134 protein-coding genes, 4 tRNA genes, 1 pseudogene and 1 other annotated feature (1 of these 140 cut by a window edge) are annotated in these 109,372 nt (G+C 47.9%); of the genes and pseudogenes, 95 read left to right on the top strand and 44 right to left on the bottom strand.

All coding sequences use genetic code 11. The features are described 5' to 3' along the window. The first annotated feature begins 358 nt into the window (after positions 1-358). From VFH06_03725 to rpsG, 5 genes are all read left to right on the top strand, one after another. Positions 359-3,712, top strand: coding sequence for a DNA-directed RNA polymerase subunit beta (locus VFH06_03725; protein ID HET6747188.1), 3,354 nt, complete (start codon positions 359-361; stop codon positions 3,710-3,712). 1 nt (position 3,713) lies between these two features. Then, entirely contained in the window at positions 3,714-7,547 is a 3,834-nt protein-coding gene (gene rpoC / locus VFH06_03730) for a DNA-directed RNA polymerase subunit beta' (GenBank protein ID HET6747189.1), read from the top strand. Positions 7,548-7,686: 139 nt separating this feature from the next. Then, on the top strand, positions 7,687-7,947 hold the full coding sequence (locus VFH06_03735; GenBank protein ID HET6747190.1) for a hypothetical protein: 261 nt from the start codon (positions 7,687-7,689) through the stop codon (positions 7,945-7,947). A 251-nt stretch (positions 7,948-8,198) separates the two neighbouring features. Then, the gene (rpsL, locus tag VFH06_03740) at positions 8,199-8,615 is read left to right on the top strand and encodes a 30S ribosomal protein S12 (protein ID HET6747191.1); all 417 of its coding nucleotides are present in this window, start codon (positions 8,199-8,201) and stop codon (positions 8,613-8,615) included. Then, positions 8,615-9,094, top strand: coding sequence for a 30S ribosomal protein S7 (gene rpsG, locus VFH06_03745; GenBank protein ID HET6747192.1), 480 nt, complete (start codon positions 8,615-8,617; stop codon positions 9,092-9,094). Before rpsL ends, rpsG begins: the two co-directional genes overlap by 1 nt. Positions 9,095-9,125: 31 nt before the next feature. Here rpsG and VFH06_03750 read toward each other — a convergent pair whose 3' ends face one another. After that, positions 9,126-10,379 carry a hypothetical protein gene (locus tag VFH06_03750; protein HET6747193.1) on the bottom strand — a complete coding sequence of 418 codons (1,254 nt, stop codon included), beginning with the start codon at positions 10,377-10,379 and terminating at the stop codon, positions 9,126-9,128. Between the two features lie 104 nt (positions 10,380-10,483). Beyond that, complete coding sequence (locus VFH06_03755; protein HET6747194.1) at positions 10,484-10,912, bottom strand: hypothetical protein; 429 nt, start codon at positions 10,910-10,912, stop codon at positions 10,484-10,486. 161 nt (positions 10,913-11,073) lie between these two features. On the opposite strand from VFH06_03755, the gene VFH06_03760 reads away from it, so the two are divergent. The 3 genes from VFH06_03760 (at position 11,074) to VFH06_03770 (ending at position 14,382) form a co-directional block, all read left to right on the top strand. Beyond that, on the top strand, positions 11,074-11,682 hold the full coding sequence (locus VFH06_03760; protein ID HET6747195.1) for a hypothetical protein: 609 nt from the start codon (positions 11,074-11,076) through the stop codon (positions 11,680-11,682). A 105-nt stretch (positions 11,683-11,787) separates the two neighbouring features. Next, positions 11,788-13,881 carry an elongation factor G gene (gene fusA / locus VFH06_03765; protein ID HET6747196.1) on the top strand — a complete coding sequence of 698 codons (2,094 nt, stop codon included), beginning with the start codon at positions 11,788-11,790 and terminating at the stop codon, positions 13,879-13,881. A gap of 114 nt (positions 13,882-13,995) precedes the next feature. After that, positions 13,996-14,382: a hypothetical protein gene (locus VFH06_03770; GenBank protein ID HET6747197.1), complete on the top strand. Its 387-nt coding sequence runs from the start codon at positions 13,996-13,998 to the stop codon at positions 14,380-14,382. 139 nt (positions 14,383-14,521) lie between these two features. Here the strand turns inward: VFH06_03770 and VFH06_03775 are convergent, their stop codons facing one another. Beyond that, positions 14,522-15,004 carry a hypothetical protein gene (locus tag VFH06_03775; GenBank protein HET6747198.1) on the bottom strand — a complete coding sequence of 161 codons (483 nt, stop codon included), beginning with the start codon at positions 15,002-15,004 and terminating at the stop codon, positions 14,522-14,524. A 257-nt stretch (positions 15,005-15,261) separates the two neighbouring features. Here VFH06_03775 and tuf point away from each other — a divergent pair, with 257 nt between their 5' ends. Next, a complete protein-coding gene (gene tuf, locus VFH06_03780) occupies positions 15,262-16,446 on the top strand; it encodes an elongation factor Tu (GenBank protein HET6747199.1) in 1,185 nt (394 codons plus the stop codon). A 62-nt stretch (positions 16,447-16,508) separates the two neighbouring features. Beyond that, a complete protein-coding gene (locus VFH06_03785; GenBank protein HET6747200.1) occupies positions 16,509-16,991 on the top strand; it encodes an HD domain-containing protein in 483 nt (160 codons plus the stop codon). A 71-nt stretch (positions 16,992-17,062) separates the two neighbouring features. On the opposite strand, the gene VFH06_03790 is transcribed toward VFH06_03785, so the two are convergent. Further along, a complete protein-coding gene (locus VFH06_03790) occupies positions 17,063-17,380 on the bottom strand; it encodes a hypothetical protein (protein HET6747201.1) in 318 nt (105 codons plus the stop codon). A 131-nt stretch (positions 17,381-17,511) separates the two neighbouring features. Continuing rightward, positions 17,512-17,760 carry a hypothetical protein gene (locus VFH06_03795; protein HET6747202.1) on the bottom strand — a complete coding sequence of 83 codons (249 nt, stop codon included), beginning with the start codon at positions 17,758-17,760 and terminating at the stop codon, positions 17,512-17,514. A gap of 184 nt (positions 17,761-17,944) precedes the next feature. On the opposite strand from VFH06_03795, the gene rpsJ reads away from it, so the two are divergent. Further along, positions 17,945-18,268 carry a 30S ribosomal protein S10 gene (rpsJ, locus tag VFH06_03800; protein ID HET6747203.1) on the top strand — a complete coding sequence of 108 codons (324 nt, stop codon included), beginning with the start codon at positions 17,945-17,947 and terminating at the stop codon, positions 18,266-18,268. Positions 18,269-18,366: 98 nt separating this feature from the next. Here rpsJ and VFH06_03805 read toward each other — a convergent pair whose 3' ends face one another. Together VFH06_03805 and VFH06_03810 are read right to left on the bottom strand one after the other, a co-directional pair. Beyond that, the gene (locus VFH06_03805) at positions 18,367-18,705 is read right to left on the bottom strand and encodes a hypothetical protein (GenBank protein ID HET6747204.1); all 339 of its coding nucleotides are present in this window, start codon (positions 18,703-18,705) and stop codon (positions 18,367-18,369) included. A gap of 84 nt (positions 18,706-18,789) precedes the next feature. Continuing rightward, positions 18,790-19,035: a hypothetical protein gene (locus VFH06_03810; GenBank protein ID HET6747205.1), complete on the bottom strand. Its 246-nt coding sequence runs from the start codon at positions 19,033-19,035 to the stop codon at positions 18,790-18,792. Between the two features lie 92 nt (positions 19,036-19,127). Here VFH06_03810 and VFH06_03815 point away from each other — a divergent pair, with 92 nt between their 5' ends. The 20 genes from VFH06_03815 (at position 19,128) to rplO (ending at position 28,162) form a co-directional block, all read left to right on the top strand. After that, positions 19,128-19,454 (top strand): hypothetical protein, encoded by a 327-nt coding sequence (locus VFH06_03815; GenBank protein ID HET6747206.1) that lies wholly within the window; start codon positions 19,128-19,130, stop codon positions 19,452-19,454. Positions 19,455-19,632: 178 nt separating this feature from the next. Next, positions 19,633-20,247, top strand: coding sequence for a 50S ribosomal protein L3 (gene rplC, locus VFH06_03820; GenBank protein ID HET6747207.1), 615 nt, complete (start codon positions 19,633-19,635; stop codon positions 20,245-20,247). Continuing rightward, a complete protein-coding gene (gene rplD / locus VFH06_03825) occupies positions 20,247-20,870 on the top strand; it encodes a 50S ribosomal protein L4 (GenBank protein HET6747208.1) in 624 nt (207 codons plus the stop codon). The genes rplC and rplD overlap by 1 nt, the downstream gene beginning before the upstream one ends. Position 20,871: 1 nt before the next feature. Next, a complete protein-coding gene (locus VFH06_03830) occupies positions 20,872-21,186 on the top strand; it encodes a 50S ribosomal protein L23 (protein ID HET6747209.1) in 315 nt (104 codons plus the stop codon). Beyond that, positions 21,186-22,025 carry a 50S ribosomal protein L2 gene (gene rplB, locus VFH06_03835; protein HET6747210.1) on the top strand — a complete coding sequence of 280 codons (840 nt, stop codon included), beginning with the start codon at positions 21,186-21,188 and terminating at the stop codon, positions 22,023-22,025. Before VFH06_03830 ends, rplB begins: the two co-directional genes overlap by 1 nt. 3 nt (positions 22,026-22,028) lie before the next feature. Next, complete coding sequence (gene rpsS / locus VFH06_03840) at positions 22,029-22,295, top strand: 30S ribosomal protein S19 (protein HET6747211.1); 267 nt, start codon at positions 22,029-22,031, stop codon at positions 22,293-22,295. After that, on the top strand, positions 22,295-22,693 hold the full coding sequence (rplV, locus tag VFH06_03845; protein ID HET6747212.1) for a 50S ribosomal protein L22: 399 nt from the start codon (positions 22,295-22,297) through the stop codon (positions 22,691-22,693). Before rpsS ends, rplV begins: the two co-directional genes overlap by 1 nt. Then, positions 22,694-23,323: a 30S ribosomal protein S3 gene (rpsC, locus tag VFH06_03850; protein HET6747213.1), complete on the top strand. Its 630-nt coding sequence runs from the start codon at positions 22,694-22,696 to the stop codon at positions 23,321-23,323. Positions 23,324-23,328: 5 nt separating this feature from the next. Continuing rightward, positions 23,329-23,742 (top strand): 50S ribosomal protein L16, encoded by a 414-nt coding sequence (rplP, locus tag VFH06_03855; protein ID HET6747214.1) that lies wholly within the window; start codon positions 23,329-23,331, stop codon positions 23,740-23,742. A gap of 1 nt (position 23,743) precedes the next feature. Beyond that, positions 23,744-23,965: a 50S ribosomal protein L29 gene (rpmC, locus tag VFH06_03860; GenBank protein ID HET6747215.1), complete on the top strand. Its 222-nt coding sequence runs from the start codon at positions 23,744-23,746 to the stop codon at positions 23,963-23,965. A gap of 1 nt (position 23,966) precedes the next feature. Next, entirely contained in the window at positions 23,967-24,245 is a 279-nt protein-coding gene (gene rpsQ / locus VFH06_03865; protein ID HET6747216.1) for a 30S ribosomal protein S17, read from the top strand. Continuing rightward, entirely contained in the window at positions 24,245-24,613 is a 369-nt protein-coding gene (rplN, locus tag VFH06_03870) for a 50S ribosomal protein L14 (protein HET6747217.1), read from the top strand. Before rpsQ ends, rplN begins: the two co-directional genes overlap by 1 nt. Position 24,614: 1 nt before the next feature. Further along, complete coding sequence (rplX, locus tag VFH06_03875; protein ID HET6747218.1) at positions 24,615-24,935, top strand: 50S ribosomal protein L24; 321 nt, start codon at positions 24,615-24,617, stop codon at positions 24,933-24,935. Beyond that, a complete protein-coding gene (gene rplE / locus VFH06_03880) occupies positions 24,935-25,513 on the top strand; it encodes a 50S ribosomal protein L5 (GenBank protein HET6747219.1) in 579 nt (192 codons plus the stop codon). The genes rplX and rplE overlap by 1 nt, the downstream gene beginning before the upstream one ends. Further along, positions 25,513-25,782: a 30S ribosomal protein S14 gene (gene rpsN, locus VFH06_03885; protein ID HET6747220.1), complete on the top strand. Its 270-nt coding sequence runs from the start codon at positions 25,513-25,515 to the stop codon at positions 25,780-25,782. The genes rplE and rpsN overlap by 1 nt, the downstream gene beginning before the upstream one ends. A gap of 18 nt (positions 25,783-25,800) precedes the next feature. Next, a complete protein-coding gene (rpsH, locus tag VFH06_03890) occupies positions 25,801-26,202 on the top strand; it encodes a 30S ribosomal protein S8 (GenBank protein ID HET6747221.1) in 402 nt (133 codons plus the stop codon). A gap of 23 nt (positions 26,203-26,225) precedes the next feature. Continuing rightward, positions 26,226-26,759, top strand: coding sequence for a 50S ribosomal protein L6 (gene rplF / locus VFH06_03895; protein HET6747222.1), 534 nt, complete (start codon positions 26,226-26,228; stop codon positions 26,757-26,759). 2 nt (positions 26,760-26,761) lie between these two features. Continuing rightward, entirely contained in the window at positions 26,762-27,115 is a 354-nt protein-coding gene (gene rplR, locus VFH06_03900) for a 50S ribosomal protein L18 (protein HET6747223.1), read from the top strand. A 1-nt stretch (position 27,116) separates the two neighbouring features. Then, a complete protein-coding gene (gene rpsE / locus VFH06_03905) occupies positions 27,117-27,683 on the top strand; it encodes a 30S ribosomal protein S5 (GenBank protein HET6747224.1) in 567 nt (188 codons plus the stop codon). Then, positions 27,683-28,162 carry a 50S ribosomal protein L15 gene (gene rplO, locus VFH06_03910; protein HET6747225.1) on the top strand — a complete coding sequence of 160 codons (480 nt, stop codon included), beginning with the start codon at positions 27,683-27,685 and terminating at the stop codon, positions 28,160-28,162. The genes rpsE and rplO overlap by 1 nt, the downstream gene beginning before the upstream one ends. Before the next feature lie 124 nt (positions 28,163-28,286). Here the strand turns inward: rplO and VFH06_03915 are convergent, their stop codons facing one another. Then, positions 28,287-28,688 (bottom strand): hypothetical protein, encoded by a 402-nt coding sequence (locus VFH06_03915; protein HET6747226.1) that lies wholly within the window; start codon positions 28,686-28,688, stop codon positions 28,287-28,289. Between the two features lie 194 nt (positions 28,689-28,882). Beyond that, complete coding sequence (locus VFH06_03920) at positions 28,883-29,149, bottom strand: hypothetical protein (GenBank protein ID HET6747227.1); 267 nt, start codon at positions 29,147-29,149, stop codon at positions 28,883-28,885. Between the two features lie 177 nt (positions 29,150-29,326). On the opposite strand from VFH06_03920, the gene secY reads away from it, so the two are divergent. The 18 genes from secY to VFH06_04010 all read left to right on the top strand — a co-directional run bounded on the left by secY (position 29,327) and on the right by VFH06_04010 (position 41,495). After that, positions 29,327-30,739 carry a preprotein translocase subunit SecY gene (secY, locus tag VFH06_03925; protein HET6747228.1) on the top strand — a complete coding sequence of 471 codons (1,413 nt, stop codon included), beginning with the start codon at positions 29,327-29,329 and terminating at the stop codon, positions 30,737-30,739. Positions 30,740-30,765: 26 nt separating this feature from the next. Then, positions 30,766-31,416: a class F sortase gene (locus VFH06_03930; protein HET6747229.1), complete on the top strand. Its 651-nt coding sequence runs from the start codon at positions 30,766-30,768 to the stop codon at positions 31,414-31,416. A 133-nt stretch (positions 31,417-31,549) separates the two neighbouring features. Beyond that, positions 31,550-31,798, top strand: coding sequence for a translation initiation factor IF-1 (infA, locus tag VFH06_03935; protein HET6747230.1), 249 nt, complete (start codon positions 31,550-31,552; stop codon positions 31,796-31,798). 44 nt (positions 31,799-31,842) lie between these two features. Continuing rightward, on the top strand, positions 31,843-31,959 hold the full coding sequence (gene rpmJ / locus VFH06_03940; protein ID HET6747231.1) for a 50S ribosomal protein L36: 117 nt from the start codon (positions 31,843-31,845) through the stop codon (positions 31,957-31,959). Between the two features lie 2 nt (positions 31,960-31,961). Then, entirely contained in the window at positions 31,962-32,348 is a 387-nt protein-coding gene (gene rpsM, locus VFH06_03945) for a 30S ribosomal protein S13 (protein HET6747232.1), read from the top strand. 15 nt (positions 32,349-32,363) lie between these two features. Next, positions 32,364-32,753: a 30S ribosomal protein S11 gene (rpsK, locus tag VFH06_03950; protein HET6747233.1), complete on the top strand. Its 390-nt coding sequence runs from the start codon at positions 32,364-32,366 to the stop codon at positions 32,751-32,753. A 4-nt stretch (positions 32,754-32,757) separates the two neighbouring features. Further along, on the top strand, positions 32,758-33,375 hold the full coding sequence (rpsD, locus tag VFH06_03955; protein ID HET6747234.1) for a 30S ribosomal protein S4: 618 nt from the start codon (positions 32,758-32,760) through the stop codon (positions 33,373-33,375). 20 nt (positions 33,376-33,395) lie between these two features. After that, positions 33,396-34,319 carry a DNA-directed RNA polymerase subunit alpha gene (locus VFH06_03960; protein HET6747235.1) on the top strand — a complete coding sequence of 308 codons (924 nt, stop codon included), beginning with the start codon at positions 33,396-33,398 and terminating at the stop codon, positions 34,317-34,319. Continuing rightward, positions 34,319-34,714 (top strand): 50S ribosomal protein L17, encoded by a 396-nt coding sequence (rplQ, locus tag VFH06_03965; GenBank protein HET6747236.1) that lies wholly within the window; start codon positions 34,319-34,321, stop codon positions 34,712-34,714. Before VFH06_03960 ends, rplQ begins: the two co-directional genes overlap by 1 nt. Then, positions 34,714-35,157 carry a 50S ribosomal protein L13 gene (gene rplM / locus VFH06_03970; GenBank protein HET6747237.1) on the top strand — a complete coding sequence of 148 codons (444 nt, stop codon included), beginning with the start codon at positions 34,714-34,716 and terminating at the stop codon, positions 35,155-35,157. Before rplQ ends, rplM begins: the two co-directional genes overlap by 1 nt. A gap of 1 nt (position 35,158) precedes the next feature. Continuing rightward, entirely contained in the window at positions 35,159-35,557 is a 399-nt protein-coding gene (gene rpsI, locus VFH06_03975; GenBank protein HET6747238.1) for a 30S ribosomal protein S9, read from the top strand. Between the two features lie 63 nt (positions 35,558-35,620). Next, a complete protein-coding gene (locus VFH06_03980) occupies positions 35,621-36,586 on the top strand; it encodes an RsmB/NOP family class I SAM-dependent RNA methyltransferase (protein HET6747239.1) in 966 nt (321 codons plus the stop codon). Continuing rightward, complete coding sequence (locus VFH06_03985; GenBank protein ID HET6747240.1) at positions 36,579-37,412, top strand: alpha/beta fold hydrolase; 834 nt, start codon at positions 36,579-36,581, stop codon at positions 37,410-37,412. The genes VFH06_03980 and VFH06_03985 overlap by 8 nt, the downstream gene beginning before the upstream one ends. A gap of 171 nt (positions 37,413-37,583) precedes the next feature. After that, positions 37,584-37,796, top strand: a complete 213-nt coding sequence (locus tag VFH06_03990) for a hypothetical protein (protein HET6747241.1) — start codon at positions 37,584-37,586, stop codon at positions 37,794-37,796. 11 nt (positions 37,797-37,807) lie between these two features. Further along, positions 37,808-38,848 carry a tryptophan--tRNA ligase gene (gene trpS / locus VFH06_03995; protein ID HET6747242.1) on the top strand — a complete coding sequence of 347 codons (1,041 nt, stop codon included), beginning with the start codon at positions 37,808-37,810 and terminating at the stop codon, positions 38,846-38,848. Beyond that, positions 38,848-40,014, top strand: a complete 1,167-nt coding sequence (locus VFH06_04000) for an RluA family pseudouridine synthase (GenBank protein ID HET6747243.1) — start codon at positions 38,848-38,850, stop codon at positions 40,012-40,014. The genes trpS and VFH06_04000 overlap by 1 nt, the downstream gene beginning before the upstream one ends. Then, positions 40,011-40,832, top strand: coding sequence for a hypothetical protein (locus VFH06_04005; GenBank protein HET6747244.1), 822 nt, complete (start codon positions 40,011-40,013; stop codon positions 40,830-40,832). Before VFH06_04000 ends, VFH06_04005 begins: the two co-directional genes overlap by 4 nt. Positions 40,833-40,841: 9 nt before the next feature. Then, on the top strand, positions 40,842-41,495 hold the full coding sequence (locus VFH06_04010; GenBank protein HET6747245.1) for a tetratricopeptide repeat protein: 654 nt from the start codon (positions 40,842-40,844) through the stop codon (positions 41,493-41,495). Between the two features lie 75 nt (positions 41,496-41,570). On the opposite strand, the gene VFH06_04015 is transcribed toward VFH06_04010, so the two are convergent. Beyond that, positions 41,571-41,656 (bottom strand) — tRNA-Tyr (locus tag VFH06_04015). Between the two features lie 43 nt (positions 41,657-41,699). Beyond that, a tRNA-Thr gene (locus VFH06_04020) sits at positions 41,700-41,776 on the bottom strand. A gap of 325 nt (positions 41,777-42,101) precedes the next feature. Here VFH06_04020 and VFH06_04025 point away from each other — a divergent pair. Then, positions 42,102-42,177: transfer RNA gene (locus VFH06_04025), tRNA-Thr, on the top strand. 79 nt (positions 42,178-42,256) lie between these two features. Continuing rightward, complete coding sequence (rpmG, locus tag VFH06_04030) at positions 42,257-42,460, top strand: 50S ribosomal protein L33 (GenBank protein ID HET6747246.1); 204 nt, start codon at positions 42,257-42,259, stop codon at positions 42,458-42,460. A gap of 38 nt (positions 42,461-42,498) precedes the next feature. Here rpmG and VFH06_04035 read toward each other — a convergent pair whose 3' ends face one another. The 5 genes from VFH06_04035 to VFH06_04055 form a co-directional block, all read right to left on the bottom strand. Next, positions 42,499-43,200, bottom strand: a complete 702-nt coding sequence (locus tag VFH06_04035; GenBank protein ID HET6747247.1) for a hypothetical protein — start codon at positions 43,198-43,200, stop codon at positions 42,499-42,501. Next, positions 43,200-45,146 (bottom strand): glycoside hydrolase family 15 protein, encoded by a 1,947-nt coding sequence (locus VFH06_04040; protein ID HET6747248.1) that lies wholly within the window; start codon positions 45,144-45,146, stop codon positions 43,200-43,202. Before VFH06_04040 ends, VFH06_04035 begins: the two co-directional genes overlap by 1 nt. Then, positions 45,139-46,365 carry a glycoside hydrolase family 57 protein gene (locus VFH06_04045; GenBank protein HET6747249.1) on the bottom strand — a complete coding sequence of 409 codons (1,227 nt, stop codon included), beginning with the start codon at positions 46,363-46,365 and terminating at the stop codon, positions 45,139-45,141. The genes VFH06_04040 and VFH06_04045 overlap by 8 nt, the downstream gene beginning before the upstream one ends. Then, positions 46,362-47,570 carry a glycosyltransferase family 4 protein gene (locus tag VFH06_04050; protein ID HET6747250.1) on the bottom strand — a complete coding sequence of 403 codons (1,209 nt, stop codon included), beginning with the start codon at positions 47,568-47,570 and terminating at the stop codon, positions 46,362-46,364. Before VFH06_04050 ends, VFH06_04045 begins: the two co-directional genes overlap by 4 nt. A gap of 231 nt (positions 47,571-47,801) precedes the next feature. Then, a complete protein-coding gene (locus VFH06_04055; protein ID HET6747251.1) occupies positions 47,802-48,110 on the bottom strand; it encodes a hypothetical protein in 309 nt (102 codons plus the stop codon). Between VFH06_04055 and VFH06_04060 the strand changes: the two genes are divergently transcribed. Next, positions 48,093-48,569, top strand: coding sequence for a hypothetical protein (locus VFH06_04060; protein ID HET6747252.1), 477 nt, complete (start codon positions 48,093-48,095; stop codon positions 48,567-48,569). The two genes, VFH06_04055 and VFH06_04060, sit on opposite strands and share 18 nt — an antisense overlap. 35 nt (positions 48,570-48,604) lie before the next feature. Here the strand turns inward: VFH06_04060 and VFH06_04065 are convergent, their stop codons facing one another. Next, complete coding sequence (locus VFH06_04065) at positions 48,605-49,255, bottom strand: SDR family NAD(P)-dependent oxidoreductase (protein ID HET6747253.1); 651 nt, start codon at positions 49,253-49,255, stop codon at positions 48,605-48,607. Positions 49,256-49,293: 38 nt separating this feature from the next. On the opposite strand from VFH06_04065, the gene VFH06_04070 reads away from it, so the two are divergent. Then, entirely contained in the window at positions 49,294-49,545 is a 252-nt protein-coding gene (locus VFH06_04070) for a DUF2277 domain-containing protein (protein ID HET6747254.1), read from the top strand. Positions 49,546-49,564: 19 nt separating this feature from the next. Here the strand turns inward: VFH06_04070 and VFH06_04075 are convergent, their stop codons facing one another. Further along, positions 49,565-50,710, bottom strand: a complete 1,146-nt coding sequence (locus tag VFH06_04075; protein HET6747255.1) for an alpha/beta hydrolase — start codon at positions 50,708-50,710, stop codon at positions 49,565-49,567. Between the two features lie 70 nt (positions 50,711-50,780). Beyond that, complete coding sequence (locus VFH06_04080; GenBank protein ID HET6747256.1) at positions 50,781-51,272, bottom strand: DUF1579 family protein; 492 nt, start codon at positions 51,270-51,272, stop codon at positions 50,781-50,783. A gap of 115 nt (positions 51,273-51,387) precedes the next feature. On the opposite strand from VFH06_04080, the gene VFH06_04085 reads away from it, so the two are divergent. From VFH06_04085 to VFH06_04095, 3 genes are all read left to right on the top strand, one after another. Beyond that, on the top strand, positions 51,388-52,053 hold the full coding sequence (locus tag VFH06_04085; protein HET6747257.1) for a Crp/Fnr family transcriptional regulator: 666 nt from the start codon (positions 51,388-51,390) through the stop codon (positions 52,051-52,053). Between the two features lie 77 nt (positions 52,054-52,130). Continuing rightward, positions 52,131-53,627 (top strand): glycosyltransferase family 2 protein, encoded by a 1,497-nt coding sequence (locus VFH06_04090; GenBank protein HET6747258.1) that lies wholly within the window; start codon positions 52,131-52,133, stop codon positions 53,625-53,627. Between the two features lie 65 nt (positions 53,628-53,692). Next, complete coding sequence (locus tag VFH06_04095; GenBank protein ID HET6747259.1) at positions 53,693-54,088, top strand: hypothetical protein; 396 nt, start codon at positions 53,693-53,695, stop codon at positions 54,086-54,088. A 125-nt stretch (positions 54,089-54,213) separates the two neighbouring features. On the opposite strand, the gene VFH06_04100 is transcribed toward VFH06_04095, so the two are convergent. From VFH06_04100 to VFH06_04110, 3 genes are read right to left on the bottom strand one after another with little or no spacing between them, the layout of a single operon-like run. Next, entirely contained in the window at positions 54,214-55,551 is a 1,338-nt protein-coding gene (locus tag VFH06_04100) for an ABC transporter permease (protein ID HET6747260.1), read from the bottom strand. Continuing rightward, positions 55,548-56,246 (bottom strand): ABC transporter ATP-binding protein, encoded by a 699-nt coding sequence (locus VFH06_04105; protein HET6747261.1) that lies wholly within the window; start codon positions 56,244-56,246, stop codon positions 55,548-55,550. Before VFH06_04105 ends, VFH06_04100 begins: the two co-directional genes overlap by 4 nt. A 57-nt stretch (positions 56,247-56,303) precedes the next feature. Further along, positions 56,304-56,789, bottom strand: a complete 486-nt coding sequence (locus VFH06_04110; GenBank protein HET6747262.1) for a GNAT family N-acetyltransferase — start codon at positions 56,787-56,789, stop codon at positions 56,304-56,306. A gap of 166 nt (positions 56,790-56,955) precedes the next feature. Between VFH06_04110 and VFH06_04115 the strand changes: the two genes are divergently transcribed. The 3 genes from VFH06_04115 (at position 56,956) to VFH06_04125 (ending at position 58,617) form a co-directional block, all read left to right on the top strand. Beyond that, complete coding sequence (locus VFH06_04115; GenBank protein HET6747263.1) at positions 56,956-57,219, top strand: hypothetical protein; 264 nt, start codon at positions 56,956-56,958, stop codon at positions 57,217-57,219. Positions 57,220-57,621: 402 nt separating this feature from the next. Then, positions 57,622-58,026 (top strand): hypothetical protein, encoded by a 405-nt coding sequence (locus VFH06_04120; GenBank protein ID HET6747264.1) that lies wholly within the window; start codon positions 57,622-57,624, stop codon positions 58,024-58,026. A 135-nt stretch (positions 58,027-58,161) separates the two neighbouring features. Further along, complete coding sequence (locus tag VFH06_04125; protein HET6747265.1) at positions 58,162-58,617, top strand: hypothetical protein; 456 nt, start codon at positions 58,162-58,164, stop codon at positions 58,615-58,617. 131 nt (positions 58,618-58,748) lie between these two features. Here the strand turns inward: VFH06_04125 and VFH06_04130 are convergent, their stop codons facing one another. From VFH06_04130 to VFH06_04160, 7 genes are all read right to left on the bottom strand, one after another. After that, a complete protein-coding gene (locus VFH06_04130; GenBank protein HET6747266.1) occupies positions 58,749-59,876 on the bottom strand; it encodes a hypothetical protein in 1,128 nt (375 codons plus the stop codon). A 189-nt stretch (positions 59,877-60,065) separates the two neighbouring features. Then, positions 60,066-60,500 (bottom strand): hypothetical protein, encoded by a 435-nt coding sequence (locus tag VFH06_04135; GenBank protein ID HET6747267.1) that lies wholly within the window; start codon positions 60,498-60,500, stop codon positions 60,066-60,068. 8 nt (positions 60,501-60,508) lie between these two features. Next, positions 60,509-60,739 (bottom strand): hypothetical protein, encoded by a 231-nt coding sequence (locus VFH06_04140; GenBank protein ID HET6747268.1) that lies wholly within the window; start codon positions 60,737-60,739, stop codon positions 60,509-60,511. A gap of 500 nt (positions 60,740-61,239) precedes the next feature. Next, positions 61,240-62,061: an alpha/beta hydrolase gene (locus VFH06_04145; GenBank protein HET6747269.1), complete on the bottom strand. Its 822-nt coding sequence runs from the start codon at positions 62,059-62,061 to the stop codon at positions 61,240-61,242. Between the two features lie 342 nt (positions 62,062-62,403). Continuing rightward, positions 62,404-63,777: an MFS transporter gene (locus VFH06_04150; GenBank protein ID HET6747270.1), complete on the bottom strand. Its 1,374-nt coding sequence runs from the start codon at positions 63,775-63,777 to the stop codon at positions 62,404-62,406. Beyond that, positions 63,774-63,911 (bottom strand): hypothetical protein, encoded by a 138-nt coding sequence (locus tag VFH06_04155; GenBank protein ID HET6747271.1) that lies wholly within the window; start codon positions 63,909-63,911, stop codon positions 63,774-63,776. The genes VFH06_04150 and VFH06_04155 overlap by 4 nt, the downstream gene beginning before the upstream one ends. 341 nt (positions 63,912-64,252) lie before the next feature. Continuing rightward, entirely contained in the window at positions 64,253-64,696 is a 444-nt protein-coding gene (locus VFH06_04160) for a hypothetical protein (protein ID HET6747272.1), read from the bottom strand. 170 nt (positions 64,697-64,866) lie between these two features. Between VFH06_04160 and VFH06_04165 the strand changes: the two genes are divergently transcribed. Genes VFH06_04165 through VFH06_04185 form a run of 5 tightly spaced genes read left to right on the top strand, consistent with a single transcriptional unit; the run spans position 64,867 to position 68,874 of the window. Further along, the gene (locus VFH06_04165; GenBank protein HET6747273.1) at positions 64,867-65,136 is read left to right on the top strand and encodes a hypothetical protein; all 270 of its coding nucleotides are present in this window, start codon (positions 64,867-64,869) and stop codon (positions 65,134-65,136) included. An 11-nt stretch (positions 65,137-65,147) separates the two neighbouring features. Further along, positions 65,148-65,822, top strand: coding sequence for a response regulator transcription factor (locus tag VFH06_04170; GenBank protein ID HET6747274.1), 675 nt, complete (start codon positions 65,148-65,150; stop codon positions 65,820-65,822). Between the two features lie 56 nt (positions 65,823-65,878). Further along, positions 65,879-66,775: a HAMP domain-containing sensor histidine kinase gene (locus VFH06_04175; GenBank protein ID HET6747275.1), complete on the top strand. Its 897-nt coding sequence runs from the start codon at positions 65,879-65,881 to the stop codon at positions 66,773-66,775. 55 nt (positions 66,776-66,830) lie between these two features. Further along, positions 66,831-68,201: an FtsX-like permease family protein gene (locus VFH06_04180; GenBank protein ID HET6747276.1), complete on the top strand. Its 1,371-nt coding sequence runs from the start codon at positions 66,831-66,833 to the stop codon at positions 68,199-68,201. Between the two features lies 1 nt (position 68,202). After that, complete coding sequence (locus VFH06_04185; GenBank protein HET6747277.1) at positions 68,203-68,874, top strand: ABC transporter ATP-binding protein; 672 nt, start codon at positions 68,203-68,205, stop codon at positions 68,872-68,874. Between the two features lie 233 nt (positions 68,875-69,107). On the opposite strand, the gene VFH06_04190 is transcribed toward VFH06_04185, so the two are convergent. Continuing rightward, a tRNA-Trp gene (locus VFH06_04190) sits at positions 69,108-69,182 on the bottom strand. A gap of 190 nt (positions 69,183-69,372) precedes the next feature. Between VFH06_04190 and VFH06_04195 the strand changes: the two genes are divergently transcribed. Then, positions 69,373-69,825 (top strand): NUDIX domain-containing protein, encoded by a 453-nt coding sequence (locus tag VFH06_04195; protein ID HET6747278.1) that lies wholly within the window; start codon positions 69,373-69,375, stop codon positions 69,823-69,825. Positions 69,826-69,942: 117 nt separating this feature from the next. Here the strand turns inward: VFH06_04195 and VFH06_04200 are convergent, their stop codons facing one another. Further along, positions 69,943-71,004: a DUF475 domain-containing protein gene (locus tag VFH06_04200; GenBank protein HET6747279.1), complete on the bottom strand. Its 1,062-nt coding sequence runs from the start codon at positions 71,002-71,004 to the stop codon at positions 69,943-69,945. 41 nt (positions 71,005-71,045) lie between these two features. Then, entirely contained in the window at positions 71,046-72,356 is a 1,311-nt protein-coding gene (locus tag VFH06_04205) for a PKD domain-containing protein (protein ID HET6747280.1), read from the bottom strand. A gap of 134 nt (positions 72,357-72,490) precedes the next feature. Between VFH06_04205 and VFH06_04210 the strand changes: the two genes are divergently transcribed. From VFH06_04210 to VFH06_04220, 3 genes are read left to right on the top strand one after another with little or no spacing between them, the layout of a single operon-like run. After that, positions 72,491-73,051, top strand: a complete 561-nt coding sequence (locus VFH06_04210) for an AAA family ATPase (protein HET6747281.1) — start codon at positions 72,491-72,493, stop codon at positions 73,049-73,051. Between the two features lie 24 nt (positions 73,052-73,075). Continuing rightward, a complete protein-coding gene (locus tag VFH06_04215; protein ID HET6747282.1) occupies positions 73,076-73,771 on the top strand; it encodes a SprT family zinc-dependent metalloprotease in 696 nt (231 codons plus the stop codon). A gap of 48 nt (positions 73,772-73,819) precedes the next feature. Next, positions 73,820-75,451, top strand: coding sequence for an ATP-binding protein (locus VFH06_04220; protein HET6747283.1), 1,632 nt, complete (start codon positions 73,820-73,822; stop codon positions 75,449-75,451). On the opposite strand, the gene VFH06_04225 is transcribed toward VFH06_04220, so the two are convergent. Continuing rightward, complete coding sequence (locus VFH06_04225) at positions 75,448-76,563, bottom strand: glycosyltransferase family 2 protein (protein ID HET6747284.1); 1,116 nt, start codon at positions 76,561-76,563, stop codon at positions 75,448-75,450. The two genes, VFH06_04220 and VFH06_04225, sit on opposite strands and share 4 nt — an antisense overlap. Before the next feature lie 96 nt (positions 76,564-76,659). On the opposite strand from VFH06_04225, the gene secE reads away from it, so the two are divergent. Beyond that, positions 76,660-77,001, top strand: a complete 342-nt coding sequence (gene secE / locus VFH06_04230) for a preprotein translocase subunit SecE (GenBank protein ID HET6747285.1) — start codon at positions 76,660-76,662, stop codon at positions 76,999-77,001. A 7-nt stretch (positions 77,002-77,008) separates the two neighbouring features. Then, positions 77,009-77,551, top strand: a complete 543-nt coding sequence (gene nusG, locus VFH06_04235) for a transcription termination/antitermination protein NusG (GenBank protein ID HET6747286.1) — start codon at positions 77,009-77,011, stop codon at positions 77,549-77,551. A 47-nt stretch (positions 77,552-77,598) separates the two neighbouring features. Here nusG and VFH06_04240 read toward each other — a convergent pair whose 3' ends face one another. The 4 genes from VFH06_04240 to VFH06_04255 all read right to left on the bottom strand — a co-directional run bounded on the left by VFH06_04240 (position 77,599) and on the right by VFH06_04255 (position 81,979). Beyond that, positions 77,599-77,991, bottom strand: a complete 393-nt coding sequence (locus VFH06_04240; protein HET6747287.1) for a response regulator — start codon at positions 77,989-77,991, stop codon at positions 77,599-77,601. Then, positions 77,960-80,155: an ATP-binding protein gene (locus tag VFH06_04245; GenBank protein ID HET6747288.1), complete on the bottom strand. Its 2,196-nt coding sequence runs from the start codon at positions 80,153-80,155 to the stop codon at positions 77,960-77,962. The genes VFH06_04240 and VFH06_04245 overlap by 32 nt, the downstream gene beginning before the upstream one ends. 3 nt (positions 80,156-80,158) lie before the next feature. Next, the gene (locus tag VFH06_04250) at positions 80,159-81,343 is read right to left on the bottom strand and encodes a penicillin-binding protein activator (GenBank protein ID HET6747289.1); all 1,185 of its coding nucleotides are present in this window, start codon (positions 81,341-81,343) and stop codon (positions 80,159-80,161) included. 90 nt (positions 81,344-81,433) lie between these two features. Further along, entirely contained in the window at positions 81,434-81,979 is a 546-nt protein-coding gene (locus VFH06_04255) for a hypothetical protein (GenBank protein HET6747290.1), read from the bottom strand. 114 nt (positions 81,980-82,093) lie between these two features. On the opposite strand from VFH06_04255, the gene rplK reads away from it, so the two are divergent. Then, entirely contained in the window at positions 82,094-82,519 is a 426-nt protein-coding gene (gene rplK, locus VFH06_04260) for a 50S ribosomal protein L11 (protein ID HET6747291.1), read from the top strand. 159 nt (positions 82,520-82,678) lie between these two features. On the opposite strand, the gene VFH06_04265 is transcribed toward rplK, so the two are convergent. Beyond that, on the bottom strand, positions 82,679-82,999 hold the full coding sequence (locus tag VFH06_04265; GenBank protein HET6747292.1) for a hypothetical protein: 321 nt from the start codon (positions 82,997-82,999) through the stop codon (positions 82,679-82,681). 93 nt (positions 83,000-83,092) lie between these two features. Between VFH06_04265 and VFH06_04270 the strand changes: the two genes are divergently transcribed. From VFH06_04270 to VFH06_04290, 5 genes are all read left to right on the top strand, one after another. Next, a complete protein-coding gene (locus VFH06_04270) occupies positions 83,093-83,623 on the top strand; it encodes an NUDIX domain-containing protein (GenBank protein HET6747293.1) in 531 nt (176 codons plus the stop codon). Between the two features lie 38 nt (positions 83,624-83,661). Beyond that, positions 83,662-84,426 carry a Ku protein gene (locus tag VFH06_04275; GenBank protein HET6747294.1) on the top strand — a complete coding sequence of 255 codons (765 nt, stop codon included), beginning with the start codon at positions 83,662-83,664 and terminating at the stop codon, positions 84,424-84,426. A 3-nt stretch (positions 84,427-84,429) separates the two neighbouring features. Then, complete coding sequence (ligD, locus tag VFH06_04280) at positions 84,430-86,883, top strand: DNA ligase D (GenBank protein HET6747295.1); 2,454 nt, start codon at positions 84,430-84,432, stop codon at positions 86,881-86,883. A gap of 290 nt (positions 86,884-87,173) precedes the next feature. Further along, positions 87,174-87,422 (top strand): hypothetical protein, encoded by a 249-nt coding sequence (locus VFH06_04285; protein ID HET6747296.1) that lies wholly within the window; start codon positions 87,174-87,176, stop codon positions 87,420-87,422. Positions 87,423-87,602: 180 nt separating this feature from the next. After that, on the top strand, positions 87,603-88,034 hold the full coding sequence (locus VFH06_04290) for a hypothetical protein (protein HET6747297.1): 432 nt from the start codon (positions 87,603-87,605) through the stop codon (positions 88,032-88,034). Positions 88,035-88,191: 157 nt separating this feature from the next. Here the strand turns inward: VFH06_04290 and VFH06_04295 are convergent, their stop codons facing one another. Continuing rightward, positions 88,192-88,650, bottom strand: coding sequence for a hypothetical protein (locus VFH06_04295; GenBank protein HET6747298.1), 459 nt, complete (start codon positions 88,648-88,650; stop codon positions 88,192-88,194). Positions 88,651-88,688: 38 nt separating this feature from the next. After that, positions 88,689-89,051 (bottom strand): hypothetical protein, encoded by a 363-nt coding sequence (locus VFH06_04300; GenBank protein ID HET6747299.1) that lies wholly within the window; start codon positions 89,049-89,051, stop codon positions 88,689-88,691. A 496-nt stretch (positions 89,052-89,547) separates the two neighbouring features. Between VFH06_04300 and rplA the strand changes: the two are divergent. Continuing rightward, positions 89,548-90,237, top strand: a pseudogene (rplA, locus tag VFH06_04305) (50S ribosomal protein L1). A gap of 140 nt (positions 90,238-90,377) precedes the next feature. Further along, positions 90,378-91,295 carry a thymidylate synthase gene (thyA, locus tag VFH06_04310; protein ID HET6747300.1) on the top strand — a complete coding sequence of 306 codons (918 nt, stop codon included), beginning with the start codon at positions 90,378-90,380 and terminating at the stop codon, positions 91,293-91,295. On the opposite strand, the gene VFH06_04315 is transcribed toward thyA, so the two are convergent. Continuing rightward, complete coding sequence (locus VFH06_04315) at positions 91,288-91,779, bottom strand: dihydrofolate reductase (protein HET6747301.1); 492 nt, start codon at positions 91,777-91,779, stop codon at positions 91,288-91,290. The genes thyA and VFH06_04315 overlap by 8 nt on opposite strands. 89 nt (positions 91,780-91,868) lie before the next feature. Between VFH06_04315 and dcd the strand changes: the two genes are divergently transcribed. Beyond that, complete coding sequence (gene dcd, locus VFH06_04320) at positions 91,869-92,579, top strand: dCTP deaminase (GenBank protein ID HET6747302.1); 711 nt, start codon at positions 91,869-91,871, stop codon at positions 92,577-92,579. After that, positions 92,579-93,250 (top strand): deoxynucleoside kinase, encoded by a 672-nt coding sequence (locus tag VFH06_04325; GenBank protein ID HET6747303.1) that lies wholly within the window; start codon positions 92,579-92,581, stop codon positions 93,248-93,250. The genes dcd and VFH06_04325 overlap by 1 nt, the downstream gene beginning before the upstream one ends. Before the next feature lie 11 nt (positions 93,251-93,261). Here VFH06_04325 and VFH06_04330 read toward each other — a convergent pair whose 3' ends face one another. Next, entirely contained in the window at positions 93,262-93,606 is a 345-nt protein-coding gene (locus VFH06_04330) for a hypothetical protein (protein ID HET6747304.1), read from the bottom strand. A gap of 18 nt (positions 93,607-93,624) precedes the next feature. Then, positions 93,625-94,476 carry a hypothetical protein gene (locus VFH06_04335; GenBank protein HET6747305.1) on the bottom strand — a complete coding sequence of 284 codons (852 nt, stop codon included), beginning with the start codon at positions 94,474-94,476 and terminating at the stop codon, positions 93,625-93,627. A gap of 83 nt (positions 94,477-94,559) precedes the next feature. After that, positions 94,560-94,697, top strand: a sequence feature (ribosomal protein L10 leader region). Positions 94,698-94,808: 111 nt separating this feature from the next. Here VFH06_04335 and rplJ point away from each other — a divergent pair. The 15 genes from rplJ (at position 94,809) to VFH06_04410 (ending at position 108,854) form a co-directional block, all read left to right on the top strand. Continuing rightward, positions 94,809-95,333 carry a 50S ribosomal protein L10 gene (rplJ, locus tag VFH06_04340; GenBank protein HET6747306.1) on the top strand — a complete coding sequence of 175 codons (525 nt, stop codon included), beginning with the start codon at positions 94,809-94,811 and terminating at the stop codon, positions 95,331-95,333. 33 nt (positions 95,334-95,366) lie between these two features. Further along, the gene (gene rplL / locus VFH06_04345; protein HET6747307.1) at positions 95,367-95,744 is read left to right on the top strand and encodes a 50S ribosomal protein L7/L12; all 378 of its coding nucleotides are present in this window, start codon (positions 95,367-95,369) and stop codon (positions 95,742-95,744) included. Positions 95,745-95,976: 232 nt separating this feature from the next. After that, entirely contained in the window at positions 95,977-97,011 is a 1,035-nt protein-coding gene (locus VFH06_04350; GenBank protein HET6747308.1) for a pyridoxal-phosphate dependent enzyme, read from the top strand. A gap of 98 nt (positions 97,012-97,109) precedes the next feature. After that, on the top strand, positions 97,110-97,628 hold the full coding sequence (locus VFH06_04355; protein HET6747309.1) for a prepilin-type N-terminal cleavage/methylation domain-containing protein: 519 nt from the start codon (positions 97,110-97,112) through the stop codon (positions 97,626-97,628). Positions 97,629-97,759: 131 nt separating this feature from the next. Beyond that, a complete protein-coding gene (locus VFH06_04360; protein ID HET6747310.1) occupies positions 97,760-98,137 on the top strand; it encodes a hypothetical protein in 378 nt (125 codons plus the stop codon). 141 nt (positions 98,138-98,278) lie between these two features. Continuing rightward, positions 98,279-98,794: a hypothetical protein gene (locus VFH06_04365; protein HET6747311.1), complete on the top strand. Its 516-nt coding sequence runs from the start codon at positions 98,279-98,281 to the stop codon at positions 98,792-98,794. Between the two features lie 7 nt (positions 98,795-98,801). Next, the gene (locus VFH06_04370; protein HET6747312.1) at positions 98,802-99,686 is read left to right on the top strand and encodes a DUF2797 domain-containing protein; all 885 of its coding nucleotides are present in this window, start codon (positions 98,802-98,804) and stop codon (positions 99,684-99,686) included. A 116-nt stretch (positions 99,687-99,802) separates the two neighbouring features. Beyond that, positions 99,803-100,486, top strand: coding sequence for a hypothetical protein (locus VFH06_04375; protein ID HET6747313.1), 684 nt, complete (start codon positions 99,803-99,805; stop codon positions 100,484-100,486). A 436-nt stretch (positions 100,487-100,922) separates the two neighbouring features. Then, positions 100,923-102,329 (top strand): DNA polymerase III subunit gamma/tau, encoded by a 1,407-nt coding sequence (gene dnaX / locus VFH06_04380; protein ID HET6747314.1) that lies wholly within the window; start codon positions 100,923-100,925, stop codon positions 102,327-102,329. 19 nt (positions 102,330-102,348) lie between these two features. Further along, the gene (gene dnaB, locus VFH06_04385) at positions 102,349-103,695 is read left to right on the top strand and encodes a replicative DNA helicase (GenBank protein ID HET6747315.1); all 1,347 of its coding nucleotides are present in this window, start codon (positions 102,349-102,351) and stop codon (positions 103,693-103,695) included. Between the two features lie 25 nt (positions 103,696-103,720). Continuing rightward, entirely contained in the window at positions 103,721-105,175 is a 1,455-nt protein-coding gene (locus VFH06_04390; protein HET6747316.1) for a glycosyltransferase family 39 protein, read from the top strand. 43 nt (positions 105,176-105,218) lie between these two features. Further along, positions 105,219-105,509, top strand: coding sequence for a YbaB/EbfC family nucleoid-associated protein (locus tag VFH06_04395; protein HET6747317.1), 291 nt, complete (start codon positions 105,219-105,221; stop codon positions 105,507-105,509). A gap of 9 nt (positions 105,510-105,518) precedes the next feature. After that, positions 105,519-106,133 carry a recombination mediator RecR gene (gene recR, locus VFH06_04400; GenBank protein ID HET6747318.1) on the top strand — a complete coding sequence of 205 codons (615 nt, stop codon included), beginning with the start codon at positions 105,519-105,521 and terminating at the stop codon, positions 106,131-106,133. A 103-nt stretch (positions 106,134-106,236) separates the two neighbouring features. Further along, entirely contained in the window at positions 106,237-107,220 is a 984-nt protein-coding gene (locus VFH06_04405; GenBank protein ID HET6747319.1) for a DHH family phosphoesterase, read from the top strand. Positions 107,221-107,273: 53 nt separating this feature from the next. After that, complete coding sequence (locus tag VFH06_04410) at positions 107,274-108,854, top strand: cysteine--tRNA ligase (protein HET6747320.1); 1,581 nt, start codon at positions 107,274-107,276, stop codon at positions 108,852-108,854. Between the two features lie 21 nt (positions 108,855-108,875). On the opposite strand, the gene VFH06_04415 is transcribed toward VFH06_04410, so the two are convergent. Beyond that, a protein-coding gene (locus VFH06_04415) for an AI-2E family transporter (GenBank protein HET6747321.1) crosses the window boundary here: on the bottom strand, positions 108,876-109,372 show its 3' portion. It continues 649 nt past the right edge of the window; the window shows 497 of its 1,146 coding nt (coding positions 650-1,146); its start codon lies beyond the right edge, outside the window; its stop codon occupies positions 108,876-108,878.

Raw genomic sequence — 109,372 nt, forward strand, 5'->3', positions numbered from 1 at the left:
ATGCGTAATTCCGGTCGCGAGGTGCGTATTGGGTTGCACGAATCAGATCCGCTTACGGAATTTTTAGTCAAAAAACGAGACTTTAAGCCTACAGGGCAGGTGGGAAGCCCCCTTGAGGAAATCCCTGGTTATCAAACACAGGTCCATATTCGTCCTGCGCGGGACTAATGGCTCAATTTGATTATAAATACCCTTGACTATTTGCCAATAAAAGCTCACAATAAGTACCAAGAAGTAGTGTAGCTGTGATTTTACGCGCCCTCTTTCATGGTTGGCAGGTGAAAGCAAGGGAATCACAGTAGAAGAATCTTCGGCGCCGATTCTATCACTAAAATAAGTATGCGAGGAGCAAACACAAGTGGCAAAAGCAAAGCCCATTGCTGGTAAGCGGGTCTTTTTTACGAAGGACGACACGCTTCAGCTACCAAATCTCATCGCTCACCAAAAAGATTCTTGGCGTGAATTCGTCGAGACTGGTTTGAGCGAAATTTTTACAGAACTTAACCCAATCGAGGACTATACTGGTCAGAAACTCGAACTTCGTTTTAAGAAGTACGAATTCCAAGATCCTAAAAACTCCGAAGTCTTCGCTAAAGAAAATAACATCACCTTCGATGCTCCGCTACACGCTACCGTCGAACTTACCAACAAGGTAACTGGTGAAGTAAAAGAGCAAGAAATCTATTTAGGTGATTACCCATGGATGACCGACCGTGGAACTTTCGTCATTAACGGTACCGAACGCGTCGTCGTGTCTCAGCTTATTCGATCTGCCGGCGTTTTCTTTACTGCTGATGTATCAAGCAGCCGCAATAATTACGGTGCTAAGCTTATTCCAGGTCGTGGTGCGTGGCTTGAATTTGAAACCGCGTCAAACGGAACCATCTATGTGAAAATTGATCGTCGCCGTAAGCTGCCTGTAACAACATTGCTCCGAGCGCTAGGTCACCCTAAGACAAGTGAAATTAAGAGCCTCTTTGAAGACGTCGACACAGGCGAAATAAAGTATATTGATGCAACACTCGAAAAAGACCCAGCGCGTGGTTCAAACGAAGCTTTGATTGAAGTGTACCGTCGCCTTCGTCCAGGTGATCTTGCTACTGTTGACAACGCTCGTGGCATGATTGAGCGCATGTTCTTTGATTTCAAGCGTTTTGACTATTCTCGTGTCGGTCGTTACAAGCTCAACCAGCGCCTTGGTCTTGAAGTGCCAAACACGAGCGAAAATCGCGTGTTCCAAATGAGCGATCTTATCGCCATCATCCGTGAAATCATCCGCCTCAATAATACTCAGGAAATGCCAGATGATATCGATGCACTCTCCAACCGCCGCGTGAAGCTGGTTGGCGAGCTTATCTCTCGTCAGTTCCGCGTTGGCATGCTTCGTATGCAGCGTAACGCCATGGATCGCATGAGTATGAGCGATATCGAGTCTGTGACCCCAGGTCAGCTTATCAATGCTCGTCCTGTCGTTGCGGCCGTTCGCGAATTCTTTGCAAGTTCACAACTATCACAACTGATGGACGAAGTGAACCCGCTTTCAGAACTCTCTCACAAGCGCCGTCTTACCTCAACAGGCCCCGGCGGTCTCTCTCGTGAGCGCGCAGGGTTCGACGTTCGTGATGCTCATCCAACTCACTACGGCCGTCTTTGTTCTGTAGAAACTCCAGAAGGTGCCAGCATCGGTTTGGTGCTTAACCTTGCAACATACGCTCGTGTAAACGAATACGGCTTTATTGAAACTCCGTATCTTAAAGTAAAAGACGGCAAAGTAACAGATGAGGTTATCTACCTCGACGCTTCTCAGGAACTTACTGAGGTGATCGCTGATGCCGGAGCGGCCCTTAACGATGATGGTACCTTTACCGACGAGCGTGTTAGTGCCCGTAAATATTACAAACCAGAGCAAGTAGACGCCACAGAGGTCACGTACATGGACGGTGCTCATAAGCAAATCCTTGGTTCGACCGCATCACTCGTGCCCTTCATTGAGAAAAACCGTGTGGACCGATCGCTTACCGGTTCAAACATGCAGAAACAAGCAGTCCCGCTCCTTGATCCACGTGCTCCAATTGTAGGTACAGGTATCGAGGCGGATATTGCCCGTAACTCAAGCCAGCTTATCCTTGCTGAGGGTGATGGTGAAGTTGTTCGTGCAGATAGTGACATCGTTGAAGTGAAATACAAAGATGGCACGAAAAAATACGAGCTAATCCACTTTGCAAAGTCTAACGATGACCGCTCAATCAACCAGAAAACCCGCGTATTTCGCGGTGCCAAGGTAAAGAAGGGCGATATCCTTATCGAAGGCGCTTCTATTGCGGATGGCGAACTCGCACTTGGTCGCGACCTTCTTGTGGCCTTTATGCCATGGGGCGGTTACAACATGGACGATGCGATCGTGCTTTCACGCCGTCTCGTTCAAGATGATGAACTGACGAGTATCAACATCAAGGACTACACTGTTGAGGTTCGTGAAACAAAGCTTGGCCCAGAAATCGTTACCCGCGATATTCCAAATGTAAGTGAAGAAAGTCTCCGCCACCTCAACGAAGACGGTATCGTCCAAGTTGGTAGCGAAGTAAAAGCCGGCGACGTACTTGTTGGTAAAATTACTCCTAAGGGTGAGCAGGAACTCAGCTCTGAAGAGCGGCTCCTTCGCGCTATCTTTGGCGAAAAGGCTAAGGATGTTCGCGACACGTCTCAGCGTATGAACAACGCCGGTAGCGGTAAAGTTGTTGGCGTGAAGATCTTCTCCCGTGAAAATGGTCACGAGCTGAAAGCTGGCGTATTAATGCAGATTCAGATCTACGTTGCGCAGTTCCGTAAGATCTCTGTTGGAGATAAGCTTGCCGGACGCCACGGTAACAAGGGTGTGGTTGCACGAATTCTGCCAGTTGAAGACATGCCATTCATGGAAGATGGTACTCCTGTTGATGTGGTCTTGAACCCACTCGGTGTGCCTTCTCGTATGAATATCGGTCAGCTGTTTGAGACCCACCTTGGTATGGCTGCTCGTGCACTTGGCTACAAGGTAGCGACTCCTCCATTTAACGGAGTGCCAAACGACATCATCTCGGCAGAGCTTGAAAAAGCCGGTTACGCCGCTGATGGTAAGAGCCAGCTCTTTGATGGTCGCACTGGTGATCCATTTGAAGAGCGTACCACTGTCGGTGTCATGCACATGATTAAACTTCACCACATGGTAAGCGATAAGATCCATGCCCGAAGCATCGGTCCATACACAATGGTGACTCAGCAGCCGCTTGGTGGTAAGGCGCAAAACGGTGGTCAGCGATTTGGTGAGATGGAGGTATGGGCACTTGAAGCATACGGTGCCGCAACAACTCTTCAGGAAATGCTTACTATTAAGTCTGATGACGTCTATGGTCGTGCAAAAGCGTATGAGTCAATCATTAAGGACGAAGTTATCGTTGGTCCAAAGCTCCCTGAGTCATTCAACGTGCTTGTGAAAGAACTTCAAGGACTTGGCCTTCGTGTGGACCTCCTCGATGAATCTGAAGATGCGGTAGTTGATGCCGAGCAAGTTATTGCAAGTGCGGGTCCGGCCGATAAGAGCGTTCCTGCTGCCAGCGACGACGAAGTTCAATCTGTTCTTGATGAGTCTGATCAAATTGGTGAGATCGGCGACGAAGATGGGATGAGTATCCAGGATATTGATGAAATAGATGAAATTAAGGAGGAGGCGTAATATGTCGCGTGTTGTGTCTACTAACGGGATTGCCGACTTCGACGCAGTCCGCCTCGCTGTAGCAAGTTCAGATGATATTCTGAAGTGGAGCTACGGTGAAGTTACCAAACCAGAGACGATTAACTATCGTACTCAAAAACCAGAACGCGACGGTTTGTTCTGTGAGCGTATCTTCGGACCAGTCCGAGATATTAACCCGCATGACAGCAAGCTGAAGGGCGTTCGATCACGCGAAGCTGCTGTTGATAAGAACGGCGAACTTGTTACTAAAAGTATCGTCCGCCGTGAGCGCATGGGCCACATTCAACTTGCTGCTCCTGTTGCGCATATTTGGTTTATGCGCGGTACCCCAAGTGCAATGAGCTTGTTGCTTGGTATTACTGTTCGTAACCTCGAACGCATCGCCTACTTTGCAACCTACGTTGTGCTCAGTGTTGATGAAGCAAAACGAGACCAGTATCTAGCTGATCTTGAAGCCGAAACCGAAGCTGGCCGAGCCGCTATCAAAATTCGCTATGAGCGCGAAGCCGAGGGTGAAGGTGCTGATGTGAAAGCACTTGCCGAGCAGCAATCTCGCGAAGTTGAAGAATTGAATGATAGCTACACAGTAAAGAAAGCCCAGCTTGATAGCCTTGTAAAAGGTGCACTGATTACAGAGAGTGACTACCGTAACCTTCCCGAAGAGTATGAAGAACTCATTACTGTTGGTATGGGTGGTACGGCGCTGAAGGCCTTGCTCGACGAAATTGACCTGCCGAAACTTATTGCCGAACTCACTGAAGAAGTCGAAGGTGCCAAGGGCCAGCGCGAGAAGAAGCTTCTTAAGCGCCTTAAGGTGCTTGAGGGTATGCAAGCTGCCGGCATTAAGCCGAACAGCCTTTGTCTTACTGTGCTTCCTGTTATTCCTCCGGATCTTCGTCCGATGGTGCAACTCACCGGTGGCCGTTTTGCTACCAGTGACCTTAACGACCTCTATCGTCGGGTTATCAATCGTAATAACCGTCTTAAGAAGCTTATCGAGCTTAACGCTCCTGAAGTGATCCGCCGTAACGAGATGCGTATGCTTCAAGAAGCAGTTGATGCGCTTGTCGACAACAGCGCTGCTCGTGGTGGCCGTGCTGTATCCGCAACTGGTGGCCGCCGCCGCTTAAAGAGTATTAGCGATATGCTAAAAGGTAAGCAGGGTCGTTTCCGCCAAAACCTTCTTGGTAAGCGTGTGGACTACTCTGGACGTTCGGTTATTGTTGTTGGTCCTAAGCTCAAGATCAACCAATGTGGTATTCCAAAACAAATGGCACTCGAGCTCTTCAAGCCGTTCGTTATCAGCTGGCTTATTCGTAATGAACACGCCCACAACATTCGCTCGGCAACTCGCCTGATCGAATCTGGTGATGCTGTTGTGTGGGATGCGCTTGATGCGGTGATCGAAGGTAAGTACGTTCTCTTGAACCGTGCACCGTCACTTCACCGTCTTTCAATCCAGGCGTTCCAGCCCAAGCTTGTCGAAGGTAAGGCAATCCAACTTCATCCACTTGTGGCAAACGGTTTCAATGCCGACTACGACGGTGACCAGATGGCTGTCCACCTTCCGCTGTCAAAAGCTGCTCAGGCTGAAGCTCGTGATCTCATGAGTGCAACCAACAACCTTCTGAAGCCTGCCGATGGTGCGCCAGTACTGAACATTGGTCAGGACGTTGTACTGGGTAACTACTACCTTACGTACGAAAAGCCAAGTGCTCAGACTGACACACGCCGCGCATTCGGTTCTGTCTTTGAGGCTGAAATGGCTTACGACCAAGGAGTTATCCAGCTCCAGACGCCTATCAGGGTTGTGCACAAGGGTGAACTTCGTGAAACAACGCTGGGTCGTGTTTTCTTCAATGAAATCCTTCCTAGTGACTTCGCTTACGACAACAATGTTCAAACAAAAAAGCAACTCAAGAAGGTTCTTGCAAAGATCTTTAATACCTATGGTGCTGAAGAAACTGCCAAGACTGCCGACCGCATGAAAGGCCTTGCGTTCCGATTCGCGACTGTTGCCGCTGTATCCACCGGTAAGGAAGATTATCTTCACTTTGAAGAAATCAGCGAGTTCGTCGCAGAAGGTGATGCTAAAACCACTCTTATCTCCGAGCAATTTGACCAAGGTCTCATTACCGAAGAGGAGCGTTACAACCTTACCGTTGCCGCATGGCGAAACGTTGACCGTCAGGTAACCGAATTCCTTCAGAGTAAGCTCAAAGATATGGATACCAGTATTTCTGTGATGGTTAACTCTGGTGCTCGTGGTGATATTTCAAACGTGAAGCTTGCAAGTGCCATGATCGGTATTATGGTGGACGCAACCAACCGCGAAATTGAGCTGCCAATCCGAAGCAGCTACAAGAATGGTCTTTCATCGCTTGAATCATTTGTGGCTACCCGAGGTGCGCGTAAGGGTCTTATTGACACCGCCCTCAAGACTGCCGACTCAGGTTACCTGACTCGTCGTCTTGTTGATGTGAGCCAGGATGTATTTACCGTTGTAGACGATGAAGGCGAAGACCAAGGCTTTGCAATTTACCGTGACGAAACCGCTTCAACAATGATCGAGTTCGGCAACCGTCTTTACGGACGATTCGCCGCTGAAGATGTTGCGGGTCATGTTAACAAGGATGAGCTCATTACGCGTGAAATCGCTGATGAGATCGAAGCCGACCAGGAAGTTAAGAGCGTGAAGATCCAAAGTGTTCTTTCAACCAACAACCTCCGTGGTATTCCACAAAAGAGTTATGGTATCGACATGGCAACCGGTAAAATAGTCGCAAGTGCGCAACCGGTTGGTGTGATTGCCGCTCAGTCTGTGGGTGAGCCTGGTACGCAGCTGACTCTCCGTACTTTCCACGCCGGTGGTGTGGCTGGTGGCGACATTACCCAAGGTCTTCCTCGTGTTGAAGAACTCTTCGAGGCTCGTACACCAAAGGGACAGGCCTACATTACTGAAGTTGCCGGTATGGTTGACCTTTGGGAAGATGGACGCAAGTACGTTATCCAGGTAACGCCTGAAGCTGGTCATGTTGAGCGTATTGCTCTCGAAGGTCGAACGGTTATCGTAAAGGCTGGCAGTGATGTCAAGGCGGGAGACGTTCTTGCTACGACAGAAGGTGAAGCTCGTCCGATCGTTGCTCCATTCGATGGTGTGGTAGAGCTCGCTGAAGACACGCTTGTTCTTGCGGCAAACGCGGGCGCACCCGTTCGTTACGAAGTTCCTGGCTCGACACAGCTTGTTGTCAAGGCAGGCGATATGGTTGAAGCGGGTGACCGCCTCACGATTGGTTCACTTAACCTTCACGATCTCATGCGACTTAAGGGTACAGAAGCGACGCAGCGATATATCATCAACGAAGTGCTCCGTATCTATGCCGCACAAGGTCAAGATGTTGCCGACAAACACCTTGAGATCATCGTACGCCAGATGTTCAGCCGCGTTCAGGTTGAAGATCCGGGTGATAGCGCATTCGTTATGGGTGATATCGTCTCTAAGGCTGCGGTCATTGAGGCAAATACACGTCTAGCAGCGGAAGGCAAGAACCCTGCACAGTACACTCAGTTGCTTCTTGGTATTACCAAGGTCTCTATCTGGAGCGACAGCTGGCTATCGGCCGCATCCTTCCAGGATACGACTCGTGTGCTTATCAACGCCGCAACCAGTGGTCGTGCCGACCGCCTCAACGGCTTGAAGGAAAACGTTATCATCGGACGCAAGATTCCTGTTGGAACCGGTGCTCGTGATCTCGAAGAGGACGAAGGTGATCTTGCAAACGAGATTGCCGAAGACCTCGAACTTGCCGCCTAGGTAAGTAAAAATAAGAAATACCCCGTCAAATTGACGGGGTATTCTTTGCTTTCAAAAAGATTGACGTCGCGTAACTATGAGTATATAATGTATATTTAGCACTGTTAGCTTAACCCTCGATGTGCTTGGAGTGAAGACAATGACCGACACGCAGAAGACCCATGTCAGTCCGACCAACAGGCGGCGTCACATGGCCGAACTGGTCCAGGAACTGCCCAATGACTTGTGGCTTCAGTTCCAGACGGCAGCTTCGGAGGTTCCTGAAGTGCAGGCTGGCGTGGAGGCCAACCAAAGCTTCAGGACGATCCGCGCCCTCATCGACAACGGGTACGGTGAACTCGGCGGCAGACTGGCGGGGGTTGTTCAGAGCAACCTCCGGTCCAACTTGGCTACCGCCTGAGCTGTGCTTTCGTGGAGGCGAGGCACTTCCTTGCCCGCCTCCACGAATACTACTCTATTGAAAAAACATGACTCATCTGGTATTATACTAGGTGAGTTTCCTCTTTTCTGGGATCAGATGACGACTTGAGTGTGTACGCGTCAGACGATAGCCGGAAGAGCTTGATCGTGAATAGAGAGATGCTGACTCTCCATTCACAAAAACAGAGGTCATCTACCTCATTATATTACTACGTTAAAGAAGGATATTTCATGCCAACAATCAACCAATTGGTGCGAAAGCCCCGCCAGATTGCGACAAAGAAGTCTAAGTCTCCAGCCCTAGGTCGCATTCATAATGCGCTTAAGACTCGTTACTACGACCAAGACGCACCCCTCAAGCGAGGTGTTTGTATTAAGGTAACTACCAAAACTCCAAAGAAGCCAAACTCAGCGCTTCGTAAAGTAGCGCGTGTTCGTCTTACCAACGGCCACGAAGTATGGGCTTATATCGGTGGTGAAGGCCACAACCTCCAGGAACACGCTGTTGTGCTTGTTCGTGGTGGTCGTGTGCCAGACCTTCCGGGTGTGCGTTACCACATTGTCCGTGGAGCACTTGACCTTCAGGGTGTTGCAAAGCGCCAACAGGGCCGTTCTAAATACGGTGCTAAAAAGGAGGATAAAAAGTAATGCCTCGTAAAGTAACCAAAAAACTTCAGCGAACGCTAAAGCCTGATCGCAAGTACCAGAGTGTTCTTGTACAGCGCCTTATTAATAAGTCAATGCTTGACGGCAAAAAGCTTGTGGCCGAACGCGCCGTATACAGCGCATTAGAACAGGCTGCGAAGAAGCTTAATAGTGAAGATCCTCTTGAAGTATTTGAGAAGGCTCTAAAGAATGTATCGCCAAACTTCGAGGTTAAATCTCGTCGCGTCGGTGGTGCCAACTACCAGATTCCATTCCCAGTACAGGGCCATCGTCAGCATCACTATGCGTTTACCTGGCTTGTCCAAGCTGCTCGTGCGCGCTCGGGTATGCCATACGCGCAGCGTCTTGCACTTGAAATCGTAGATGCGCACAACGAAGCCGGTGCAGCTTTCAAGAAGAAAGAAGACACACACAAGATGGCAGAAGCCAACCGAGCATTCGCTCACTTTGCCCGCGGGTAATTTGCGGAACTACCAAGTAAAAATCGCCTCCCTAGGGGCGATTTTGCGTTGGCAAGAACATTCCCTCTAGAGGGAGGCGAAGCGCGGTCCGGCCAACGCGCCGAAACCACTCCCTATCTTCTAGTTTTAAGAGATGAAGGTTGTCGATAGCTACCAAGTACTCAAGCATTTTTTGAGGAGGTATAGGAATATTGGCAAGCACATGGTTGTCAGCATTGCGGATTGGGTCGCGGCCAGTAGAAAAGGGTAGAGAGGTCCAGGCATAGTCAGGCGGAAAGCCTCTTGCAAGCGTTTCGTAAAGTCGGCGAGAATCAGTAGAAAGTCGTATGGTTTCAATGTAGTGAAAATGGCTCAGATCTTTATATGGCAACCTTCTTGCAATAGCAATCCGCTCTTGAAGCTCATGGATTTCGGCCATCTTTGCAAGTTTGTTATAGCCACGCATGGCCGCATATGTTGCAATACGGATGCCCGCGTTACTATCTGGCCCTGTATGGACAAAGGAAACATCTTGCGTTTGTCTGCGAAGGTTGCTTGTGTATGTCCAGTATGCTAACACGCGGTTTGCGTCGGAGTTGGTGTCACCGTCTTTGTGCCAGTGGAGGTAGCCCGTGAATATGTCCGCCAAAGGTACACTAACGGCTGCTTTTTGCATCTCTGAAATATAGTTTGGTGAAATGAATGCCGCATCCGCATCGTGAGTGATACCGATAAGATCGTCATTATCGATGTCGCTCTTCATAATGTCATAGAGGGCAAGGTCCCAAGCTTCGCCCCTAATGCCACCGATGGGCGGCGCCTGATCCTCGTACGTTTTGTGGGCCACGCGCACGGAAAGGGCGGGGTGGGCGGTTTTGAATTCATCAATGACGCGTTGGATCGCTCTTATGTTACGATCTTCCTCGGGTGTCGTGGGTGCGACGTGGTTCAAATAAAGCATAAGTGACCATGTAGATGGATCGGTATCTTGAGTTGCATATTGCTCAAGGGTCCTTCGGAACAGATGTGTTTCTTGAGCCGCTGCGACAGGAATAATAACATACGCCGATACTGCTCTGGAGAGCGGCTCCATATCCATATCACTATGAAGAAGCTCGATATTTTGTAATTGATCGCTATCCCAGGTGTCAATGTATGCGCTTACTTCGTCTTGCACATTCATTTGTTGGCGTTCGGCCTTGGCAAACCTATCGTAAGAATAATCTCCAATAGTTTCACGGCGCTTTTTCTCGAGCGCATGGATGGCTTCATTCCCGTAAGGGTTTGTGCGGATAATCTCAGGCATTGGTGTCTTGGTTGATTTGTCTATTGAATACCCGCGACCTCGGGCATTCAATATGCTTTTGGTGACGCGGGTTATGGCCTTATGGTCGGACCACTTAGGTTGCTTTAGGCTTCTTCGATTACCTTCCTGATGCCGGCTTTGCCAAGCGCCCAGCATTCGCCATCGACGATTCCGTGGCATCGTGCAACGCGGTCGCAAAGCATGTCTCGGATTTTGGCAATACGAGCGCTATACGTAGCTTCTCTCGCTTCCATACCTTTCTTGGTTGTTTCGGTGATCTGTCGTATCTTTTTTGCCAGATCGGAGTCGATGGGTAGGACGAGGGAACTCGACACAACTGAATTCGGAAACTCTCCGCACTCATCCGGTTCGCCGAAATAGGCGAAGAGCTCCGTTTCTGTGCAAACACCATCTCTATCACTCGTGCAGTTTCCTACATGAAGGACAAACCGTTCGATACGCAGATCCGGAATCATTCCCGTGTCCGCCGAAGGGCAATTTGGGGGTGTAAACACACCATCACGAAACATCATGACTAAACTATATCATTTTAATTAAATTAATCAATAGAGCGGATGTTTGTGTTTTGCTATTCAATATGCTATAACCATAACAACTATAACGGATAGGTCATGAGAGTTTCGTGAATGTTAACGGATCGAGAGAAAGTTATATAGGATTACCGCCTCTTGACATGCGTTTATGGGATGAGGCTCGTGATGAAAAACGAGAAACTCCGCTCGATGCATTTGGACGGGTTGATTTGGATGGTTTTGTTGAACTTGTAAAGAGTACGGTAGCGGCAGAATATCGATGGGAATCTCCTTTTAATGATGTCCATCACCTTCAATGGCCCGCTACTGCCTACATGCATTACGAGGATCCGGTTGCCGTTGAATTTCGGGAGACTGCGTGGCGAAAAGCATTCTTGCCCAGGTTATTTCATAACTGGGGACACAAAATAACTCACGAACCGCCTTTGCCAAGTCTGGAAGTGATGCGCCACACTGTTGAGGCTCATAAAACCGTCCGGGATTTAGCCGCTACGGCGCGCCTTGCCGCACGATTGACACGGACGCCAGGTATACCAGAGGTAAAGCTATGGAGCCGGCTTGAAGAAGAACTGGATGCCTATACCGTATATATAGAAAATGCACGCGAAGTGCCTCTTGAGTTCCAGCTGCTGAAGCTAGAGGAGGTTGAAGCGCAGAGTATCGATGAAATGCTGACGGCCAACCGTCGCCTGGGGAAGTTGGCAGTACAGCATATTCCTATCGTGGCGCGGCGGCTACAGATGGTTTGATTCGTCTATAGTCACCTCTGGTGCAGAAGGCGAATATCTGGTATACTAAGCGGTAAGCGCTATTTTTTATGGCAAAAAATATTAAGAAAAGGAAATTTTAACCCCATGGCACAAAAAAACGTCCCGCTTCAGCAGTTTCGCAATATTGGTATTATTGCGCACATTGACGCGGGTAAGACAACAACAACCGAAGGTATTTTGTACCGAACCGGTATCAACCACAAAATTGGTGAAGTTCGTGGCGCAAACGGCGACAGTGCAACCACCGACTGGATGACGCAGGAAAAAGAGCGAGGCATTACTATTACCTCCGCCGCTGTTACGTGTTTTTGGCGTGAGCACAAAATTAACATTATCGACACCCCTGGTCACATCGACTTTACGGCAGAAGTTGAGCGTTCCCTTCGTGTACTTGATGGTGCCGTGACTGTATTCGACGGTAAGATGGGTGTCGAGCCTCAGAGTGAGACTGTTTGGCGACAGGCAAACAAGTATGGTGTGCCACGTATTTGTTTCATCAACAAGATCAACCAAACAGGTGGCGACTTCTACAAGTCTCTCGATTCTATTCACAAGCGTCTTTCAAAGCACGCGCTACCAATCCATCTTCCTATCGGGTTTGAAAAAGATATCAACGGGGTTGTCGACCTTGTTGATATGAAGGCCTACACGTACAAAGATTACACCGATAAGGCGCTTGTTCCAGGCGAAATTCCTGCTGACATGCTTGAAAAAGCCAAGAACGCACGCAGTCTACTTGTTGAAGCTGCTGTTGAGGCTGATGATGAACTCTTTGAGCGTTTCCTGGATAAGGGCGAGGAGTCTATTACGGTTGATGAGCTTAAAGCAGCTTTGCGTAAACGTGTGCTTGCCGGTGATTTCTTCCTTGTAACTGGTGGTGATGGCCGTGGCGTGATTGTAGAGAAGGTACTTGATCTTGTGGTTGATTACCTCCCAAGCCCACTCGATGTTGACGCTATTTGGGGCACTAACCCTAAGACTGGTGATGAAGTTGAGCGTAAACCGGCAGAGAGTGAGCCTCTGGCTGGCCTTGCCTTCAAGATTGCAACCGACCCATTTGTGGGTAAGCTGATCTTCGTTCGTGTCTACAGTGGTAAATTGACTGCTGGAAGCTATGTTCTTAATACCACTACCGGTGAAAAAGAGCGTGTTGGCCGTATCGTTCGTATGCATGCCGACAAGCGTGAAGACATCGATATGATTGGTGCCGGCGACATCGCGGCTGTTGTAGGACTAAAGGGAACCTTTACGGGTCACACTCTTTCTGACCCCGCAAACCCAATTACGCTTGAGAGCATTTCATTTCCTGAGCCGCCTGTATCGATCGCGGTTGAGCCAAAAACCAAGAGCGACCAAGAAAAGATGGGTATCGCTCTCCAGCGTCTTGCCGAAGAGGACCCGACTTTCCGCGTTCACACCGATGAAGAGACTGGTCAGACAATCATGTCGGGAATGGGCGAGCTTCACCTCGACATCCTTATCGATCGTATGAAGCGTGAGTTTAACGTCGAAGCTAATGTCGGTGAACCTCAGGTTGCGTTCCGAGAATCAATCAAAGGAACATCTGAAGTTCAGGGTAAGCATGCCAAGCAGTCTGGTGGTCGTGGTCAGTACGGTGATGTATGGATCCGCTTTGAACCAAACGAGCCAGGTAAGGGCTTTGAGTTTGTTGACCAAATTAAAGGTGGTGTGGTCCCTCAAGAATATCGTAAACCTGTTGAGCAAGGTGTTCTCGAAACCCTCAACGGTGGTGTTATTGCCGGTTACCCTGTGGTGGATGTTAAGGCAACCCTTTATGATGGTAGCTACCACGATGTGGACTCAAGCGAGCTTGCCTTCAAACTTGCTGGATCGCTTGCTGCTCGTGAAGGTGTAAAGCAGGCAAAGCCGGTGCTTCTTGAACCTGTTATGAAAGTAGAAGTTACTACCGCTGAAGAGTTTATGGGCGACGTAATTGGTGACCTTAACTCTCGCCGTGGACGTATTGACTCTATGGAAGACCTTCAGGGTGGTGCAAAGCTGATTCGCGCCTTCGTACCACTTGCAAGTATGTTTGGCTATACTTCAGATCTTCGCTCAATGAGCCAAGGTCGTGCGGCTTCAACCATGGAGCTTGCGCAATACGAAGAAGTACCACCAAACGTTGCGCAGGAAATCATCGAAAAGCGCGCTAAGTAAAAAGATGCGATACAAAAATAGCTCCCCTCAAGCAGGGGGGCTATTTGCTAGTCTGCTAATTACATGGTTTAATGCTTCTTGTAGCTAAGTGTACCCCGCTGGAGGAGGAAGCTCGTGCCCAAGTCAACAGAAGGCGCTGCGGAATCAAGCTCTTTCGAGTTCCACCAGGAACACGAGACGCGCTCCGTGAAAGTGTATCCCCACGATGGCCGCGTGATTGTCGAAGTTCATCACGGCGATGAGACACTGGCAGTGGAGGTGTCCACGAGAGCAGTGCAAACGATGATTACTGGCATGGACGATAGCCTGAACGATGTTCGCAGCTCTTACGGTGACTCCAGTGAACTATACTGGGATTACATGAAAGACGGCAAACTCTACCTCACAGCGACCAGAAGAAAAGATGGACGACGCACGTGGCTAGGGGTGTTACTCTCTGAAGCCAGCGGCACGGCTTTCTTCGCAGCTTTGGTCGCCGCGGCACGCGCCTTGGGTGCGTGAGAGAGGCTCGCTTAGCAAAGCCCATGGTTTCTCATGGGCTTTGCACGCCAAAATAAAAACACCGCTAGGGTGTAACGTAAAACTATAAAGTAGGTGATGCTCACTTCGCTCCAAAAGCTGGAGCGAGGTGAGCATCCGGTCAGTCGCCGTCGAACTCGATGGCGCTGTCACCCTTGGTGAGGTGGAGCAACTCGGCGGCGGTCTCAGCCACTCGCGTCGCCTTCACCTCGTCACGGTAGAAGTCACCGAGCGTCAGAGTGACCTGGTAGGCGCGGGTCTGGTCTGCTCGCTCGATCCCGTCGATCCCGTGGAGGGTGATCTCCCAGTCGGGCCAATCCTCTGGGGCCACCTTCTTCTCGAGGTTGAACAGCACGGTCGCCTCGGAGCCTCCGAGACTGATCCGGATCTTCACCAGGCCGATGTAGCCGGCCTTGGCCGCCCTGCGCTTGACCTGGAGCTCCTTGACGATCGCCCACCTCGCCTCCGCGGTTTTGGCAGCCTTGATCTCCTTGGCGAAGTCCTTCAGCGCCTGAACACCCAGGCCCATTTTCTCGGCAACGAACTCGAGAGCACTGCCGTGACGCGGGTTGGGTAGGAAGTCTCCACCGATGGGGTAGGACATCGAACACTCCCTCTTGCTAGGTAGTAGTTGATCTAACCTCATATAATTTACATCATTTTATGAGTATAAGTCAATAACCACCTGAATAATGACAGATACATACTCCATGGTGGAAATACCGTAAGGGGCGATGACATTCTATTCCTAAGATAACCTCTTTACGTCCCTATAAAAAACCTGTATAATTAGCTTCATACGTCGTGGAGTCTTATATTAGACTGTGCGCGAAATATAATTAATAGGAGAAATAATCCAAAATGGCAGATTTCGATCGAAGTAAGCCTCACGTTAACGTCGGTACTATGGGCCACGTTGACCACGGTAAAACAACTCTAACTGCTGCAATTACTCACGTACTTGCAAAAAAGCTTCCTAGCGACACTAACAAGCCTCGCAACTACGAAGACATCGACAACGCTCCTGAGGAAAAGGCACGTGGTATTACCATCGCTTCTTCTCACCAGGAATACGAGTCAGAAAAGCGCCACTACGCTCACGTCGACATGCCAGGTCACGCCGACTACGTTAAAAACATGATCACCGGTGCGGCTCAGATCGATGGCGCAATCCTCGTGGTAGCTGCGAATGATGGTCCACTTCCACAGACCCGTGAGCACGTACTTCTCGCTCACCAGGTTGGTGTGCCTAAGATCGTTGTCTTCCTCAACAAGATGGATCTCGCTGATCCTGAATTAGTTGAGCTCGTTGAAATGGATGTTCGTGAACTTCTTACTAAGAACGGTTACGACGGTGACAACGCACCTATCATCAAGGGTTCTGCAACGAAGGCCCTCGAAGGCGACGCTGCTAACGAAGACGCTATCATGGAACTCGTTAAGGCTCTTGATGACTACATCGACGAACCTGTCCGCGACCTCGATAAGCCATTCCTTATGCCTATTGAAGACGTTTTCTCAATCAAAGGTCGTGGTACAGTTGCTACCGGCCGTATTGAGCAGGGTGTCGTAAAGCTTAACGACGAAGTTGAAATCGTTGGTATCAAGGCTACTCAAAAATCAGTTGTAACTGGTATCGAAGCTTTCAAGAAAAACCTTCCACAGGGTCAAGCTGGTGACAACGCCGGACTCCTCCTTCGTGGTATTGAGCGTGAGCAAATTGAGCGCGGCCAAGTTGTTGCAAAGCCTGGTTCAATCACTCCTCATACTGAATTTGAAGCTGAAGTTTACATCCTTAAGAAGGAAGAAGGTGGTCGCCACACTCCATTCTCTAAGGGTTACAAACCACAGTTCTACTTCCGTACTACGGATGTAACTGGTGAAGTTGAACTTCCAGCTGATAAAGAGATGGTTATGCCTGGTGATACAATTACTTTCAAGGTAAAGCTTCTCGCACCTATTGCTATGGAGCAAGGTCTTACTTTTGCTATTCGTGAAGGTGGCCGTACCGTTGGTGCCGGTGTTGTGACAAGCATCACTAAATAATAGTCCCTGGATTTACCAAAAGACCTCCGTTACAGGAGGTTTTTTGGTACTATAATAAAAGAATGGCACATCTCATTGAAAAAGCCGCGAAATTTGCGGCGGATGCCCACGAAGGTCAGCGATATGGTACGGGGGACCCTTATATCATGCACCCAACTCAGGTGGCAGACTTAGCTCGACGGATGGGTTACGACGAAATAGTTGAGGCTGCATGCTATCTTCATGATGTCATAGAAGACACGGAAGTAGGGGAGGCCGACTTGCGGCGGGAATTTCCTGACGTGGTGGTAGACGCTGTTTTGGCGGTTACCTACACAGGTACTAGCTATACTGAGAAAATCACCCAAGCCTTACGTCATCCCGTAGGTCACGTCGTGAAGTTTTGTGATGTCAGTTGCAACTTTGCCAATAGTGTTCTCTACGGTGTAAAACCGGGAAAAAAAGAAGGAGAAGTTATCCCCCGACGAGCCGGCTACCTTGCACGGTTGCACTCTACATTACCTACTCCTCAGGATATTAAAGAATATATAAAAAGTATTCAATAAAAGCAAAACCCCCGCCTTAACACCCTCCGGCGCCAGACGAGGGCTGCCCTAGAAAGTGTGAAACGGGGTGGCTACGATCGCGGAGCGAGATAGAGACGAACGTGGTTGTCATGGGCGTCGATCACGATGTCGTGAGCCGGGTGTGGGTTGGCGCCTGCTGCCGACTGACCGTTCATGCCAAACGCTTTGCGCACGGCACGCTTGATGCTTCCCTGTGCCAGTGCGCTTGCAGGAAGCTGAGTCATAGTCACGTAGATAGCTTCACCCGCGCGCCTGACGCCTGGTGTGTTCGAAGGGGCGGTGATCAGTTCGACACACTTTCGGAGTACGTATCTGGCTGCCTGTTCAGGGTTCTGGTATGCGGCACCATCAAGATGCGGAGTATTCAACACCTTACCTCTCTCTTCGAGTTATAGCTCTAAAGAGTACTATAACATTTAACCTATAAGTAAGCAAACACCTCGCCGAATGCCCTGGAGCACTCAGTGGCGAGGTGCTTGACAGGTTTTAGCGAGGTAAACTACGACCTCAGACGCTCGAAGGTGTGCTTTTCATTGTGCGAAATAACACTCCTCACTCCGAGTCTCGCCAGCTGCGGTGAAGCGGCGAGAAGCATCACAAGCATTCCGATGCCTGAGTCCGAAATGTATTCCGGAATCTCGTAGATAACATCAAAACGACTGCCAGCGGGGTGTCGAGGCGCTTCTTTTTCGACGGTGCCGATGATGGCATCGACGAGTTCCGCCATGGATAAGCGAGGTTCGCTCATCTGACACATCCTTTCGTCCGAGTACGGTATCATAATCATAGAATGCTTATCTCAAAACGTCAATATAATTTGCATTACGGTTGATAACTGATATAATTACTAACGTATAATTAAAATTACATTGAGAACTTGTCGGGTATTCACTCCTGTTCAAGGTTACGATGTTGCACACGAAGGAGTTTCTATGGCAGAAACAAAAGAAGCGGGTCTTCGTATCCGTATTCGCCTCAAGGCGTATGATCACAAGGTGATCGACCAATCAGCAAAACAAATAATTGACACAGCTATCCGCACCGGTGCTAGTGTTGCTGGTCCCGTACCACTTCCAACACGCCGCAGTCGCTTTACCGTTGTTAAGTCTCCCCATGTTTATAAAACTGGTGGTGAAACGTTTGAAATGCGTGTGCACAAGCGCCTTATTGACATTACAAATGCGACCCCTAAGACGATCGATAGCTTGCAAAATCTCAGCCTTCCTGCGGGAGTCGATGCAGAAATTCGTATGTAATCACACAATAAAAAGGAACACCTTGCCTTTTGCGGCAGGGTGTTTTTTATCTAAGGAACTGGGCCGCGAAGGGGTATTTCGCGGCCAACCATTCTCGGTCAGCGAGCTCGGGGTGATGAGCTAAGGCCGGTGTGATAGAGCGGGGCGAGAGTTTCGCACAAGCGAGACAACTCCTTGAGCTCCTGCTCATGAGTCACTTCAAACTCCTCCCAGGTCATGAGGGTGGGACCGCTGGGAGTAGCAGATGTGATTTTGTTTCGTACACGAGTGGTTGCCTGAATTAACAGGTATAGCGGCGCCATCGCAGCGACGAATGACGCGACGACAAAAAGTGCCCCGGGGATCGACTCGGGCACCAGTGTCGGAGCAACAGCGCCTGCGAGAAACATGCAGGCGATGAGCCAGGAGAATGCCAGAGTCAACTTAACCCAAAACACAATATCTCCTTGAAAGAGTCGTGGAAACAGGCCTTTAAAATAATAGCACGTCCAGTACGTTGGCGCGACGTAATAAAGATTTATTTAAGAATTGTTCTGCTGGGTTGTTACGTCAACCCGGTCGTAGATGTTCTGTACTCTAACGGTAAGGAATATGGTCCATACACCTAGCCCAAGCACAAGAAGGCAAATGATGAGCCAATAAAACGTCTGCTGACTGATACGAATGGTGAAAAATGGCTTTTCACCCGGATAAACGCGAAACGATCGCATTCTTTCTGCGCTTACAGATTTGCCAGAGCGCTTTGTTGTTTTTCTAGTTACAGCCATAAGTTTGTCCCTTATTTAAATCGCTTAGTTTCATTATGCCGATTCAATTCGTTGCTTGCAAGGGTGAAAATACTTACGTATACTAATAGGAAATGACAAAACAAACATCTCGCAAAAAACAGAAAAAAGCTCGCGACAAAGCAACTTCGGCGAGCCGGGCTGACCGTGTATTTGAAACGGATGGTACTTATTTTCTAAAGTTGATCGCATTCGTCCTACTCGGAACTCTGTGGCTCAAATTTCAACAACCACTTGAGTGGCTGGGGATGCCTATTCATGGCATTCCAGTCGGGATGCTCGCTGGCCTTCTTTTGGTGCGCCAGTTTGAAAAAATGCAGTCCGATCGTAAAATCTGGTATGCGATTCTTGTCGTCGTGACGATTATTTGTTATTTCGTGCCCGCCGGCGTAGTGATATAGTATTTTTAGCGGATTGTGAGGCGTCTCACTGAACTAAGGGTATTGACCCCTATTAACAAGTGTGCTATACTCACAAGGTAACTTTATTACGTAATAACAACTTGTTCTTGGTGAATTGGTAAGTCCTCTTTCAGGATACTGCCAGCCACCAAGAATTTTAAGTGGGAGCAAGAGGGCAATGAAAGCACTTCTCGGTACCAAGATTGGTATGACCCAAATCATCAGCGAGAGCGGCGAGGCAGTTCCTGTCACGCTTATTCAAGCTGGCCCCGTGACTGTGACTCAGGTCAAGTCTGTCGAAACCGACGGCTACAACGCAGTCCAGGTGGCATATGGTGAGGGTAAGAACCTGAGCAAGGCCGTGGCTGGTCACGCAAAAACAGCCAAAGTGACTCCGAAGCATATTCGGGAGTTTCGTGTCGATTCACTACCAGAAGACCTGAAGGTCGGCGATGTGATTGACGTAACCAAGTTTGAACTAGGCGACATGGTGGACGCCACTGGAACAAGCAAGGGTAAAGGTTTTGCCGGAACGGTAAAGCGCCACAACTTTAATACAAGCAAGAGCACCCACGGTGGTAACGGATATGTCCGCAAACCGGGATCTATCGGATCAATGTATCCACAAAAGGTCTTCAAGGGTAAGCGCATGGCTGGCCGTATGGGCGCAGAGCGTGTGACTGTAAAGAACCTTCAGGTTGCTTACATCGACGCTAGCTCAAACCTTATCGGCTTAAAAGGAGCAGTTCCTGGCCCTAAGCGCGGTCTCATCGTTATCGGAGGAAAAGCATAATGGCTGAAGCTACTACAAAAGCGGCAACTCCTAAAACTGCTTTGCCGAAAGAAGTGTTTGGTGTTGAGGTGCCAAACCACGAGCTCCTAAAGCTCGCCTATGATGCATACCTCGCAAACAACCGTACTGCTAGCGCAACTACCTTGCAGCGCGGCGAAGTAAGCGGTGGTGGTAAAAAGCCATGGAACCAAAAGGGTACTGGTCGTGCTCGTGTTGGTTCTATCCGTAGCCCAATCTGGCGCGGCGGTGGTGTTGTGTTTGGTCCACGCGGCAACGAAAACTACACGCTTAAAGTTTCAAAGACGAGCAAGCGTGTCGCGCTTCGCCAAGCTTTGACACTTGCCAACGAGGCTAAAAAGATCGTTGTTAAGGATATCAAGACAACTGGTAAGACTGCCGAGATCGCGAAATTCCTCAGTGAGAATAAGCTTGATCGCAAGGTACTCGTGGTGGTAGAGGAGAAAACTCCAGAGTTGATCCGCGCCACGGCTAACCTTCAGAACGTACTTCTTATTAGCGCTAAATATTTGGCTGTCTATCACATCCTTAACGCCGACCACATCGTTCTTTCAACTAAATCTGTCTCTGTTATTACGGACTGGCTAGCTAAGGAGGAAGCGTAATATGAACCTTATTAACGTTACTCCACGCGCAACTGAAAAAGCGTATGCGCAGAGCCAAAATAATGTCTACGTATTCAACGTTCCACTAGCTGCGAACAAACAGCAAATCGTTGATGCTGTAGAGTCTCAATTTGAAGTAAAAGTAACTGGCATCAAAACATTGGTACAAAGTGGCAAAGCCGTTCGTTTCTCACGAGGCAAAAACCGCTACCCAGGCACAACCGCTCGTAAGGATTCTAAGAAGGCTTACGTCACGCTCGCCAAGGGTGACAGTATCCAGGTCTTTGAACAACCAGAAAGTGAGGAGAAGAAGTAATGCCAATCCAAGCTTACAACCCAACTACTCCTGCACGTCGTGGTATGACCAGCCAAGATTTAAGCGAAATTACGACTCGTAAGCCGCTTAAAAGTCTGATCAAAAGCAAAAAGCAAAACGCAGGACGCAACAACACTGGCCGTATTACCGTCCGTCACCGTGGTGGTGGTGTAAAGCGGCACTATCGTCTGCTTAACCACCGACTTGCACCTGGTATAAAAGCAACAATCGAAGAGATCGAGTACGATCCTAACCGTTCTGCTCGTATCGCTCGAATCAAAGATCAGCACGGTCTTTACCATTACGTTCTTGCTGACACCAGTATGGTAAAAGGCAAGAAAATCGAAAGTGGCGCGGAAGCTCCAATTGAAAGCTCAAACCGTCTTCCACTTGCAAATATCCCTGTTGGTACACAGATCTACGCTATTGAGATCAACCCAGGCAAGGGTGCTCAGATGGTACGATCTGCCGGTACAAAAGCACAGCTCATGGCAAAAGAAGGTGATTACGCCCAAGTGCGCTTACCTAGCGGCGAAGTTCGTAAATTCCGTCTTGAAGCCACGGCAGCTATTGGCGTTGTCGGTAACGTCCAGCACCAAAACATCAAAGTAGGTTCAGCTGGTCGAAAGCGCCGTAAAGGCATCCGCCCAACTGTCCGTGGCGTTGTTATGAACGCCGCAGACCACCCACACGGTGGTGGTGACGGTGGACGTCATGGTAGCGGTAAACCGCCACGCACTCCATGGGGTCAATTGACACTCGGATACCGTACCCGTCGTCGTAAGAATACGAGCAGGTTAATCGTTAAAAGTCGCCACGATGCGAAGAGGAAGAGGTAGTATATGAGCCGATCACTCAAAAAAGGTCCGTTCATTGACGCCAAGCTTGCTAAAAAAGTGGCGGGCTTGAGCGCCGATGATCGCACTATCATCAAAACGTGGGCGCGTGCAAGTACTATCGCGCCAGATATGGTAGGTCGGACGATCGCCGTTCATAACGGTCGCGTTCACGTACCCGTGCTTATCTCGGAAAACATGGTTGGTCATAAACTCGGTGAGTTTAGCCCAACTCGTAAGTTCCGCAAGCACGGTGGAAAGGATAAGAAGTAATGGCAGAAGTTAAGACTGTCCGTGCCTACATTAAGGGTGTTGATCAAGCTCCGCGCAAGGTTTCTCTTGTTGCCGGCTTGGTTCGTGGTCGTAGTGTCGCAGACGCACTTGTTATCCTTGAGCACACGCCAAAGCGCGCCGCACTCGCTCTTAAAAAGGCGATTGCAAGTGCGCAGGCAAATGCGGTAAATACGCATGGTCTCGATGGTAAAACGCTCGAAATCAAAACGTTGAGTATTACCACTGGTCCTCGTCTTCGCCGTTTTAAGCCTGCTAGCCGCGGTCGTGCGCTTCCATTCCAGAAGAAATCTAGCCACATCCTCGTAGAGGTGTCAGGCGCCGAAAAGCCTAAGAAGAAGCCAGCTGCTAAAACAGCTGCCCCTAAGGAGGAAAAATAAATGGGCCAAAAAGTAAACCCAATTAGCTTCCGCCTCCAGGTTCACAAGAACTGGGACTCTCGCTGGTTCGCTGGTAAGCGTGACTTTGCCCGTTGGCTCGCGGAAGATATTAAGATTCGTGAACTGATCGAAAAGAAGTTTGCGTCTCGTCCAACTATCAATCGTATTGAAATTGAACGTTCAGCTAACCTCACCACTATTACGATTCACACGGCAAAAGCCGGTGTGGTTATCGGTCGTGGTGGTGCTGGTGTAACTGAGCTAAAAGCTCAGATCGAAAAAATCTCCAGCCTTCCGGTACGTATTAACATTGAAGAAGTAAAGCGTCCGGAACTTGCTGCGAAGCTCGTTGCAGAAAACATCGCTCGTCAACTCGAACGCCGTATTAACTTCCGCCGTGCAACCAAAATGGCTGCTCAAAACACCATCAATGCTGGTGCGAAAGGTATCCGTATCGAGGTAGCAGGGCGATTGAACAACGCTGAAATGGCTCGCCGCGAAAAGGTGATTGAGGGCTCTGTGCCACTTCATACGCTTCGCGCAGACATCGACTTTCACACTGCTCGCGCGCAGACACCTGCCGGAATTATCGGTGTGAAGGTATGGATTTACAAGGGTGAAAGGAGCTAATCGATATGTTACTACCAAAGAAAACTAAGTATCGAAAAGTTCGTAAAGGCAAGAACGATGGTGCTGCGACTCGCGGTCACTACGTAGCCTTTGGTGATTATGGTCTCCAATCACTCGCAAACAACGATGTAACCTCACGCCAAATTGAGTCAGCTCGTCAGGCGATGACCCGCTACATCAAGCGTGGTGGTAAAATCTGGATCCGCATCTTCCCTCACATTCCTGTAACACGTAAGCCTCAGGATGTAAAAATGGGTGGTGGTAAAGGAAACCCTGAGTTCTTTGTTGCCAAGGTAAAACCTGGAACAATCCTGTTTGAAATGAAGGGTGTATCGGAGGAAGTAGCTCGTGAGGCAATGCGCCTTGCTAGTCATAAACTTCCTGTGAAAACTAAATTTGTAAAGCGAGAGGAAGCATAGTATGGCTGAGAAAAAGACAACCAAAACCGCTTCTGAAGTGAAAACTGTGGAGCAACTGAAGACCGACCTTGCTGCGAAGCAAAAGGATCTTCTTGATGCAAAGCGTTCTCACGCCGCCGGTGAACTGGTAAACCCTCGTGTTCTTACCAGCACCCGTAAAGAAATCGCTCGTCTTCACACCGCAATTCGCGCGGCTGAATTAGAGCAGAAGGAGAGTAACTAATATGGCCAAGACATTGACCGGTATCGTGACCTCAGCGTTACGCGACAAAACCATTACCGTCACTGTAACTAGTCGTGAGACTCATCCTATTTATAAGAAGCAATACACCGTTTCTCGTAAATACACCGCTCACGACGAGAACAACGAGGCAAACCTCGGCGATAAGGTAATGATCATCGAAACCCGTCCAATCTCAAAGACGAAGAGCTTTAAGCTCGACAAGGTTCTCGAGAAGTCTGTCGGATCAATCGAACTTAAAGAAGACGAGGTTGCGGCGTAATGATCCAACAAGAATCTCGTCTAAAAGTGACCGACAACTCAGGTGCAAAGGAAATCCTTTGTATCCGAGTACTCGGCGGTACAAAGCGTCGTTATGCACGCGTTGGTGACATCATTGTTGCCACCGTCAAAGACGCAAACCCAACAGGCAACGTTAAGAAGAAATCTGTTGTAAAAGCAGTTGTTGTACGTACTCGCGATCAGATCCAGCGTAAAGATGGAAGTACGATTGCATTTGACGACAATGCCGCAGTTATCATCAACGAAGATAAAACCCCTAAGGCAACTCGTGTATTTGGCCCCGTGCCACGCGAACTTCGTGACCTTGGCTACGCCAAGATCATTAGCCTAGCTCCGGAGGTACTCTAATATGGCTCAGCGTATTAAAAAAGATGACGTCGTAAAGATTATTTCTGGGAGCAAAAAAGGAACAACCGGTAAGGTTCTTGCCGTACTTCCTGGTAAAGGTGCATTGGTTGAAGGTGTTGGTACAAAACACCGCCACGTAAAACCAAGCCAGGCCAACCCGCGCGGTGGTTCAAAGGACATCCACGTACCAACTCCGCTTCATAAGCTTGCGGTTGTGGTTGACGAAAAAGCCGGCAAAACAAGTCGCGTAGGATATGTTAAGAATGCCGACGGTGCCAAGATTCGTTTGGCGCGTCAGGCTAAAAATAAGGAGATCAAGTAATGGCTAAAACAGCTAACTCGACCGCTCCTCGCTTGAAAGCTTTATACAAGGATACTCTTGTCAAAGAACTCCAAGCCGAATTGAACCTAGCAAATCCGCACCAAGTGCCAAAGCTAGAGAAAATCGTCGTAAGCGTAGGAATCGGTAAAAATAAAGACGATAAGCGTCACTACGAAGTTGTTCGCAACACGCTAACAAAAATTACCGGCCAGGCACCAGTTGACCGTATGGCTAAGAAATCTATCGCAGGTTTCAAGATCCGTGCTGGCATGAACCGTGTCGGTATCAGTGTGACGCTCCGCGATCACCGCATGTACGAATTTCTCGATCGTCTCGTTAACGTCGCATTGCCTCGTGTCCGCGACTTTCATGGTGTAAAAGCCAAGTTTGACAAAGGTGGTAACTACAACCTTGGAATCGTTGAGCAGTCTATTTTTCCAGAGCTTACCTTCGAGGAAACACAGGTACTCCACGGTCTTCAGGTAACATTTTCTATCAAAAACCATAATCCAAGCCACTCACGTGCGCTTTTGGAGAAATTTGGTATTCCATTCGAGAAGGAAGGGGGCAAGCGCTAATGGCTAAGAAATCTATGATCGCTCGCGACAAAAAGCGTCAAATGCTCATTGCGAAATTCGCAGCAAAACGTGCCGAACTAAAGGAGCTTGGTGACCTCGAAGGTCTCCAGAAGCTTCCACGCAACAGTAGTCCAGTTCGCTGGAAAAACCGTGACGCGCTTGATGGCCGACCACGTGGATACATGCGTCGTTTTGGCCTCACCCGTATCAATTTCCGCACAAAAGCGTCTAAGGGCGAAATCCCAGGTGTTACAAAGAGTAGTTGGTAAGAAGGAAAGGAATTAGATATGTCACTACAATCAACTGACCCAATCGCCGACCTTCTGACCCGTATTCGAAACGCGGCCATGGTTGGTAAGAACGAAATTCGTGTTCCTTCGAGCAAGCTCAAGAAAACAATCGCCGAGCAGCTCAAGAAGCACAACTACCTTACAGATGTAAAAGTAGAAGCTGGAAAGCCACGTGATACACTTGTTATCACTATCAATAAACCAGGCGAGAACAGCACCATTAGCGAAATTACTCGTATGAGTAAACCGGGGCGCCGTGTGTACGTTAGTGCAAACGACATTCCACGCGTGAAAAGCGGTCGTGGTATGGTGCTCGTGAGTACTTCTAAGGGAGTATTAACCGGCCAGGAAGCAGTAAAAGAACGCCTCGGTGGTGAACTCCTCCTTAAGGTGTACTAATAAAGAATTAAAAGGAAGTAGATATGAGTCGAATCGGAAAACTACCAATTGACGTACCAGCCGGTGTGACAATCACGGTCGACGAGAGTGAGATCTCAGTTAAGGGCCCTAAAGGCGAATTGACTGTTCCTCACCTCAGCGACGTGACAGTTACCCTTGAAGGTACACAAGCAATCGTTACTCGTAAGGATGACGAACGAGTGGCAAAAGCACAGCATGGCTTGCAACGAGCACTCCTTAATAACGCCGTTGTGGGTGTGACAAAAGGCTTTGAGAAAAAGCTTGAAGTAAACGGCGTTGGTTTCCGCGTGAGTGGTGGTGGCCAGGCTATCGAGATGGCCCTAGGCTTTTCTCACCCCGTTAAATACGAAGCGCCAGCTGGCATTACACTTACTGTAAACAAGATGGAAATTGTCGTTTCAGGAATTGATAAACAAGCTGTCGGACAGGTTGCGGCTGAAATTCGCGCGCTCAAGAAACCTGAGCCATACAAGGGCAAGGGAATTAAATATGCTGACGAAGTGATCCTTCGAAAAGCAGGAAAGGCTGGTAAGTAACCATGAGTAATCTTGCAAAGAAACTACTTGGTAAGAGTCTTCGTAAAAACCGTGTTCGTAGTAAGGTTAGTGGTGTTGCTACGCGTCCTCGCCTTACCGTTACTATCAGCAACAAGCACGTAAGTGCACAGCTTATCGACGACGAAAAGCAAAAAACACTAGCGGCAAGTACAACGGTCGGCACAAAGCAAGACGGATCGCTTGCTGATCAAGCGGCATGGGTTGGTGCAGACATTGCCAAGAAGGCGAAAAAGGCTAAAATCACAGCAGTTGTATTCGATCGCAACGGTCGTCAGTATGCGAAAAGGCTTGCAGCTCTTGCCGACGCTGCTCGCAAGGAAGGATTGGAGTTCTAGTATGGCTATGCAAGCTAAAAATGATACTCGCGGACGTGGTAATAACCGACGCCCGGAACAAACAGAAGAGCAGAAGCAATTCGAAGAGCTCGTTATTAACATCGACCGTGTTGCCCGTGTGGTAAAGGGTGGACGCCGTTTCCGCTTCAAAGCCCTTGTCGTTGTAGGTGACCGCAAGACTAAGGTTGGTGTCGGTGTCGCTAAGGGCGCTGATGTTCAAACCGCAATTGCAAAAGCTGCCGATGTTGCAAAAAAGAGTCTTATTACCATCCCAATTTCAGGTGATACCATTCCTCACGACGCAGAGGTAAAGGTCTCTGGTGCACAGGTGCTCATTAAACCTGCTGCTCCTGGTACCGGTATTATTGCCGGTGGTGTTGTCCGTTCGATCATTGGTGTGACTGGTGTTCGCAACCTGCTTTCTAAGTCACTTGGTTCGACCAATAAAGTTAACATCGCATATGCAACAATCGATGCACTGAAGAGCCTTGTTCCTAAGGAAGAGTGGCTTAATGCACCCAAGAAAAAAGCTGCTCCTAAAAAAGAAGCTAAAGAGGAGACGAAGTAATGAAATACAACGAACTCCAAGTAACCGCTAACAAAAGCAAGAAACGCGTTGGTCGCGGTATTGCGGCTGGTCAGGGTAAGACTGCTGGCCGTGGTACGAAAGGACAAGGCGCTCGTACTGGTAAAAAGCTGAACGCGATGTTCCAGGGTGGCTCTGGTGCGCTTGTTCGCCGTACACCTAAAGCGCGTGGATTTAAGAGTCTTCGTACGCCTGCGCAAGTTGTTTACCTCGATCACCTTAACGCTTTTAAAGGCAAGACTGCCGATAACATGAGCTTGTTTGAGGCCGGCCTTATCGCAACACCTTTCCACTCAGTTAAGATCATCGCTCGCGGTGAACTAAAAGAGAAGGTGACGCTTCGTGTCCAAGCAGCTAGCCAGAGTGTCCAAGAAGCTGTCGCAAAGGCAGGCGGAACCTTCGAAAAGGTGGCGGTTCCTGTAAAACAGAGCGCTAAAGAAGCTGAAAAAGCCGACAAATAATACACATCCGTATAACAAAATGAGCCCTCGCAATGAGGGTTCTTTTTGATTTCATCTAGGGTAAAGCCAACATTGACGGAGTTGGCGATGAGCGGCAGCAAGATGCCGTGCTCCCGGTTTTTATCTACAAATGCGAGATCCAATCAACCATTAAAGCTCTCGAAGCGGGACCGTACTCAGAAATCTCACTCGGTGATAATGGCCTAGCTTCTTGCTCGAACAGCTCGATGAGCCGTCTTCCAACCCTCCATTTCATTCGTTCTTCGACACCCGTGTTCCGTCGCCTGATGAGTCGAACGTCTGGACGAGGATCTTTATCGTCGAACCAAGCTTTGTAGACTCGAGGTGTCAATCGATTGCCCGCGGACGTTATTACGATGAAGCACTCAGGATCACTGATGGGCAAAAACGCAGTCATTGTGATCCATAAGCGCGTCGCATGACTTTGGTCGTACATGATTGTGCTTGAAGTGTAGGCAAGCAGGTCATCGTAGGAGAGTAACTCTTCTTCCTGGGGATGTGCCATGAGTAATCCTTCCTCGAGGTCAGAACATAGCAACTATACAGGATATCCGTCTATAACAAAAGGGTGACTGTAAGGGGCCACATATATTAAGGTTGGACGGGGTGTACACCACCTCTCCTCGCTGCGAAATGAACGAGGAGAGGTGGCGGCCCTAGCTGCACAATTTGGTGATGCGCTCGCAGGCCTGGACCAACTCATGTCGATGAGCCACAGCCCGAACGATTTTCGTGAGGCCGAAAAACAGCATGTCGGCTGGAGCTGTGTAGTCGTGCGCGCGGAGCTGGGGCGGTGACACGACTGACATCAATACTGGTGCCAGTGCTGGCGCAGTATCTCGCGATACGTTCACTCACGCTTTGCCGCTTTTCTTCCGCAGCGAGCGGCATCACGTTGAAAACGCCAAGGATGACGATTTCTCCGTCTGCATGGTGAGTCGCTGACTCGATGACGATACCTATCACACGATCACTCCATAGTCGCTCATGAATGGGTCTATGTATATAATAACCATCTTATTAACAGTATGTCTATTATGTGAAAAATGAAGGCTAAGCAACCACTTATTCTTGATAGGAAATTATGCTACAATAGAGGAAATTGCTTTAGACTAATACTATTTTCTGAGGGGTAAGAGAGTCATGAACTGGAAAACCATTTTCCGATCATTCAAAAATAAAGACATGCAAAAACGCCTGATCATCGTTATCGGGCTTATCATTGCATACAGGCTTTTGGCCCATATCCCAGTCCCATTGGCTGAGCCGACTCAGTTGAAGGAAGTAATTAATAATGTTGTAAGCGGGAGTGACTTCGGCGGATTCTTGAACCTTCTTTCGGGTGGAGCACTGGCTCAATTCTCGATTGTTCTGGTAGGAATGAGTCCATTCATTACAGCGTCGATCATCACGCAGTTACTCACGAAAGCCATTCCGCGACTTGAGGAACTTCACAAGGATGGTGAATCTGGACGACGTAAGATCAACCAATGGACGCGTCTTCTCTCCGTGCCGCTTGCGATTATTCAATCTATCGCCTTTATCTATATTTTGAGACAAACGGTACTTGCAGGTAATACCACCGGGCTCGCAGATCCTACCCCTATAGAATGGATCGTTGCCGTAACAGCCATGACCGCAGGTTCTATCCTTCTTATGTGGCTTGGCGAGCTGATTACAGAACAAGGTATCGGAAACGGTATTAGCCTTCTTATTTTTGCCGGTATCATCAGCCAGCTTCCACAGACACTCGGAACAATTGGCACATCTCTTTTCGATACATCAAAAGACGGCGCGCTTAGTGTCTTTGGCTGGTTCTCAATTCCTGTTAATCCAATTGCGTTCTGGGTGGTGCTTGGGGTGGCCCTGGCATCACTTGTTGTTTTGTACATTCTTGTCAAAATCAACGAAGCACAGCGAGTCATTACGATTAATTATGCCAAGCGTGTCCAGGGCAATAGTACCTATGGCGGCGTAAAAAGTATTTTGCCGGTAAAACTTATCGCTGCCGGTGTGATCCCGGTGATCTTCGCTGTCGCGTTCTTGGCGTTACCCGCATTTATCGGACAGGTCCTTAAGGCATCTGGCAATCCGGCGCTCCTGACATTGGCGACGAACTTGATTACGTGGTTCCAAGCGCCACAGCCCGGGGCATTTACGGGCGATACGCTCGCATCGCTTATTTATCCGGCCTCGTACTTCGTATTAGTCATTCTCTTCACGTATTTTTACACAGGTATTGTATTCAATTCGAATGAAATTGCCGAAAATTTACAGAAGCAAGGGGGCTTTATCGATGGTGTCCGTCCGGGGCTTCAAACCGAAAAATATCTTTCGCGCACGGTAAACCGTCTCATCTTGTTCGGCTCGATCGCACTAGGCATTATTGCCATTCTGCCATTTGTCGCAGAGTATATCTTTGCGCTACTCGCGCTCAACGCAGCCAACCTCGCTATCGGTGGTACAGGCCTTCTCATCGTTGTGTCGGTAGGGCTAGAGAGCCTTCGCCAGATCAATTCCCGCGCTCTTATGGTAACGTACGACGATTACAACTAATCTTTTCACATTGCTATACTTAAAGTATGATTAGCTACGCAAAATGGCGCCGACCTTTCTTTTGGGTGATCGTTCTGCTCATTATCGGTGTCATTGGCCTTTGGGTGTATAAAGATTTTTTTATGCCGTCTACTCCCCAAAGCAGTGATATGCCTCGGACTATCAGTACGGATTCGGCGCGCAATGGTACTCCTCCAAATGATAACGAGGTTCATTCATATACCGTTCCGGCCGAGCATCCACGACGCATGACAATAACAAGTGTCGGTATCAATACTCTTGTAAAACCTGTCGGTATAACGGCAGGAGGAGCCTTGGACGCGCCTAAGACGGCGTGGGACGTGGGATGGTATAAAGATAGTGGACTCCCTGGACGATCTGGAGCTATGTTGATCGATGGTCATGTTAATGATTCCTACAATACCCCGGGAGTTTTCGCCGACCTGAAAAAAACGAAGCCTGGTGACAAAATAACAGTCGAACGAGGAGATGGAGCGATAGTTTTATATAGTATCGTCACCGTTGAGCAGATACCCTTGGCTCAGGTGGACATGAAGCGGCTTCTAAAGCCGATACAGGGGTCTGAAGGGTTGAATCTCATTACTTGCGGCGGCTCGTATGATAAGAAAGCGGCAACATATAGCGATCGCATCCTGGTATTTGCCAAACGCGCATAGTATCACTTGACGTGCAGAGGCAATACGATACAATAGGAGTATACAAATTTACTTAGCTACGACTTCACGTAGCGTCTTATGAAAAACGCTTGCTCCTGATACTTTTTTGGTGTATAATCTACTACTGTAGTTTATGGCTGATCAAAAAGGAGTTATTCGAGTAAAAGGGAAGGTAGTGGAAGCACTGCCTAATACTCAATTCCGGATAGAACTTGAGAACGGTCATAAGATCACCGGCCACATTAGCGGTAAAATGCGAAGGCATTATATTCGACTAGTGCCGGAGGATAAAGTGGAAGTCGAGATGAGCCCTTATGATCTTACCAAGGGCAGAATCGTCTACCGCTTCGATGAACGACAGGCTCGCCCACAAGCGGCCTAACATATTAACGTTTAACGGGTTACCGAGGAGTTTCTATATCGCTCATGAAAGTTCGTGCGAGTGTAAAGAAAATCAGTCCCGATGACATTTTGGTGCGCCGTAAAGGCCGCCTTCGTGTTATCAACAAGAAAAAACCTAAGAATAAGCAAAGGCAGGGTTAAGCATGGCTCGAATTGCTGGGGTAGTTATCCCATCAGAAAAGCAAGTCGTGATCGCATTGACGTATATCTACGGCATCGGTCCGCACTTCGCTTCGACCATCCTTGCGGCGGCTAAAGTAGAGCCGACCACTCGGGTGAAAGATCTCACCGAGGCTGAAGAACAGCGTATTCGTGAAATAATCGATAAAGATTATACGACCGAAGGCGACCTACAGCGCTTGGTAACAAATAACATTAAGCGCCTCAAGGACGTCAACGCGTACCGAGGTCTTCGCCACAAGGCAAAACTTCCAGTACGCGGTCAACGAACCCGTACGAACGCACGAACTCGTAAGGGTAAGTCAGTAGCAGTAGGCGGAACACAAAAGAAGGCCGCGTCTAAGACGTAGAAAGGATATTGAGATATGGCAGACGCTAAATCAACTCGAAAAAAGCAACGCCGATCAGTTCCTTCTGGTCAGCTGCACATCCAGGCAACGTTTAATAATACGATTATTACGTTCTCTGACAAAAAAGGTAATGTACTCGCCTCAAGTAGTGCCGGTGCATCAGGATTCCGCGGAAGCAAAAAAGGAACAGCATATGCTGCTCAGGTTGCCGCAGAAAAAGCTGCTGAAGCTGTGAAATCTCTTCATGGTATGAGCAGTGTCGATGTATTTGTAAAAGGCGTTGGTCTTGGTCGCGACGCAGCGATCCGAGCACTCGACAACTTCGATATCAATGTTGAAAGCATCAAGGACGTAACAGGTGTGCCACACGGTGGTGTTCGTCCTCGTAAGGCACGGAGGGCGTAATTAGATGGCACGAGATACTTCACCAATCGTGAAGCAGAGTCGCCGCGAAGGCTACGCGCTTCACCCTAAAGCACATAAAATTCTAGCAAAAAAATCTGGTATTCCAGGTCAACACAGTGGCGGTCGTCAAAGCAAGCCAAGCTTGTACGCGACTCAGCTCCGTGAAAAACAAAAAGTTCGCCGCATCTACGGTCTGCTCGAAAAGCAATTCGCTCGCCTTATGAACGAAGCGTCACGCAAGCAAGGCCTTAGCGGTGAGAACTTGCTTCAGCTGTTAGAGCTTCGTATGGATAACGCGGTATATCGCGCTGGATTCGCTACGAGTCGTCGCGCAGCTCGCCAACTGGTGAGCCACGGACACTTTATGCTCAATGGTCGACGCGTTGACATTCCTTCCATTCGTCTCAAACCTGGTGACGAAATTACCGTACGCGAAAAAAGCATGAAATCTGGCTACTTCTCTCAAATTGATGACGTGGTAAAAAACTCAATCCAAGGTCCACTTAGCTGGCTAAAAAGCGATGCCAAGAAGGTTAAGATTGAAATTACCGGGTTACCAAAACGCGAAGAAGCCGAGGCAGACATTAACGAACAGCTCATTGTTGAGTACTACTCACGTTAAATAGGGTAAGGAGATAAGAAATGTCAAAAGTAATTCACAACCCTGCACTAGCCGCAGTAAACGAAATGGGTGCAAACGAAGCCGAATTCGTCATCGAGCCACTCTTCGCTAACTATGGCTATACCCTTGGTAACAGCCTTCGCCGCGTACTTCTTTCAAGTATCCGCGGTGGCGCGATGGTAGCATTCCGAATTGAAGGTGTCAGTCACGAATTCACAACTGTTGAAGGTGTTAAAGAAGATGTTGTTGACATCATGCTTAACATCAAAAATATCCGACTCAAGGTTCATAGCGACGAGCCGGTTGAGCTTCGTCTTGAGAAAAAAGGCGCTGGTGTTATTACCGCTGCCGATATCAAGACGACGGCTGATGTAGAGGTGGTCAACCCTGAGCAAGTCATTGCAACAATTGACGACCCAAAAAAGTCAATTATTATCGATTTCGTCGCAGAAGCCGGACGGGGTTACCGTTCAATTGAAGAGTCAAGCGAAGCTCGTATTCACAGCGATATGATTGCGCTTGATGCAATGTTTAGCCCAGTGCTTCGCGTACGCTATAAAGTTGATGGTACACGTGTCGGACAAGATACAAACCTTGATAAGCTTCGCCTTATTGTTGAGACTGATGGAACAATTACTCCTCAGGACGCATTCGAAGAGGCTGCTGCTATCTTGGTAAACCAATATACTGCACTTGCCGGTAGCACTACAGTTGCCGCAGCACCTGCGCCAGGCCAGGCATCAGTAAACGATGACGACGAGCTCAACACTCCGATTGAAGAACTTGATCTGACCGCTCGTACGGCAAACGCACTGATCAACAACGAAATCCGTACTGTTCGCGACCTTGTAACACTTAGCGAACAAGATCTCCGCGAGCTAAAAGGCTTTGGATCAAAGGCACTGGATGAAGTTAAAGATAAACTAGCGGAGCTTGAACTCTAATGCATCGACACGGATACAAAGGGCGCAAGTTTGGTCGCGAACGCGATCAGCGCCGCGCACTGCTTAAAGGCTTAGCGACCAGCCTTGTCGAACACGGCAAGATTGAAACAACGCTTCCAAAAGCCAAAGAGCTCGTGCGTTACATTGAAAAGTTAATTACAAAGGCCAAGAAGGGCGATCTTGCGAACCGCCGAATGGTGATCGCGGGTCTGAGTACTCAAGCAGCAGCATTCAAGCTGGTTGATGAGATCGCACCTCAGCTTACCGGCCGTACCAGCGGACATGTTCGTGTTGAGCGAACCCGCCTCCGTGTCGGTGACGGTGCACAAATGGCCACAATTGCCTTTGTCGACGAGCTGAAACCAGCTCTTAAAAAGGAAGAGGTGAAGGCGTAATGGCAACTAACGTAAAAACCTACTCACAAAAACCAAGCGAAGTAACTCGTCGTTGGATTCTTATCGACGCGAGTGAAGCTCCACTTGGTCGCGTTGCAACACAAATTGCAACCTACCTAATTGGAAAATACAAGCCAAGTTACACACCACATATCGATGGTGGCGACTATGTCGTCGTCATCAATGCCGAGATGGCAGTTTTGACCGGTGATAAAGAGACAGGCAAAGTATATTACCGCCACAGCGGTTTCCCCGGTGGAATCAAAGAAGCAACCGCTAAAGAGGTGCGCGAGAAGCAACCGGAGCTTCTTATCGAGAACGCCGTAAAAGGTATGCTCCCTAAGAACAAGCTTTCTCCTGAGCGTCTGAAGCGACTTAAAATCTTCACAGGAAGTGAGCATGCACATACCGCTCAAACTCCTGAGAAAGTTGAGGTAAAGTAATATGGCTGAAGGTAAATACTTTTACGGCCTTGGACGACGCAAGAGCGCTACAGCCCGTGCACGTCTATACAGTGGCAAGGGCGTTGTAACGATTAACGACAAGCCAGCAGCCGAGTACCTTTCGGACAACAAGACATTGCTTGCCGAAGTTACTGACCCACTTGCGCTTGTAAACAAGCAAAAAGAGTTCGACGTAACCATTCGTGTTAACGGTGGCGGTCTTGCGGGGCAAGTTGATGCAATTAAACTTGCTATCGCAAAGGCACTTACTACGGCACACGGTGATCTTCGAAGTACGCTGAAGAAGGCTGAGTTCCTTCGCCGTGATCCACGCGAGAAAGAGCGTAAGAAATACGGTCTTCGCAGTGCTCGTAAGCGCGAACAATACTCAAAGCGTTAAAGATACTTTTCTTTACAGAGGTCCGTCCTTTTCGGGGCGGATTTTTGTATACTATATATAGTCATGACAAAAAAATCGAGCCCCGAGGCAAAACGTGAAAAAAAGCTATCTCAACTGTTAGAGCGGTCTTCGCTAGTAATGAATTCGTCTCTGGAAAAGACGCGTGAGCAGCTTGGAAGTACGCTCATTCAGTCGGTGCGGATCAACCCGCTTGTTGATGACCCCGAGATGACACTCCGCTCGATGTATCAGCTTGGCTGGCGCGGACAAAAGGTCTCCTGGTGTAACTATGGATATTCTATCGATGAAGGGTTTGAGCAATTGCGAGATAGTAGTTTGGTGGCAAATGGGGCTATTTATATTCAAAATGAGTCGAGTTGGCTTCCTGTCGTGCTTCTAGATGCTTTAGCTGGCAACAGCGTGCTTGATATTTGTGCGGCTCCCGGCGGCAAAACAAGCCATATCGCTGCGACTATGCACAACTCCGGCAGACTTGTAGCTAACGATAACTCCCGCCCAAGGCTTGCAAAACTTGCAGCCAACCTCAAACGCCTTGGAGTAGAGGCTGAGTTGACACTGTACGACGCGACTCGGCTATCGCACAATTTTAATGAACCATTTGATAAAATACTTCTCGATGCTCCGTGTAGCGGCGAGGGACTCATTGACATACGAAAAAGAAAAACACTTGATACATGGTCGATCGCTCATATCAGACGGTTATCACAGCTCCAAAAGAAGTTAATTTTTCAAGGGTGGAAGTTGTTGAAGCCTGGCGGCAGATTGGTTTATAGCACATGCACGATGGCGCCCGAAGAAGATGAAGGTGTTGTAAACTGGCTCTTGAAACGACAACCAGATGCTCATGTTATCGAGCCTATATTTCGCACAGCAAGAAGTATGTCAGGAATCCCAGCATGGAACGGAACAACGTATGCTAAATCCCTAGAACGAGCCATCCGTATCTTTCCCGGCGAGGGGAGGGAAGCGTTCTTTGTATGTGTATTAGAAAAGAGTCGCGATGTTTGACGTCTTTACCCACCGATGGCTCCGTATACCGTATACACTTCATGCCCATGTCGACCAAAAACCGAAAAAACCAATTGCCACAGTTTTACTTATTCATGGCATTGGTAATTCTGGTGCAGCCTGGGATAGTGTCGTGGCTAAACTGCCAGACTCTATTCATGTCATCTCCATCGATTTGCTTGGTTTTGGAAATTCTCCTCGGCCGGCTTGGGCTATATACAATGCCAAAACCCAGGCACGTTCCGTATTAACGACTCTATTGAAGCTCAAAGCCCGTCACCCTATTATTATCGTGGGTCACTCGCTTGGTGCTCTCGTTGCAGTTGAGTTTGCCAAACGATATCCATTATTGGTGCGTTCTTTAATATTGGTAAGCCCGCCGTTTTATCAGTCCGTTACAAATTCATCAAAACAGCTTCCAAATGCAGATCGTATGCGCCGAGAAATATACAGGCTAATTAAAAAGCGGCCCGACCAGCTTATTCAAATTGCCAATCTCGCGCTCAAGCTCGGTCTCCTTAATAAAACATTCAATCTTACAAAAGACAACGCCTCTATTTATCTAAATGCACTTGAAGCTAGTATACTCAATCAGACCTCTCTTCACGATGCTGAGCATCTTAAGCTACCTATCCGTATACTCTATGGAATGCTCGATCCGGTTATTGCTTCACGGAATCTTGCGTATCTTGCACAAAAAAACAAATATGTACGAACAACTGCCGTCCTGGCTTCTCATGAGGTACTTGGAACATTTGCCAGTAAAGTGGCCGATGCTATTAAGGCCAGTGTGACCGACGAAGTTGCTGGGAATACTCGGCTATGATATAAAAGAAAAGGAATGGATCGGCAAAGCTATCAAATCGTTGCATATTGGTTTACCGTCACTCGTACTGGCGGCTTGTTCCGTGTTTTGAAATAACACATTCACCATTTGAAAATATCGAAGAAGCCGCCAGTATCCAGGCGGTTCTTTAATTATAAGAAAGGAGTTACTATGGAATATCAACTAAATACAGAAAAGCTAGAGGACATCATCGATCCGGAGATACCTTCACTTCCCGAAGAACGTAGGCGATTACTCGATAGATGCATGGCAGTTATTGCTGCCGGTGGCAGAGTAGAAGGTGTCGACCCTCGGCATGTTAGTGCAGAAGGAATGCATATGATAAAAGGTGCTATGGGACGACGAGCCCAATCTGGGTTATAATAAAGACAATTATGGCAAAAGCGACTATCTTAACGGGCCTTCGAGCTAACAATGACCTTACGATCGGCAATTATTTTGGCGCCATGCTTCCTATGATCGATATGGCCAAGCAAAAGTCAAATGACTATCAAATTAATATGTTCATTCCCGATCTCCATAGCTTTACTACACCGATCAATCACGGTGAACTCTACGATCAAATCATTCATAATGCGCGGTTGTTTGCGGCAGCCGGCCTCCCTCTGGATAACGATAATATCCATTTGTATCGCCAAAGCTATATCCCGGCTCATAGTGAACTGACGTGGATCCTTGATTGTTTTACCGGTTTTGGCGAAATGAGCCGCATGACCCAATTCAAGGACAAATCTGCTAGTATCGGCGATGACCGCGTAAGTCTAGGATTATTCAATTATCCGGTTTTAATGGCTGCCGATATCCTACTCTACGATGCAGAATATGTACCGGTGGGAGACGATCAAACGCAGCACCTGGAGTTTGCACGGGATATCGCTGAGCGGATGAATGGCCGTTTTGGGGATATTTTTACCGTACCAAAATCAGTCAAAGCACAGCATGAGTTTTTTGGAAAAGACCAAGGCCTTCGCATTAAAGACCTTCAAGACCCAACCAAAAAAATGAGCAAAAGCGACAATACGGGGAAGGGTGTGATTTTCCTTGGCGACGATCCCGCATTAGCGGCCAAAAAGGTAATGGGAGCTACCACCGATGATCGAGCCGACATACAGTTTGATCGCACTAACCAACCAGGTATTACAAACTTGCTTGAAATCCTAGCTTTACTTCGCGCGGCACCAGCTGAACAAATTGTAGAGGAATTTAAAGGTCAATCACGCTACGGAGATTTTAAAAAGATAGTCGCGAGTGAGATCGAGACCTTTCTTCGCAGCTTTCAGCAAAATTTGGCGGCAACGAACGATTATCTTATTCACGCCAAACTAGAAGCTTCTGAAAAAGCAATGTCTGAGATTGCCAACGCAACGCTTCTTCGAGCGCAGCAAGCTGTCGGATTGAGGGCAAAGGAATCGTAATGAAGTTAGCCACGAACGATACGATCGCGATTCTTCAAAAGTTCAATGTAGCAGATACCGACGCTCGTTCGCGTGAGATTGACCAACTGAAAGTAAGCCATCCCACCGATCACACAACGTTAGCGAGCTTTCGCTTTCATAAGCAGCTCTACTATTTGCTTGTCGACATTACCGCCGAGGATGATACGAACTATCTGAAGACCTACATAGACGAGATAGCTCCTGGTAATAATGGTGAATTCATGACAAACCCTAACGAAGAGTCACTGGCCTCGTTTGCCGTACCGTTTAAAGGCAAGGAAGCTTACTTGTTTAAGGTTGCCGCGACAAAAAAGCGGCTCGATGTTTACCTGAGCGAGCTTTATCCCGAAACATCACGAAGCACGTGGCAAAAGTACATCAAGGCAGGATATGTTAGCGTTGACGAAGAGGGCGTCACTTCTTCCAAGCAGGATGTAAGCGGCGCAAATAATGTAGCCGTAGCTATTCCGGATGCAACGGATTATTCAAACCAAGACTTACCCATCGTCTATATTGACGACGACATTATCGTTATTAATAAGCCAGTTGGTGTGCTGACTCATGCAAAAGGTGCCTTAAGCGATGAGTTCACCGTAGCAGATTTTTTTAAGCGGTATACAACCTACGGCCTGGAGACAAATCGCCCGGGTATCGTCCATCGTCTTGATCGCGATACAAGCGGTATTATGGTGGGAGCACGGACACCCGAAGTAGCAACATTACTTCAAAAACAATTTGCCGATCGTAAAGTTAAAAAAACGTATCTTGCGATTCTCGAAGGGATATTAAAAGAAAAAGAAGCCACAATCGATCTTCCTATTGGTAGGAATCCTTCGCTTCCAAGTACGTTTCGTGTTGATCCAAAAGGCAAATCAGCTATTACCCGTTACCGAGTCTTGAATGAATCAAACGGCAAGACGCTCATACAACTAATGCCGCAGACGGGTCGAACTCACCAGCTTCGTGTGCATATGAACTATCTCCATGCGCCAATACTAGGCGACAGAGTGTACGGAAAGCAAAGCAATCGCCGCCTCTATCTTCACGCCCATCAGCTCGAACTCACCATGCCTTCGGGGGAGAGAAAAGTATTTTTGGCCCCTACACCCTCGTCGTTTAAGCAACTCTTTCCGGATGTGTCATGAGTCAGCTCATCATCCATCCAGCGACAATGCTACAGCTTCGAGCATTCGAAAAGAACATGCCCCAGTCAATAATCTTAAGTGGTACGAGCGGCATTGGGCTTCTGGCACTTGCCAAGCACATGGGAGGAAGTCAAGCGCTACTTATTCGTCCGTTAAATGCAAAAGGCGAGGAAGACACCGCGGGTACGATAAGTATTGAAGTGATCCGACGGCTCTACGATCAATCACGCACGAAAACGTTGTCGAAGCGCTTTATTATCATTGACGACGCGGATAGGATGAGCCATGGCGCCCAAGGCGCGTTCCTTAAGTTGCTAGAAGAACCCCCCGCGATGACCCATTTTATCCTTACTTCTCATGCGGTAGGTAATCTCCTTCCAACCATCCGTTCTAGAGTACAGCATGTTGTCATACAACCTATTACAGACGAGCAGACGAGTGAATTCATAGACGGTATCGGCATTAATAATGAGACGAAAAAAAATCAATTGCAATTTCTCGCATCGGGGTTACCTGCCGAGCTAAGCCGGCTTGCTAGGAATACCGAATATTTTGCGTCTCGAGCCCGTATTATTACAGATGCACGGCAGCTTATTGCCGGAACAGGGTATCAGAAACTACGAATAATCCATACATATAAACAAAATAGAGATGATACTCTTACTCTTATCGATAGCGCTATCGCAATCATTCGGCATTCGCTAAAAAACAAGCCACAGATTGGGGCAATCAAGCAGCTGGATAGCCTCCTGGATGCTCGCGAACGAATAACGCGCAATCAAAGTACCGTGCTACAGCTTACCAAAGCTGTGCTATAATAGACGCATATGTTAGGCGTAATCCTTATCGCAATCCTCGGTGGCTGGGCCATCTGGAAACCACAAACTATCGCAGAAGTTGCTACCGATCTTCCTCAGAAGATATCCGAAAAGTTAGATCGCCTATGGGACGTCGCCCAAGAATCCTTGCGTGATAAAAAATATCTCCGTGCTGAAAAGGCGCTCCTTACGATTCTTCGGATCGACGAACGAAATGCGACCGCATACAATCGTCTCGGTATCCTTTATGCCAAGCAACAGGCATTTAAGGATGCCATCGAGTGTTTTGAAATTGCCCAGAGCCTCGCGCCCAGTGCAAGCAGCCTTCATAACGTCGGGCTTATTTACTACGAGACGGGACAATACGAAAAGGCCGGCCTTGCATTTGAACAGGCACTCGCCATGGAGAATGACATCGCATCGCGCCACATAGCGTATGCGAAAGTACAAGAAAAGCTCGGACGATTAAAGCGCATGACCGAATCGCTTGAACATGCGGTTGAGCTTGAGCCAACTCCTCAAACTCTAAGTATTCTCGCAGATGCATACGACCGCAACGGCCAAAAAGATCTAGCCGCAGAACTCCGCGACAAAGCAGCTAAAATGATTATTCCCGAGGGTCAACCTAAGCAAATCCGTCAAGTTCGTCGGGTGGTTATGTAGCAACAGCTTATATCGTAGAGGGATGCTTCTAAAAGATGCTCACAAAAATGTGAGCATCTTTTTACTATTTTCATATGGTACTGGGGGTAGGATTCGAACCTACGAAGGCGAATGCCGACAGATTTACAGTCTGTTGTGTTTGACCGCTCCACAACCCCAGCAAACATCCACTACAAAACAACGACTGCTTCATTGTCTTGACTATGGAGCCGCCTTTCGGACTCGAACCGAAGACCTGCTGTTTACAAAACAGCTGCTCTAACCAACTGAGCTAAGGCGGCGGATTGTTTAAAGTACAGACATAAGTGTACCGTATAACAGGTTGTATTTCAAGATGTTACCTAAATTTCCGCCTCTTTCGTGCCGGGACCACCCTGAGCTGGGATCTGCATTTTGAGAATGCCCCCGCCTTTGGCGGTAGTAACGATATCCACATATTCCACACGACCAGTACACTGCCTTCCTCGCAGGGAATAGAACACGTACTACCTACCATTTAGGAACTACTATGACAACTAACTCGCTACGATAAACGATATAACAATCTCTCAGAGATATCAGCTTGGCTTACCGGAGTTAATTTGGTACAATATCGTACTAGAGCCTGCCGCGATAGCTCAGTTGGTAGAGCGCATCCATGGTAAGGATGAGGTCTCGGGTTCAAGCCCCGATCGTGGCTCCATGACATGATATCTCTGGTATTTTTTTATATTTTGTGCTAAAATAGCGGAAGTCCTAATAACAAACTAAGCGAGTAGTAAATGGCAAAGAAGAATACAAAGCGTAAATTGATTGCTCTTGTGAGTGCCCTAACTGGTCACCGCATCTACACAACGATCAATAAACAGAATCACCCCGAGCCTCTTGTAAAAAAGGCCTATGATCCTTTGGTGCGAAAACACGTCGAATACAAGGAAACCAAAAAGAACCTTGGCCGCAACGAAATCAAACCACGTAAAGGCTAAAATACAGAGCACTCTCACAAAACGAGAGTGTTTTTCGTTCATTCTTCATGATCAAGAACGCTTCTGTCGATAACCTGGCTGAGCCAAAGGCCGCTTTTTAGCATACGCTCAAGTAATTGCTGGGTTGGTCGAGCATGCTCCGCATAGATATACACACAGCTATCGGCTACTTCAGCCGTCAAGCTGCCAAACGATTCGCCTATTATTGTTGTCACTTCGGGATTGAAAATCGCTTCCGCCGCAATCATATGGGCAGGCTCGGTATATAACGCATACCTCTGAGTAAAAGCTGCCACATGTTGACCATACATGCCCAAGGGTACTTGTGTAAGCTGGGAGAACTTTGTAAATAAATGTGCATAAAATGTTTCATTATGAGCATGAAGCCCTAGAAAAATATGAGGCAAATCACGGGATGTATGCAAGTCAAAAGTCATGATAATCCAATTGTGCGTTCGTGCGGGCTTGCCGGGAAAATGAATTGTATCGTGGCGCTCAACCAGCATAATATCGTAACCGCCATATGAACCAATGCAGTAATGGTTATCTCGGTGTTTCGCAGAAACAGTCAGTCCGCGCACTAAGCGATGCTCGTCGCTTCGCTGGTCAACATAGCCAAAGTAGACAAGGCCTACTTTTTCCGCGAACTGACTGAATATACGGCGATGCAGGCGTGACTGTAACACTTTTGCAGGAGTAAAAGCATCTATAAAAAACTTTGTTTTACCAGAAAGCGACATCAGTGTTCATCCCCCCGAGTGATTTCATCGAGTAGTGTGGCGACATACTCCGCATGACTCCATGTAAGCGGTGCAACTCCCACGAATGAGCCGTCTCTTGGTGAAATTTGCTCAGGTAATATCCCGGTGTTTCCGGCACGATCACTGATCCAATGAATAATTCGCCGTGCCTGAGCGTGATCGCCTACCTCGGTATAGTACTGAGCAAGCCATAATGTTGTAATACACCAAGTATTACCCTTGGTGGAGGGATCAACTCGGTAATAATCATCATTCTCGTACCGTGGCAATCCGAACTCTTTCTCGTTAAGCCCGAATACTTCGTTGATCGTTGCTACAGTTGCTGTTACCTCTTCGCTATCGACAGAGAAAAGGCCAAACATAAAGGCACCGTAGAAGCTAGAGAGATCGATGGTCGAGTCAAATTCGACATGCCCATTTTTGACGATAACTCCTCGGTAAAAAGCCTTGCGCTCACGGTTATACAAATATTTATGAGCGGCAACTGCGATATCATCAGCTGCGGATCGCCATTTTACGGCGTTATCGGCATCTTCTGCTAGTTCGGCCAAATCGGCCGCAGCGAGGAGAGCTGCGTATGTAATAGCGGTAGTATAGGTAGTTGCTTGATAATATTGTTCCCACAATTCATAACTAGGACGCGGCAAGCCCGTCACTTCATCGATATATGAGGCTAAGAAATTAGCCATCGGAGTTACCATGGTGTGATAAAACTCGCGAAGCAGGCGTGGGCTAGCGTGCATATGGTAATACTGCGCGAAAACAAACAACACAAGAGCAGTTTCGTCTTCTTGAATGGGCGGTGCAACACCACCTTCGTGGACATACGGATGCCAACTGCTGCCAAGCGCACCATCGGCACGGTATTTATGCATTAAATAGCCATCAGCATGGAGTCCGCGTTGGCAAAATTCGAAAAAGCGATGCGGCTCATCAATGTATCCCATACGAATCAGAGGCCATAACGCATACGCACCATCGCGAGGCCAAGAGTAGCCATAAGCGTCTCGCGAATAATTAAGCACGGCAGTATCGGTACTTGCGATAACCGCACCTCGCTTATCTATCTGCGATTTAATAATCATAACGCTTCGCAAAAAACTCTCGCGAAGCGAGACGCTTACCCGTTCTGCGGCGATCTCGGCAGGCTTTAGCCACTCGTGCCACCAATCCGCAGTCATATGAAGTCGCTTTGGTAATCCATCACTCTCTACTTGACGATGTATGTACAGCGCTTCACGCATGGAAGTACCCGCGGCAATCCAATAATGTGCTCGAGAAGAGCTGTGGGGCCCTACGATAAGTTTGAAACGGATAGTCGAATCAACTCGTCCGTGCTCAACATTGCTCATGCTCAGCTCGCCGTCGTCCGCGTCTCTAAATGTACCTTCTCGCCCCTCTATGCCAAACAGACCTATACTATATTGATCAAATGGCTGGCCATCAGCGTCGCCACCAATAATAAACGCTCTTCGGCCGCGGTAGTGAAGGATCGCGTGTTGCTCAGGAAGATATTGTCCCGTATCGGTATTGCTGCGGCTATCACCAATAACAAACGCTTGGTGCATAAAGAGGCGTATTTCACGTTCTTCAGGAAGAAGATTGATAACGTGTACATTACGCATAAACGCGCTAATATGTGAGTCAACAACGTCATCAAATTCCAATAACACTCCCATACGCTCGTTTTTTGCCAGTATATGCCCGATCAATGCATCGACAGGATAACGGAAAGTAAATTCCCAGGTGCCATCATCCAACCAACTGATCTCGCCATTGATCCAAACACCCACTCTGTGCCTGAGCGATCGACCAGCTGCGTGGTTTTCAAACCCTACGTAAGGGAAGTAAAGATCATGAACGAGCCCAAAGTTATTGATACCAACGTGAAGCTCGCCGTTACTTAAAACAATTGGCCTAGCCATGAATACCTCCTTGATGGTATGCCATCAACCGGTAACGAACGTCCCTTAGGGCGTTCATGAAATAAAGAAACGCGTCATAGGGAGATTCATAAGGGCTAAAATAGGCATGTACGTCACCATCCGTAAACCATTTGGTGCACATGTAGTATACATGGTCAGATGTTTGCAGCTTGCGCCAGTCGCTGATAAGCGTCAGGTCGCCTGTGCGCAAAATATCATCCTCAAGGTCGTAGAGGTGCCTCAGCGCCTCCTGTTGCATGCTATTTCCAAGCCACGCGGTTAGATCTCGCTCTGTATCTGCCCACGTTACCGTGTGCGGCATACTTATTTCTCCTACGGGATCGTGGGCGGCGACAGCCTCTGCGGTAGTGTAAAATGTATTATCGGAATTCTCGAGCCACATTTGTACAAAATCCTCAAAGAATTCAAAGATACCGGTATCCTTCCACTGATGTTCGCCAAATGTCTCGTAGTCCATAAGCAGGTTAATAACTTGCGATCCATTTATTGAAGCATTCGTCCACTGGTTATATGCGTGCGCAGTAAGCGGCCACTGCTCCCATGCTCGATTACTAAATCTGAATGCGACATCGTCACTCAAACGATAATTCTTCAATAGTAATTTTATATTGTGCGTACCACTTGGCCGATAGACAAAATTAGGACTACGTCCGCCCAGCACCGGATCCCACCCTTCGGCCAATATACCCTTAAACCCATGCTCATCCGCCCACGATGCGAGCGCATCATTATAAGAAAGCTCCGTATTACGGAATACAGAAGTGTCTACCCCAAAAAGTTCTTTAATTTTTTTGCGGTGCATGGCGACCTGACGTTCAAACTCTTTCTTGCTGTAGAAGAAGGCGAGTGAGTGATAGTACGTTTCGGAGACAATATCGACTCGCCCTGAGGCGACAAGCTGTTTGAAACTTTCGAGTACTTCTGGCGCCCATTTTTCCGCCTGTTCGATGAAAGTTCCAGTAATGCTAAAGGAAACACGGAACTCAGGGTGTCGCTCCAAAAGCTTAAGAAGTAACTCGTTCATGGGCTGGTATGATTTTTCGACTACTTTGCGAAAAATCTTTTCATTGTTACGATCGCTATCAGAGTCTTTTTCATCAAAATAATCGTGATTAACTGCTGTGTCAAAAACGCTATACTCACGTATACGAAGAGGCTGGTGTACGTGGAGATAAAGGATAATACCGCGTTTACTCATGCCGCCACCTTTCCGCGAAGTTGTCTATAAAGGTGCATACATTGCTTTGCAACATCACGCCAAGACAGCCTGGCGTACTCTTGCCTCACATTTTGCCTAAGGCTGGCGGCAAGCGCCTTCGAAGTTGCGATTCCTATAAGCTGATCCGCCAGCTTATCCGTATCCCAAAAATCATATTTAAAAATGTTGTGAAGAACCTCACCAACTCCTGACTGTCTGGTGATAATAAGGGCGCTATCGTAATGGGCAGCTTCTAGAGCGGTTAGGCCGAACGGTTCACTCACTGAGCTCATAACGAATATATCGGCGACTTGATATGCATCTCGCCATTGTTTTCCTCTTACAAAACCCGTAAAAAAGACCTTATCGGCAATACCAAGCTGTGCGCTCAACCGAATAAGCTCATCCCGCTGTTCGCCATCACCCGCCAGTAAGAACACGAGCTTATGGTATTTTTCACTTGCTCTGGCTGCGGCTTTGATAAAGTGAACGAGCCCTTTTTGAATAGTAAAACGCGTGACAGTACCAACAACCGTATATCCTTCGTCCTTCAGGGCCTCAAGATATTTGTAGGTACGTGCATCGTATACCTCGGAAGTTAAGCTTTTAAGGTCGATGGCATTGTGCACAACCTCGATCTTATCCGCAGGAATACCGTATTTTTGGATAATAATGCTTTTTGTAATATTACTGACGGCAATAATACGATCGGCCATCATCAACCCCTGCTGCTCGATTTCGTGAACGAGCGGATTACCTTGTGTTTCACCCGAACGATCGAACTCCGTGGCATGAACATGAACGATAAGCGGTGCATTAGTAAGTTGTTTGGCGCGAATCCCGGCTTCGACCGTTAGCCAATCATGGGCGTGAATAGCTTCGGGGGGCGAATTGGCCACAAGCTTCTCGACATACTGAACGTAGTGTCGCTGTACGTCGCGGATCCCGCCTTCAAAACTGCTTTTGTCTCCAAAAGCTTGATTGCTATCATAGGCCCCCATTGAACCGTAGCGCTCTAGAGGATCAAGAGTTGTTGCGGCGTGGACGGTCATAAAGTCTGTATTCTGATGTTCTGCCGTGTAGGGTACGACAAAATCAATGCTCGCACCTTCAGCGGCGAGTGCTTTTGACATATAGTAACAGGCCACACCAAGGCCACCACTGTTGTGCGGAGGGAGCTCCCACCCGAGCATAAGTATCTTCATACTGCCTGTTCATGCGCTAACAGCTTAGCTGAACACTCCTTTCAACTGTATTGCTTTTTAGTATACGGGAGTGCTTATGCTTTTTCAACCGTGGTAAAAGGAAAATTTCTCGCAGTTATGTCTGTAAATTATTTAATTATGAACCTCGCACCCCAATACATATTGGGAGTCGAGGCTCACAGGCGAGCCTTTCCGGAAGACGGAAAGACTCGCCATGTGACGGTGTGTGTACTACAGGTCAGCTCGCTTCATGTTCGCATCCAGCAGGCGGAGGGCCTCGGAGTCGTACGTGTCGATCTCGCTGGTGGTCACCGGCGAACGGAAGGGAGAGAGCGGTGAGATACCGCCGAAGTACTCGGCGTCGATCACCACGGTGTAACCCTCCTTGGGGATGAAAACCTTGTAAGGCCCGTTGCCACTGTCCACCGACTCGATCTGAAGGCCACCCACAGAGAAACCGAGGACACCCTTCTTGTAGTTGACCGAACCATCCGCGTTCCACCACACCCAGGCGTACTGCTGGTGATCGATGGTCTGCATTCCACCCCAACCGACGTAGCCGGTGGGGCGAGGCTCCTTCATCTCCGTGTACTTCTCGATGGGACCGAACGTGCCAGCCATCATCGCGCGAGCGACCTTCTTGGCAGCCGGCCACACCTTGGCGTAGGCGTTGGTGCGGGCGGTCGAACGAAGGTAGTCGACCCCGATCTGTCTGTCGACGGCCGTGCCGAACTTGAAGGTTACGGCAGCCACCGAAGGAGCAGCGGTAGTCGTAGGTACAGGAATGGAGCTCGCGGTAGTGGGGGAGAGGGCGGCACCGGTGGGCTCCTCGTGGCCACCAGCGTTGAAAATGGCGACCGTACAGAGCTGGAAGACCGCTACCGCAGCTGCGATTGCAACCAACCACCTGATAACGTAGAGGAAAGCACCCTTGTCCATGCCTATTCTCCTGTCGATGTCGATGAGCGTGACACACAAACGTCACTATCTTTATTATAACACTTATGTTAAATAAAGTCAATTTGAGCGTCTGTTTACATGCTTGTAGCGAGAGTTATATCACGAATATAGTACGTACCCTTAAATTCCGCAGCGCTACGAACAAAATAGGCAAGGTCTTCGGGGCTCATAGCCCTTGAATCACCCCCGTGGGTCGCTATTGCGTCGGGGTAGATATTTGTTATTTTGAATGCGCTTGATTTCAATTCCTTTTGGAGTGTTTGAAAAAAGTATTTTTCTGCCGCTTTTGAGGCACCGTAGGCAGCACTATGTGAAGCGGACACATGTGCGGCGGTTGAAATAATGTTTATGATTCGTGCAGATTCAACAATTTTCGTTAGCGCGTGCGTCATGTATACAGCAGCAAAAAAGTTTGCGTTCATCTGCTTTTGATATACCTCTGGCTCAAGTTCTTGAAACTTTCCACTGATATACCCACCCGCGTTATTAATAAGAGTTATCGATGCTTTAGGGGCGCTTGCTTTTACAATGGCCCAAAATGCCTGACAATCCACAGCGTTGCTCGCATCGAACTGATGATACTCGACAGCCTCTGGCAACTCGCTAGGACGCGGCGAAGTCCCCGTGCCTACTACCTTCCAGCCTTCGCTGGCGAATGCGTTTGCCGTTACAAGCCCCAAGCCACGAGAAGCTCCCGTAATAACGACGATTTTTGTTATATTCATGACTCAATTATACTATTCTTAGGTAAAAAGGAGAGTATATGTGCCGCAATATTAAACCACTATTCAATTATGATCCACCAGCGACAAACCAAGAAATCCATGATGCAGCGTTGCAATTCGTGCGTAAAGTATCTGGGTTTCAGAAGCCGTCGGAGGTAAACGAAGCTACTTTTAACGAATCCATCGAAGCGATATCCGAAATCGTCCGTAATCTAGTTGACTCACTAAAAACCAGCGCAGAACCCATAACAGAGAAGAGGAGGCACGAAAAGCGCACGAGCGAGCCTTAAAACGCTTTGGGCAAGCGGCTTAAATAGGATGGCGAACCATCAACGACTGCTGGCTTTCTAACTTTTTTAGCTTTCGGTGCGTTGCTAATTTGGCTTGAAGATCGGTATACATCTTTTTATACGCATCGGGGTGAGATTCTATATCCGTGTGGGCTGTATCGCGGCTCGTTACCTTAACAAAGAAATTACCTTGTTCGCGCGCCAACCGTGCATATTTATTTGCTGAGCTCTCTTGATCGACAACAATATCCTTGCGTGGATCATTAGTGCCCATATATGCCATGTCGACACTTCCAAGTCGGCCGGTGTTTGCCTCGATGTTATGCGTAAGTAAGAATAGGTAAAGATCAAGCGCAAGAGCATTGGAGCACGAAGAGGCATAATCAAGTGACAGTGCTTCTTTTAAACATGCGATCGCACTTTTATCGCCATCGTGGAGCCGCTTTACAAATTCCGTTACCGTACGAGTACCGGGGCCACCACTTAGCTGTAGTGTGTCGAGCGCCCATGAAGCCCCCTCTGTAACCGATTTCATAAAATGCTGAGGTAGTTGCCGGGCGTCACTTGGATCAGCCGGGCTGCTATCCGCGATGACCATATCAACTTCCTTAATTTTTCCAGCTAAGTCCACTGCCATAAGGCCGCCTAAGCTGCTTCCAAGTAGCGTGACTGATGTGATGCCATTTTCACTGATGTATGCACGAATATGCGCTTCTAGCGTGTCGATGGAGAAGCGGCTCGCCGCATGTGTAAAGCCTGTCACATTGCCTTGTTCGGCTGCGACTGACGCCAAGGCTTGTGCGGCCGGAACAGAGCTAATGACATTAAAGCCAGGAAGGAAGATCGTTGCGGCATGCTCTTTGCCTTTGTGGGCAGCGGCGATCTGCTCTAGTTTCATCTCATTTCCATGATGAAGCGTTTCGCCATAGCTTGTATCGATGCGGAGCACCTCCATGCCGCCCGCAGCCACAAAAGCAGAATATACACCAACCTTACCGGCAGTACGCAAAAAACTACGCCTTGAATAGAGCGCTCTACGATGCTCCTCGTCTTGAGCGTAGCTTAGGCTTTCTTTTTTTCGAACACTTTCAAGGTCAGCCTCGCTGGCCGGCTGTGGGTAGGGGTCATATTCTGAATTTTGAGGTATTTTAGGAAGCTCTGCCATGCAGTTCGATACAATATCATGAAATTGCTATTCCTAAAATAATAGTACTTTTATGTTCTTGGGTCAACTACTAGAGCTTGTCTTCACTCCTGGTGAGGGTTCCTTCCATAAATGTAACCCACTTCCCATCTTCAAGCTTTTCGCCACGAGTTGCGATGGTACTGCCATCGTACGCCGGAGTAAGTACCGACCGAAACGCCTTTCCATCTCCAATAGTAACAATGCCATCTTCATCAATGCTTAGCGCCAATTTTACATATCCACCCGTGTTGTCGAATGAATGAAGCGGGTACGAGCCGCTTTCTTTATCATAAGCTCCGATCATGTCGAGGATATCGGCTTTTTCAGTTCCTACATACAAGTCAACACGATGCTGTAGAAAATTGCCACCCGGGAACCAGCGAAACTCATCCGTTCCGGTTACCTTTGTCTCTGTATCTGCGCCTATCATCTTCGCTTCTGTCGTCCACTTGCCGACGAGCGAGTTAAGAGCTTGCTGTTCCGGGGTTTGTTCTGCGTTCATTTTTTGTCCTCCAATAATCTTTTCTCTATTGTCTCGCATTTTTTAAGTATTTTAAACACAAGCTGGTGTGTTTTTTACAGGATTTAATTTTGGACCATACACGAATGGCAACTATAATGAGGGGAGCGGTTATGACTTAATAAAGGAGTAACTCATGAATATTTTGCATCATTTTTTAAGTAAATATAGTACCGAGCATTACGAAAAAGGCGAGGTTATATTGCAACAAGACAGCGAACCATCGTGCGCCCTCGTTGTAAAAAAGGGAGTCGTCAAAACATATAACTTAACTTCCAAGGGAGAAGAAAAACCAATCGGCTTTACAACAAAAAACGAGCTATTTCCATTAGGATGGATTTTTAATAAGATTCGTCGCGCCCAATATTACTACGAGGCGCTGAGCGACTGTGAAGTGTATTCGGTACCCAAGGACGAACTCGTCGCATATATTCAGGCCAATCCTGAAGCGATGCTCCATATCCTTAACCGCTGTGTACGGGATACAGTCCATAGTCAACTGCGGATCAATGCGCTCGGCCAATCCAAAGCTTCAGATAAAGTACTCCACACGATGCATTATCTCGCCCTTTGTTTTGGACGCGACTTACAAAAAGACATCGTCGAAATTCCGCTGCCGCTTACGCAGCAAGATGTTGCTAATTTTACAGGCCTTACACGCGAAACAATCAGCGTAGAATTGAAAAAACTTGCTTCCAGGGAAGTTATCTTCCAAAAAAATCGCAACTATGTCGTCCTAACAGATAAGTTGAATCATCTGCTCGACGATGGTTATGAACAACATATTATTCGACAAACGTGAAATAATTCATATTTTCGTCTTTTTTCCGTGTGCTAAGCTGCCTGACGGTAAACGTAGCACATATGTAAAGGAGATGAATGAAAAAATCTGCATCATTATACGTGATCATCATTTTATGCTGGCTTGGCTTAACCGCACTCACGTTTGTTCCGTTCATAGATGTCATTAAAAACTCAGAAACAAAGGGGCAACTCGTACTCGGACTTGTAAGCCTAAGCACAGCCTTCATTATTTATTTTTGGCTAAATGGCATGAAGGACCTTATCTATACAGCATATTATTTTGTCAAACGAAAGAAGTTCGGATTACCCGCAGATGGGGAGTGGCGCATAAAAAACGGCAACACGGCTGACAAGAAAGTTGTCGCCGTGTACTGTACCTACAACGATTTTAATAAGGAAAGTCTCGCGGCCTGTATGCATCAGGATTATCCAAACACATCCTATGTTATTTTGGATGATTCGACCGACCCCGACTATATTCAAGAAATTGATAGTTTTGCAAGCAAAAAAGATATAGAGGTAATTAGACGAGATAACAATATTGGATTTAAGGCAGGCAACTTAAATAACTATCTCCAAAAAGCCGACTTTGACTTTTTTGTCATTCTTGATAGTGATGAAGTTATCCCAAATAATTTTGTTACGAGAAGTTTAGATTACTTTGCTCACTACCCAAACGCAGGTATCGTTCAGGCAAATCATGTTGCAACACGAAACCGTAATAAATTCATGAAACTATTTGCGATTGGTGTCGACTCGCATTGGCCGACATATCAAACCGTAAAGCATTACCATGGCTTTCTCTCGCTGCTTGGCCACGGAGCAACCATTAGCCGGGAGTGTTATGAGGCTGCCGGGGGATTCCCGCACCTAGTAGCCGAAGATTTATGTATGAGTATCGAGGCCCGTAACAAAGGTTACTACGTAGCATTTGCGCCGGATATTATTTGCGAAGAAGAATATCCTATTAGCTATCTGGCGTTCAAGAAACGTCATTCAAAGTGGACCCAGGGCAACATGGAGTTCATCAAAAAGTACACTTGGCGTATCTTCAGATCAAAAATGACATGGTTTGAAAAGCTCGATATCATCTTATTTACCTACAGCCTGCCACTTTCTGCCTTTTTTGCACTTTACATCGTTATAAATGTCATATTGCTACCATGGCTGCATTACAAATTGGAGTATCCAGCGTGGCTCCTGATCCCCACAATTATGTTTCTCATTGCGCCGATGCTTAACGATATCATCTTCTACGGACGTAAGATCCATCCAATCCGTCTTGTTTGGTATCTGCTACACACGATTTTACTCTACGGTTCGATGCTATTTACAAGCCTTCGTGCATCGCTTAAGTCGGCCTTTGGAAAATCAATCTTCCTTGTGACGCCCAAAGATCATAATCATCTTGGCCGTTTTGAAGCTCTTTGGGCTAATAAAGGGGAGATTGGGTTTGGAATAGGGATATTAGCGGTTGCGTTTGCATTTAACCAAACTATTCTTTCAACGATCATTATTGCGATACCTGCATTATTTAGCGTTTACCTCGCGCTGATGGCGAATCGCAAGTAGGCTCCACTAGAACGGAAAAAGATACTATAATACCCATGTAACTATTCCCGTAGAGAGTGGCAGACATGACTTCTGAATTACCCGCGGACATTCGTGCACTATATAGAGAAATCGCCCGGGCGAGCTTAATATACTCGTTTCGGCAAGCTTTCGGAGAGGAACCACCGGACTACACAATCAACAACCCGCAAGAAGTTAAGCAGGCCGAGCGGGAGTGGCGCCGAAACTACGCGCGGGAAATCACGTTGCTCGCCATCGTGGCACAGCAAGCGCTTGGCTACCTAGATCAACGAGGTCATCAAGTTGCGCTTGCAAGCTTTACAAGTAGTGTAATTACGCAGCCCGAATTAGATAGGTTCATGAGCAACAATCCCTATCTCACGGAATTAGTAGCTCGCACCTGCCGGGATGCGGGCCAATTCCGAGCCCTGCTAGCACTGTTGAGCGAGCTTAAGAGCTAGATCGCCTGCCTGGAGACTCCCTCCTCATTGCTATACCCGGTAGCAAAATTCATGGTCACCAGGAGTAATTACAATAACCCCGCCAACCTTTTCTCATATCCAGATAAGGTTGGCGGGGCACTTTCTTACTGAGTACTGTTAAGAGCGGCCGATGGATCCACATTGGCAGCTCTGTATGCCGGATATAATCCGGCTAGCGTAGCAAATACAATAGTTATCAATAGTGCGCCCCCTGCCAGCCACCATGGAATTTGCGCAATATTGGTAAGCGCAAGCCCTTGAGAAGTGAGGAGAGAGCTTACGTACATATTGACATAGAACGTCGTTACAAAGCTCAGTCCGACTCCTATAGCTCCTCCTATCATTCCGAGAAGGCTCGCCTGGATAAGAAAGAGCCGAGTAACCATCTTCTTACGCGCACCGACAGCACGCCACACCCCAACCATATAACGCTGCTCAGACACAGTCATGAGCATAGTATTGGCAACGCCAAGCGCCGCAGCAACGATTGCGATTGCTGCTACGGCACCCAGTATAACCCACATCGTGGTTGAAAATTGCTGTAATTGCTCAACCTGGGCCAATGTTGAAATTTGACCATATCCTTGCGCTTGAAGCGCACTCGATACCGACTTTACATTAGCCGTATCATCAACAGAAAGCCGTATGGCCGTGTAACCATCGCTAGCAAGCTGATCAATCTTTTTTATATCAGCGCCCTCGTTGTACTGTGACGTTCGAATAGCGTGCGCCCAACCCATCGGAATAAAGAGACTACTTTGGTCGGGCCCTTTATCTGTGACTCCGATGATTGTTGCGGAAAGTGTTGTTACTGTTTGATTAAAAGTATCACTTATCTGCTTGGAGGCAGCCGCGGGCGGAATACTGGCGCCTTCTCCGCGGTAGCCTTTCTGAGTTGTGATTTGAATCTGCTTACCTATATATGAGCTTGGAGTGCCGCCGAGTTGTGATACGTATGCCGCGCCTAAAATAACAACATTTTTTTGATCGTTCGATTCAAATAATGTACCCGCGGCGAGCTTCAAAGGCGCATCACTACCGATTCCTTGAGCTTGAGCTACAAACTGCTTATCACTATTTGCAACAGCAAAATGATGAAACTCCCATATATTGGCCCTTGCTGAAACAGATGTGACATGGGGTAACTTAGAGAGGCTTTCCGCCGTTTGGTCTGTGAGCTTTTCGGTAAGGTGGTTTACTTCCTGGACACCTCCGAAAGGACTGAGCGCTTGGCTATTTTGGCTAGGTGTTACCGTAATAGCTGTAAGGGCATCGCTGGAACCAAATTGATCAGTAATCGCTTGGCGACCACCGATACTGAGTGCTGCCATCGTTACAAGAATAACTGTGCTAATAATAAGTGCCAAGATAGTTAAGAGCGACCTAAGTGCTTGGCGACGTATATCTTTTCCGGCAATTATAAAATAATCCGTCAGTCTCATCGTAGCTCCTCTTTCTCGATGTGACCATCACGAATGTAAATAGTGCGGTCTGCTCGGCGCGCCAATGCAACATCATGCGTCACCATCAAAACGGCAATTCCTTGGACTCGACAAAGCTTTTCAAGTATAGTCATGATTTCGTTACCTCTTGCGGAATCAAGGCTACCCGTAGGTTCGTCGGCAATAATAATATCCGGATTATGCGATAGTGCGCGTGCGATACTGACACGTTGCCGTTCGCCTCCAGATAATGTGTCAGCTCGCTGATCCATACGTTTCTCGAGTCCAACGGCGCGAAGTAATTTTTGTGCCCGTTCACGGCGCTCATGAGATGCCACACCCGCAACAACCAGAGGCATCGTGACATTTTCAATGGCAGAATAATAGGGGATAAGGCTATAGTTTTGAAATACAAAGCCGATCCTTTCATTGCGATATCGTGACATTTGCTTGTCGCTTCGTTTTTTTAAGGGAGTATTTCCAACACTAATCTCACCTGTACTTGGAGTGACAAGCCCTCCAATAATATGCGTGAGAGTAGTTTTGCCCGAGCCAGATGGACCAACTATGGCAAGCAGTTCACCTTTATAGAGCGAAAGAGACACCTCATGAAGCGCGGTTATACTTGTACGCCCTTGACGATATTTTTTTGAGACAGCATCAACAGAAAGTATCACATTCTTCTCTATACCCATTCTATTAGTATACCGAAATAAAGCAGGCTAACCAACGCCTCCAGCCACCATAGAAGATTAGCCGTGAACTACAGAAGGCCACTCCATTTGCGCCATGCTAATTGGGCCGTACTTGAATGTATGGCCGGTGAGTTCATAGTTATTAGGTGGACGACGATAGAACCGTTGTCCGGCGACGTTAGATTCGGCAACGTCAAGAACAACAGGATGATTGGGGTGGAACCACTCCGTATGAGCCTCGCTTAAAAGGGCCTGTCCAATACCCAGTCCACGTCGACCAATTGCAATGTGCAAACTCCGAAGTTCCTGCGTCCCATTATCATGTTTTCGTGCCTCTAAATATCCAACGATAGCTCGTTCTCCCAGAGGTCGCGCAGTCAGCCAATAGTTTCGCGCCTCGGGCTGAAGAGCACGTTCAAACCAGATGCGTATACTAATCTTGAAATCACTGCTGATACACCTGAAGAAACCGCGAATGTTATCAAAGAATTTAACTCGGGCTTTTACAGTTTCCTGCTCGACAAAAGTAAGGAGGGCAAAAATGACATTTACTTTAGTTGTTCGCGATCATACAAGTACCTTGGCAAGTCTTACGGTTGCCTTAAAATCTATTCGCGTATAAATGAGCTCTTTGCTGAATATTCGCATCTTGAGAAAAACATTGGAAGATACAAGTTTTTTGACTACGCTGAATTGAAAGGGGGAACACATGCTTGATCACATTGAAGCCCACGCTCTAACACTCTACACCAAGGATAACGATAGAGATTGGGGCAAATCGATTACCTTAAGGACGGTTCCAATTAATGACGACGTAAGTTCATACCGGGAGAAGTTTCTTATTTTCAAACCAGGATCTTCCATCACGCTTGAAAAGCACCTCGAATACGATGAAGTGTGGATAGCCAATCGACCATTTGATTATATTGGATTGCCCGCATTTTTTATGCGCAATTGCTCATTCAGTCAATAATTGCCTCATTCTCTTTGAAATATATCGACTCATTAAAGCAGTATCTTTACGCGCTACTACTTATTCTACTATCTCCTGTTTTGCTTCTTGTTGGCGTAATCATTACCGCGGCATCGTCTTTAGAATTACCAGTCCAGATTAGTTTTTGTATTATGCTCATTCTTCATATAATCGGCTCTATATGGCTATGGAAGCTCATGCGTCGTAAAGCTTCCTTTTCATCGACATAAGAACTAACATAAAACGCAACCCTAAGCATTGAAAGCTTAGGGTTGGCTGGTTCGGATTGCTTGCCTGTGCATCGTCTGTCATAATAACTCGTGCTCCAGTTGTCCGCGTTGGCGCCGGAGCGTTGCTAGCTGAACTGTCAAAAAACCTCTCTCATCTTCGTTGGAGGATGGAATGCAAGCGCTCGCCATGATTACCTATCGTCCGAATTGGGACAAAGAGGAAAAAGAGGTTAACCTTTTGCTGCTAAACGACGTCCTCGCACACTTGCTCGACCAGCAGCTCCAAAAGGCAAATCTGCCCAACTGCCAGGCACTGCAATGGCTTTCTGAGGCTTCGCGCAATGTCGTCACTGACTTTGAGGTGGCATTGCGCTTTACGCCTGATGCCACGCCCCAGCAGGCTGCGCAAGTAGCCGATGGTCTGCGCTACGAGCTCCAGCGGCTGTTGGCCACGCACAATGTGCGGGCTAGCTTTCGAGTAAACTGCTTCATCAGTGTTTACTTCGCCGCCATCGACCAAGACGGCACCGTGAAGAGTAGTAACGACGAAGGATATCAGTTCAATCTTGTTCACTAGCACTTCCATCCTAGGAGCTCGGGGCCTATTGACTCCCGAGCTCCTAGGATACCCATCCCGAACATTCAATATATATTAAATACTCAGGGTAGGCCCGGTACCACACGCACAAAGGCGTGGGCACCGGGGATGGACATGGAATCAGGACGAGAGCAGACGCTCGATACCCACCAGCTCCCTGATCCGCACGACCACAGCCGTAGCCGCGATCTGCTGGAGCAGGGAGGGCCCGGACTCGTACTTGCCGAGCCAGGTACCGCAGTGGATCGAGTAAAGCGAGGCGTCAGGCACGGCAACGATGATGCGACCGAGAATCTCGGCCGACAACATCCTTGCCTCCACCAGAGCGGCCTGCTCCACCTCTCCGTCCCAACCCCGGTTGGCCGGAATGGTTCGCCCTTGCCACGTCGTGACGAGGTCGCTCGCCGTGATCGCGTGCTCCTCGATGAGCTTGCGCGCGATTCCGTCAAGAATCTCCACGTCGCAGGGCTTGCCAGTGCGGGTCAAAGTGCTCATCACAGTCTCCTATTCTTGAGCACGAGCCTTGGATCCTGTAGCCTTGGCCGAATTATAAGCACCTTACTTGCTTAAGATGCCGGTAATCCGGCCAAGGCTTCCATGTCATTATTTAGGTGCAATCTGCGATTGCATATACATATTATCATATTTTAACTATTTTGTCAATATTAGAGGGTACTGTTTAACATATTCTCCTCATTGGCTTATCTTAGTGGAGAATGAGCTAACATATTTTCAAGCAAGGCAATCTCGCAAGCAGTTTCATCCGCATCAGGTGCAAGTCCTAAAGCCTGAGGATCTAGGTGTGGTCCTGTATTAATTTCGAGCATCACATATTCTCCAGTGCGTTCATCTATTAAATAATCGACTCCAACAAATGGATACTCTCCTCGCGACAACCTACCAATTGTACTCGACGTATCGTGAAGGGCTACTGGCAATCGAGGCTCATCCGGGTTAATACCCAACTCCTGTAACGCAGTTCTATCTTCTGGTGACTCAGCCGACACGCCGTTGAGTCGGAGACGTACTCCGCCAGTCGATATATTAGACGTAATGTGTTTCGGTGCAATATAAAATGGACTATCTGGATGAGCCAGTAAAATCGACGTGTCTGCGCCCCACATGTCGCCCATGCTTCTAGGAAGCGGCGTAGTGTGAGTAATCGACGGATCAGCATCAACCCCTTTTGGCGCCGCCGATCGCGCTACCTGACTATAATGTACCCGGCCAAACGCATCGACTACTACACGAAATGAGGTATTGTATGTTCCGGGAGTTATAATCTGCTCTTCAAATATCCACCCCTCGAGCTTTTCCTGATCTACCTCGCCGTTTGCCACTTGGGTTAATAAGTTCTGTACCAAGTCGTCATCAATGTCACCGTCTTTAAAAAGAGTATCTAAGTTCGATTGGGCTATGAACCAAGCCACAAAGCGTCGTTTCTGTTCTGGGCTCTCTAACAAATATTTTAAATCGCCCCTATCAGATGCGTATGGTTTTGCAATAACCGCGCCCGGATACTCTAACATAGCTCGAACATCAAAAGACTCTGGCATGCGAACACCAGCTTCGTAGGCTATTCGTTGGTCACGTTCGTACCCATCTCTAACATTGGTCTGGACACCTATACCCATCTCCATGGGGCTGTCCGCATCAAAGGGATCGTCTTCTACAATATCGTATCCATGCGCTCTAAAAATATCTAATTGCACCTGCTCTAGGGCTGAGTCGTATTCTCCGTGCCCGTAACCTACGGGTACATGAAGGACTTTGCGAAAAGTATCACGCTCATGCGCAGGCTCGGGTCGTTCGTGCATATGTTCACTCATATGCTAAGTATATCAAACCAGAAATACTAAATTGCCAATTGAAATTGATTCATCATGACTTGATGAAACCAAACAAAAAAGTCTTATGGTTATGGTTGACGCCAACTATCCAATTCTCATTTGAATACTATTTGGTGCGATCGTGAGCCGACGAGCGGTAAGGCCCGCGCCGGCTCACGATCGACAGGGTCAGGCTGCCGGTAGTGAAGATTCCCTTCTCATGTAGTCCATGATGGCGCCGGAGAGTGCCTTAGTGATGCCTCCTGCCACGATCGGGTTGGTGAGCCATCCCACGCCGAAAGCCCATCCGGCCGCCTCAGCCGCACCTCGGCCGACGACGGATCCGCCGATGGCGACCATCATGGCGTCGACGTCGAAGTCGGGAATGGCGTAAACCTTAGCCAGATCGTGGAAAATCTTGAAGTCCACGCCTGCCAGCACGAAAGTGCTGCCAGGAACCCAACTGACACTGACAGCGACGGCGACCCAGCGGTTGACCATCGGCCCTGCCAGAGCATCGGCTTCGGCGATGGTTTTGGGGCGCTTCTTTGCGATCCCCCAGCTTACCAGCCGGGCAATCCAACCACCCATGCCACTGCCAGATGCACTTAATGATTCCGACATGTCTCCTCCTAGTCCCAGCTGTCGAAGAAGTCGCCGGTGTCATCGCCGACACCGTCACCCCAGCCTCCGGGATGCGTCCAGTCGTTGTCGTTGTCCGAGCCATCGGTTGCCGACGGGGCCTCCGCAGCTCCTTCCGCTTCGTCCTGCGCCTCCTGGCCCTGGGTCGCAGCGGCGTCCTGGGCGTCCTGCATTGTCTTTTCCGCAGCAGCCTGAGCCTGTGCGGGGTCGAGCTCTGCCATGTGGCGTCCTCTCACTACGCGGTGACGGGCTATGCCGCGACACCTGTCGATGTTCTTCTTAAGAGCAATACTTATCTGAACGGCCTTATGATAGTATAAGGAGCAACTTTTTGTCAATGTGAACACACATTGGCCTAAGCAGAGGCTAAAACCTAACTGACTTTTTGTAACAAAGATACCTACAGTTTAGTCTGTAGATATTGAATAATTTCTTGGCAGAGCATCATGCGTGAAGTTATATTGCCTAACAAAAAATCAGAACCGAATAACAGTTCTGATTTTATAATTCCTGGCTTGGCAGGGAGTGCGGGCAGCGCTGGAACCCCTTGCTCCAGAACTTCATACTTGTTAGCCGGAAGTTAGAAACTTGGTTTTATGTACTGCGCAGGCAAAGTGATGGTCGTCGAACCCTCGAGTCGCCGCTCACCGACCGATGCTGACGTGGCCGGTGAGCCTGCGTTCCGAAGCGACCCACAGTCGCGACCTGATCAGTCGACGGGTTACTGGTTGAAGAACGTCTTCAGTACAGGGACTATGTGTTCGGGGGCGACGACGTGCCCCTGCCCGTCGAGCGTGTGTCGTTCGGCCTGAGGGATGGCAGCGGTTATCGCTTTCGCGGCGCGTTCGAAGAAATCGGACGGGAGACCTGCAAACTGGGGATCCGTGGTCGAACCCTCTGAGGTCACCAGGACAGGCTGAGTGATGCGGGCAAGTCGGTCCGTGGGGATCTTGTAGCCATTGAGGACTTCAGCATCCTTGACGAGCGTGTGGGCGAGCGCCACGGACGAGGCCCACATCGGGTGCTGTTTGTAAGTCGCGATGTCCGCGTCGGATCCGCCGGTAAGCTTCATAAACAGTTCCAGGAGCTTCTCGTCCTGGCCGGCTTTGAATGCCTCGTAGGTGTCCGCAAGGTACTGATTGAACCTCGGCCACTGGTCGTCCCCGATCACGTACGGCGTATCCCACACCGCGATCTTGTCGATCGCCGAACCTGCCGCTGCCGCCTCCAGCACGAGGGCGCCGCCAGATGAGGAGCCGTACACGTGAGCTGAGCCGCCGGCTGTCGCAATCAGCGCGTCGAGGTCCTCCAGCTCCCGCGCCACGGCATACGGCAGTGTATTGCCACTGGCGCCCCGGCCGCGTCGTGCGTAATTGTAGACCGTGAAATCGTTAGCAAGGAGCTTGGCTAGCGGCGCGTTCTCAGCGCCGTCGTCTAGGGTGCCGCCTACGAGGATCACCGCCGGGCCAGTGCCTTTACGGTCGTAGGCGATCTTCGTACCGTCAGCGGACGTCACACGAAGTGTCATCTCGTTCTCATTCATTACTTCTCTCCATTTCTCGATGCATGGTCGTCACCGTCCGATTCAAAAGATGCGCCGCAATCGTAATTAGTGCCTTTACAGGTCATTGTTGTAGTGTATTCACGTGATACATTATACATTTTGGTTTACTTTATACGCTTTGTCAACTTCTTTCGTAGAATGGAGGAGAGGTTCGAGAACAAGACAAAATGCCTCAATATTTGAGGCATTTTGTATCTGTTACTAAGCTTGGCAGACCTTGGGAGTCAGGATATACCCGATAATCAGGGCTGGCGCAACAAGTGCATCAACAGCCATATGTTTGTTTACCATGTAGATAAATATTAGGTCTATTATAGCGTACTAGTCCGCCGTAGAGACAGTTGTTTCTTCAGCTGGCGCAGGGCGAGTCAAGTAGCGTCCGGAGAGCTGTCTGTAATACTTTGATCCCAGAGCAATTGACGTCACGATAAGTCCGATGATTCCCGTCAACACAAAGACGAGCGCTATCCCGCGGTCGGGCCCTGTCCCAAACCACCCGCCAATCAAGTCGACACCAGCGCCGGTTGTCATAAACGGAATAAAGATAAACTGCGCGATCGGCCCAATCAAAAAGGCGGTCAGTGGCGCGGCAGCCAATTCGACGCTCTGCGCAAACCCAAACACACGTCCCTGGCGCTCAAACGGCACAACTTTTTGTAAAATCGTTTGCTCCGACGCTTCAATATATGGCATAACGATCATATAAATCAACATCCCGACTGTCAGTAAGATAATCGATGCCTGAATAGTAAAAACGCTGCTGACGATCCATATGATAATGTTTGCGACTAACATGGTCTTTAGCGGATTTTTGCCCAGACCTTTTTTGGCGATTAGCAATCCACCTACGATTAACCCGCAGCTCAAAAATCCCCATAAAAGCCCCCAAACTTGCACCGAAACCAGTGACAAGCCGTATGGATCCATCAACGCCATGAACACACCACCTAAGAAATTATTGAATGTCGTGAACATAATCAGAGCAACAAGACCAGGAATCGCAGTAATCACGGCGATTGTACCCCTGATGTCTATTTTCTTTGGCTTATCCCCCGTATGAACGATGCCTTTTTCAGGAACATTCACAAACCAAAGATGAAGGATCGCCACGACTGTGATGCCCATCGCCAGAATGAGCACAAGGAACATCCCAGAATGACCCACTAGCAATCCGCTGATCACCGAGGTAACTAGGAATGAAATACCCGATACAGTTCCCACCAGTCCGTTAGCTTTATCACGTCGGTCCTCAGGAATCAGGATCGTGACAAGCGTTGGCATGGCAATCGTCCGAATGTTCCCGATGATCACTCCAATCATGAGCAGCACCACAAAGGACCATAGTGTCACACTAGCTGGATCTTTGAATGCTCCATCCGGTGCCAACTGGTAAACCACGAAGCAGATTGCATAGAGCACGAGTGAGCCAAAGCTCGACACCAGCATCATCGTCTTTTTCTTGTGATGATCAACCAGACTACCGAACCAAAATCCAGATAAAGATGTCAGAACCAGATAAAGCCCGGCAATGGTGGTTATCGCAAAAACTGACTTGGTCTGCAAATACACAAAGAACGTGATCGCGAACCATACCGTAAAATTCATCACGCCAACGACAAGGGTATTAGCGAGCAGGTGATAGAACGTCTTCAGATTCTGCGGCTTGGCGAGGATGCTGTGTTTTTCCTTTTTCATAAAACCTCCGTAGTAAGCGTACGTTTATAATTATAAACTAGCTTCACTGGCTGTTTTTTGTAGCTCCACATCTTTAGCTGTTTTGGCACACGAATAACAAATACAGCTATGGCTGCGCCCATCTTTTGCATCATACTAATGATCTCCTTTTTTTTATTCTTATATCTCGTTACGTATGTTCAACTATAGCAAACTTTACTTTTATAATGCAAGTATGTTATTCTGAAAATATGAAACGGATGGATACGAATTTCTCACTTCTGAAGAAAGAATTGCAGCCAACGTCCTCGCTAATCGTTTGTGCGAGCTGGAAAAAAAGGAATTATCAAGAAATGTGATTGTGGCTATGACAAACGCAAAGACTTCTACATGCCGATCGACAAATAACTGAGATAGAATAAAAAATCCGAGTCTATCGTTACTCGTATATAAAAAATTACCTCTGTTATTTCACTTGGCAGGAGTTCGTGGACAACTACCGAACTTTATTTGAAGTTAAGTAGCGTTCATGCAACCAGCCCATCAGCCCAATGCACGCTGCGCCTCCGCCCACCATGCAAACCCCCATCCAGCCATACTGGCCATACATTAGGGCGGCCAAAGCTGTCCCTACGGCACCGGACAAAATAAAGCTTGTCATATAGACAGTTGCCAACCGACTTTGCATTTCGGGCCGGATAGAATATATCAGGCTTTGGTTGGTTACATGTAAGGCCTGGCAAGCCATATCCATCAGCACTACTCCGATTGCCAGCATAACTACGCTATGAGCGCCCATCCATAGAAGGCCAAACGATACGAGCATAATAGCCAAGTATGCTCCGGTAGCACCTTTGGCAATACCCTTGTTGGTTAACTTGCCCGCAAAGCGTGCCACTAATGCTCCGGCAACGCCAAATAAAGCAAAACTTCCTCCCAAGATTTTAGCTGACTCTAGTCTAATTATATCTTAGGCTGACTCATATATAAATCGACGCACCGAAAGGCAGTTTTGATAGTAATGTCTATTCTGAGACTCAACTTTCCATCATACAATTCGCTTTCAGGTAGCTTCATGGTAATTTCAGGTTGCATAGGTAATCTAAAGGCATGGAACAACAACATGATAAATCTAGCTCCAAAAAGCTTTTTATAATTTTAGGCATAGCCATTGCAGCTCTACTTATAGGAAGTGTCGGGCTAATCGTTAGCCTGCGGAAGCCAGAACTGCCCAAAACCGACACTTCCGCAACGCCCATGAGTGGAAACTCTGGCGATATAGACAAACTCCCGGACGGCGCAAAAGGCCCGGTTAACTCCACAGAGATCAACGGCAGCGATGGCGACAGTGGCGTTGTAAAATCGCCAGAAAAGCCTTAAGCTACCATAGTATGCGAATCCTTGTTGTCGAAGATGAGCAAAAAATTGCCCATCTCATAAAACGTGGCCTTACCTTGGAAGCCTTTGCGGTCGACGTCTGTGACACAGGGGATGAAGCACTTCGGCTAATCGACGAAAATACCTACCAGGTACTCATCCTCGATCGACGTCTGCCAGGCTCAATGGAGGGTACGGAATTATGCAAAGAGCTTCGTAACCGCAACAATGTAACGCCTATTCTCCTCTTGACGGCTCGCGGCAAAACACAAGACAAAATCGATGGCCTCAACTGCGGAGCTGACGATTACATGACCAAGCCTTTTGACTTTAATGAGCTCGTTGCTCGTGTACGCGCACTATCCCGACGAGCGCTGGAGGTGCGCCCGGTGGTCCTTACCTACGACGAACTCATGCTCGACATGACCAGAAAGACCGTCACCCGTAGCGGCAAGCATCTTACGCTCACAGCAAAAGAACTCAGTTTACTGGAATACTTTATGCAGCATCCTGGACAAATTCTATCCAAGGAAGCCATTATCGCCAGGATATGGGACTACGACGCGGTCATCATCGCCAATAATGTGGAGGTGCATATCAAAGCCCTCCGGCGAAAGATTGACCGTCCATTCTCGTATCCGCTTATCCATACGGTCAAGGGGCTGGGCTATAAATTGGAGCATCTATAGTGCCCCATTTCAGCAGTGCGACTGTTCGCTTAACGTGCTTGTACGTTACTATTCTGATGACGCTGAGCTTAACAGCCAGTGTGTGGCTGTACAGCGTTGCCGGCAACGAAGTTACTTGGGTGGCGTCTCAGAGCGTATCAGTAGGGCCTGCTGTCGGCGTTGTTCAGAACAGCAAGGATCGCACATTGCAAAGTTTGGTGTTTTTTAATCTTTTTACGCTGGGTGCTGGCACGTTGACAAGTTATGCACTAGCCCGACGTACGTTAAAACCAATTCAAAAAAGCTACGAAGCACAGGCCCATTTTGCTACCGATGCCAGCCATGAACTCCGCACACCCTTAACGGCACTCAAGGCCGAGTTGCAGGTTGCCCGAAAAAGCGACTTGCGTTCAAAAAAGGCAATGAATGCCATGATCGACAGCAGCCTGGCAGAAGTTGACCGCTTACAGCGGCTAACAGAACGGCTGCTACAGCTGGCCGAGCCCGTCACACGCCCCAAGCCACAGACAGAGGCCAGTCTGCAAGAAGCACTCACTGCTGCCCAAAAAGTGCTCCAGCCGGGTATCCTAAGCCGCAAGCTACATATCGTAGTACCGGCACAAGATGCACGCCTAGCTATACATACTAGCGATCTGACAGAAATTCTCCTTATTATTCTGGATAATGCCTGTAAATACAGCCCGCCAAAAAGCACCGTACAGATTACATGCCAGCCTAAGGGTAAAGTATACGAGCTAGACATACAGGACGGTGGGCCAGGCATTCTCGCAAAAGATATTCCTCATATTTTTGAGCGATTTTACCGTGGAAGTAGTTCAGGCCGTCAGTCCGGCTTTGGGCTGGGATTGGCTGTCGCTAAAAACATCGTCAATGCCGCCGGCGGTACTATCGATGCCAAAAGCGACCGGGGAACTACAATTACCGTACGCCTTCCAAGGGCAACTTCAGTTTAAGTTCACGCTGCAATGGTTTTCTAGTTATAGAAAATAACTTATAAGGAGATATTTAATGAGCGTCATTGCCCGCGGCATAAAAAATACCTTTCGTAACACTCTACGTACAATCGGCTTTTCGGTCATTATTGCCGTTAGTCTAGGGTTGGCTTTCTCGATGGCCCTGGCTCATCAGACAGTAAAAGCCAACGACAAAAAAATACGGGAAAATATTGGCGCCAGCCTACTCGTACTACCCCTTGGTTCCGCAGAGGGAACGGCAACTCTCTCCGACAGCGACACCGATAAGCTTGCCAAACTACCTAATGTTTCCCAGGTAGTCAAGATTACGACGATGGCCGTACAGCACCCGGACGAGGCCGCAGTTAACGAGAAGATCAAAAAAGAAAACGACGAGAAGAATAAAAACTCGTTCCCTGTCTCTTCGGAAAATGCTACATCGCTCCCCAAGACAAACTTGCACTCGACTATCAGTCAAGATCAGCTAAAAACAGATCCGCAGGGAGCATTTAAGCCTTCTATTCCGGCAATTATCGTAGAAGGTACAACGACCAATATTGATTCCCGAGGCAATAAAATTGTGGCCGTCGAAGGCCAATCGCTTAATCCGCATAAGCCGGACGATATCATGATTGGCAAAGCGCTCGCCACAAAAAACAAACTCAGCACGGGGGACACGCTGACGATCGCAGGCAAAACACTTAAAATAGCCGGCATTTTCGATACCGGCACCTCGACTGGTGATAACCGCATACTAGCGCCATTCGAAACAGTTCGAACCCTCAAAGGAGACAAGCACCAGGTGCCTGTCGTCGTTCTGGTTGCGACCTCCCTCGAGGTGTTGGCAAAACTTAAATCAGACACTTTAGCAACTTTGCATAACCAGGTTGACATTCAAGTCCTGCAGCAGGATGCCGCGCAGGTCGCCGCAGGCCTCGAAAGCGTTGCCAGTATTTCGCTCATTACGTTGGTCGTTGCCCTGGCAGCTGGCGCATTAACCATACTTCTCACCATGTTACTGGTAGTACGGGAGCGTACCAAGGAAATCGGTGTATTAAAAGCGCTCGGCGCCACTAATACGAAGATAGTAGCCCAGTTTATGATTGAATCCACCGTACTGACACTCATTGGTGCTGCTATCGGCCTTGTCTTTGCTGTCCTTGCCAGTAATAGCATCCTCGGAGCGCTGCTATCGAACAATATCAAACAAACAAGTTCCAATAATCCTGGCGGCGCTTCGACCGTGTACGAACAACCAATAGAGATGGCCAGGCAAATGACCGAGCAAATAACTACCTATCTTGACTGGCACAGTATTATCTACGGCCTGCTTGCTACGTTAGGTATCGCACTCATCGCCACTATTCTACCGGCTTTCCTCATCGCCAAAGTACGCCCTGCACAAATTATGAGAGGAGATTCATAATATGATAACCGTTTCACACTTAGAGAAAACATTTAAAACCGCGTCGGGTACACTGCCGGTAATTCATGACATAAACTTTACAGTACCCGAGGGCTCATTTACGGCTATCATAGGTAAAAGTGGTAGCGGCAAGAGTACCCTGTTGAGTTTGCTCGGAGGTCTGGATACCGCGACAGATGGCTCTATCGTAATCGACGATCGCAATATCACAAGGCTCCATGACCGAAAGTTAACGTTGTACAGGGGTAGGCAAATCGGCTTTATCTTCCAATCGTTTTACCTCATTCCGAATCTCAGCGCACTCGAAAACGTAATGATGCCCATGGAATTCACTGGCGTCCACTACCGAGAGCGACGGACACGAGCCACACACCTACTTCATCAAGTCGGAATCACTCCCGATCAGCAAAAACGTCACCCTGCCAAATTGTCAGGTGGCCAGCAGCAGCGTGTCGCAATTGCCCGAGCGCTGGCTAATCAGCCGAGCGTTATCCTAGCCGACGAGCCAACCGGCAACCTCGACAGCGAAACTGGCACCCAGATATTCCACCTTCTACAGCAACTATGTAAAGATGAAGGAGTAACTATTATACTCGTCACTCATGATCTGGCCCTAGCCAAGCAGTGCGATCAAGTGTTGAAGCTAAAAGATGGCAGACTAGAGCAGATTTAACGTAATATGCCGCTCTGGCGATGCGGACTAAGACAATTAGCTTTTTGGTAGAGGGCACGTGGAATCAGCTAGCCTCTTTCGCCTGTTCATTCTAACGAAAGTAAACTTTTTTCAGAATTTCATGACGCAACACCGAACCACGATCTTGCGTCAGCTAAAAGCTGTCGCGATCGTGACCCGATACACCCATCTCTTAATCATAAAATAACCAAACAAACGTTTGGTTATTTTCGTGGCAGGGGCATGAGGAATCGAACCTCAATCTACGGTTTTGGAGACCGCTATACTAACCGTTGTACTATGCCCCTGTACTCGAAAGATATTATAGCATGAGAAGTGCAAACGACATACTCTATAAGTTCCTTGCACAAAAAACTTTTTAAAGGAGAGTTTCCTCCATAGTGAAACGCCAAGCTCAATAACGTCGTGTTAGTCACATCCATAATAGACAGACGCACTGTATCCTTATATGCTAGATAGCATGAACGAGCAAATAATATGCGTGATGTGACATACCAACTTGTTGATGAGCTCCTCCCGTTTGATGGCATAGAGATAAACCATAAAGAAAACGTACTTGAGTGGATAAAGAGCGGGGCACCCCTGTATCGTATTCAAAAGCCTGATGTACCGCCAAAACACTTCGTGAGTTACTTTGCGATATTTGACACTAATAATCACAAGATTTTATTGCAAGACCATCTGCTCGCACAACTATGGATACCTGCCGGAGGGCATGTGGATCCTGATGAAGATCCTGTCGAAACGGTTAGGCGCGAGTGCGACGAAGAATTGGGCATTCCAGCAGTTTTTCTTCATAAAAAACCTCAATTTATCACTGTGACGGAGACGAATGGACAGGGCCGGCATACAGACGTGTCGTTGTGGTATGCCCTAATGGCCGACGAATCCACGCCTCTCACTATCGAACCTGAAAATTCGCGGATGTAAGGTGGTGGGGTATCGATGAAGTACTCGGGGCGCCTATTGGCATGTTCGATCCGGGCCTTCACCGATTCATACATAAATTACAGGCCACAAACCTCATAGAATAGTCTTCCTAGTATATCAACTCGACTCTTCGAGTTTCTTATATGCGACTGAACTCGCTATAGAAAGACTGATCACTACGATGCCGATAAGTCCAGCTACGGCTTCGGGAATTTCGTAAAAAAGTCCGACAAGGAGCGTGATAGAGAGAATGCCGATAACATAGTGCGCACCGTGCTCTAAATAACGATATACTTCTAAAACTTTATGATGCACAAGGTAAAGAGTGAGCGATCGTACCCATAGCGCGCCTACACCGAGCCCAATTGCGATCAAAATGACATCTTGAGTAATAGCAAACGCACCAATCACACCGTCAAAACTAAAACTTGCGTCAAGAATTTCAAGATATATAAAAGATGACAAACCGGCAAGCGCAAGATGTCTTCGAGAGAGCTTGCCGCCGTCTGCTTTCTTAAGGGCATTTTCGCGCTGTTTTGTAAATATTTCCGATGCGCCATGGATAAACGCGTACGTAATAATTCCGGCTAGGCCAGCAAAGAGTGTTTCTTGTGGGTGATGATTGAATGGCAACACCATAAGCACGACTAGCACAAAAAAACATACGACGGCATGAAGCCATTTGCGCCCAATAATCTGAAGTGGCCGCTCGATTGGTCCCAGCCACCGAACAGTGCGTGATGTATCAAAGAAGAAATGAAGCGAAAGCATGAGAAGGAACATGCCACCAAACGAGGCGATACTAGGATGCGCTCCATGGAGAGCTTTGGCATATAACTCAGGATCATGAAATGCGAGATTAATCACCTCATTCCACGGCAACCCAGCCGAAAACATAACGATAAGTATAGGAAATACTATTCTCATTCCAAATACAGCAATGAGGATGCCGACGGTAATAAACATCTTCTGCCAAAATGGTGTCATTGTGGCAAGCACGCGTGCATTGATAATGGCGTTATCGAAGCTGAAGGTAATTTCGATCACCATTAACATCAGTGCAACGAGCATGGCACTGAAGCCCAGATAGCTCCACACAAGAACTAGTGAGGCAAATGTAATGAGCGCGGAAACAAAGAATATACGGAACGGGGAGTGACGGGAAAGCAGTGAATTCATACCGTGCTAGTATAGCGTAAAACGTTCACCGTGAATACGGACTAGCGGTTAAGAAGTGCCTGAAGGAGACCGCGACGACTCGCGAACCAGTAATAGCCGGCCGCAACAATCGAGCTGATGCCGAGTCCTCCAAAGAGGAGATCCATCGGACCTGTCTTAGGGAGTTCTGGAACGGTTGGCGCCACGCAGAGAGGACTATCTTTTGGATATTGCTCTTTGCCAGGCACAGGACAGGGTGTGCAACGCGCGTCATCCTTAGGCAATGTCGGGTTGAGTGGACACATATCAGGGTTGGTAGTGATAGAAACCTCACATTTAACATCTTTTACCGCGCCATCGACAGAAAAATGAAGTGTAGCAGTTGTTTTGTAGCTACCAGCCTTTTCGTAAGTATGTTCCACGGTCTTTGCGTCCTCTGCGCTGACACCATTTTGAGTCTTGCCATCACCAAAGTCGTAGTCGACAGACTGAAGCGCGGCACCATTTTTAGCCGTATAACTAAGATCATACGCATAGTGACGGGCAGAAAGGTCAATCGAGCGAATCGTAAGTGCATCACAGGCATAAGCAGGAGCAGCTATAGTAATCGTCGTTTGGCATTGCGTGCCAGTTGCGGGCTTGTTTGTGCCATTTACTGAAATATTTGCTGTTACTTTAATAGTGTAGGCACCAGCTTTAGCATATTCGTGCGAAGCAACGTTTCCGCCGGTTGCCGTCTTACCATCACCAAAGTCGAAGGTATAGTTAGTCACGGTAGCCCCACCACTTGCGCTCGCACTCGCAGTAAAGTTGTATTTGGTACGCGTAACCGCGGCCGGTGTCAGGCTATCACACTTATAAGCTGGTTTTGGTTTCGGCTTTCCTTCAACCGGATTACCACAGGAGGTAATGATCGCACTTTTAAAGACGCCATTTGCATCAAAGAACACGAATGCGACGATAGAATTACTCCTAAAAGAAGTGCTCGGTGGTGAATTATAGTATGTTTTACCACCAATAGTTTTAGCAGTGCTTCCGGCCAGCTTTTGACGACCGATACTCATTGCATCGGTTGCAACGACTTGGCCATCTACCACAACGGTTCCGTCTTTTCGAACCTCGCCCATTTTCGCGCTTGCAAACATTGAGCTAGTAATACCGTATGCACCATAAATGGTTGATAAGTCACCAGTTTTATTTTCGTTTACTTTTTGCGTCAGCTCATTTACGTCACCCGCCCCGCAGTGAATGATCGCATTACTGTCACAATCTCGTGGCAGTGCCGCATTCGACTGTCCATTAAAAACATTGAGCAATAAAACCGCACCCAGTACAATCGCCAGTCCCGCCAGGCTAAGATAAAATTTGCGCATAGATCCTCCCGTAATCTCTACACCGTTGATTTAATGTTATCGTATCATTGTTTTTTCCACTGGTCAATTTGTTTGTGATGTAATATTTATTGTAGCTTTGCACCTTACGGCACAAACTTGCTATACTATTCCTTATGAAACACTTGAGTCTTGCTAAACCGCATTTGATCGTCACGGTAGGAATTCCAGGGTGCGGTAAGAGTTTTTTTGCCGAAAAGTTTGCTTCGACATTTGGTGCTCCACGAGTAAGCCAAGAAAAGCTAGCCGATTTCGTTCAAGGAGACATAAAGGCCGTTATGGAATTGCAACTTGATGAACTGCTAAAAACCAATCAATCTATTATTTACGATGGTGCAGCGGAAAGCCGCACGGAACGAAGCGAATTGGCCAAAAAAGCCCGCCAAGCAGGATACAGCATTTTATATGTTTGGGTTCAAACCGATGAGGCAACGGCAAAAGCGCGCTTTATGCAAACACATAAGCATTCATCAAGTGAAGAATATACTAAAGCCCTCAAACACTTCACACCTCCGAACACTATTGAAAAACCATTAGTAGTAAGCGGCAAGCATACTTATGCAACTCAGGCCAAGGTAGTACTAAAGCGCCTGTCCGCTCCACGGACCGAAATCTCCGGACACCAAAAGGCACCCATACGCCCTGATCGAGGAGCAGGACGTATCGTTGTTCGCTAGAGGTGCTTAAAAGGAGTATTGACCGTGACGTCGCGTATTATCGACGAAGAATTTGGCACCATTCCCGTTAGGAGAAGCGCCAAAGCTACCAATGTACGCTTAAGGGTAGCGCCAGATGGTGGTCTTCGGGCTTCGCTACCTCTTTACGCACCTCTTTTTCTGGTAAAACGGCTTATCAAAAACTCTCGCCACGAACTTCGGCAACTCCTTGAAGATCACCAAAAAGAAGTAGTTTTTACAGATGGGATGCAAATCGGCAAAAGCCACTCGCTACTCGTGCGTGCAACAACCGGACGGTTTTTGGTAGCGAGGCATGGTCAGCAGATTATCGTGCATCTTCCCGAGGGAAAGCAGCTTAATGAAAGCACAATAACAAAAGAGATACGAAGTGTCGTCCAGCAGGCTATGCGACTCGAGGCAAAAAGTTATCTTCCTAAACGGCTTGCGTTCCTAGCCGATACTCACGGATTTCACTACAAAAAAGTACGGTTTTCTCACGCAAGTGGGCGATGGGGAAGCTGTAGCTCCAATGGTACGATCAGCCTAAACATCGCACTTATGAAGCTCCCGTTTGAACTTATTGACTATGTATTAATCCACGAGTTGAGCCATACGATTGAAATGAATCACTCTGAAAGCTTTTGGCGCCTTGTTGAAGCAGGTGACCCAAACTACAAAAGTCATCGGCGACTCCTCAAATCCGAAACTCCCTCTATATAGCAATCGTGCTTTCAAAGCTATGCGATTATTTGTATAATAACCATAAGCATGTTTAGGGGAAAAGTTAAAATTGATCCACGCACCGCGCGTATCATTCGGTTCACGTCACTTATTATTCCACCCCTATTAACAACATATACATGTATTATCCACTTTTCTAAGATCGATTCTTTCCGTTACCCAACAACCGATTTTGCCGTGCTCGGCATTATGATTCCCTGGGTGATCGCCGGGATCGTTCAATTTATTTTTCCGATCAAATACAAACGAGGCGCGTGGCTTTATTTGGCGGTAAACCACGTGCTCGTGATGCTCACCCTTCTCTTTATATCGAGCTTCAGCACTTCATTGACACCACTATGGACGGTCCTTTTTCTTGTGTCTTATATCTATTTTTCAAAACGAGGACTGTGGTTTAGTATTGCACTTCTTATTCTTACGAGCCTTCTTGATAGCACACTCCACTTTAGTCCAGGAGTGTTTGCCACAAATACAGTTATCGCGGCGGGAGTCGTAGCGCTTGGGCTTACTGCCGTAGCGCTTGGAAGGGTCCAAGAGATTAACTCAAGCCGAAGTCAGGCCAGAGAGGCACTACAGCGCGATCGCATCCTAACGCTTGTCAATAACTTGGCCGATGCGATTTTAAGCATCGACAAAGATGGAGTCGTACGTGTTTATAATGCCGCATGTCTTAATTTGCTTGATACCAACGCCGATCTGAATGGTAAGCACATCAAAGAGATACTAACTCTTCAAGATAAAAGTGGCGCTACAGTTGACATCATGAAGGACCTCAAGGCAAACCGAGGCGTTGCTATTCGCGATGATGTCACACTCGACCTTGAAGGCGATGTACTGCGTATAGAGCTGACGTATTCACCGATTCGAAGTAGTTACTCCATGTCAAAGACGACATCAAGCCAAAATCAGGACGGCTATATTCTTATTCTGCGTGATATTACTAAAACCAAAAGCCTTGAAGAGGAGCGCGATGAATTTATTAGTGTCGTAAGCCACGAGCTTCGCACGCCAATCACCATCATGGAAGGAACGCTCAGTAATCTTCAGATCATGCTTGGACGACCCGATATCGGTGAAACTGTACTAAAAGATAGTCTTGACGCTGCCCACGAACAAGTTGTGTACCTGGCAAAGATGGTGAATGACCTTAGCACTCTTTCGCGAGCAGAAAGAGGTGTCGCCGACACTCCTGAGACGATCACTGTACGAGCTCTCGTTGATGATCTTTATAAAGAATACGCCCCTCAGGCCGAGGCAAAAAAACTGCATTTCAATTTGGATCTTGATTCGCATTTAGGACACGTCAGTGCTAGTTCCTTATATCTTAAGGAGCTTCTCCAAAATTTCATTACGAACGCGCTTAAATATACGAAAGAAGGAAGTATTACATTTCGCGTAGCACGCAAAGATGATCACCTTACCTTTGAGGTTAAAGACACGGGCATCGGCATCAGTAAAAGCGACCAGGGAAAGATCTTTAACAAGTTTTACCGGTCAGAAGATTACCGTACCCGCGAGACAAGCGGCACAGGCTTAGGCTTATATGTCGCTGCGAAATTAGCAAAAAAACTCGGCACAAAAATTGACTTTCATAGCCGCTTGAATCACGGTTCAAACTTCAGCTTCGTACTTCCTGTAGAATCATCCGACAAACGCTAGGCCTTTGTTTCCTCCATACCTGTATAAATGGAGCGGTCTTTCCAGGTAATATTTTTGAAACCATACCCCCAGGCACTTGCAATAAATAGTATAAATTCCTGAAGAGATACATAAGGCCATAGTACTATGCCGAGCCACCACCGCTTTACCCAAACAGCTTTAAGATAAAAAGCATACACAGTCCCATACCCTAAAAGGATAACTGCACCGATTGTATGAATATCATTCCACCCAAACACCCCGGCCACAACAAACAGTATCGGCGCACTTAAAAGCAAGAAGAGTAAAAAACCTCCTATAAATCCTAGGATATTCTTTCCAAATAATGGATAGAGCAGCCTTTGGCTTGTTTTGAGCTGTGATTTCCATCTTTTTTCATATCCCACACCAAGGACTTCATCAGAGATGATACAATTGTACGTTATTCCTGATCTTGCTAGTGCACTTTCGGGTTCAACGCTACGCTTAAATTCGCTTATACGATCCAGCAAACCAAGCAATAGGTTCCGTTTGATCATCCAAAGAGAACCCGATGCCGTTACCCGGCCTATCTGCCCAAAAATGCATTGCCAGAAGTAACGTAGCGTACCAAAAAGCACATTGGCTCGATACGTATCGTAGCGCCTTGGAATAACAGAAATCATGTCTTTTTTCTCGCTCTGGCCATACCCGACTAATTGACTTATCGTACGCGGCGTAATATGCGTATCGACATCCATAAAAACAACGTGTGTCCCGCTAGCTTCTCGCGCAAGCGTATCCAATGCATAGTTACGCCCCAGCCACCCTCTAGGCAACGGTTTACCTGGTATGAAGCGGACCCCCGCATGAGCGAACGATTTTATAATGATAGAAGTATCGTCCTGAGAGTTATCGTCAAGCACAAGAACTTCGAGCTTGGGATAGTCGCTCGCTAGTACGCGTTCAAGACATTCAGACAGAGCGTGCTTTTCATTTCGCGCGGGGATACACAGCGAGATGGTTGGAATATCTGATGAAACCATATCCGAACGTCGGATACGAAGCCGTTGAAGCGATATGCGGAGCAATACAAAAATTAAAACCAGCACAGCACTACTTGCAAATAAAATTCCATAGCATGCTATTTCCATTCATTTTATGGTACCATGCTTGACCTCAGAAGAATAGCAAGGTACAATACTACTTGACAGTCTGCTACGGCAGACTTTTAATTTGGGAGCGAAAACGTGGCAAAAGGCAAAGCAGCAAAAAAGAATGAAGCGACTGTTGTACGCGTGAGCGCGAAAGACGACGGCAAGAAAAAAACCAAAAAAATTGAAGAGGCAGTAGTAGCCGCACCTGCGGTTGCGCCTGTAGAAAAAAAGAGAGAGAAGGGTGTTAATCCGATCATTGCGATCGGGGGCTATTTCAAAGGAGCATGGCAAGAACTTAAGCAGGTTCGCTGGCCTAATCGGCAAGCAACATGGAGCATGACAGCCGCACTTCTTGGATTTACAGCATTTTTTGTTGTGCTAATCCTTCTTCTCGATGCATTATTTAAATACGTATTTCAATTAATTTTAGGATAAAGGAACTATGGCAAATCGATACGACTCAAGTAGGCAATGGTACGCGGTACACACATACAGCGGCTACGAAGAAAAGGTAGCGGAGAGCATCCGCCAGCGCATCAACGCAGTTGATATGGCGGACAAAATCTTCGATGTAATGGTTCCTAAGGAAAAACAGATCGAAATCAAAAACGGTAAACGTAAAGTTGCCGACAAAAAGATCTTCCAGGGTTATGTACTCGTAGAAATGAAATTGACAGACGAGACATGGTACATCGTACGTAATACTCCAGGTGTTACTGGGTTTGTTGGAAGCGGTACCGAACCGACACCAGTTTCAGATAATGAAATTTCTAAGATCAAAAAACGCATGGGCGTTGATGATCCAAAACATCATATCGACTTTTCAATCGGTGAAGTGGTATCAATCACCGATGGGCCGTTCAAAGGATTTGACGGTGCAATCAGCGAAATCGACAACCAAAAAGGTAAGATCAAAGTCATGGTCAGCATGTTTGGCCGCGACACTCCTGTCGAGCTTGATGCGCTCCAAGTAAAGAAAGTATAGTCTTTTGTGCCTTTAAAATAGCCCTTCGCTGTAGGGGCTATTTTTGTCTAATTCTTCGCAGACTCTTCGAATGATTTGATTATCTCTACAAGATCACCCAAGTTGATTTCTGCCTTGATGACGTACCCATCCATATCTTTTTTTACTTCAGCGTCAACTCGACTTGAATCACCTAGGTTTGTAAGAAGCACAATTTTTGTCCTCGTACATCCGTATTGCTCGTCGTGGCGCAGCAATTTCAAAACACGAAATCCATCGAGGTGCGGCATCATAATATCAAGAAATATAAGGTCGGGTTTGAGCTCCTTGGCTTTTTTGAGCGCATCTTCTCCGTCAACCGCAGACGTAATAAAATAACCCCTATGCCGCAAAAACTGTTCGTAGATAGTTCTTAGTTCGACATTGTCCTCAACGAGTAATATTTTTTGTAAGCCAGCCACGTTTTCTCCTTATGTTTACTCCCGGTTCTTCATCGGATTGCGGATGCATTTCATCTAACAGCTGCTGGGTAAATATGGGAAGCGCAAAAGTGAAAGTTGATCCAACGCCTTCTTTCGACTCTACCCGAATAGTCCCATTATGACGCTTTAGTATGGATTTTGCGATATAAAGCCCCAAGCCCGTTCCGCTGCTACTTGTTGCCAGGCCGCCATGAACACGATAAAACTTGCGAAATAGATGCGAAAGAGCCGTCTCCGGAATACCGATACCTGTGTCTTTCACGGCAACTTCATATACATTGTCAGCTTGAGTGAGCGTAACGACAATAGTACCTTTTTCACGCGTATACTTCACGGCATTGGATAATAGATTGGTAGTCACTTCATGAAGAGCAAGCTGGTCCGCCACAACAAAGCATCCCTTCTTTGGGCCATCGTAGCGGAGCGTCAACTGCTTATCAGCAGCCGTAAACTGAAGGGCTTCTACCGCCTGAACAACATCCGCGGCAAGATCAACCTTCTCCATAGTGAGAAGTAATGTTCCTTTTTCAATCCTAGTGACATCAAGCAAATTATTGATCAAGCCTCCTAGTACATCGACATTTTTAAGCGCCTGGCGTACAAACGGGATCACATCTTCGTGTGCATCATGTTCATTTTTATATAATGCAACTTCAAGATAGCCCCTCACGGCAGTCAGCGGTGTGCGAAGCTCATGCGCCGCCATCGAGACAAAATCCGTCTTCATGTTTTCAAGTTCGTGGCTCGATGTTTCATCATGAATAGTAACGATTGCACGCGTGCTGCCTCTTTTTACTTTATCACTCACCGGCGCGACGATAAGCTTTACGTAGCGTTCGATGCCTTTTTTGTCGGTATACTGGAGGTTACGGTATACTTTTACCTCACCTACATCATAGTCTACCAAAAAAGACTGTTGGTTTTGGCGCCACGTAAAGAGATCGTGCATACTTTGGCCCACGAGTATTTCCGGTTTCATCTGAGTGAGTCGCGTGGCGGCCGAGTTAGCAATGATGATCTTCCCTCGATCATCGATTGCAAAGATACCTTCTGTCGTGCTATCGAGAATTACCTGAAGACGTTGACGCTGAGATTCTATACTCCCAACCATTTCATTGAGGTTTTGCTCCATTGTATTGATACTATTTGCCAGGGCTCCGATTTCATCGCGACGCGTCACAGGTACTCGTGTCATAAAATCACCTCGGCCGATTCTTTTTGATGCTTCGCTCAATTGGATGATAGGGCGCGTAAGAAGGCGCGTGAAAAACAGCGTTACGATGATAATCACTACTATTACAGCGGTGAGAATTGCTGCTAAGCCATTACGAAGCGTAATTATAGATGCGTACGCTTCGCTTGTATCGATTTTTGTTGCAACTGCCCAATCGGCCGTTTCAAGCTTGTGTGAAACTACGATAACCGACTCATTTCTATAGTCAAGCAACTCACGGTACGAGGTATTTTGATCATTAAACATATCTAAACTGCTCACATTCGTCTTTACCGCCGCATCTGTATCAAACCTCAGAGGAAAAAGCGAAATCCCATCTTTTGATGCCACGACTGTTTCGCCCGTATTTCCAAGCCCAGTGTAATCTTGGACGACTGCCGTAAAATCATCAGTACGAAATACTGCCATGACCGTGGCAGCGCGCTGGCGATTAATACTCACTCCCGTGGTAATATAGAGTTTTGTAAAACCATCTTGTGGGTCTTTTCGTACCGCAATACCATCATTTGTTTCGGGGGCCTGGATAGCAACTTGGGTTCCCGCAGACGACGCGATTATGTTTCCTGAGGTATCCGTCAGTTGTAGCGACTCGATCGAAGATGCCTCTGTCTTCTTTGATTGAAGGATCGCAGCAAGAGCATCGCGGTTTGCCTTATTTGGCTGTGCCACGTAGCTACGAAGCGTCAACTGCAAATCATACCGGTTTGCAAATTTCACTACCTCTTCCTGCTTGGTCTGAAGGAGGTTTGTAATACGCTGCTCCTGCTTCACAGCAGTGCTGGATAATTGGTCGACCGTTGAATTACGAAGCGCGGCGCTCATCGCACTATAAGCAATTACACCCACAACCACTACCGGCAGCAAACCGATCGCAAGAAAGAGCATAATAAACTTAGGGCGGATATTCATAAGCTACATTTTATCGAGTTTCACAAACGTACCATTTTGCACCTGAAGTACGTCATAATCGTATCCATCGCCTTTCTCTTCACCATTTTCATCAAATTTTATATCCGCCGACATGCCATTAAAGGATATTTGAGGTAGAGTATTCTTAATTTGCTCTCCGGTTGTCGCACCCTGTTGAATCGCCCGATAAATAGCCTCAAACGCATCATAAGCTTGGGGTGCGGCATACAACTGCTCAACTACCTTATACTCACTTTGAAGCATTTGCTTGAATGTCGTTGAGCCGGTAGGGAACGAGGTAATGGTAAGACCGGCAGATGCCGTTGGAGCATTACTTATTACCGTTTGATCATAAAAGATATCGGCACCGAACAGCGGAACTTTTATTCCTACCTGACGAGCTATCTGGATTGCCGCGGTAGCCGAAACTACCGAATTCGGCGCAATAAACATCCCTTCGGGATTCGAATCTTTTAACTTCTGTATCTGCGCCGATAGGGCAATGTCGTCGGGTTCTGCATACGCCGTTGCTACAACTTTACCACCTAGTGACTCGAACTTTTCCTGAAATGCTTTGTTCATATTAGAACCGTACGGCTCGTTTGTATAAAAAACAGCAACTTTTTGGATACCTTTATTATGAATGGCCTCAGCCATAAACGTCGCTTGGTAGCTATCGGGCGGCACTACTCTGAAAAAATAATCGTTCGGAATACTCAGTGTTGTCGACGAAGCAGAAGGACTTACCATAGGTGTTTTTGTATTGTTTGCGGTGGGCAAAACCGCCACCGACGCGCTTGAGCAACCATCACCAATAATTGCCGCAACGCTTTGGTCAATTAATTTTTTTACCGCTTCCCGGGCGACGTTAGGGTCGCACTGCGAATCTGCCTGGATAATATCAACGGTGTTAGCACCCAAATGCTTCTTTGCTAGTTGGATTCCTTTCATTGTCCCATATCCCATACTGCTTGAGCCACCTGTAAACGCCATAAGAACGCCTACTTTTACTGTTGGTTTAGGTTTCGGGGTTCTTGTAATTTGGTACCATGTTACTAGTCCGGCCCCGATCGCCAACATAAGTACAAAGACGACCACGAATACAACAAAGCGCCTACGACGTTTTTTAGGAGGCTGCGAAACAGATTCTTGTCCTGTATCCATTGGTGGCATTTCTTCGTTTTGCATGGCTCACTTGCTCCTCACGCTTATGGTTATTTCTATCATCACGAAATGCGCTCATACTGTCAAGCGAATTCAGGTGGGCCTTTAATTGATTTACCAGATATCGGGTGCGCCTAAATTCAACGAGCGTGCGACATATATTTGTAGCAAAAAGCACCCCATCGCTAAGAGTCCGATAATGATCGTCGCAATGTGAACAGCGGGGATAGTCATATCGGCTGGGTCCGTCATGAGTGCGATGAGGGCAAAACCAAGCAGCGGAAGTGTCGCGGCAATACACTTTATAAAGAACAGTGAACGTTTTGAAACTTTAATGCGTATTATTTTTAAGATATGACGCAAAAAGCGTGAACTCCACTTTGCAATGAAATAGGGGAGCGTTATCAAAATAACGAAAGAAGCGACAGCTGCGATTGCCGTGATAATATACGCCGTGATTTGCGGATTTGACGTAGTTTCACTTACTACAGATTGGCTATCGGGCACAATGACAGTAGAGGGAGTAAGTGAAGAAGATTGCATAAAAAGTACTAGGACCACTGCCACAAAGAGCGTCCAAGCGGTAACGAGCAGAAGATAGCCAGCCGTACCGATAGTATTTGCAAGGATATAGGCTTTTCGAACACGCTTACGCTTCATATTTTTATAGTAACATCCCAAGCCGCCAAAATCTTGCTAATTTTGCCCATTTGAGGTAGAATGAGTTCGTTACGCACTCGGTAATACGAGTAAATTTAGTTAGGAAAAATTAATATGGCAAAGAAGATCATCGGAAATCTCAAGTTCCGCATCCCAGCCGGCCGCGCAAGCGCAGCGCCTCCCGTCGGTTCAATCCTCGGTCAGTGGGGTCTTAATATGATGGATTTCATCAATCCATTCAACGACGCGACAAAAGACATGATGGGAAAAGATGTCATCGTACACCTTCAGGTGTTTGAAGACCGCTCATTTACCTGGAAGACACTCGGCCAGCCTGTTGATGATATGATCCGTGAAAAGATCGGTCTGAAAAAGGGAAGCAGCAAGCCTCATAGCGAAAAAGTAGGTAAAATTACCCGCGCACAACTTCAGGAAATCGCAGAAGCTAAGAAAGATCAGCTCAATGCGATCGATATCGAAGGCGCTATAAAAGTAGTGGCCGGTACGGCTCGCAGCATGGGCGTCGAAGTCGTCGACTAGACATTCAGACCACAGTTTAAAAATACCGCCTACGAGGCGGTATTTTTAAACAAAACAAACAACTACATGTAAATGGGTAGCTGCGCATAATTCTCGATAGCGCAACTACCCCGGGATCAGATATTGATTACTGCGAGACCCTGTGACTTACATTACCGCCTACCACGCACGGCGGTGCCACTCTGCCAGCTCTTTGCCGTGATGCCAGTGACGCTCCAGCAGCTGGATGATCTCGGTGGCCGTAAAGCCGCTGGCCAGGTGCATGCACGAGAGTTCGCGTGTCGCGTCGGCTGCTTCTGCCACGGACATTCCCTCGCGCATAGCGACCTGCATCATCTTGGCCCACTCTTCAGCACCTAGAATGAGATCCACGGCCTTCGCGTCTGGTGCGTTATAGAGACGCATGGACCACTCGGCAGCTTCCCGCAGCATCATGTCTTCTGCGAAAGCCAGTAGCTGGCCTTTGTGCTTGTACGACATCGTAGACCCTTCTCACATAAGAACATCTGTCTCACCGATCATATAATAAAACCTATATTTCATCAACTCTCGTGTGTTTGCTATAGTGATTGCATGCCACACATTCATACCGAGCCAGGGCAGCACGACCACACCGTTAGTATCTATATTATTCGCACAGATTTTGCAAAGCCTAAGCTACTGTTTCATTTTCATAAAAAAGCTCAACTATACACTCAGTTTGGCGGCCACATAGAAATCGACGAAACGCCGTGGGGATCAGTATTGCATGAACTACGCGAAGAAAGCGGCTACGATATGAGCCAGCTAGAGCTTCTTCAGCCTAGAACGCGCCCTACAAAAATCGGAAGCGCCATCGTGCACCCCACACCAGTGGTCCATGCTACCATGAGCTATCATGGCACAGCGGAGCATTTTCATACCGATACAGCCTACGCCTTCACGACCGCCGAAGCGCCAGCGCATTTGCCCGAAGAAGGCGAATCAACCGACATCATCCTTCTATCTCGAGATGAAATAACACCAGAAGAGCGAATGGACGACATTACGCGTGATACAGCTCTTTATGTTGTTGATACGATTCTCCCTTCGTGGCAGCCGGTTTCACCGACAGAGTTTTCCTAGCATTAGCGTTATTGAAACGACTTTGTTACCATAAGAATATGCGTGCACTATGGAGCGGATCAATCAGTTTTGGACTTGTTAATATTCCCGTAAGACTTTATAGCGGAGTAAATCCGCATGAGGGTATCGACCTTGATATGCTTCATAAGGATGATCATTCCCCGATTCGGTACGCTCGAATCTGCCGGAAGGACGGCGAAGAGGTGCCCTGGGAGGATATCGTAAAGGGGTATGAATATCGTGACGGCGATTACGTAGTGCTTACTCAAAAAGATCTTGATAAGCTCGACACAGAAAAAACCGAAACAATCGACATTCAACATTTCGTCGATGAAGATGAAATCGATATCCGTTATTTTGAACATCCGTACTATCTTGAGCCCGTAAAAGGCGGCGAGAAAGCATATGCACTGCTACGAGCAGCCCTTGAGCAATCAGGTAAACTGGCGCTTTCTAAATTTGTACTCCGCCAACGCGAACATCTTGGGGCGATCAAGCCGGTAGGAAAGGCGCTTGTACTCAACCAAATGCGGTTTCCAACCGACCTCCGTGAAGCAACCGAACTATCCTTTCCACCCGAGAGTAGCGTTTCAAGCAGTGAGGTAAAGGTTGCGCTGAAGTTCGTTTCACAAGAAACAGCCCACTTCGTGCCAGAGGACTACCACGACACATATACCGAAGAACTTGAAGATATGATCGAAGCCAAAACCAAAGGTAAAAAACCGAAAAAACACGCCGAAAAGAAAGCCGATACCTCTGCTAAAGACCTTATGGCATCCCTCAAAGCCAGCCTTAAGGAATAGCCGATGAGCCTTCGGAAGTATCTTGCCAAACGCCGCTTTGACGACACTCCCGAGCCAAGAGGGAAACGCAAAAAAACGAAGAGCAAAAAGCTCGCCTTTGTCGTACAGGAGCACCATGCATCACGGCTTCATTACGATTTTCGCCTTGAGCTAGACGGCGTTTTAAAAAGTTGGGCGGTACCCAAAGGCCCTTCAATGAACCCTGAAGATCATCACTTAGCGGTGCACGTCGAGGACCATCCATTTGCGTATCGCAAATTCGAGGGTACTATCCCGGAAGGTAATTATGGCGCCGGGAAGGTTATTATATGGGATGAGGGAACATACGAGCCGTACCACGATGGTCCCGACGATGAGGCCACACTTCGTAAACAACTCGAGAAAGGTCATCTTACCTTTATTCTTCATGGTAAAAAACTGCACGGTGAGTTTGCGCTTATAAAAATGCACGGTGATGACGAAAAAGCCTGGCTGCTGATTAAAAAAGATGACGAGTTTGCATCTCACGAAGATATCACAAAACAAGCTGCTTCAGTAAAGAGCGGCAAGGTAGTTGATGATATCGGGAAACCCGCGTTCGATAAGGATGTCATTAAAAAATACCCCGCTAAAAAGCATCCCTGGCAAGTAAAGCCAATGCTTTGTACATTAGTCGACGAACCCTTTAGCGGAGAAGAATGGCTTTTCGAAATCAAATGGGATGGCTACCGGGCAATCGCCAGTAAAGACGGTGACCATACAGAGCTGTACTCTCGTGCTCATACAGATTTTAAGGCTCATTATCCGCCCATCGCCGAAGCCCTAAAGTCCCTCAAGCACGACGTCATCCTTGATGGGGAAATTATGGTAGTTGATAGCGATGGAGTTCCTCATTTTGAAGCACTCCAAAACTGGCGGCGCGACTTTAAGGGTGATCTTGTATATTACGCGTTTGATATTCTTTGGTGCGACGGGCATGATTTACGAGACATGCCGCTTTATCAGCGCAAGCAAGTCCTAAAGAGTATCATAGATAATAGTTCTGTCATTCACTATAGCGACCATGTCGAAGCAAACGGCAAAAGCCTTTTCAATGAAATGAAGCGAAAAGGGCTAGAAGGAATGGTAGCCAAAAAGACAAACAGCACCTATCGAGAAAATATTCGAGGTAAGGACTGGCTGAAGGTCAAAACACATCTTCGCCAGGAAGTAGTGATTGGTGGTTTTACCGAACCGCGTGGCGGACGGAAGTATCTTGGCTCGCTCATTCTTGGCGTCTATCGTGATGGTGCGTTTGAATATGTCGGCCATTCCGGCGGCGGCATTCCGGATAACCAGCGCAAGCTCCTTCGTGAGCGCCTCGAAAAACTTGAGCGTAAAACTTCGCCTTTCTCCGAACCCCCAAAACCAAACGCACCCGTTCATTGGACAAAACCCGAGGTCGTCACAGAAATGAGTTTTAGCGAATGGACAAGCGACGGCCGTATGCGACATCCTGTATTTGAGGGTCTCAGGGCAGACAAAAAAGCTTCGGCCGTTCATCGTGAAAATCCGCAGAGCACCATCAAAGCGAAGGAGGAAGTAAATATGCATGGCAAAGTCGCACTTTCGCACTTAGATAAAGTGTTTTTTCCTAAACATGGTTACACAAAGGGAGATATTATTTCCTATTACGAAGCCGTAGCTCCTTATATTTTACCGTATCTAAAAGATCGGCCACTATCGCTTCTTCGTCAGCCAAATGGCATAACCGAAGAGGGATTCTTTCAAAAAAATCATGAGCACCTGCCCGACTGGGTACCATCTACAGATATTTTTTCCGACTCAAACAATAAAGATCTCCACTGGATCGTCGGGGGGTCACTTGATACCCTCCGCTACATCGTACAACTAGGAAGTATCGAGGTTAATCCCTGGAATTCTCGCACCCAGCACCTCGACAAGCCTGATTGGCTTGTCATAGACCTCGATCCTGAAGGGGTAACATTTAAAGATGTTATTACCGTTGCCCGCACAGTAAAAGAAGTCTGCGACGAATGGAAGGTAGACGCGTATCCAAAGACATCCGGCAAAACAGGAATTCATATTTTCATCCCGCTGGGGGCAAATTATACCTCAGAGCAAGCTAAAAACTTTGCCCATCTCATCGCGCTCGAAGTCAATGCGCGTCAGCCAAACCTCACGAGTGTTGAGCGTATTCCCGCCAAGCGCCCCCATCGTATTTATCTGGATTTTTTACAAAACAGAGAAGGCCAGACGCTCGCCGCACCCTATTCAGTCCGGCCGACTCCTGACGCGACTGTTTCTACGCCCCTTCGCTGGGACGAAGTAAAGCCAGGCCTGAAGCCGACAGATTTTACTATTAAAAATATGCCGAAACGACTTGAAAAAGTGGGAGATCTCTGGAAACCAGTCACCGGCAAAGGGGTAAATTTGGCGAAAATCCTCGATCTTCTCGAGAAAAAGAGCAAGATATAAAACATATTGACGCCGCACCAAGTAGACGCGCTATAATAGTAATGGTTATGTGAGTACTGGTGGAAGCCTTTTCACTTACAAACCCCCAAAATAACCTACATTAAAAAATTAATGATTTAATCCGGCATACACACCAACTCTATCTAGAGTCAGGCGTCCCTGTAGGATTACATATTCGCTACTTCAGGCATTGAACGCGCGTGCATAAGCGGTGCAGTTGTCGCATAGCCTTGTAGTCCACCTCCTAATTCCGCTGATGTTTATAAATAAAACACGTCGAGGGAGAGAATATGAAAACATACAAATCTATCAATAGTCCAGTTGATGTCACCGCACTAGGATTTGGACGAAACATGCGAACGTACCCGCGCCGTATGGAGTTTGAAGGGGCAACCTACGACTTCATCGATGCCGGACTTCGCACTATTATCCAAAGCGGTGAACGCGTTGCTCAGATTTTTACGATGACCGACGGCGCAAGAGATTATCGCCTTAGAAGTGATAACGGTCGCTGGACGCTACTGGGAATGTCCCGATAGCAATGATCCCCCTAATACCAGGGGGATCATTTGTTTCTAAAAGCAAACACCCCGCCACCTTCAGAGGCAGCGAAAGTGTTCACATAAACCTTCTGACGGGGGCGGGGAGGCTTTTACTGGGTCGGCGGCACATCCACAGAGCCAGAGGTTGGAGTCCCAGTCATGGAGGGGCTCGTCTCCGTGGCACTGCTCGCCGAGCCTGAAGGCTCGATCGTTCGAGATGTGGTCGCGGGCGGGAGCTGCGGAGCTGAGGAGGAAGGCGTTACCGTCTGCGAGGTGACCCGAGCAGACGACGTGGGTGCAGTGGGGCTGGCAACATGCACTTGCTCCACCGGCTTTCGGCCAGTGGTCGGTTGCACGATGACCGTTACCTCCGAGGGAACGACCACCACTTGCGTCATCGTAGCAGGCGGGACAGCCTGCGTAGGCATGTTAACAGGATGTGTTACGATGTACAGCACCACCATCCCGGGGGTGAAGATCACGAGCGTCAGCGAAAAACTCGCCGAAAACCACTTCCAATCTTCTTTCGTCCTGGGAATACACTTGCCAATGGCTCGTCGCAAGGACGAGCCCGACCAACGATTCACTCGTTGCTCCTTAACCGAATAGGTACTCTGTAAAAGTCACTTAAAATTATATCACGAGTTAGTTATTTTGTCAATTTAAATAATCCCTGGCAACTCTTTGACTCGCCCGCCAAAATAAAAAGAAACCCTGATGGGGTAAGACAAAAGCCTCACCCCATCAGAGCACTCCGAAAGGAGATTTACCCGGTAACGCGGTATAGCAGGGGCTCTTTCGAACCATAGTAGAGCCTGAGAGTGACCTTAGGCATCATGTCATGATGCACCCCCAGCCAACCCTTCGCCACACCGTCGTAATTGCCAACCGCCGGGGCATTAGCTGCGGCAAACTCGCCCGAGGGCACAGCATCGCCTAGCATCACGCCAGTATTTGCCACACCACCCCCAGAAACGGTCGCGTTTCCGGTGTTCTTGACCTGTATACCTGAAGATCGCCCCGTGACAGCCACCTTCAGCAGGTTGTCCTTACATGAACAGCTGATACTTACGCCCACACCTCTCAGCCGAGGGATCTCGGCACAAACACGCACGAGTCCGTCGGCCAGGGCATCGTCGAAGTGAATCTCAACTACCGCGGGCACACCGCCAAGCACGATATCCACGCGACGAGCCAAAAAAACTTCGTTCATTTTTCTTGCCATGAAATCACCTTCACAGATCGATATGAGCATTGCCATTACTAGTCGAACAACCTGCCAAAGAAGTCACCGACTCCGTCGAACAGGTCGTCCCAGAAGCCGCCTCGAGAAGACGAACGCGAGGAGGAGCCAGACGAGGCAGAACTCTGCCTCCGGGCCGCGGGCGCAGGGGGCGCGGTGGTCGTGCTCTCGACGTGAACATCCCGCCGACGTAGCCGCTCCTCGAACAACTCCGCCACGTATGCCTTCGTGACAGCCACGTAGTAGATGGTCCCTTGCAATTCCATCACAGTGACCTTCACCCTTTGGTGGCCATCCGGAGACAACTCTCTGGCCCATCTCATGGCGGTGCCACGAGGGAGGTCATCGACGTTCAGCTTGTAGTAGCGCGTTTCTTCGTCCACCAAAAACTCCTGTCATCGAAGAACTTCCGGGTATTGCCTAGCGATCACGCTAAACTTTCAATATTATACAATATCGGGTACTTGATTACAAATATCCTCAGTCTGCTATCCCTGTCTATTCACAAGAGCGTAAATATGATATAATTACGATATAACTATCAATGTTGGGAGGCTAAAAGCCGCTTGTACCACAGAAAGGATTCATACTATGGCTAAAAAAGCCGATTTACTCGAGGAAGCAAAAACACTCGGTCTTGAAGTAACCGAGAAAAACACCATCGCAGAAATTGAAGCTGCGATTGCAAGTGCCGCAAAAGAAGAAGCACCCGTAGAAGAAAAACACACCGCTAAAGCCGGTAAGCGTAGCGAAAAATCACTTCGTGAAGCTGAAGAAAAAGCTGAGAAGGAAGCCCGAAAAGAAGCCGGCGACACGACTCCACAGAGTGATGCTGAAACCACTGTCAAAAAAGGTCCGAAGCCAGTTGCCCGTCCGCTATTAGAGCGCCGCGGTAAGAAGTACCAAAAAGTCGCAGAACTTATCGAGAAGGCCAAGGTTTACAGCCTGGCTGAAGCACTCGAACTAGCAACAAAGACCAATCCGGCTAAATTCGATGCTTCGGTTGAAATTCACGCTCGCCTTGGCGTTGATCCTCGTCAGGCCGACCAGAACATTCGCGCCACCGTATCGCTGCCGAACGGTACCGGTAAAACGATTCGCGTTGCCGTATTTGCCCCTGAGGCAGATCATGCGAGTGCAAAAAAAGCCGGCGCAGATATCATTGGTGACGAGGACTTCTTGAAGCAGCTCGATAAAGAAGAGCTTAATTTCGATATCCTTGTGGCAACACCTCAATACATGCCTAAACTTGGTAAGTACGCACGTTTGCTTGGCCCACGTGGTCTTATGCCAAACCCTAAGTCCGGCACCGTTGCTACCGATGTTGCTAAAGCCGTTACCGAAGCAAAGGCCGGTAAGGTTGAATACCGTGTAGATAAGCAGGCAATCGTTCATATCGCGGTTGGTAAAGTATCATTTGGCGCCGATAAGCTCACCGAGAACGCAAAGGCATTCTTCGACAGTCTTGCCAGCCAAAAGCCAACCAGCTTAAAGGGAAGTTATGTCAAATCTATCAGCATTTCAACTACTCAAGGCCCTGGCATCAAGGTAGAAAACAACCACGCATAATAAACATGAATCACAAAAGGAGCTTTCTTATTAGGAGGCTCCTTTTTATTTTTGGATACGTACTAGGCTATATTAACTATCGCGTTTATGGCTTCAATATGTCATACTATTGTCATAAGCAATACCTACGGAGGTGTAGAATGAGGCAGTATTTAGATCTGCTGCAAGATATAAGAGATAAAGGGACTGTCAAAACAGACCGCACTGGCGTAGGAACCAAGAGTGTATTTGGCAGACAGATGCGGTTCAATCTTGACGAGGGATTTCCCCTGGTAACGACAAAAAAGGTTTTTTTAAGAGGAATTATCCACGAATTGCTTTGGTTTCTTCAAGGCAATAGTAATATAGAATATCTTGTGAAAAATAACGTGCATATATGGGATGAGTGGCCGTTCAAGGCCTATCTTAAAGCGACTGGCCAGTCGCTTCCCGAGCAAGGCTCAACCGAATGGAAGCAAAAATTAGATAAGTTTACGAATAACATAGCGACCGATCACGAATTTGCCAAAAAATACGGCGAGCTTGGCCCGGTCTACGGGTATCAGTGGCGCCACTGGCCCGCACGGGATGGTAGCGAGATTGACCAGATAAGTGAGGTTATCGAAGCGATCAAAACGAATCCGGATTCACGACGCCTCATTGTGAGTGCCTGGAATGTGGCCGACATTCAAGAGATGGCCAAAGCGGGACTTCCTCCGTGTCATAGCCTTTTTCAGTTTTATGTGAATGATGGTAAATTAAGCTGCCAGCTTTACCAGCGAAGCGGTGATAGTTTTCTAGGTGTACCATTTAATATTGCTTCGTATGCACTACTTACAATGATGGTCGCGCATGTTACTGGCTTGCAACCTGGCGAATTTGTTCATACCTTAGGTGATGCTCATATTTACTTAAACCATCTTGAACAGGTTGATCTTCAACTATCGCGGAATCCGAAGCCGCTTCCTACCATGAGACTCAATCCCGAGATTACTTCTATTTTTGATTTTACGATCGATGATTTTACCCTGGAAGGCTACGATCCTCACTCAGCAATAAAAGCACCGATCGCTATTTAATACGTTCAAACGTGACGAAAGAATACTCGTATATATTACCATCGTCAGACTTGAATGCCGCGCGGGATGTTTCTTTCCATTCGTCAGGGGAGAGATCCGGAAAAAATGCGTCGCCTTCAATGTCTCCGTCGATTTCAGTTGCGTATATGACATCTGCATCAGGGAGTGCTTCTTTGTATACCTGACCACCGCCGATGATTACAATGTCATTCGTCGCAAGCCGATAGGCTTGCTTGAGTGTATGAGCCGTTTCTACGCCGGGAACTGAAAATGCACTTCGAGACAAAACAATATTTTGACGCTTAGGGAGTGCTTTGCCTCCCACATCTTCTTGAAATGTTCGGCGCCCCATGATAACAGTTTTTCCGCGAGTTAATTCGCGAAATCGCTTCATGTCGGCCTTTAATTTGCCACCCTCCCAGGGGCGACCGCCAGCTTTACCGATCGCTCGGTGCCTATCGTACGCCACAACCATGCTTTTCATATCCTTATAGTAGCAAATTAAAACATCGTGCTACAATAAAACCAAGTTGTCGCACAAAACAAACAGTGAGGCTGGAGAGGGAGACAGACATGAGCGTGTATAGTAACGTCCAAATCAAGAATGCAATTAAAGAAGGTAAGATTGTTTTTCATCCTTATCAGGAAAATCATATTGCCGGAAGCAGCGTGGATGTTACTCTGGGGAATTACTTCTACAAGCAGGAGTATCAGGAAGAAGCACGCGTGTATAATCCTTTCGACCAAGAAGATGTTGCACGCTACTTTAAAGGCCCGCTTGAAGCCATGCCTCACAAAGCTTGGTGTGAAAAATACGGATATACTTTATTCGCGAACATCCCTGATGACCACCCCATTATCGTCCTTCGTCCTGGTGAAAGAATCCTTGCGCACACGCATGAATTTATCGGTATCAAGGCACCTGGCACCTCTACTATGCAAGCCAGAAGTACCTGGGGCCGTAATGGTGTCGCGGTTTGCCTCGATGCTGGCTGGGGTGATCCCGGCTACATTAATCGCTGGACGATGGAAATCTACAATATGAACCAGCACGAGAGTGTCGTGCTCCCAGTTGGCGAACGTATCGCACAGATTGTATTTTATGAAACCGGTGACGTTGAGCAAGAATATAAGGAACTTAGCGGCAAATACCAAACCAGTAAAAGTGACGATCTTCAGTCGGTCATCGCCAATTGGTCCCCCGAGCAAATGCTGCCACGTGCCTACAAAGACCAACGCAGAACGCCGATAGTGATAGAAGGTTTAAGCAAAGGACTGAAGTAATGCCGCGCGGTAAATTCATCGTCATTGAGGGAAGCGACGGATCAGGCAAAAGTACTCATTTTGCATTGCTGCAAGAATATTTCAAAGCACAAAACAGAGAGATTGCAACGTATAAATTTCCTCAATACGACAACCCTTCTTCGTACTTCGTTACAGCTTACCTCAATGGAAAATATGGCGACGCCAATAGCCTAGGGGCTTACACGCCCTCGCTTTTTTATGCGCTTGATCGATTTGAAGGATCGGCTGCAATTCGCCGGGACCTTGAAGCCGGCAAGATCGTGCTCTGCGACCGATATGTCGGCTCTAACATGGCACATCAGGGCCAAAAAATTACCGATAAAAAAGAGCGTCACGCGTATTACGACTGGATCCATAACCTTGAATTTAATATGCTCAAGATTCCGAAACCGGACTTAAATGTCGTCCTCCTTATGCCCGCCTCCATAGCGCAAGAACTAATGAACAAGCGGGAAGATAGAAGCTACACTGATAAAAAGCACGACATACACGAAGCCGATCTCAACCATTTGGAGCGGGCTGTCGCCACCTATACTGAGTTGTGTCAGCTATTTTCCGAGACATTTGCTTCTGTCGCCTGTACGGAACAGGGAAATCTTCAAAGCATTGACGAGATCCAGCAACAGATTCGCAATATAGTTGAAGTGTAGATTTATTTGTTTTATAATATTAAGGTACTGTCCACCCCCTTACCTAGAGGGAGATTTTCGTGAAGGTGAACAAGAAGGCTGTCATCATCGGTGGCCTGGCTGTTGCCGGCGTTGTCTACGCCAGCCGTACCGAGCGCGGCGCCAAGGCCCGTCAGCGTGTGAGCCGCAAGGTCAACCTGCCCGGCGCCCTGGACAACGCCAAGGAGGCGACTCGCGAAGGCGTGGCCCGTGCGCAGGAGGTTCTCAGCACGGGAACTTCCAAGGTCCGCGCGGCCACCAGCACTACGAAGGACTGACGCTTCTCTCAAGACGAGAGACGCCAGGGCTCGGAGGAATTCTTCTTCGAGCCCTGGCACACTACCTAATAATGAATATTATGCCTCTTTTTTCGGATCGAGGTATTTTGCATAATAAGAAGTTGCTATCGGTTGCACCCATTTAACAGTCGCGGGCTCCGTTAGCTCAGGCAGTTCCATTTCGACAAGTTTTTTTAATTCATCAAAGCGATCTTCATTTTTTATCTTACGGTCGATATACGGAACTTCCTGGCGTGCCGCTGCGTCACCTCGTACTAAAAATGCCTGACGGGATACAATACTAATCTCACCGGCCTGCGTGGCAACGCGTCCCACTTTTCGCTTACGAAGCACTGTCATGGCTGGAATACTGAGCTCTCGGGTTTTGGGCTTAAATTTGGGAGAGACAGTAACTAATTCGCCGCCCTGTGACAAAATCGCCTTTTTTACTTCTTTATCCATCTCTGTTGTGGCTGCACCGTTAAGGGGGTGCGAGAGCTTGGCAAGCTCTACCGAATAAAGCTCCGGATATTCAACAAGTAACTCCATAAGATCTACAGGCTCGGCCGTGCCCTTAGCTGCTTTTATGATACGCGGATCATCCGTAGTTGAATTAAAAATCTCATCAAAATGTCGATTTAAGAAAAGCCGCGTGACATGAGATTGCGTGAGCGAAAGATCCATGAGACCGGAAACTCGTTGTGTCAGACCTTTGCCGCCATTAGCTTCCGTGTCCGACTCAGTATCTTCTATCCAGCCAAGAGACATAGCCCGATCCACAGCAGCCGCAAGTGTTTTCTGAATACGAACTAAAGAATCCCGGTTATATTCAACTCTCTCTTGAGGGTCGCTGATCGGGAGGTCGAGTGGCACGGCCAAATAATCTTGCGCGGGCGATAGCTGTCGTTCGCGCGAATGTGACGTTGTCATAGGAATTGTTATTATATACGGAATATACAAGTTAGTCAAAGATTTTAGTCACAATTGTTGACATTTTCACGTTGGTTTTGATATACTTTCCTTAGACATTGCCAGAGACAGTGGCGGTAAGGAAACTTACTTAATCATGCCACCGAGGATATGCATACAAACATCATATTTCCAGGAAGTCTTTGGTAGTGCGAGAATCAAAGACTTTTTTGTTTTTGAGTCGTTCAGCCTCAAAAGAACGCTGAACCGAATCCAACAACGTGTTGGTGGATTCTCTCATTACCGAACATTGACAATTTGGTTGGATAAAACACATCAAAGAAAGGATTTTTATGGCAATTTCACGCGATAAAAAGAACACTTTGGTTGCTGAATTAGCAGAGTCACTCGCAGGTGCCAAAATGACTGTGTTCGCACAGTACCAAGGCCTCAGCGTTGCGGATGTTCAAGAACTCCGGAAAGCCGCCCGCGAAGCAGGTGTCGTTATTAAGGTAGTAAAGAACCGCTTGGTGCGTGTAGCCCTTCAGGCCAGCGACACCTACAAAAATACCGATACTTCTCCTCTGGTCGGCCAATTGCTTTACGCGATTAGCGCCGAAGACGAAGTAGCCCCTGCTCAGGTGCTCGACACGTTCGCCAAAACTCACCCTGCGCTCCAGCTCGCTGGTGCTTTCTCGGGTGAAGGCGCTCTACTAAGTGCTGATGAAGTGAAAGCACTCGCTGGACTTCCAAGCAAGAACCAGCTTATCGGCGAAGTTATTTCGCAGCTGCTCTCACCAGTACACGACATTACCAACGCACTTTCTGGCAATCTCCATGCATTGCTTGACGGTGTTGAGGCTAAAGCAACCAGTTAATAATTACATTTACGAATTTTAAAGGAGTCTACCATGGCTGATTTGAAAAAACTTGCGGAAGAGCTTACCAAGCTTACCGTACTCGAGGTAAACGACCTCAAAACCATTCTAAAAGACGAATACGGCATTGAACCTGCGGCTGCCGCTGCTGTTGCCGTAGCTGCTCCAGCTGACGCCGGTGCTGCTGCCGAAGACGAAAAGTCTGAGTTTACCGTAACCCTTAAGGACGCAGGTGCTCAAAAAGTTGCCGTTATTAAGGCTGTTAAGGAAATCACCGGCCTTGGCCTTGGTGAAGCAAAAGCTATCGTTGATGGCGCCCCAGCTCCCGTAAAAGAAAAGGTTTCTAAAGACGAAGCAGAAGCTGCCAAAAAAGCGCTCGAAGAAGCTGGCGCTACTGTCGAACTAAGCTAATTCTAACCATCCAACCAAATTGTCTTCATGTATAAAGCAGCCGCTTCCCGAAGCGGTTGTTTTATTTGGTAAACAGACTTATAGTTGAAGAGTAATGAATCGGCAAATTATTAGCATTATTATTGCTTCCGCACCCGCGGCCTCTTTTGCCTGATTCTATAAAAGAAATCATATCAGCAAACTCCCGGTCGCACAGAAGGCCGGGAGTTTTTAATTAAATAAGGAGAACGGCATGGCAGAAACTATAGGTGATAGTGCGCTCGCTACGTACAATAAACATCGATTAGAAGTAGGGGATGAATTTACAGTCGTGGGAATTGAAGATGAGTTTCCCTACCTTGCGCAAGAAATGGCTCGCGAGTTTGGCGCCCGAAGTCTTTACTTAGCACGGGCTGATGCGAATGAATCAGGCACTTTTAAGGTTCGGGGTGCACTTGTGGCTTTAGCACATCTCGCCGCTAGCACGCCCAGTGATAGAAGCCCCGACGCCATCTGGGCATATTCGGCAGGAAATTTTGCCAGTGGACTGGCGGTTGCCGGACGCGTTCTTGGCGTACCGCGCCACATTGCCGTACCAAAAAGCGCTCCTTTTGAAAAGCGAGAAGGCCTTTATCGGTTTGACGACGACCGCGCTTCACTTTACGTTCACCCTATTGAGGGCACGCTTGAAGATGCTCGCGACTGGGTCGAGAGTGACAGTAGCCGTGTTACAGTATCACCGTTTGACGATCCCTACGTTATCGCAGGCCAGGGAACACATGTTGACGACCTTCTTGAGAGACTCCCGGATGTTAATCGAATAGTCGTGCCGGTTGGCGGAGGTGGCCTGGTCGCCGGTATTCGACAACGACTTGATGAGCTAGAAAAAGATGACGTTATCGTACATGGTATAGAAGCCGAGGGAAGCGATAGTATGTCCCGAAGCATTACAGCAGGTGAGCGCACCGACGCCACCGGGCCAAATCGTCACTATGGGGGATCGGCGGTAAGGCTCGTGGGCAAGCATACGCTGGAAATATGCAAGCGCGCGAGTGACCAAAAAACGCTCGAGGTCCTCTCTGTAGCAGATGTTGAGGTTGATAAGCTAATGGCTGATTATGTACTGTCTAATTATCACCGAGAGTATGCGGCTCTTAATATCCCAGAATATGAGCCCACGGCTCTTGTTGCTGTCGCGGGTCTGCGAAAAGTCGCGACGCTCTACCCTAAGGACGTCATTGCGGTAATCGGTACTGGACATAACGCACCGCTGCCACAATATATATAAAAATAACAACGTTTTTGCTTTCACCCCATATTTTCGTGTGGAAAAGGAAAAGGTTAGCATGGCAGGCTGTTGAATCTGCTACAATAAGCATAATTACTATGCGCATACGACAAATAGGTTTTTCCATCCCTGAACTACTGATTGTAATCGTTGCAATCGGTATTATTGCGAGCATTGTACTCGTTACTTATAATGGCATCCAAGGAAGGGCGCAGGATGCTGCGGTTCAATCTGATCTTGGTAATATTTCTGGCGTCCTGGAAGCATATCGCAACCGTGACGATGGATCAAATCCTACGCACGAATACCCAAGGACAAAAACGGTACTTGAAACCCTTGGCATAAAGGCTTCAAAAAACTCCTACAACACCACGGTTTCCTACAACATGATCTACTGCATAGCAAACAGTGGTGCGAACGCTTACAAACAATATAAGCTCATAGCCCTTAGTAAATCAGGTAATATCTTTATGATGACACAAGATGGATTTACCACTCATTCACTCACCGCAGCCAACCTTACATCTACCGTCTGCTCAACAACTCTTGGTATGGGTCTTGTTTCAAACGGGCTTTATGCTCCAAATACATGGCAAGATTGGGTTGGCAGCTCTTAAACCCACTCGTTACTTGACGTAACAGAGGGCTTACTTTACTATACAGTCGAGGAAATCAACGAGAGATTGGAAGTACGGTGGGTACGCAATTCACTGACGACCTGGATACGTTTTCTCGGGGCGGCTGCATCATGTGCTGGCCGTTTTGGGTAGTACACCACGGCAGCGCACGGACATGGCATGTCGTCATCACGTTTGACGGCTCAGAGTACGCTGTGTACGAGGATGGCCATGACGCCCACGTGACTTACAGGGCCTGGAAGCAGCGTGACTTCAAAGTGCTGCGAAATCCGGATGACGAAAACGCTCGCATCTCTGCCGTGCTACGCGTGAGCCGGCTTGGGCAAGCAGTTGGGGTTATCCCCGTTTATCGGGATTACCGGCCGGGTGAGCACGATGCGGCCATGTGGCACAGCGGGATGCGCATCGTACAGCAAAGTCTCGAGAATGTCGTCATCCAGGAGTGGGATCCGGAGCGGGAATCACTCTACGTCTCCGATAGGGACTAGCACCTCAATACAATAGGATATGGCGCGCTTTCTTTGAGGCGCCATATCCTATTGGAGCTGTACATATATTGACACTTTTTAACTTCATTGATATATATAAGGTGATACAACGCAAAAATAGACAAAGGGAAAGCGAGAACCATGTCTGAACTACCCGAAAAACAAGTAAAGCGGCTTAAGTCGCTAATACAAGAGGCGGAAACTAATTTAGCTGCCGCAAAAGAGCTCCTGATTAGTATTGTCGGCGACGACGGTACTGTCGTGACGCCACGAAGCAGTCAAGAAGAGGTTGGCGGTAAGGTTATTGAAGGTGTATTCGACGGTCAAGTCATGATCGGTCCGGATGGTAAGAGCTACCCTGTACCCGCAAACTACGCAAGTAAGTCAAAGCTGGTTGAAGGTGACATCCTTAAGCTGACGATTGCCGACGATGGGGGCTTTATCTATAAGCAAATCGGTCCGGTAGCTCGCAGACAAATTATTGGTACGCTCACTCAGCACGATGGCACGTACTATGTTGAAGCGAACGGCAAGGAATACCGAATACTTCTTGCTAGTGTCACTTATTTCCGTCTCACCGAAGGCAACCAAGTCACCATTATCATTCCCGAGGATAATCCGGATGCGACTTGGGCAGCAGTAGAAGCGTCTCTTTAGGTTCTTTATGCCCGATGAAGGAACATACCTTCTTGGCAACGTCGGCTTTAGCTCGACTAATGATCCTCTTATCTCGCTACAAAAGAAGGGGACTATTCTCGACTTCACTCCGCACGGTCACGAATTGAACCTTGTTTTTGACACCAGTGCCCGACGTTGTATTGGTTGGGGCGATCTTACAACAGGCGAACGGTTCGTATGTCCCGACGCAGCCCTCATTGCCGATAAATACGAGCAGTGCCCTGCGTGCCAAAAACGCACTGGTTTTAACCCTGCTTTCTACCATGCAACAAGTGTCTCCAAACAACAAGAGGCCCGCAACCAAGAGCCGCATCTTTTGTATCTCGCTTATTTTGGACCGGGTGTTATAAAGGTAGGGATTTCCCATGCAAGGAGAGGGAATTCACGACTACTTGAACAAGGGGCAAGGGCAGCCATCATTCTCGAAACGTTTCCCACTGCAATCTTGGCCCGGCACTATGAGGAGCAAATTGCCAAATTAGAGGGTATCGCCGAAACGATCCAGTTACGCAAAAAAGAGCAGTTACTTCTCACAGTAAAACACGACTATGATTCAGCTGAAGAAGAACTTCTCGCTACTAAACAGCGCATCGAGACGGCTTTAAGTACTCAGTTTAAGAATACCGAGGTACAAGGATTTGACCATATTTTTTTTCCGGCGGGCGCTCCAAAACTCGTAGATTCTATCGATTGCACGGCACAGGCCAAGATCTCAGGCAAGGTAATCGGAATGGTGGGATCGATCTTGTTCTGCACGCATAGCGACGTACTCGTACATTTACCGATAAAAAAGCTCATAGGGTATCCAGTTGAGCTACGCTCCACGCCTGTAGAACTTTCGCTGCCAGCTCAACAAGTTTCGCTATTTTAGAATTTAGGCGATCATATACTTGACGTTACCAACTCATAACAACGATAACTATTTCAGAATATAGAAAAATTATGATATAAAATGACAGGTCTATCCCTACGTAAGGAGTTGGAAAGATGACCACAAGTGTACCGCGCGAACCGACGGTGCTTCGTCCTCACCACGAAAATGGGGCTGTCACCTGTGTGACAGCCCAGATCCTGTATGTGTTCCACCGTCAGGTGCCGAGCATGATCGAGATTGATCGCGCCGCGGCGGGTTCAGGTGAACCCAACGCGGGCCTCTCGGACGCGGATGCGCATTTCTACTTACTGCGCCAAGGGTTCAAGAGTGTGGCGATCAGCTCCTACGACATGGAGCGTGGACAACGAGAGGGCAAATCCTACCTCCGCGAATACTACGGAGCGGACTGCTGGGGCGATGAGCACGAGGCATACTTCACGCCAGAAGTGCTGGCTCGTAACGACGAAGCCGATCGAGCCCACCTGGCACGCATGGAGCCATTCCTCATCACCGGCGCAGCTCGTGACGTCAAGAAGGTTGCGACAAAACAAGATGTCACAGAGCTGCTCAGCAGCGGCCACGTCATCGACGCAACACTCGATGAGAACTGGCCGGCCAACAGGAAGAAGCGCGTACAACCCGCCGTCCTGCTGGTACCTGACATGCAGAGCAACGGCTCAATGGCGTGGGTGTTCGTCCCCTCCCGCGATGGGCATGAGTGCATCTGGCACTTCCCACTCGCTGAAGCGCTCGACTACGTCCGTTACGACAGGACGGTGACGGGGATCACGCTGTGAGGCAAGGTGAGGCGGCCGCGGCTCGAGAAAGAACCCGGTCGCCTCGCCGGTAAATTCCAAAGTATACGGGCTATTCAAGGAGGAACTTCGTTCATCGCAGTGATTAGACATGCCGGTGGGATGCCTGGTAAAGACCGAGAAGTACGAGTGAGACACGCGAAAAACTGCTGCAACACGCCCGAAGCGAGGCGTTCGCCGGTAGCTACTTCGTGTCATACATCATGTACGTGGACGAAGACCAGAGGCAAACGGTCATTTGGGAAGAATCGTCAGGATGGCTTCCTGAAGCCGACCGGTTCTTCCTCCGTCCGCCTGAGCCTTACTCTCGGAGATACGAAAAATATCTCCGGGAGTAAGGTTTTTTTAATAATCACAACGCTCGCGTCGCAAAAAATACCGTACAATAGTACATAGAGAAACGTGAGGGGAAAACATAGTGTCTAAAGCGCTTTATCGAAAATATCGCAGTAAAACCTTGGGCGAGATTGTTGGCCAGAACCATGTTACCGATGTGCTCTCTCGGGCGCTAAAACAAGGGAAAATTGCTCATGCGTATCTGTTAACTGGTCCGCGTGGCGTTGGTAAAACGTCGATTGCTCGTATCCTCGCACATGAAATCAACGGACTTAAGTATGGAGACAGCTCTACCTACCTCGATATTATCGAGATCGATGCCGCCAGCAATAACGGTGTGGAAGATGTTCGCGACCTTCGTGAGAAAGTACAAATCGCTCCTGTATCTGCCGCTAAAAAAGTATACATAATCGACGAGGTCCATATGCTTTCAAAAGCAGCATTTAATGCGCTCCTTAAAACCCTCGAAGAGCCACCCGAGCACGCCGTCTTCATCCTCGCAACCACCGATATCGAAAAACTCCCCGCCACGATTATTAGTCGAGCGCAGCGATTTCATTTTCGGGCAATTACTCCGGTAGACGCAATAAAGCATTTGCGTTATATTGCTAACCAAGAAAAAATCATCATTACCGACGAAGCACTTACGCTTATCGCCGAACGTGGAGATGGTAGCTTTCGTGATAGTATCAGCCTGCTTGATCAGCTCAGCAGCCTCTCTGATGATAAAGAAGGAATCACACGTGAGCTCGTTGAACAAGCGCTTGGCATTGCTCCCGCCGCGCACGTTCAAAAAATCCTTGAGGCGTATCAAGCCAAAAATCTTGAGTCAATCGTTGCGCTCCTTAATGATGCTGAAAATAGCGGCATCCAACCAGGTGTGCTTACCAGCCAATTAATCACTGCTATCCGTGCGGATATCGCCAGCAACCCTCAGCTGTTGCCGCTTCTCGATAAACTTTTAGAAGTAAATAGATCTTCACACCCGACAGTAAAGCTTTTGGTCGCACTCGCCGAAGCCGCCCAACCTCCCAAGGTAAAGTCGGCGGCGCTTTCAGCACCCGCGCCTGTCATTAGCGCCCCCGTTGCCGTTATTAAAAAGCTTCCCGCCAAACCAGCCCAAGAAAAACCTGCGGAGTCAACCACTATTACTCCATCAAGAAAAAAGACCGCACCGAAAGGCGAAGTAGATTGGACAAAGGTTTTGGAGTATGCCAAAGAACATTACTTAGCAATGTACAGTGTCCTGTCAAAATGTAGCTACGAACTTGACGGCGATTTGCTTCGCATTTACACCGTGAATGCTTTTTATAAGAAGAAGCTCGATGATCCTAAATATCGAATCAACATTGCTCAATCCCTCATAGAAACAGGGGCAGGGGACTGGGAAATCGAAACTGTGCCGACGCCTCCACCGCCAAAGGATAGTCAAGCGGCCGCTGTTGCTGCTATTATGGGAGGTGGAGAAGAGGTGAACGTGGAAGCATAGCCGCGTCCTTAAACTATATATGCCAGCAAAAGAAGTCCCTACCGGGAAAGTCCCACCCCAGAATATAGATGCCGAAAAGAGTTTGCTTGGTGCCGTATTGATCGATGAAGAGACACTTGCGGATATTTCTGAACATGTTACGCCCAAAGATTTTTACGATAAACGGCACGCCACGATATTTGATGGTATGCGGCGCCTGTACGAAAAACACAAACCTGTTGATCTTTTAACATTAACTGACGAGCTCAAGAAGAAAGACGAATTGGAGATGGTAGGCGGCTCGGCCTATCTTACAGAACTCACCAATTACGTGCCTACCGCCGCCCATGCTGAAGCTTATGCCGAGATGGTATCCCAAAAAGCAGTGCGCCGCCGACTAATCAAAGCAAGCGCGGATATTTCTGAAATGGGCTACAACGAAGAAACTTCAACACAAGAGCTCCTCCAGCAAGCCGAGGCGGAGCTATTTGGTGTCAGCGACCAATCACTCAAAAATGATCTTGTAAGCATTGAAGAAATTCTGACCGACAGTTTCGATCGAATGGAGGAGCTACACCGCAATAAAGGAGCGCTCCGCGGTGTGCGAACCGGCTGGCGAGACCTAGACAACATGACCGCCGGATTGCAACGTTCAGACCTTATTATTCTGGCAGCTCGCCCGGCCATGGGTAAGACCACCCTCGTGACCAACTTAGCGTACAATGTGGCCACTGTCGCTAAGCAATCTGTTCTCTTTTTCAGCCTTGAGATGAGTAAAGAGCAGTTGGTTGACCGTATGTTAGCAGATGCGAGTGGTGTTGACGCCTGGAACATCCGTACCGGTAATCTTTCGGATGACGATTTCTCGAAATTATCCGAAGCCATGGGCGAAATGGCAGAAGCACCGATTTATCTCGATGACACACCTGGACTTTCCGTATTAGAAATGCGTACCAAGGCACGCCGCGCCGCTCACGACGCGCCCCTAGGGCTTATTATTATCGACTATTTGCAACTAATGCAGGGGAGCGGTAAAGATAATGGCAACCGCGTGCAAGAAGTGAGCGAAATTTCGCGTGGCCTCAAACTAATTGCCCGCGAGCTGAACGTTCCCGTTATCGCATTAAGTCAGCTATCTCGTTCTGTTGAAAGTCGCAGCCCGCAGATTCCACAACTTGCCGACCTGCGTGAATCGGGATCCATCGAGCAAGACGCCGATATCGTTATGTTTATTTATCGCGAAGCATATTACAACCCCGAAACCGAGCGTGAAAACATTACCGACCTGATCATAGCTAAGCATCGTAATGGACCCGTCGGCAAAATTGAACTTTACTTTCACCCTGAGCGCCTGCGCTTTATGTCTTTGGATAAACGACACGAATAATTCGTGCTATAATCATAAGGAATTTATGGTCACACGTATTACGGATTACTTCCTTTACCGCTGGCGCTATCTATTGGGGTATGGTGTCATTTTTGTTCTGATCATTGCACTTTTAGCCGTCGCATGGCTTATCGTTCCGGGTGGACTTACCACATCTGAAATGGACTCCACCGTGACAAGCAGTTCACTGACATTCTCGCTTCAGACGTTCAAGCCCGAAGCGATCGTCAACTTGCCATATCATCTCTTACAGCACGCTAGTTTTTCACTCTTCGGTGTCTCAAATCTCACCATTAAGCTGCCCTCGCTTATCCTTGGGCTCTTTTCGGCGCTTGGCATTTTATTATTGCTTCGCATGTGGTTCAAGAGAAACGTTGCTGTTATTACGACCGTGCTCGTCATTACTACCAGCCAGTTTCTCTTTCTTACCCAAGAGGGAACCCCAACTATCGTGTATATCTTTTGGTCCGTGTGGCTTCTTGTCTCGGCGCTTATGGTATCGAGAAAAGCAAAATGGTCCACCGCCTGGAAAATCGCACTATTTGGCTTTGGTGCACTCAGCCTCTACACACCACTTGAAATTTATATTATCATCGCTCTCCTGAGCGCCATGGCGCTTCACCCGCACCTACGCTACATAGTAAGGAGACTCTCGAAGCCACGTCTCGCACTGGGAATTGTATGCGGCCTCATTCTTCTTGCGCCACTCATCTATACAATTGTAAAAGAACCTTCTGTCGGCCTACAACTGCTTGGCATGCCAACGGCAAGCCTCGATATCCTTGCAAACATAAAAATGCTATTCGAACAGTACTTTAGCTTTATTAACCCAGGAGGGCGCACCAGTATTACACCGATTTATGGTCTTGGTACATGTATCCTCATTCTTCTTGGTATTATTCAACTCTTCACTACCAAATACACCGCCAGAGGCTATATCATCATTGCATGGACGCTGTTGCTTCTCCCCGTTATAGTCATAAATCCACAGTATGTCAGTGTTACATTCATCCCTGTAGTACTGCTTATGGCGATGGGCGTCAGTATGCTTATTACTCGCTGGTATCGACTCTTTCCGCGTAATCCATACGCACGAATTGCCGGGCTTATTCCTCTGGCCGTCCTTATAGGCGGTATGGTTTTTTCAGGAGTCGATCGCTATATGTATGGTTACGGCCATATCCCATCCGTGGCCTCACAGTTTTCGCGTGATCTTTCACTTCTTAACAAGCAGCTTGCTAAAAAGGATATCGGCAACACAGTCCTTATCGTTAGTAACGCCGAGATGCCATTCTATGCCGTTGTAGCTAAATATGCAGCTGGTACGTCCGTTGTAGTAGGCGGCACCGGTCTACCTGATGCAACTACGTACATCGCCAGTCGTGCAGGCAAAAATCCAGAAGCAGGCCCGGCCGATGAAATTATTACGAACGACATGTACAGAGAAGCTGATCGCTTCTACATCTATAAAACAAAATAAGAATAGCGTATACTAAATAAAGTAATACGGAGGACGACCAAATATGGCATTTGACCAAGTAAAGATGCTTAATGAATTACGAAAAGCACAAAAAGATCTAAAAAAGCAGATCATTGAAGTAGAAGCTGGCGACGAAGCTGTCGTTATTCAGTTTAACGGCGAGCTCAAGATCGTCAGTATTAAAATTGATCCGGCACGCGTTGATCTTGAAGACATCGAAGAGCTCGAGCACTGGATTCAGATCGCCGTTCGTGATGGTCTTGCTAAGGCACAGGAAGTAGCCGCTGAAAAAATGAAGCCCCTTATGGGCGGGCTCGGCAACTTAGGCCTTTAAGGAGCTACTTTGGCCCAGCTTCTTCCCGCGGCCCTTACCCGCGCAATTGATGAACTAGGGAAACTTCCTGGCGTGGGAGCGCGCACCGCTGAGCGGTACGCCTACTTTTTGCTGCGCGCTCGAACACAAACGACAACAAAGCTAGCACAAACGATTGCCGAATTACATAATGGTGTAAAAACCTGCCCTATAACCTTTGCTTTGATTGACGCAGAAGAAAAAGTTTCACCTCTTTATACCGATCCGACCCGCAATAAAAAACTTGTTGCCGTCGTTGAGGAGCCGCTCGATATTATCGCGCTGGAAAGAACTGGGCAATTTAGCGGTACGTACCATGTGCTAGGCGGGGCAATCTCACCAATCGATGGTATCGGGCCGGACGAACTCCATATACCCGAGCTCCTCAAGCGCCTCAAAGACGACGAAGTAGACGAACTTATCATCGCGACGAATGCCAGCGTTGAAGGGGAATCGACCGCACTCTTCTTGCAACGACACATTCAGGAATCCGGCATCACAATCAAGATGAGTCGTTTGGCGCGCGGAATACCCGTTGGCGTCGATCTTGAATATGCCGATCAAATTACTCTCGCGCATGCCCTTGAAGGCCGCCGTACATTATAAACGCCGATCTACAAAAATTAGAGGGTACAATACTGCTTAACCCTGTATGGACCAGTCAAATTAGCCTAGTGTAGCTCCCAAAACGATCTGTTACAATAGAGGGATGTACGATGCCGCAACACGCCTTATTGCAGATGCAAAAAAAATAATTATTATTCAAGCCGAAAATCCTGATGGAGATTCGTTAGGGAGCAGCTTAGCACTTGAGGAAGTTCTTGGTGATCTGGGCAAGGAGGTTGTTCTTTACTGTCCGATCGAAATGCCGAAATACCTTCGCTATATTAAAGGTTGGGATCGAGTTACGGCCACTTTCGATCAAAGTGCCGACCTAGCTATTCTTGTTGATACGGGAGCAGACGTTCTCATTAGCAAAGTGCTCGAAACTCCCGGTGTACGTACGTACCTAGAGTCGCATCCCGCGCTGGTAATCGATCACCACACTACCGAAGCTAATCTTAGCTTCAAGCACACTATGCTTGTTGAAACCGCCGTTGCAACCGGCGAGATACTCTACCGATTTGCGAACACCAACAGTTGGACAATAAACCAGCAAGCAGCCGAGCACATGATGATCGCCATTATGTCTGATAGCCTTGGGCTCACAACCCCTAATGTCAGCCCTGATACTTTCCTAGTATGTAGCAAACTTGCCGAACTTGGCGCAAGTAATGCCGAAATCGAAGACCGCCGACGCGAGTACATGAAGAAATCTCCTGAAATTCTTGCCTACAAGGGCGAGCTTATTCGAAGAGTAGAATACATGCTCGACGGCAAGCTAGCACTTGTCCATATCCCATGGGAAGAGATTCAGGCATACAGCGATCAATATAACCCAAGCGTTCTTGTGCTCGACGAAATGCGTCTCGTTGAAGGTGTCGAACTTGCTATCGCCATAAAAACCTACCCAGACGGCAAGCTTACCGGCAAATTGCGCAGTAACGCGCCTATTGCCGAGCAAGTGGCCGGCTTCTTTGGCGGTGGCGGTCATAAGTACGCCGCCGGCTTCCGCGTTTATGAAGAATACGATAAAATAGTTTCAGAATTAGTAGAAGCAACTAATAAGGTGCTCGCGAATGATACTCATTAAATCCTGTTGTCACGTAGAAATCTCTTAGACCTAAAATTATTAAGGAGCCTTCTATGTCACTCAAACTTCACAATACTCTTACACGAAAAACCGAGCAATTCACACCCCAAAACGATACCGCTGTCACACTTTACACCTGTGGCCCAACCGTTTACAACAACCTTCATGTCGGCAACTGGTTTGGATATATCATGTGGGACATTCTCGTGCGTACACTTATTGCAAACGGTTATACCGTTGACCGCGTCATGAATATTACAGACGTAGGGCACCTTACTGGTGAAAACGAAGGCGACGCCGATAAAGGCGAAGACAAGCTGGAAAAGGGTGCTCGCCGCGAAGGGAAGAGCGCCTGGGAAGTAGCCGAGCTTTACACTCAAGATTTCTTTGAAGGCATGAAAAAACTGGGCCTCATTATGCCCGAGCACATCGCTAAGGCGACAGATTACATCCCTCAACAGCTTGACCTCGTGCGTACATTGAAGCAAAAAGGCTATACGTATCAAATAAACGACGGCATCTACTTTGATACTAGCAAATTTCCAACCTATGCCGAATTTGCGGGGCTCGACCTTGCCGCCCAAAAAGCTGGTGCCCGTGTAGAGTTCAATCCCGAAAAACGCAGCCACAGCGACTTCGCACTTTGGAAATTCACCGCACCGGATGACACACGGGCTATGGAATGGGAAACACCTGCTGATTTACTCGAGCCCAGCTTTACGAACAAGCACCTACAGCCCGAGAATGAATTAACACCGGGGCCAAACATCATTCTCGGTGCGCAGCCGCTTGAGAGTGAAGCAAGACGAGAAGCAAACGAGGATCAAAAAATCATGGGCTTTCCAGGCTGGCATCTCGAATGTTCCGCTATGGCCATGACCATACTCGGCGACACTATCGACATCCATACCGGTGGTATCGACCACATTCCTGTCCATCACACCAACGAAATCGCCCAATCAGAAGCCGCCAGCGGCAAACTGTTTTCACGATTCTGGCTTCACAACAACCATCTCAAATCTGAAGGAACCAAAATAAGCAAAAGCCTCGGCAATGGCTATACACTTCAAGATTTAAATACCAAAGGATTCAGCCCTATGGACTTTCGTATGTTCACCTTGCAAAGTCAATATACGAATGAGGGCAACTTCACCTGGGAAAACCTAGAATCGGCCAAAAACCGTCTCCATCACTGGCGTAATAGTGCCGCACTTCGCTGGCAAACACATGACACATTACAGAGCGACGGTGCTATCCTTGAAAACAAAAGGACTGTTTCCCTCTACGGTGCAAGCGGCGCTATTCTTGAAGCGTTAAACGATAACCTCAATACTCCTGAAGCTCTGAGGGTGGTCGACGAAGCGTTCTCTCAATTGGACAACAAGCCACTTGCAAACATTGATCAAAATAGCCTTGGCAAATTACTCGAAACAATCGACATGCTATTAGGACTTCAACTCCGAGATACAACCCCCGATATCGATGAAGATGCCAAGCGCCTCGTTTTGGAAAGAAATCGTGCCCGCGAAGCAAAAAACTGGAGCGAGTCGGACCGCCTGCGGGCCGAGCTGGAAAGCCAAGGCATCGCGCTTCGCGATACCGCCTCCGGAACAATTTGGGAATACCTAAAATAGTCTTCTTAGGGGCTGTGGCCGCTAAGCTGCCGGCTCATCTTCACCCTGTAATTTTTTTACAAGCTTTGTGAGCGGACGCTCACTCTTAGCACGATTCTTACGTGCACGTGCAAGATAATTCTCTAAGAGAACCTTCAAGCAGCCAGCGATAGGGATCGAAATAATTGCACCAGCAAGCCCAAACACATAAATACCGATTGTTACCGCTGTAAGGACACTCAAAGCGGAGAGTTCAAGTTTACGCGCTTGAATCGTTGGCGAAATGAGATTGTTTTCAAATTGCTGGTAAACGATGAAGTAAATGGCAAATATAATACCAGCCGTAAGATCGTTAAAGCCAAGCAAAATGGCAATAAGCGCTCCACCAACCGTCGCTCCAAACATCGGAATCAGAGACAAAGTAAAGGCGATAGCAATTGCCGGTAAAGTGAGGTTAGCAGGTACGTTGGGGAAGATAAGACTCAAAATAAACACGACAAAACCAGCCGCTAAGGCGTCGATTGCCGATACCGTTAATT

The sequence above is a fragment of the Candidatus Saccharimonadales bacterium genome, from assembly GCA_035697325.1.
Taxonomy (GTDB): Bacteria; Patescibacteriota; Saccharimonadia; order Saccharimonadales; family Saccharimonadaceae; genus JALRBM01.

Excerpts from the sequence above, each read along its gene's own strand:
- rpoC (HET6747189.1), top strand. The coding sequence starts at position 3,714 with ATGTCGCGTGTTGTGTCTACTAACGGGATTGCCGACTTCGACGCAGTC.
- VFH06_03735 (HET6747190.1), top strand. The coding sequence starts at position 7,687 with ATGACCGACACGCAGAAGACCCATGTCAGTCCGACCAACAGGCGGCGT.
- rpsL (HET6747191.1), top strand. The coding sequence starts at position 8,199 with ATGCCAACAATCAACCAATTGGTGCGAAAGCCCCGCCAGATTGCGACA.
- rpsG (HET6747192.1), top strand. The coding sequence starts at position 8,615 with ATGCCTCGTAAAGTAACCAAAAAACTTCAGCGAACGCTAAAGCCTGAT.
- VFH06_03750 (HET6747193.1), bottom strand. The coding sequence starts at position 10,379 with ATGCCTGAGATTATCCGCACAAACCCTTACGGGAATGAAGCCATCCAT.
- VFH06_03755 (HET6747194.1), bottom strand. The coding sequence starts at position 10,912 with ATGATGTTTCGTGATGGTGTGTTTACACCCCCAAATTGCCCTTCGGCG.
- VFH06_03760 (HET6747195.1), top strand. The coding sequence starts at position 11,074 with ATGCGTTTATGGGATGAGGCTCGTGATGAAAAACGAGAAACTCCGCTC.
- fusA (HET6747196.1), top strand. The coding sequence starts at position 11,788 with ATGGCACAAAAAAACGTCCCGCTTCAGCAGTTTCGCAATATTGGTATT.
- VFH06_03775 (HET6747198.1), bottom strand. The coding sequence starts at position 15,004 with ATGTCCTACCCCATCGGTGGAGACTTCCTACCCAACCCGCGTCACGGC.
- tuf (HET6747199.1), top strand. The coding sequence starts at position 15,262 with ATGGCAGATTTCGATCGAAGTAAGCCTCACGTTAACGTCGGTACTATG.
- VFH06_03785 (HET6747200.1), top strand. The coding sequence starts at position 16,509 with ATGGCACATCTCATTGAAAAAGCCGCGAAATTTGCGGCGGATGCCCAC.
- VFH06_03795 (HET6747202.1), bottom strand. The coding sequence starts at position 17,760 with ATGAGCGAACCTCGCTTATCCATGGCGGAACTCGTCGATGCCATCATC.
- rpsJ (HET6747203.1), top strand. The coding sequence starts at position 17,945 with ATGGCAGAAACAAAAGAAGCGGGTCTTCGTATCCGTATTCGCCTCAAG.
- VFH06_03810 (HET6747205.1), bottom strand. The coding sequence starts at position 19,035 with ATGGCTGTAACTAGAAAAACAACAAAGCGCTCTGGCAAATCTGTAAGC.
- VFH06_03815 (HET6747206.1), top strand. The coding sequence starts at position 19,128 with ATGACAAAACAAACATCTCGCAAAAAACAGAAAAAAGCTCGCGACAAA.
- rplC (HET6747207.1), top strand. The coding sequence starts at position 19,633 with ATGAAAGCACTTCTCGGTACCAAGATTGGTATGACCCAAATCATCAGC.
- rplD (HET6747208.1), top strand. The coding sequence starts at position 20,247 with ATGGCTGAAGCTACTACAAAAGCGGCAACTCCTAAAACTGCTTTGCCG.
- VFH06_03830 (HET6747209.1), top strand. The coding sequence starts at position 20,872 with ATGAACCTTATTAACGTTACTCCACGCGCAACTGAAAAAGCGTATGCG.
- rplB (HET6747210.1), top strand. The coding sequence starts at position 21,186 with ATGCCAATCCAAGCTTACAACCCAACTACTCCTGCACGTCGTGGTATG.
- rpsS (HET6747211.1), top strand. The coding sequence starts at position 22,029 with ATGAGCCGATCACTCAAAAAAGGTCCGTTCATTGACGCCAAGCTTGCT.
- rplV (HET6747212.1), top strand. The coding sequence starts at position 22,295 with ATGGCAGAAGTTAAGACTGTCCGTGCCTACATTAAGGGTGTTGATCAA.
- rpsC (HET6747213.1), top strand. The coding sequence starts at position 22,694 with ATGGGCCAAAAAGTAAACCCAATTAGCTTCCGCCTCCAGGTTCACAAG.
- rplP (HET6747214.1), top strand. The coding sequence starts at position 23,329 with ATGTTACTACCAAAGAAAACTAAGTATCGAAAAGTTCGTAAAGGCAAG.
- rpmC (HET6747215.1), top strand. The coding sequence starts at position 23,744 with ATGGCTGAGAAAAAGACAACCAAAACCGCTTCTGAAGTGAAAACTGTG.
- rpsQ (HET6747216.1), top strand. The coding sequence starts at position 23,967 with ATGGCCAAGACATTGACCGGTATCGTGACCTCAGCGTTACGCGACAAA.
- rplN (HET6747217.1), top strand. The coding sequence starts at position 24,245 with ATGATCCAACAAGAATCTCGTCTAAAAGTGACCGACAACTCAGGTGCA.
- rplX (HET6747218.1), top strand. The coding sequence starts at position 24,615 with ATGGCTCAGCGTATTAAAAAAGATGACGTCGTAAAGATTATTTCTGGG.
- rplE (HET6747219.1), top strand. The coding sequence starts at position 24,935 with ATGGCTAAAACAGCTAACTCGACCGCTCCTCGCTTGAAAGCTTTATAC.
- rpsN (HET6747220.1), top strand. The coding sequence starts at position 25,513 with ATGGCTAAGAAATCTATGATCGCTCGCGACAAAAAGCGTCAAATGCTC.
- rpsH (HET6747221.1), top strand. The coding sequence starts at position 25,801 with ATGTCACTACAATCAACTGACCCAATCGCCGACCTTCTGACCCGTATT.
- rplF (HET6747222.1), top strand. The coding sequence starts at position 26,226 with ATGAGTCGAATCGGAAAACTACCAATTGACGTACCAGCCGGTGTGACA.
- rplR (HET6747223.1), top strand. The coding sequence starts at position 26,762 with ATGAGTAATCTTGCAAAGAAACTACTTGGTAAGAGTCTTCGTAAAAAC.
- rpsE (HET6747224.1), top strand. The coding sequence starts at position 27,117 with ATGGCTATGCAAGCTAAAAATGATACTCGCGGACGTGGTAATAACCGA.
- rplO (HET6747225.1), top strand. The coding sequence starts at position 27,683 with ATGAAATACAACGAACTCCAAGTAACCGCTAACAAAAGCAAGAAACGC.
- VFH06_03915 (HET6747226.1), bottom strand. The coding sequence starts at position 28,688 with ATGGCACATCCCCAGGAAGAAGAGTTACTCTCCTACGATGACCTGCTT.
- secY (HET6747228.1), top strand. The coding sequence starts at position 29,327 with ATGAACTGGAAAACCATTTTCCGATCATTCAAAAATAAAGACATGCAA.
- VFH06_03930 (HET6747229.1), top strand. The coding sequence starts at position 30,766 with ATGATTAGCTACGCAAAATGGCGCCGACCTTTCTTTTGGGTGATCGTT.
- infA (HET6747230.1), top strand. The coding sequence starts at position 31,550 with ATGGCTGATCAAAAAGGAGTTATTCGAGTAAAAGGGAAGGTAGTGGAA.
- rpmJ (HET6747231.1), top strand. The coding sequence starts at position 31,843 with ATGAAAGTTCGTGCGAGTGTAAAGAAAATCAGTCCCGATGACATTTTG.
- rpsM (HET6747232.1), top strand. The coding sequence starts at position 31,962 with ATGGCTCGAATTGCTGGGGTAGTTATCCCATCAGAAAAGCAAGTCGTG.
- rpsK (HET6747233.1), top strand. The coding sequence starts at position 32,364 with ATGGCAGACGCTAAATCAACTCGAAAAAAGCAACGCCGATCAGTTCCT.
- rpsD (HET6747234.1), top strand. The coding sequence starts at position 32,758 with ATGGCACGAGATACTTCACCAATCGTGAAGCAGAGTCGCCGCGAAGGC.
- VFH06_03960 (HET6747235.1), top strand. The coding sequence starts at position 33,396 with ATGTCAAAAGTAATTCACAACCCTGCACTAGCCGCAGTAAACGAAATG.
- rplQ (HET6747236.1), top strand. The coding sequence starts at position 34,319 with ATGCATCGACACGGATACAAAGGGCGCAAGTTTGGTCGCGAACGCGAT.
- rplM (HET6747237.1), top strand. The coding sequence starts at position 34,714 with ATGGCAACTAACGTAAAAACCTACTCACAAAAACCAAGCGAAGTAACT.
- rpsI (HET6747238.1), top strand. The coding sequence starts at position 35,159 with ATGGCTGAAGGTAAATACTTTTACGGCCTTGGACGACGCAAGAGCGCT.
- VFH06_03980 (HET6747239.1), top strand. The coding sequence starts at position 35,621 with ATGACAAAAAAATCGAGCCCCGAGGCAAAACGTGAAAAAAAGCTATCT.
- VFH06_03985 (HET6747240.1), top strand. The coding sequence starts at position 36,579 with ATGTTTGACGTCTTTACCCACCGATGGCTCCGTATACCGTATACACTT.
- VFH06_03990 (HET6747241.1), top strand. The coding sequence starts at position 37,584 with ATGGAATATCAACTAAATACAGAAAAGCTAGAGGACATCATCGATCCG.
- trpS (HET6747242.1), top strand. The coding sequence starts at position 37,808 with ATGGCAAAAGCGACTATCTTAACGGGCCTTCGAGCTAACAATGACCTT.
- VFH06_04000 (HET6747243.1), top strand. The coding sequence starts at position 38,848 with ATGAAGTTAGCCACGAACGATACGATCGCGATTCTTCAAAAGTTCAAT.
- VFH06_04005 (HET6747244.1), top strand. The coding sequence starts at position 40,011 with ATGAGTCAGCTCATCATCCATCCAGCGACAATGCTACAGCTTCGAGCA.
- VFH06_04010 (HET6747245.1), top strand. The coding sequence starts at position 40,842 with ATGTTAGGCGTAATCCTTATCGCAATCCTCGGTGGCTGGGCCATCTGG.
- rpmG (HET6747246.1), top strand. The coding sequence starts at position 42,257 with ATGGCAAAGAAGAATACAAAGCGTAAATTGATTGCTCTTGTGAGTGCC.
- VFH06_04035 (HET6747247.1), bottom strand. The coding sequence starts at position 43,200 with ATGTCGCTTTCTGGTAAAACAAAGTTTTTTATAGATGCTTTTACTCCT.
- VFH06_04040 (HET6747248.1), bottom strand. The coding sequence starts at position 45,146 with ATGGCTAGGCCAATTGTTTTAAGTAACGGCGAGCTTCACGTTGGTATC.
- VFH06_04045 (HET6747249.1), bottom strand. The coding sequence starts at position 46,365 with ATGAGTAAACGCGGTATTATCCTTTATCTCCACGTACACCAGCCTCTT.
- VFH06_04050 (HET6747250.1), bottom strand. The coding sequence starts at position 47,570 with ATGAAGATACTTATGCTCGGGTGGGAGCTCCCTCCGCACAACAGTGGT.
- VFH06_04055 (HET6747251.1), bottom strand. The coding sequence starts at position 48,110 with ATGCAGACCATCGATCACCAGCAGTACGCCTGGGTGTGGTGGAACGCG.
- VFH06_04065 (HET6747253.1), bottom strand. The coding sequence starts at position 49,255 with ATGAATATAACAAAAATCGTCGTTATTACGGGAGCTTCTCGTGGCTTG.
- VFH06_04070 (HET6747254.1), top strand. The coding sequence starts at position 49,294 with ATGTGCCGCAATATTAAACCACTATTCAATTATGATCCACCAGCGACA.
- VFH06_04075 (HET6747255.1), bottom strand. The coding sequence starts at position 50,710 with ATGGCAGAGCTTCCTAAAATACCTCAAAATTCAGAATATGACCCCTAC.
- VFH06_04080 (HET6747256.1), bottom strand. The coding sequence starts at position 51,272 with ATGCGAGACAATAGAGAAAAGATTATTGGAGGACAAAAAATGAACGCA.
- VFH06_04085 (HET6747257.1), top strand. The coding sequence starts at position 51,388 with ATGAATATTTTGCATCATTTTTTAAGTAAATATAGTACCGAGCATTAC.
- VFH06_04090 (HET6747258.1), top strand. The coding sequence starts at position 52,131 with ATGAAAAAATCTGCATCATTATACGTGATCATCATTTTATGCTGGCTT.
- VFH06_04095 (HET6747259.1), top strand. The coding sequence starts at position 53,693 with ATGACTTCTGAATTACCCGCGGACATTCGTGCACTATATAGAGAAATC.
- VFH06_04100 (HET6747260.1), bottom strand. The coding sequence starts at position 55,551 with ATGAGACTGACGGATTATTTTATAATTGCCGGAAAAGATATACGTCGC.
- VFH06_04105 (HET6747261.1), bottom strand. The coding sequence starts at position 56,246 with ATGGGTATAGAGAAGAATGTGATACTTTCTGTTGATGCTGTCTCAAAA.
- VFH06_04115 (HET6747263.1), top strand. The coding sequence starts at position 56,956 with ATGCTTGATCACATTGAAGCCCACGCTCTAACACTCTACACCAAGGAT.
- VFH06_04120 (HET6747264.1), top strand. The coding sequence starts at position 57,622 with ATGCAAGCGCTCGCCATGATTACCTATCGTCCGAATTGGGACAAAGAG.
- VFH06_04125 (HET6747265.1), top strand. The coding sequence starts at position 58,162 with ATGGAATCAGGACGAGAGCAGACGCTCGATACCCACCAGCTCCCTGAT.
- VFH06_04130 (HET6747266.1), bottom strand. The coding sequence starts at position 59,876 with ATGAGTGAACATATGCACGAACGACCCGAGCCTGCGCATGAGCGTGAT.
- VFH06_04135 (HET6747267.1), bottom strand. The coding sequence starts at position 60,500 with ATGTCGGAATCATTAAGTGCATCTGGCAGTGGCATGGGTGGTTGGATT.
- VFH06_04140 (HET6747268.1), bottom strand. The coding sequence starts at position 60,739 with ATGGCAGAGCTCGACCCCGCACAGGCTCAGGCTGCTGCGGAAAAGACA.
- VFH06_04145 (HET6747269.1), bottom strand. The coding sequence starts at position 62,061 with ATGAATGAGAACGAGATGACACTTCGTGTGACGTCCGCTGACGGTACG.
- VFH06_04150 (HET6747270.1), bottom strand. The coding sequence starts at position 63,777 with ATGAAAAAGGAAAAACACAGCATCCTCGCCAAGCCGCAGAATCTGAAG.
- VFH06_04155 (HET6747271.1), bottom strand. The coding sequence starts at position 63,911 with ATGATGCAAAAGATGGGCGCAGCCATAGCTGTATTTGTTATTCGTGTG.
- VFH06_04165 (HET6747273.1), top strand. The coding sequence starts at position 64,867 with ATGGAACAACAACATGATAAATCTAGCTCCAAAAAGCTTTTTATAATT.
- VFH06_04170 (HET6747274.1), top strand. The coding sequence starts at position 65,148 with ATGCGAATCCTTGTTGTCGAAGATGAGCAAAAAATTGCCCATCTCATA.
- VFH06_04175 (HET6747275.1), top strand. The coding sequence starts at position 65,879 with ATGACGCTGAGCTTAACAGCCAGTGTGTGGCTGTACAGCGTTGCCGGC.
- VFH06_04180 (HET6747276.1), top strand. The coding sequence starts at position 66,831 with ATGAGCGTCATTGCCCGCGGCATAAAAAATACCTTTCGTAACACTCTA.
- VFH06_04185 (HET6747277.1), top strand. The coding sequence starts at position 68,203 with ATGATAACCGTTTCACACTTAGAGAAAACATTTAAAACCGCGTCGGGT.
- VFH06_04195 (HET6747278.1), top strand. The coding sequence starts at position 69,373 with ATGCGTGATGTGACATACCAACTTGTTGATGAGCTCCTCCCGTTTGAT.
- VFH06_04200 (HET6747279.1), bottom strand. The coding sequence starts at position 71,004 with ATGAATTCACTGCTTTCCCGTCACTCCCCGTTCCGTATATTCTTTGTT.
- VFH06_04205 (HET6747280.1), bottom strand. The coding sequence starts at position 72,356 with ATGCGCAAATTTTATCTTAGCCTGGCGGGACTGGCGATTGTACTGGGT.
- VFH06_04210 (HET6747281.1), top strand. The coding sequence starts at position 72,491 with ATGAAACACTTGAGTCTTGCTAAACCGCATTTGATCGTCACGGTAGGA.
- VFH06_04220 (HET6747283.1), top strand. The coding sequence starts at position 73,820 with ATGTTTAGGGGAAAAGTTAAAATTGATCCACGCACCGCGCGTATCATT.
- VFH06_04225 (HET6747284.1), bottom strand. The coding sequence starts at position 76,563 with ATGGAAATAGCATGCTATGGAATTTTATTTGCAAGTAGTGCTGTGCTG.
- nusG (HET6747286.1), top strand. The coding sequence starts at position 77,009 with ATGGCAAATCGATACGACTCAAGTAGGCAATGGTACGCGGTACACACA.
- VFH06_04245 (HET6747288.1), bottom strand. The coding sequence starts at position 80,155 with ATGAATATCCGCCCTAAGTTTATTATGCTCTTTCTTGCGATCGGTTTG.
- VFH06_04250 (HET6747289.1), bottom strand. The coding sequence starts at position 81,343 with ATGCAAAACGAAGAAATGCCACCAATGGATACAGGACAAGAATCTGTT.
- VFH06_04255 (HET6747290.1), bottom strand. The coding sequence starts at position 81,979 with ATGAAGCGTAAGCGTGTTCGAAAAGCCTATATCCTTGCAAATACTATC.
- rplK (HET6747291.1), top strand. The coding sequence starts at position 82,094 with ATGGCAAAGAAGATCATCGGAAATCTCAAGTTCCGCATCCCAGCCGGC.
- VFH06_04265 (HET6747292.1), bottom strand. The coding sequence starts at position 82,999 with ATGTCGTACAAGCACAAAGGCCAGCTACTGGCTTTCGCAGAAGACATG.
- VFH06_04270 (HET6747293.1), top strand. The coding sequence starts at position 83,093 with ATGCCACACATTCATACCGAGCCAGGGCAGCACGACCACACCGTTAGT.
- VFH06_04275 (HET6747294.1), top strand. The coding sequence starts at position 83,662 with ATGCGTGCACTATGGAGCGGATCAATCAGTTTTGGACTTGTTAATATT.
- ligD (HET6747295.1), top strand. The coding sequence starts at position 84,430 with ATGAGCCTTCGGAAGTATCTTGCCAAACGCCGCTTTGACGACACTCCC.
- VFH06_04285 (HET6747296.1), top strand. The coding sequence starts at position 87,174 with ATGAAAACATACAAATCTATCAATAGTCCAGTTGATGTCACCGCACTA.
- VFH06_04295 (HET6747298.1), bottom strand. The coding sequence starts at position 88,650 with ATGGCAAGAAAAATGAACGAAGTTTTTTTGGCTCGTCGCGTGGATATC.
- thyA (HET6747300.1), top strand. The coding sequence starts at position 90,378 with ATGAGGCAGTATTTAGATCTGCTGCAAGATATAAGAGATAAAGGGACT.
- VFH06_04315 (HET6747301.1), bottom strand. The coding sequence starts at position 91,779 with ATGAAAAGCATGGTTGTGGCGTACGATAGGCACCGAGCGATCGGTAAA.
- dcd (HET6747302.1), top strand. The coding sequence starts at position 91,869 with ATGAGCGTGTATAGTAACGTCCAAATCAAGAATGCAATTAAAGAAGGT.
- VFH06_04325 (HET6747303.1), top strand. The coding sequence starts at position 92,579 with ATGCCGCGCGGTAAATTCATCGTCATTGAGGGAAGCGACGGATCAGGC.
- VFH06_04335 (HET6747305.1), bottom strand. The coding sequence starts at position 94,476 with ATGACAACGTCACATTCGCGCGAACGACAGCTATCGCCCGCGCAAGAT.
- rplJ (HET6747306.1), top strand. The coding sequence starts at position 94,809 with ATGGCAATTTCACGCGATAAAAAGAACACTTTGGTTGCTGAATTAGCA.
- rplL (HET6747307.1), top strand. The coding sequence starts at position 95,367 with ATGGCTGATTTGAAAAAACTTGCGGAAGAGCTTACCAAGCTTACCGTA.
- VFH06_04350 (HET6747308.1), top strand. The coding sequence starts at position 95,977 with ATGGCAGAAACTATAGGTGATAGTGCGCTCGCTACGTACAATAAACAT.
- VFH06_04355 (HET6747309.1), top strand. The coding sequence starts at position 97,110 with ATGCGCATACGACAAATAGGTTTTTCCATCCCTGAACTACTGATTGTA.
- VFH06_04360 (HET6747310.1), top strand. The coding sequence starts at position 97,760 with ATGTGCTGGCCGTTTTGGGTAGTACACCACGGCAGCGCACGGACATGG.
- VFH06_04365 (HET6747311.1), top strand. The coding sequence starts at position 98,279 with ATGTCTGAACTACCCGAAAAACAAGTAAAGCGGCTTAAGTCGCTAATA.
- VFH06_04370 (HET6747312.1), top strand. The coding sequence starts at position 98,802 with ATGCCCGATGAAGGAACATACCTTCTTGGCAACGTCGGCTTTAGCTCG.
- VFH06_04375 (HET6747313.1), top strand. The coding sequence starts at position 99,803 with ATGACCACAAGTGTACCGCGCGAACCGACGGTGCTTCGTCCTCACCAC.
- dnaB (HET6747315.1), top strand. The coding sequence starts at position 102,349 with ATGCCAGCAAAAGAAGTCCCTACCGGGAAAGTCCCACCCCAGAATATA.
- VFH06_04390 (HET6747316.1), top strand. The coding sequence starts at position 103,721 with ATGGTCACACGTATTACGGATTACTTCCTTTACCGCTGGCGCTATCTA.
- VFH06_04395 (HET6747317.1), top strand. The coding sequence starts at position 105,219 with ATGGCATTTGACCAAGTAAAGATGCTTAATGAATTACGAAAAGCACAA.
- VFH06_04405 (HET6747319.1), top strand. The coding sequence starts at position 106,237 with ATGTACGATGCCGCAACACGCCTTATTGCAGATGCAAAAAAAATAATT.
- VFH06_04410 (HET6747320.1), top strand. The coding sequence starts at position 107,274 with ATGTCACTCAAACTTCACAATACTCTTACACGAAAAACCGAGCAATTC.